The 112743-nt window shown below is 68.3% G+C and carries 116 protein-coding genes, 5 tRNA genes and 1 pseudogene (2 of these 122 cut by a window edge); 59 read left to right on the forward strand and 63 right to left on the reverse strand.

Going from position 1 to position 112743, the window contains the following annotated elements:
- The 7 genes from G6N45_RS08365 to G6N45_RS28005 all read right to left on the reverse strand — a co-directional run.
- On the reverse strand, positions 1-2208 hold the 5' portion of the coding sequence (locus G6N45_RS08365; protein WP_163721563.1) for a xanthine dehydrogenase family protein molybdopterin-binding subunit. Its footprint begins 144 nt before the window's first position; the window shows 2208 of its 2352 coding nt (coding positions 1-2208); its start codon is at positions 2206-2208; its stop codon lies off the left edge, out of view.
- Positions 2209-2281: 73 nt separating this feature from the next.
- Positions 2282-3403, reverse strand: a complete 1122-nt coding sequence (locus G6N45_RS08370; RefSeq protein WP_163721565.1) for an XdhC family protein — start codon at positions 3401-3403, stop codon at positions 2282-2284.
- Positions 3404-3463: 60 nt separating this feature from the next.
- Positions 3464-5482, reverse strand: a complete 2019-nt coding sequence (locus tag G6N45_RS08375; protein WP_163721567.1) for a glycoside hydrolase family 183 protein — start codon at positions 5480-5482, stop codon at positions 3464-3466.
- A gap of 160 nt (positions 5483-5642) precedes the next feature.
- Positions 5643-8204, reverse strand: coding sequence for an ABC transporter permease (locus tag G6N45_RS08380; RefSeq protein ID WP_163721569.1), 2562 nt, complete (start codon positions 8202-8204; stop codon positions 5643-5645).
- Entirely contained in the window at positions 8201-8920 is a 720-nt protein-coding gene (locus tag G6N45_RS08385; RefSeq protein ID WP_246228921.1) for an ABC transporter ATP-binding protein, read from the reverse strand. The genes G6N45_RS08380 and G6N45_RS08385 overlap by 4 nt, the downstream gene beginning before the upstream one ends.
- Positions 8921-9001: 81 nt before the next feature.
- Positions 9002-9076, reverse strand: a tRNA-Thr gene (locus tag G6N45_RS08390).
- A 391-nt stretch (positions 9077-9467) separates the two neighbouring features.
- Positions 9468-9893 carry a hypothetical protein gene (locus G6N45_RS28005; RefSeq protein ID WP_246228922.1) on the reverse strand — a complete coding sequence of 142 codons (426 nt, stop codon included), beginning with the start codon at positions 9891-9893 and terminating at the stop codon, positions 9468-9470.
- Positions 9894-10646: 753 nt separating this feature from the next.
- Between G6N45_RS28005 and G6N45_RS08400 the strand changes: the two genes are divergently transcribed.
- Entirely contained in the window at positions 10647-13697 is a 3051-nt protein-coding gene (locus G6N45_RS08400; protein WP_220100592.1) for a beta-propeller fold lactonase family protein, read from the forward strand.
- A 118-nt stretch (positions 13698-13815) separates the two neighbouring features.
- On the opposite strand, the gene G6N45_RS08405 is transcribed toward G6N45_RS08400, so the two are convergent.
- Positions 13816-14550 carry a hypothetical protein gene (locus G6N45_RS08405; RefSeq protein ID WP_057149216.1) on the reverse strand — a complete coding sequence of 245 codons (735 nt, stop codon included), beginning with the start codon at positions 14548-14550 and terminating at the stop codon, positions 13816-13818.
- A gap of 95 nt (positions 14551-14645) precedes the next feature.
- Here G6N45_RS08405 and G6N45_RS08410 point away from each other — a divergent pair, with 95 nt between their 5' ends.
- Together G6N45_RS08410 and G6N45_RS08415 are read left to right on the forward strand one after the other, a co-directional pair.
- Positions 14646-15362 carry a response regulator transcription factor gene (locus G6N45_RS08410; protein ID WP_163721573.1) on the forward strand — a complete coding sequence of 239 codons (717 nt, stop codon included), beginning with the start codon at positions 14646-14648 and terminating at the stop codon, positions 15360-15362.
- Complete coding sequence (locus G6N45_RS08415; RefSeq protein ID WP_163721576.1) at positions 15340-16818, forward strand: sensor histidine kinase; 1479 nt, start codon at positions 15340-15342, stop codon at positions 16816-16818. The genes G6N45_RS08410 and G6N45_RS08415 overlap by 23 nt, the downstream gene beginning before the upstream one ends.
- Here G6N45_RS08415 and G6N45_RS08420 read toward each other — a convergent pair.
- The gene (locus G6N45_RS08420) at positions 16811-17215 is read right to left on the reverse strand and encodes an HIT family protein (protein ID WP_163721578.1); all 405 of its coding nucleotides are present in this window, start codon (positions 17213-17215) and stop codon (positions 16811-16813) included. The two genes, G6N45_RS08415 and G6N45_RS08420, sit on opposite strands and share 8 nt — an antisense overlap.
- 47 nt (positions 17216-17262) lie before the next feature.
- Here G6N45_RS08420 and G6N45_RS08425 point away from each other — a divergent pair, with 47 nt between their 5' ends.
- Positions 17263-17454 carry a hypothetical protein gene (locus tag G6N45_RS08425; RefSeq protein WP_163721579.1) on the forward strand — a complete coding sequence of 64 codons (192 nt, stop codon included), beginning with the start codon at positions 17263-17265 and terminating at the stop codon, positions 17452-17454.
- On the opposite strand, the gene G6N45_RS08430 is transcribed toward G6N45_RS08425, so the two are convergent.
- Positions 17424-18956 carry an adenylate/guanylate cyclase domain-containing protein gene (locus tag G6N45_RS08430; protein ID WP_163721581.1) on the reverse strand — a complete coding sequence of 511 codons (1533 nt, stop codon included), beginning with the start codon at positions 18954-18956 and terminating at the stop codon, positions 17424-17426. The genes G6N45_RS08425 and G6N45_RS08430 overlap by 31 nt on opposite strands.
- A 31-nt stretch (positions 18957-18987) precedes the next feature.
- Between G6N45_RS08430 and G6N45_RS08435 the strand changes: the two genes are divergently transcribed.
- Positions 18988-20640 carry a long-chain-fatty-acid--CoA ligase gene (locus tag G6N45_RS08435; protein WP_163721583.1) on the forward strand — a complete coding sequence of 551 codons (1653 nt, stop codon included), beginning with the start codon at positions 18988-18990 and terminating at the stop codon, positions 20638-20640.
- Here the strand turns inward: G6N45_RS08435 and G6N45_RS08440 are convergent.
- From G6N45_RS08440 to G6N45_RS08480, 9 genes are all read right to left on the reverse strand, one after another.
- Positions 20630-21469, reverse strand: coding sequence for an SDR family NAD(P)-dependent oxidoreductase (locus tag G6N45_RS08440; RefSeq protein WP_163721585.1), 840 nt, complete (start codon positions 21467-21469; stop codon positions 20630-20632). The two genes, G6N45_RS08435 and G6N45_RS08440, sit on opposite strands and share 11 nt — an antisense overlap.
- A gap of 25 nt (positions 21470-21494) precedes the next feature.
- Positions 21495-21938, reverse strand: a complete 444-nt coding sequence (locus tag G6N45_RS08445) for a nuclear transport factor 2 family protein (RefSeq protein ID WP_163721587.1) — start codon at positions 21936-21938, stop codon at positions 21495-21497.
- Between the two features lie 6 nt (positions 21939-21944).
- Positions 21945-23078: an NDMA-dependent alcohol dehydrogenase gene (locus tag G6N45_RS08450; RefSeq protein ID WP_163721590.1), complete on the reverse strand. Its 1134-nt coding sequence runs from the start codon at positions 23076-23078 to the stop codon at positions 21945-21947.
- A gap of 90 nt (positions 23079-23168) precedes the next feature.
- Positions 23169-23708 carry a nuclear transport factor 2-like protein gene (locus G6N45_RS08455; RefSeq protein ID WP_163721591.1) on the reverse strand — a complete coding sequence of 180 codons (540 nt, stop codon included), beginning with the start codon at positions 23706-23708 and terminating at the stop codon, positions 23169-23171.
- Positions 23709-23721: 13 nt separating this feature from the next.
- On the reverse strand, positions 23722-23928 hold the full coding sequence (locus G6N45_RS08460; RefSeq protein ID WP_163721593.1) for a ferredoxin: 207 nt from the start codon (positions 23926-23928) through the stop codon (positions 23722-23724).
- Between the two features lie 3 nt (positions 23929-23931).
- A complete protein-coding gene (locus G6N45_RS08465; RefSeq protein WP_163721595.1) occupies positions 23932-25290 on the reverse strand; it encodes a lanosterol 14-alpha demethylase in 1359 nt (452 codons plus the stop codon).
- The gene (locus tag G6N45_RS08470) at positions 25287-26108 is read right to left on the reverse strand and encodes an SDR family oxidoreductase (protein WP_163721597.1); all 822 of its coding nucleotides are present in this window, start codon (positions 26106-26108) and stop codon (positions 25287-25289) included. The genes G6N45_RS08465 and G6N45_RS08470 overlap by 4 nt, the downstream gene beginning before the upstream one ends.
- Before the next feature lie 12 nt (positions 26109-26120).
- Positions 26121-27329, reverse strand: a complete 1209-nt coding sequence (locus tag G6N45_RS08475) for a cytochrome P450 (RefSeq protein WP_163721598.1) — start codon at positions 27327-27329, stop codon at positions 26121-26123.
- Complete coding sequence (locus tag G6N45_RS08480; RefSeq protein WP_163721600.1) at positions 27326-27922, reverse strand: TetR/AcrR family transcriptional regulator; 597 nt, start codon at positions 27920-27922, stop codon at positions 27326-27328. The genes G6N45_RS08475 and G6N45_RS08480 overlap by 4 nt, the downstream gene beginning before the upstream one ends.
- 174 nt (positions 27923-28096) lie before the next feature.
- Between G6N45_RS08480 and G6N45_RS08485 the strand changes: the two genes are divergently transcribed.
- From G6N45_RS08485 to G6N45_RS08505, 5 genes are read left to right on the forward strand one after another with little or no spacing between them, the layout of a single operon-like run.
- Entirely contained in the window at positions 28097-29563 is a 1467-nt protein-coding gene (locus tag G6N45_RS08485) for an aldehyde dehydrogenase (RefSeq protein ID WP_163721602.1), read from the forward strand.
- A 29-nt stretch (positions 29564-29592) separates the two neighbouring features.
- Positions 29593-30357: an SDR family oxidoreductase gene (locus G6N45_RS08490; protein WP_163721604.1), complete on the forward strand. Its 765-nt coding sequence runs from the start codon at positions 29593-29595 to the stop codon at positions 30355-30357.
- Complete coding sequence (locus G6N45_RS08495; protein WP_163721606.1) at positions 30354-31217, forward strand: NAD(P)-dependent oxidoreductase; 864 nt, start codon at positions 30354-30356, stop codon at positions 31215-31217. The genes G6N45_RS08490 and G6N45_RS08495 overlap by 4 nt, the downstream gene beginning before the upstream one ends.
- Before the next feature lie 5 nt (positions 31218-31222).
- A complete protein-coding gene (locus tag G6N45_RS08500; RefSeq protein WP_163721608.1) occupies positions 31223-31663 on the forward strand; it encodes a carboxymuconolactone decarboxylase family protein in 441 nt (146 codons plus the stop codon).
- The gene (locus tag G6N45_RS08505) at positions 31653-32879 is read left to right on the forward strand and encodes a hypothetical protein (protein WP_163721610.1); all 1227 of its coding nucleotides are present in this window, start codon (positions 31653-31655) and stop codon (positions 32877-32879) included. The genes G6N45_RS08500 and G6N45_RS08505 overlap by 11 nt, the downstream gene beginning before the upstream one ends.
- On the opposite strand, the gene G6N45_RS08510 is transcribed toward G6N45_RS08505, so the two are convergent.
- Both G6N45_RS08510 and G6N45_RS08515 read right to left on the reverse strand, forming a co-directional pair.
- On the reverse strand, positions 32876-33466 hold the full coding sequence (locus tag G6N45_RS08510; protein ID WP_163721612.1) for a TetR/AcrR family transcriptional regulator: 591 nt from the start codon (positions 33464-33466) through the stop codon (positions 32876-32878). The two genes, G6N45_RS08505 and G6N45_RS08510, sit on opposite strands and share 4 nt — an antisense overlap.
- 19 nt (positions 33467-33485) lie before the next feature.
- A complete protein-coding gene (locus G6N45_RS08515; RefSeq protein WP_163721614.1) occupies positions 33486-34736 on the reverse strand; it encodes a cytochrome P450 in 1251 nt (416 codons plus the stop codon).
- A 114-nt stretch (positions 34737-34850) separates the two neighbouring features.
- Here G6N45_RS08515 and purD point away from each other — a divergent pair, with 114 nt between their 5' ends.
- On the forward strand, positions 34851-36119 hold the full coding sequence (purD, locus tag G6N45_RS08520) for a phosphoribosylamine--glycine ligase (protein WP_163721616.1): 1269 nt from the start codon (positions 34851-34853) through the stop codon (positions 36117-36119).
- Here the strand turns inward: purD and G6N45_RS08525 are convergent.
- Positions 36116-36961 (reverse strand): alpha/beta hydrolase, encoded by an 846-nt coding sequence (locus tag G6N45_RS08525; protein WP_275996638.1) that lies wholly within the window; start codon positions 36959-36961, stop codon positions 36116-36118. The genes purD and G6N45_RS08525 overlap by 4 nt on opposite strands.
- Positions 36962-37035: 74 nt before the next feature.
- Between G6N45_RS08525 and G6N45_RS08530 the strand changes: the two genes are divergently transcribed.
- Genes G6N45_RS08530 through G6N45_RS08540 form a run of 3 tightly spaced genes read left to right on the forward strand, consistent with a single transcriptional unit; the run spans position 37036 to position 40152 of the window.
- Positions 37036-37644 carry a TetR/AcrR family transcriptional regulator gene (locus G6N45_RS08530; protein WP_163721619.1) on the forward strand — a complete coding sequence of 203 codons (609 nt, stop codon included), beginning with the start codon at positions 37036-37038 and terminating at the stop codon, positions 37642-37644.
- A 22-nt stretch (positions 37645-37666) separates the two neighbouring features.
- A complete protein-coding gene (locus tag G6N45_RS08535; protein WP_163721621.1) occupies positions 37667-38671 on the forward strand; it encodes an SDR family NAD(P)-dependent oxidoreductase in 1005 nt (334 codons plus the stop codon).
- A gap of 41 nt (positions 38672-38712) precedes the next feature.
- On the forward strand, positions 38713-40152 hold the full coding sequence (locus G6N45_RS08540) for an APC family permease (RefSeq protein WP_163721622.1): 1440 nt from the start codon (positions 38713-38715) through the stop codon (positions 40150-40152).
- A 59-nt stretch (positions 40153-40211) separates the two neighbouring features.
- On the opposite strand, the gene relZ is transcribed toward G6N45_RS08540, so the two are convergent.
- Positions 40212-41936 (reverse strand): bifunctional ribonuclease/(p)ppGpp synthase, encoded by a 1725-nt coding sequence (gene relZ / locus G6N45_RS08545; protein ID WP_163721624.1) that lies wholly within the window; start codon positions 41934-41936, stop codon positions 40212-40214.
- A gap of 32 nt (positions 41937-41968) precedes the next feature.
- On the opposite strand from relZ, the gene purB reads away from it, so the two are divergent.
- Genes purB through G6N45_RS08560 form a run of 3 tightly spaced genes read left to right on the forward strand, consistent with a single transcriptional unit; the run spans position 41969 to position 45169 of the window.
- Positions 41969-43387, forward strand: a complete 1419-nt coding sequence (gene purB / locus G6N45_RS08550; protein ID WP_163721626.1) for an adenylosuccinate lyase — start codon at positions 41969-41971, stop codon at positions 43385-43387.
- Positions 43384-44613 carry a cytochrome P450 gene (locus G6N45_RS08555; RefSeq protein ID WP_170312432.1) on the forward strand — a complete coding sequence of 410 codons (1230 nt, stop codon included), beginning with the start codon at positions 43384-43386 and terminating at the stop codon, positions 44611-44613. The genes purB and G6N45_RS08555 overlap by 4 nt, the downstream gene beginning before the upstream one ends.
- Complete coding sequence (locus G6N45_RS08560) at positions 44606-45169, forward strand: DUF1707 SHOCT-like domain-containing protein (protein ID WP_163721630.1); 564 nt, start codon at positions 44606-44608, stop codon at positions 45167-45169. The genes G6N45_RS08555 and G6N45_RS08560 overlap by 8 nt, the downstream gene beginning before the upstream one ends.
- Here G6N45_RS08560 and G6N45_RS08565 read toward each other — a convergent pair.
- Complete coding sequence (locus tag G6N45_RS08565; protein ID WP_163721632.1) at positions 45166-45798, reverse strand: hypothetical protein; 633 nt, start codon at positions 45796-45798, stop codon at positions 45166-45168. The genes G6N45_RS08560 and G6N45_RS08565 overlap by 4 nt on opposite strands.
- A gap of 52 nt (positions 45799-45850) precedes the next feature.
- On the opposite strand from G6N45_RS08565, the gene G6N45_RS08570 reads away from it, so the two are divergent.
- The 6 genes from G6N45_RS08570 (at position 45851) to G6N45_RS08595 (ending at position 52468) form a co-directional block, all read left to right on the forward strand.
- On the forward strand, positions 45851-46744 hold the full coding sequence (locus G6N45_RS08570; RefSeq protein ID WP_163721634.1) for a phosphoribosylaminoimidazolesuccinocarboxamide synthase: 894 nt from the start codon (positions 45851-45853) through the stop codon (positions 46742-46744).
- Positions 46741-48861 (forward strand): S9 family peptidase, encoded by a 2121-nt coding sequence (locus tag G6N45_RS08575; RefSeq protein ID WP_163721636.1) that lies wholly within the window; start codon positions 46741-46743, stop codon positions 48859-48861. Before G6N45_RS08570 ends, G6N45_RS08575 begins: the two co-directional genes overlap by 4 nt.
- A gap of 33 nt (positions 48862-48894) precedes the next feature.
- Positions 48895-49449 (forward strand): TetR/AcrR family transcriptional regulator, encoded by a 555-nt coding sequence (locus G6N45_RS08580; RefSeq protein WP_163721638.1) that lies wholly within the window; start codon positions 48895-48897, stop codon positions 49447-49449.
- 22 nt (positions 49450-49471) lie between these two features.
- Positions 49472-49960, forward strand: coding sequence for a glutathione peroxidase (locus G6N45_RS08585; protein ID WP_163721640.1), 489 nt, complete (start codon positions 49472-49474; stop codon positions 49958-49960).
- 136 nt (positions 49961-50096) lie between these two features.
- The gene (locus G6N45_RS08590; protein ID WP_163721642.1) at positions 50097-50801 is read left to right on the forward strand and encodes a DUF2334 domain-containing protein; all 705 of its coding nucleotides are present in this window, start codon (positions 50097-50099) and stop codon (positions 50799-50801) included.
- 26 nt (positions 50802-50827) lie between these two features.
- Positions 50828-52468: an FAD-binding dehydrogenase gene (locus G6N45_RS08595; RefSeq protein ID WP_163721644.1), complete on the forward strand. Its 1641-nt coding sequence runs from the start codon at positions 50828-50830 to the stop codon at positions 52466-52468.
- Here G6N45_RS08595 and G6N45_RS08600 read toward each other — a convergent pair.
- Positions 52465-52842 carry an SgcJ/EcaC family oxidoreductase gene (locus tag G6N45_RS08600; RefSeq protein ID WP_246228923.1) on the reverse strand — a complete coding sequence of 126 codons (378 nt, stop codon included), beginning with the start codon at positions 52840-52842 and terminating at the stop codon, positions 52465-52467. The genes G6N45_RS08595 and G6N45_RS08600 overlap by 4 nt on opposite strands.
- Positions 52829-53536, reverse strand: a complete 708-nt coding sequence (locus tag G6N45_RS08605; RefSeq protein WP_163721655.1) for an SDR family NAD(P)-dependent oxidoreductase — start codon at positions 53534-53536, stop codon at positions 52829-52831. Before G6N45_RS08605 ends, G6N45_RS08600 begins: the two co-directional genes overlap by 14 nt.
- Positions 53537-53655: 119 nt before the next feature.
- Here G6N45_RS08605 and G6N45_RS08610 point away from each other — a divergent pair, with 119 nt between their 5' ends.
- A complete protein-coding gene (locus G6N45_RS08610) occupies positions 53656-54588 on the forward strand; it encodes a LysR family transcriptional regulator (protein WP_163728073.1) in 933 nt (310 codons plus the stop codon).
- Positions 54589-54630: 42 nt separating this feature from the next.
- Here G6N45_RS08610 and G6N45_RS08615 read toward each other — a convergent pair.
- Together G6N45_RS08615 and G6N45_RS08620 are read right to left on the reverse strand one after the other, a co-directional pair.
- Positions 54631-55662, reverse strand: a pseudogene (locus tag G6N45_RS08615) (YbfB/YjiJ family MFS transporter); the annotation flags it as partial.
- Positions 55663-55741: 79 nt separating this feature from the next.
- Positions 55742-56404 carry an MBL fold metallo-hydrolase gene (locus G6N45_RS08620; RefSeq protein WP_163721658.1) on the reverse strand — a complete coding sequence of 221 codons (663 nt, stop codon included), beginning with the start codon at positions 56402-56404 and terminating at the stop codon, positions 55742-55744.
- Positions 56405-56445: 41 nt separating this feature from the next.
- Between G6N45_RS08620 and G6N45_RS08625 the strand changes: the two genes are divergently transcribed.
- From G6N45_RS08625 to G6N45_RS08650, 6 genes are read left to right on the forward strand one after another with little or no spacing between them, the layout of a single operon-like run.
- On the forward strand, positions 56446-57108 hold the full coding sequence (locus tag G6N45_RS08625; protein WP_163728076.1) for an ATPase: 663 nt from the start codon (positions 56446-56448) through the stop codon (positions 57106-57108).
- A 35-nt stretch (positions 57109-57143) separates the two neighbouring features.
- Positions 57144-57386, forward strand: coding sequence for a phosphoribosylformylglycinamidine synthase subunit PurS (gene purS, locus G6N45_RS08630; protein WP_057150623.1), 243 nt, complete (start codon positions 57144-57146; stop codon positions 57384-57386).
- Positions 57383-58054, forward strand: a complete 672-nt coding sequence (gene purQ / locus G6N45_RS08635; RefSeq protein ID WP_163721661.1) for a phosphoribosylformylglycinamidine synthase subunit PurQ — start codon at positions 57383-57385, stop codon at positions 58052-58054. The genes purS and purQ overlap by 4 nt, the downstream gene beginning before the upstream one ends.
- 30 nt (positions 58055-58084) lie before the next feature.
- Positions 58085-58369 carry a type VII secretion target gene (locus G6N45_RS08640; RefSeq protein WP_163721663.1) on the forward strand — a complete coding sequence of 95 codons (285 nt, stop codon included), beginning with the start codon at positions 58085-58087 and terminating at the stop codon, positions 58367-58369.
- A 48-nt stretch (positions 58370-58417) separates the two neighbouring features.
- Positions 58418-59716, forward strand: a complete 1299-nt coding sequence (locus G6N45_RS08645) for a hypothetical protein (RefSeq protein ID WP_246228924.1) — start codon at positions 58418-58420, stop codon at positions 59714-59716.
- Positions 59716-60444: a hypothetical protein gene (locus G6N45_RS08650; protein WP_163721666.1), complete on the forward strand. Its 729-nt coding sequence runs from the start codon at positions 59716-59718 to the stop codon at positions 60442-60444. The genes G6N45_RS08645 and G6N45_RS08650 overlap by 1 nt, the downstream gene beginning before the upstream one ends.
- A 66-nt stretch (positions 60445-60510) precedes the next feature.
- Here the strand turns inward: G6N45_RS08650 and G6N45_RS08655 are convergent, their stop codons facing one another.
- Both G6N45_RS08655 and G6N45_RS08660 read right to left on the reverse strand, forming a co-directional pair.
- The gene (locus G6N45_RS08655; protein WP_163721668.1) at positions 60511-61308 is read right to left on the reverse strand and encodes a family 1 encapsulin nanocompartment shell protein; all 798 of its coding nucleotides are present in this window, start codon (positions 61306-61308) and stop codon (positions 60511-60513) included.
- A complete protein-coding gene (locus G6N45_RS08660; RefSeq protein WP_163721670.1) occupies positions 61305-62297 on the reverse strand; it encodes a Dyp-type peroxidase in 993 nt (330 codons plus the stop codon). Before G6N45_RS08660 ends, G6N45_RS08655 begins: the two co-directional genes overlap by 4 nt.
- A 52-nt stretch (positions 62298-62349) precedes the next feature.
- Between G6N45_RS08660 and G6N45_RS08665 the strand changes: the two genes are divergently transcribed.
- The 6 genes from G6N45_RS08665 to G6N45_RS08690 are packed head-to-tail and all read left to right on the forward strand — an operon-like array spanning position 62350 to position 69841.
- Positions 62350-63606 carry a M18 family aminopeptidase gene (locus tag G6N45_RS08665; RefSeq protein ID WP_163721671.1) on the forward strand — a complete coding sequence of 419 codons (1257 nt, stop codon included), beginning with the start codon at positions 62350-62352 and terminating at the stop codon, positions 63604-63606.
- Between the two features lie 15 nt (positions 63607-63621).
- Positions 63622-63969 (forward strand): VOC family protein, encoded by a 348-nt coding sequence (locus G6N45_RS08670; RefSeq protein ID WP_163721673.1) that lies wholly within the window; start codon positions 63622-63624, stop codon positions 63967-63969.
- Between the two features lie 19 nt (positions 63970-63988).
- Positions 63989-65188: a cation:proton antiporter domain-containing protein gene (locus G6N45_RS08675; protein WP_163721676.1), complete on the forward strand. Its 1200-nt coding sequence runs from the start codon at positions 63989-63991 to the stop codon at positions 65186-65188.
- A gap of 9 nt (positions 65189-65197) precedes the next feature.
- A complete protein-coding gene (purL, locus tag G6N45_RS08680) occupies positions 65198-67504 on the forward strand; it encodes a phosphoribosylformylglycinamidine synthase subunit PurL (RefSeq protein ID WP_163721678.1) in 2307 nt (768 codons plus the stop codon).
- Positions 67505-67514: 10 nt separating this feature from the next.
- Entirely contained in the window at positions 67515-69233 is a 1719-nt protein-coding gene (locus G6N45_RS08685) for an alpha/beta hydrolase (protein WP_163721680.1), read from the forward strand.
- Entirely contained in the window at positions 69230-69841 is a 612-nt protein-coding gene (locus tag G6N45_RS08690) for an Rv0804 family intramembrane glutamic endopeptidase (protein ID WP_163721682.1), read from the forward strand. The genes G6N45_RS08685 and G6N45_RS08690 overlap by 4 nt, the downstream gene beginning before the upstream one ends.
- Here G6N45_RS08690 and G6N45_RS08695 read toward each other — a convergent pair.
- On the reverse strand, positions 69838-71043 hold the full coding sequence (locus G6N45_RS08695) for an MCE family protein (RefSeq protein ID WP_163721684.1): 1206 nt from the start codon (positions 71041-71043) through the stop codon (positions 69838-69840). The two genes, G6N45_RS08690 and G6N45_RS08695, sit on opposite strands and share 4 nt — an antisense overlap.
- Positions 71044-71059: 16 nt before the next feature.
- Here G6N45_RS08695 and G6N45_RS08700 point away from each other — a divergent pair, with 16 nt between their 5' ends.
- Together G6N45_RS08700 and purF are read left to right on the forward strand one after the other, a co-directional pair.
- The gene (locus G6N45_RS08700) at positions 71060-71452 is read left to right on the forward strand and encodes a sterol carrier family protein (protein ID WP_163721686.1); all 393 of its coding nucleotides are present in this window, start codon (positions 71060-71062) and stop codon (positions 71450-71452) included.
- Positions 71453-71581: 129 nt separating this feature from the next.
- A complete protein-coding gene (gene purF, locus G6N45_RS08705; RefSeq protein ID WP_163721687.1) occupies positions 71582-73123 on the forward strand; it encodes an amidophosphoribosyltransferase in 1542 nt (513 codons plus the stop codon).
- Positions 73124-73147: 24 nt separating this feature from the next.
- Here the strand turns inward: purF and G6N45_RS08710 are convergent, their stop codons facing one another.
- Both G6N45_RS08710 and G6N45_RS08715 read right to left on the reverse strand, forming a co-directional pair.
- Positions 73148-74125: an NAD(P)H-binding protein gene (locus G6N45_RS08710; RefSeq protein ID WP_163721689.1), complete on the reverse strand. Its 978-nt coding sequence runs from the start codon at positions 74123-74125 to the stop codon at positions 73148-73150.
- A 76-nt stretch (positions 74126-74201) separates the two neighbouring features.
- The gene (locus G6N45_RS08715; protein WP_163721692.1) at positions 74202-74666 is read right to left on the reverse strand and encodes a cupin domain-containing protein; all 465 of its coding nucleotides are present in this window, start codon (positions 74664-74666) and stop codon (positions 74202-74204) included.
- Positions 74667-74735: 69 nt separating this feature from the next.
- Here G6N45_RS08715 and G6N45_RS08720 point away from each other — a divergent pair, with 69 nt between their 5' ends.
- Positions 74736-75353 carry a DUF2461 domain-containing protein gene (locus G6N45_RS08720; protein WP_163721694.1) on the forward strand — a complete coding sequence of 206 codons (618 nt, stop codon included), beginning with the start codon at positions 74736-74738 and terminating at the stop codon, positions 75351-75353.
- A gap of 42 nt (positions 75354-75395) precedes the next feature.
- Positions 75396-76469 (forward strand): phosphoribosylformylglycinamidine cyclo-ligase, encoded by a 1074-nt coding sequence (gene purM, locus G6N45_RS08725; RefSeq protein WP_057149165.1) that lies wholly within the window; start codon positions 75396-75398, stop codon positions 76467-76469.
- A gap of 25 nt (positions 76470-76494) precedes the next feature.
- Here the strand turns inward: purM and G6N45_RS08730 are convergent, their stop codons facing one another.
- On the reverse strand, positions 76495-76674 hold the full coding sequence (locus G6N45_RS08730) for a DUF3073 domain-containing protein (RefSeq protein WP_057149164.1): 180 nt from the start codon (positions 76672-76674) through the stop codon (positions 76495-76497).
- A gap of 132 nt (positions 76675-76806) precedes the next feature.
- Positions 76807-77892 carry a CAF17-like 4Fe-4S cluster assembly/insertion protein YgfZ gene (gene ygfZ / locus G6N45_RS08735; RefSeq protein ID WP_163721696.1) on the reverse strand — a complete coding sequence of 362 codons (1086 nt, stop codon included), beginning with the start codon at positions 77890-77892 and terminating at the stop codon, positions 76807-76809.
- A gap of 51 nt (positions 77893-77943) precedes the next feature.
- On the opposite strand from ygfZ, the gene G6N45_RS08740 reads away from it, so the two are divergent.
- Positions 77944-78825: an aminodeoxychorismate lyase gene (locus tag G6N45_RS08740; RefSeq protein WP_163721699.1), complete on the forward strand. Its 882-nt coding sequence runs from the start codon at positions 77944-77946 to the stop codon at positions 78823-78825.
- A 236-nt stretch (positions 78826-79061) separates the two neighbouring features.
- On the opposite strand, the gene G6N45_RS08745 is transcribed toward G6N45_RS08740, so the two are convergent.
- The 9 genes from G6N45_RS08745 to lmeA form a co-directional block, all read right to left on the reverse strand.
- Positions 79062-79337, reverse strand: coding sequence for a hypothetical protein (locus G6N45_RS08745; RefSeq protein WP_163721700.1), 276 nt, complete (start codon positions 79335-79337; stop codon positions 79062-79064).
- On the reverse strand, positions 79337-79966 hold the full coding sequence (locus G6N45_RS08750) for a heme-binding beta-barrel domain-containing protein (RefSeq protein ID WP_163721702.1): 630 nt from the start codon (positions 79964-79966) through the stop codon (positions 79337-79339). Before G6N45_RS08750 ends, G6N45_RS08745 begins: the two co-directional genes overlap by 1 nt.
- A 132-nt stretch (positions 79967-80098) precedes the next feature.
- Positions 80099-80419: a DUF732 domain-containing protein gene (locus G6N45_RS08755; RefSeq protein ID WP_163721704.1), complete on the reverse strand. Its 321-nt coding sequence runs from the start codon at positions 80417-80419 to the stop codon at positions 80099-80101.
- Positions 80420-80580: 161 nt separating this feature from the next.
- Complete coding sequence (locus G6N45_RS08760; RefSeq protein WP_024448701.1) at positions 80581-80883, reverse strand: DUF1416 domain-containing protein; 303 nt, start codon at positions 80881-80883, stop codon at positions 80581-80583.
- A gap of 1 nt (position 80884) precedes the next feature.
- Entirely contained in the window at positions 80885-81718 is an 834-nt protein-coding gene (locus tag G6N45_RS08765; RefSeq protein WP_163721706.1) for a sulfurtransferase, read from the reverse strand.
- 17 nt (positions 81719-81735) lie between these two features.
- Positions 81736-82200, reverse strand: coding sequence for a DUF4395 domain-containing protein (locus G6N45_RS08770; protein WP_163721708.1), 465 nt, complete (start codon positions 82198-82200; stop codon positions 81736-81738).
- Between the two features lie 89 nt (positions 82201-82289).
- Complete coding sequence (locus tag G6N45_RS28385) at positions 82290-82403, reverse strand: Ms5788A family Cys-rich leader peptide (RefSeq protein ID WP_407664336.1); 114 nt, start codon at positions 82401-82403, stop codon at positions 82290-82292.
- A gap of 5 nt (positions 82404-82408) precedes the next feature.
- Entirely contained in the window at positions 82409-82831 is a 423-nt protein-coding gene (locus G6N45_RS08775; protein ID WP_163721710.1) for a thioredoxin family protein, read from the reverse strand.
- Entirely contained in the window at positions 82828-83622 is a 795-nt protein-coding gene (gene lmeA / locus G6N45_RS08780; RefSeq protein WP_163721712.1) for a mannan chain length control protein LmeA, read from the reverse strand. Before lmeA ends, G6N45_RS08775 begins: the two co-directional genes overlap by 4 nt.
- Positions 83623-83812: 190 nt before the next feature.
- On the opposite strand from lmeA, the gene G6N45_RS08785 reads away from it, so the two are divergent.
- From G6N45_RS08785 to G6N45_RS08795, 3 genes are read left to right on the forward strand one after another with little or no spacing between them, the layout of a single operon-like run.
- Complete coding sequence (locus G6N45_RS08785; RefSeq protein ID WP_163721714.1) at positions 83813-84610, forward strand: winged helix-turn-helix transcriptional regulator; 798 nt, start codon at positions 83813-83815, stop codon at positions 84608-84610.
- Entirely contained in the window at positions 84607-85506 is a 900-nt protein-coding gene (gene mshD / locus G6N45_RS08790) for a mycothiol synthase (RefSeq protein ID WP_163721716.1), read from the forward strand. Before G6N45_RS08785 ends, mshD begins: the two co-directional genes overlap by 4 nt.
- Positions 85507-85533: 27 nt before the next feature.
- Positions 85534-86745 (forward strand): MFS transporter, encoded by a 1212-nt coding sequence (locus tag G6N45_RS08795; protein ID WP_163721718.1) that lies wholly within the window; start codon positions 85534-85536, stop codon positions 86743-86745.
- An 11-nt stretch (positions 86746-86756) separates the two neighbouring features.
- On the opposite strand, the gene arsA is transcribed toward G6N45_RS08795, so the two are convergent.
- From arsA to G6N45_RS08825, 6 genes are read right to left on the reverse strand one after another with little or no spacing between them, the layout of a single operon-like run.
- Positions 86757-88523: an arsenical pump-driving ATPase gene (arsA, locus tag G6N45_RS08800; RefSeq protein WP_163721720.1), complete on the reverse strand. Its 1767-nt coding sequence runs from the start codon at positions 88521-88523 to the stop codon at positions 86757-86759.
- Positions 88524-88541: 18 nt separating this feature from the next.
- Positions 88542-88940 carry an arsenite efflux transporter metallochaperone ArsD gene (gene arsD / locus G6N45_RS08805; RefSeq protein WP_163721722.1) on the reverse strand — a complete coding sequence of 133 codons (399 nt, stop codon included), beginning with the start codon at positions 88938-88940 and terminating at the stop codon, positions 88542-88544.
- Entirely contained in the window at positions 88937-89380 is a 444-nt protein-coding gene (locus G6N45_RS08810; protein ID WP_163721723.1) for an arsenate-mycothiol transferase ArsC, read from the reverse strand. The genes arsD and G6N45_RS08810 overlap by 4 nt, the downstream gene beginning before the upstream one ends.
- Entirely contained in the window at positions 89377-90468 is a 1092-nt protein-coding gene (gene arsB, locus G6N45_RS08815; RefSeq protein WP_163721725.1) for an ACR3 family arsenite efflux transporter, read from the reverse strand. Before arsB ends, G6N45_RS08810 begins: the two co-directional genes overlap by 4 nt.
- Positions 90468-90839, reverse strand: coding sequence for an ArsR/SmtB family transcription factor (locus G6N45_RS08820; protein WP_163721727.1), 372 nt, complete (start codon positions 90837-90839; stop codon positions 90468-90470). The genes arsB and G6N45_RS08820 overlap by 1 nt, the downstream gene beginning before the upstream one ends.
- Positions 90840-90863: 24 nt before the next feature.
- On the reverse strand, positions 90864-92165 hold the full coding sequence (locus G6N45_RS08825; RefSeq protein ID WP_163721729.1) for an NAD(P)-binding domain-containing protein: 1302 nt from the start codon (positions 92163-92165) through the stop codon (positions 90864-90866).
- An 86-nt stretch (positions 92166-92251) separates the two neighbouring features.
- Between G6N45_RS08825 and G6N45_RS08830 the strand changes: the two genes are divergently transcribed.
- On the forward strand, positions 92252-92620 hold the full coding sequence (locus G6N45_RS08830) for an ArsR/SmtB family transcription factor (RefSeq protein WP_163721731.1): 369 nt from the start codon (positions 92252-92254) through the stop codon (positions 92618-92620).
- Here G6N45_RS08830 and G6N45_RS28390 read toward each other — a convergent pair.
- The 3 genes from G6N45_RS28390 to G6N45_RS08845 are packed head-to-tail and all read right to left on the reverse strand — an operon-like array spanning position 92605 to position 94208.
- Complete coding sequence (locus G6N45_RS28390; RefSeq protein WP_163721734.1) at positions 92605-92886, reverse strand: DUF3349 domain-containing protein; 282 nt, start codon at positions 92884-92886, stop codon at positions 92605-92607. The two genes, G6N45_RS08830 and G6N45_RS28390, sit on opposite strands and share 16 nt — an antisense overlap.
- Positions 92879-93517, reverse strand: coding sequence for an arsenate reductase ArsC (locus G6N45_RS08840; RefSeq protein ID WP_246228925.1), 639 nt, complete (start codon positions 93515-93517; stop codon positions 92879-92881). The genes G6N45_RS28390 and G6N45_RS08840 overlap by 8 nt, the downstream gene beginning before the upstream one ends.
- A 13-nt stretch (positions 93518-93530) precedes the next feature.
- Positions 93531-94208 carry an arsenate reductase/protein-tyrosine-phosphatase family protein gene (locus G6N45_RS08845; RefSeq protein WP_163721736.1) on the reverse strand — a complete coding sequence of 226 codons (678 nt, stop codon included), beginning with the start codon at positions 94206-94208 and terminating at the stop codon, positions 93531-93533.
- A gap of 199 nt (positions 94209-94407) precedes the next feature.
- Between G6N45_RS08845 and pstS the strand changes: the two genes are divergently transcribed.
- The 4 genes from pstS to pstB all read left to right on the forward strand — a co-directional run bounded on the left by pstS (position 94408) and on the right by pstB (position 98295).
- The gene (gene pstS, locus G6N45_RS08850; protein ID WP_163721738.1) at positions 94408-95547 is read left to right on the forward strand and encodes a phosphate ABC transporter substrate-binding protein PstS; all 1140 of its coding nucleotides are present in this window, start codon (positions 94408-94410) and stop codon (positions 95545-95547) included.
- A 93-nt stretch (positions 95548-95640) separates the two neighbouring features.
- Entirely contained in the window at positions 95641-96609 is a 969-nt protein-coding gene (gene pstC, locus G6N45_RS08855) for a phosphate ABC transporter permease subunit PstC (RefSeq protein ID WP_057149152.1), read from the forward strand.
- Entirely contained in the window at positions 96606-97511 is a 906-nt protein-coding gene (pstA, locus tag G6N45_RS08860) for a phosphate ABC transporter permease PstA (RefSeq protein ID WP_163721740.1), read from the forward strand. Before pstC ends, pstA begins: the two co-directional genes overlap by 4 nt.
- A 7-nt stretch (positions 97512-97518) precedes the next feature.
- The gene (gene pstB, locus G6N45_RS08865; protein WP_163721742.1) at positions 97519-98295 is read left to right on the forward strand and encodes a phosphate ABC transporter ATP-binding protein PstB; all 777 of its coding nucleotides are present in this window, start codon (positions 97519-97521) and stop codon (positions 98293-98295) included.
- A 73-nt stretch (positions 98296-98368) separates the two neighbouring features.
- Here the strand turns inward: pstB and phoU are convergent, their stop codons facing one another.
- The 5 genes from phoU to G6N45_RS08890 form a co-directional block, all read right to left on the reverse strand.
- On the reverse strand, positions 98369-99037 hold the full coding sequence (gene phoU, locus G6N45_RS08870) for a phosphate signaling complex protein PhoU (protein ID WP_163721743.1): 669 nt from the start codon (positions 99035-99037) through the stop codon (positions 98369-98371).
- Between the two features lie 83 nt (positions 99038-99120).
- Complete coding sequence (locus G6N45_RS08875; protein WP_163721745.1) at positions 99121-101085, reverse strand: LCP family protein; 1965 nt, start codon at positions 101083-101085, stop codon at positions 99121-99123.
- A 236-nt stretch (positions 101086-101321) separates the two neighbouring features.
- Entirely contained in the window at positions 101322-102455 is a 1134-nt protein-coding gene (gene dusB, locus G6N45_RS08880) for a tRNA dihydrouridine synthase DusB (RefSeq protein WP_163721750.1), read from the reverse strand.
- A gap of 65 nt (positions 102456-102520) precedes the next feature.
- Positions 102521-103528: an acyl-ACP desaturase gene (locus G6N45_RS08885; RefSeq protein WP_163721752.1), complete on the reverse strand. Its 1008-nt coding sequence runs from the start codon at positions 103526-103528 to the stop codon at positions 102521-102523.
- A gap of 108 nt (positions 103529-103636) precedes the next feature.
- A complete protein-coding gene (locus tag G6N45_RS08890; RefSeq protein WP_163721754.1) occupies positions 103637-104218 on the reverse strand; it encodes a TetR/AcrR family transcriptional regulator in 582 nt (193 codons plus the stop codon).
- A 56-nt stretch (positions 104219-104274) separates the two neighbouring features.
- On the opposite strand from G6N45_RS08890, the gene G6N45_RS08895 reads away from it, so the two are divergent.
- Complete coding sequence (locus G6N45_RS08895) at positions 104275-105273, forward strand: oxygenase MpaB family protein (RefSeq protein WP_163721756.1); 999 nt, start codon at positions 104275-104277, stop codon at positions 105271-105273.
- Between the two features lie 77 nt (positions 105274-105350).
- Here the strand turns inward: G6N45_RS08895 and G6N45_RS08900 are convergent, their stop codons facing one another.
- Positions 105351-105662 (reverse strand): DUF2510 domain-containing protein, encoded by a 312-nt coding sequence (locus tag G6N45_RS08900; RefSeq protein WP_246228926.1) that lies wholly within the window; start codon positions 105660-105662, stop codon positions 105351-105353.
- A gap of 120 nt (positions 105663-105782) precedes the next feature.
- Here G6N45_RS08900 and G6N45_RS08905 point away from each other — a divergent pair, with 120 nt between their 5' ends.
- Positions 105783-106679 (forward strand): serine/threonine-protein kinase, encoded by an 897-nt coding sequence (locus G6N45_RS08905; RefSeq protein WP_163721760.1) that lies wholly within the window; start codon positions 105783-105785, stop codon positions 106677-106679.
- A gap of 7 nt (positions 106680-106686) precedes the next feature.
- Here the strand turns inward: G6N45_RS08905 and G6N45_RS08910 are convergent.
- Positions 106687-106759, reverse strand: a tRNA-Lys gene (locus tag G6N45_RS08910).
- 126 nt (positions 106760-106885) lie between these two features.
- Between G6N45_RS08910 and G6N45_RS08915 the strand changes: the two genes are divergently transcribed.
- The 5 genes from G6N45_RS08915 (at position 106886) to G6N45_RS08935 (ending at position 108332) form a co-directional block, all read left to right on the forward strand.
- Positions 106886-106958: transfer RNA gene (locus G6N45_RS08915), tRNA-Glu, on the forward strand.
- 37 nt (positions 106959-106995) lie between these two features.
- Positions 106996-107072 (forward strand) — tRNA-Asp (locus G6N45_RS08920).
- Positions 107073-107112: 40 nt separating this feature from the next.
- A tRNA-Phe gene (locus tag G6N45_RS08925) sits at positions 107113-107189 on the forward strand.
- A complete protein-coding gene (locus G6N45_RS08930) occupies positions 107189-107761 on the forward strand; it encodes a chorismate mutase (protein WP_163721762.1) in 573 nt (190 codons plus the stop codon). Before G6N45_RS08925 ends, G6N45_RS08930 begins: the two co-directional genes overlap by 1 nt.
- A 1-nt stretch (position 107762) precedes the next feature.
- Positions 107763-108332 (forward strand): TetR/AcrR family transcriptional regulator, encoded by a 570-nt coding sequence (locus tag G6N45_RS08935; RefSeq protein WP_179965300.1) that lies wholly within the window; start codon positions 107763-107765, stop codon positions 108330-108332.
- An 8-nt stretch (positions 108333-108340) separates the two neighbouring features.
- On the opposite strand, the gene G6N45_RS08940 is transcribed toward G6N45_RS08935, so the two are convergent.
- Positions 108341-109132, reverse strand: a complete 792-nt coding sequence (locus G6N45_RS08940) for an MBL fold metallo-hydrolase (RefSeq protein WP_163721764.1) — start codon at positions 109130-109132, stop codon at positions 108341-108343.
- A 150-nt stretch (positions 109133-109282) separates the two neighbouring features.
- Here G6N45_RS08940 and G6N45_RS08945 point away from each other — a divergent pair, with 150 nt between their 5' ends.
- The gene (locus G6N45_RS08945) at positions 109283-109885 is read left to right on the forward strand and encodes a TetR/AcrR family transcriptional regulator (protein WP_163721766.1); all 603 of its coding nucleotides are present in this window, start codon (positions 109283-109285) and stop codon (positions 109883-109885) included.
- Positions 109886-109942: 57 nt separating this feature from the next.
- Complete coding sequence (locus G6N45_RS08950) at positions 109943-111502, forward strand: phytoene desaturase family protein (RefSeq protein WP_163721768.1); 1560 nt, start codon at positions 109943-109945, stop codon at positions 111500-111502.
- 11 nt (positions 111503-111513) lie between these two features.
- Here G6N45_RS08950 and G6N45_RS08955 read toward each other — a convergent pair whose 3' ends face one another.
- Positions 111514-111867, reverse strand: coding sequence for a UBP-type zinc finger domain-containing protein (locus G6N45_RS08955; RefSeq protein ID WP_163721770.1), 354 nt, complete (start codon positions 111865-111867; stop codon positions 111514-111516).
- A 71-nt stretch (positions 111868-111938) separates the two neighbouring features.
- Here G6N45_RS08955 and G6N45_RS08960 point away from each other — a divergent pair, with 71 nt between their 5' ends.
- Positions 111939-112382, forward strand: coding sequence for an SRPBCC family protein (locus G6N45_RS08960; protein WP_163721772.1), 444 nt, complete (start codon positions 111939-111941; stop codon positions 112380-112382).
- Here the strand turns inward: G6N45_RS08960 and G6N45_RS08965 are convergent.
- Positions 112379-112743: the 3' portion of a cation diffusion facilitator family transporter gene (locus G6N45_RS08965; protein ID WP_163721773.1), read on the reverse strand. Its footprint extends 607 nt past the window's final position; the window shows 365 of its 972 coding nt (coding positions 608-972); its start codon lies off the right edge, out of view; it ends in the stop codon at positions 112379-112381. The genes G6N45_RS08960 and G6N45_RS08965 overlap by 4 nt on opposite strands.

Here is a 112743-nt window from a genome sequence, read left to right on the forward strand (position 1 = left end):
GCCGATGGCCCCGCCCTCACCGGCCCCCTTGTAGCCGCCGACACCGGGGCCGGGGATCTCGACGTGGCCGAACTCGATCGGCGGTACCTCGGTGGCGGTCGGTAGCAGATAGTCGACGAACGTGGAGGCCACCGGGTTGCCCGCGTCGTCGTACGCCAGCTTCTCCAGCAGCGCACCGCCGATGCCTTGCACGGTTCCCCCGGCGACCTGTCCCTCGACCACGTTCGGGTTGATCATCGGGCCGACGTCCTCGCTGACGATGTAGCGGGTCAGCGTCACGTGTCCGGTGTCGATGTCGACCTCGCAGATGCACACGTGAGTTGCGTTGGCCCAGTGGATCATCGCCTGCGAGGTGAACCGGGCGGTGGCCTCCAGGGTGGCCGGGACACCGCCGAGCTGGGCCGGATCGTAGTAGGAGCGGTAGGCGATTTCGGCGAAGCTCACGCTCTTGTCGGGATCGCTGCGCACGGCGGCCCTGGAGTTCGCGAGTTCGATGTCGGCCGCCTCGACCCCGAGTGTCTGCGCAGCGATCGCGAGGATCTGGCCGCGCAGAATCGCGCCGGCTTCGTTGACCGCGCCCGCGGTCATCGGGCCGCTGCGGCTGCCCTGGGTGCCGGCACCGTACGGGGTGACCGCGGTGTCGCCCTGGATGGTGGCCACGTCTTCGATGTCGGCTCCCAACGCATCTGCGGTCAGCTGCACCACCGTCGTCTCGATGCTGTTGCCTGCCGAACCTCCGTTGACGTAGACGTTGATCTTGCCCGTCGGCTCCATCCGGATCGTCGCGCCCTCGGTGGCGAGGTTCCCGGTCGCCGCCCCGGTAGGTTCGATGTAGGCCGAGAAGCCGAGGCCGAGGTAGCGGCCCTCGGCCAGCGCGTCGGCCTGCTCCTTGCGAAATCCTTCGTGGTCGAGGATCTTCACCGCTTGTTCGAACGTGTCGGCGGGCGCACAGTTGTCGTACGGCATGCCGTTGGGGTTGAAGTACGGCATCTCGTCGCCGCGCAGGATGTTGATGCGGCGCAGCTCGACCGGATCGATGCCGATCTTGCGGGCGGCGCAGTCGAGAAGCATTTCACGCGTGAGGGTTTCGTACTGCCACGGGCCGCGGTAAGCGTGCAGGCCGGGGGTGTTGGAGAACACCGTCCTGTAGGTGAAGCTGGCTTTGGGCACCCGGTAGGGGCCGGGGAAGAACATGCCGATCGCTGCGGTGGTGAGCACCGGGTAGGGCGTGGGATAGGCGCCGACGTCCTGGACGAAGTCGATGTCGGCGGCCAGGATCTTGCCGTCGTCGTCGAAGGCCATCCGGACCTTGCCGTCGACGTGGCGGGACTGGCCTGCCGACATCAGGTTCTCGCGCCGGTCCTCGATCCACTTCAGCGCTGACGGCACCTTGCGGGCGGCCAGCAGGATGCACATGTCCTCGCGCATCGGCACCACCTTCTGGCCGAATGCGCCGCCGGTGTCGCGCATGATGACGCGCACCCCCTGCGCGGGGATGCCGAGCAGCCGGGCGGCGAACGCCCGCAACTCGTGCGGCGTCTGTGTCGACGCCCAGACGGTGAGCTCCCCGGTGGTCGACGACCACTGGACGACCATGCCGCGGGTCTCCATCGGCACCGGGACGTACATCTGCTGGTAGATGTGCTCCTCGACGACATGCGGAGCCGAGGCGAACAGTTCCTCATCGGGCGGCGCGCCGCCCATGCCGCCCGCGACGTTGTCGGGGTAGGCGGCGTGCACGATCACGTCGTTGCCGATGGCCGCGCGGAAGTCGGCGACGGCCGATAGCGGTGTGTAGTCGACCTCGACGAGGTCGACGGCGTCCTCGGCGACGTACCGGCTGTCGGCGACCACGAGCGCGACGGGGTCACCGACGAACTTCACCTCGCCCTCGGCCAGCGGCGGGCGTGGGGTGTCGGGGATGTCCTTGCCGGCCACCGCATGCCATGCCTCCACGACGTCGGGATTGAGATCCGCGGCGCTGAACACCGCATGCACGCCCGGCAGGGCGAGCGCCGCCGACGTGTCGATGCCGTTGATCGTCGCGTGGGCGAACGGGCTGCGCACAAAGCAGGCGTGCAACATCCCCGGACGGGTGATGTCGTCGACGAAAGCGCCGTGACCAGTCAGAAGGCGGCTGTCCTCGACGCGGGGGACGCGGCGGCCGGCGTAGCGCGTGCTGACGGTGTCGACGGCGGTGTCGGTCACGGGGCATCACCCTCCTGAAGGCTTTGAGAGTGACGTTATCGCAATCGAGAGCGACATTTCCAGCATCGGTGTCTCACGACGTGTGGTGGATGCGTCCGTCCGTCTCGGCCAGCGGGCGGCCGCCTCCGCCCCACCGGCGGGCGATGATCTCCGCGGCGATCGACACCGCGGTCTCCTCGGGGGTGCGCGCGCCGAGGTCGAGGCCGATCGGGCTCGACAACCGGCTCAGTTCCGCGCCGGTCAGGCCGGCCTCCCGCAAGCGACGCATCCGGTCGTCGTGCGTGCGCCGCGACCCCATCACGCCGACGTAACCCACCTCGCGAAGCCGCAGCGCGACCTCGAGCACCGGCACGTCGAACTTCGGGTCGTGGGTGAGCACGCAGATCGCGGTACGGGCGTCGATCGCGCCCCGCCCGGCCTCGGCGGCGAGATAGCGGTGCGGCCAGTCCACCACCACGTCCTCGGCCGCGGGGAAGCGTGGCGCGGTCGCGAACACCGGGCGGGCGTCGCACACCGTGACCCGGTAGCCGAGCAGCGCCGCCTGGGCGGACAGCGCCGAGGCGAAGTCGATGGCACCGAACACCAGCATCCGCGGTCGGGGGGCATGGCTGGCGACGAAGACCTCCATACCGGCGTCCTGTCGCTGCCCGTCGGGCCCATAGGTCAGCACGGCCGAGCGCCCGGCCGCGAGCAGCCCTCGGGCGTCGTCGGCGATCGCGTCGTCGGCGCGCGCGGAGCCGACCGACCCCGCAACAGTGTCCGCGCCGACGATGAGTCGCCGCCCCACCCACGCCTGATCGGGGTGGTCGATGACCGTGGCGACGGCGACGGCACGATGTGCGGCGATGTCGTCGGCAACGTCCTGAAGTTGCGGAAACGTCTGCCGCGACACGGGTTCGGTGAAGATGTCGATGGTGCCGCCGCACGTCAGGCCGACGGCGAACGCGTCGTCGTCGCTGACCCCGTAGCGCTGCAGGTCGGGCCGCCCGCTCGCGACGACGTCGCCTGCGACCGCGTACACCGCGGACTCGACGCAACCGCCGGACACCGATCCGGCCACGCTGCCGTCGGGGGAGACCACCATCGCCGCCCCGGGCGGGCGCGGCGCCGAGCGCATCGTGCGCACCACCGTGGACAGCCCCGCCGTGCCGCCGGCCTGCCAGACCGTCAGCAACGCATCGAGGACGTCACGCACGAGCGCAGTGTATGCCCATCGCGGCGGTGCCGTTCGCCGACAACGTGTTTGGGAGGCGAGCTACACCTTCGTCAGATCGGTGCGCATCAGCATGATGTCGTAGCTGGACCACAGCGACAGGTTCCAGTACAGATCCGACCCGGTGCCCTCGGTCGACGGCGACCACGGATGGAGCATCGGAGCGTAGATGCCGCCGGGCTGCTGGGTCATCAGCACCGCGGCGTCGGACCACACGCCCTCGGGGGTGTCGGAGGTCCGCATGACGATGCTGTTGTTCTGATCGCCGTAGAGCACCACGTACTTGCCGAGATATTCGTTGTACTGCACCGACATCTCGCTGACCGTGTAGCCGGGTTTGAGGAAGCCCCAGAATCCGCCCGACTTCCCGATGATCGCCGTCGCCGAGGTTGGTCTGCCCTTTACCCAGGCGGCTGGAGTAGTGCCGAAGATGCTGGACTTGGCCGCCTTGTAGTACTCGTACTTGCTGACATCGAGGATGTTTTCGGGCGCGACTCGGGCGAGGTAGGCCGCTCCCTGGCGCCCGTTCGGGGTGCCGTACACGTAGACGTTGCCGTCGCTGCCCTTGACGAATGCGGACTGCTGGAAGTTCTTGTTACTGCTCAGGAACGAGTTGTAGCGCACGCTCTTGGGGTCGACGGTGAAGATCTCTCCGTTGTTGTAGGAGTAGGCGATCGCCGAGTAGTTCGTGGTCCACCTGCCAGCCGAGCCCCATTTCGACACCGACATGAAGCTGACGTACTGCACAGTGCCGTAAGGTGTGTCCTCCGTGACCTCGGTGGGCAACGAAACACCGGCGGTCGGGATCAGCGTCACCGAGTTCGGCAGCCACAGGGGCCGATTGACGATCGGCCGCGCGTTCACCGGGCCGTCCAGCGGTGCGCCGCCGAACATGTTGCCGGTGCGCCACTCCCCGTCGGTAATCGTGATCCCGTCGGACAGGTCAGAGTCCGCGCTGCGGAACAACGTGTTGTAGATGTGCCTGCCAGTCATGTTGGCAGCGCTGAAGGTGTCGCCGACCGCGATGAGCACTTGATGTTCGTCGTAAGGCGTGTTCGGATCGTCGACCATGCCGTTGTCCCACATTGTCCCGACGTCGGTGCCGTAGACGCTGAACCGGTCGAGCGTGTTGGCCAGCGTCTCGTCCCCGTAGTGGTATTTGCCCGTCACCCAGCTGACGAAGTTGGTCGACGGACTCGCCTGCGGGTTGAGCCACGGCGAGTACGGGGTCAGCGCCGCGGCAGCCGCCTGCTGGTCGGTGACCGTCAGAGCGGTGGTCTGCAGATGTGGAGTGCGCGCTGCCGACAGGCTCTCGAGTTCGCGGCGGACGGCTGACATCAGCGCCCACAGAAACGGCGGCGCGGGAGACTGACCTTGGCCGCCGGAGCCGGCGCGCTGGTGAGCCCAGTCGACCATGCTGCGCACCACGTTGACGACGGCCCTGAGCAGGGGCCGGTCGACGGGGTCGGCCTGCTGGTCGGTGCTCACCGCCGACGTGGTGATGGTGCGTGAGGCGGTGCTGGGCGCGGCGGTGTCTGTCTCGGTGTCGGTGCGCAGCGTGAGCGTGGCCGACTCGCGGTGAGGCTGTGCCGGGTCGTTGGAGGTGGTAGTGATCCGCGACAGCCGCGTGGAACGGGTGTCCTGCTTCGGCGTGGTTGACGCGTCCGTCGTCTCGGAGTCGTACTTCGTCGTCGTGTCCGACGACGTTGCGGCGGTCGCCTGCGCCGGCTTCTTCCACGACAGGCCCTGCTTGCGCTTCTTGGTCGGCGCCGGATCCTCGGCATCGGCGTCCGGATCCTCGGCATCGGCGTCGGGTGCGTCGGCCGTGTCCGGCGTGTCCGCCTTGTCCGTCTTGTCGGTGGTGTCGGACGCGGGCTTGGTGTCCGACGCGGTCGAGGTCTCGGTGCGCTCGGAGCTGTCCCTGCTCGCCGAGGCCGCGGGCTTCGACGTCGAGGACGCGTCGGTGTCCTCGGCCATCGCTTGTCCTGCGAAGACCACTGAACCGATACCCAAAGCGACGGCCAGGGCGCCGACACGGCCGACGTACGCTGCGGAACTCAAAAGAAAACCCTCCAGAAGCGGTAAGTGTCCCCCGACGTACTCGTCATTCAATCGCAACACAACAGGGGCGACCAGCAAAAGGGAAGTTCGGCACTACTTTCGTTTCCCGACCGTGATGTATGCCGATCCTTGCCGGGTGCGGTCAATCAGCAAACAGCTTCTAGCTGTTGCGCAGCACCTCGGCCGTCTCGAGCCGGCGTGACCGGATCACGGGATACAGCGCGGCGGCGAGGACGAGCCCGAATACGGCGGCGACCCCGATCCGGAGGGGCAGTGTCGGCACCCCCCAGTCGATGGCGATGCCGTAGTAGACCGGCGAGCCCAGCGACCACAGATAGGTCAGACCGATGCCGCCGAGCACGGCCAGGACGGCGACCATCGAGGCGAGCAGGATCGCGTTGGCAACGATCACCAGCTGCTCCTGTCGGGAGGTTGCCCCGACCGCCCGCAGCACGGCCCGCTCGCGGGTGCGCTGCACCAAGCCCAGCACGAACACGTTCAGCACGCTCACGCCGGCTGCCGCCATCACCACGTAACCGGCGATCGTGAACGGCTGCAGGAAGCGGGTGATGCCGCGGGTGGCCTCCGAGCGCCACTGATCGTTGTCGTACACTCGCAAGCCGGCGCCTAGCTCGGTGAAGTCGCCACGGTGGGCGGCGGCCTCGGCAGCGGAGGAGTAGGCCACCGCGACCTGATCACGCTGCGCGGCCCAGTCGGTGCGGGCCAACGGCGCCGATACCAGCACGATGTCGCCGACCGCGGCGTCGTTGACCATCCGCGGACGGAAGATCCCGGCGACGTCGAACGTCTTTGGGCCCGCCACGGTGGGAAGCTGCACTGTGTCGCCCGCGTCGACGCCGAGCCGGCTCGCGGCGATCTCACTCAGCCCGACGGCCCCGCGTGTCAGGCCCGTCCAGAAGCTGTCTGGGGCGTCCGGCTCATACAGCGCCGTGCTGTACCAGTCGCCCGGCGCGACCCCGGCAACCAGCCGCGACTGGGTGCCTGACTGGATCGTCGACCGCCACCGCGACGACACGCTCCGGCCGTCGGCCGCATCGGCGATCAGCTGGTAGGTGCCCTCGGTGAGCCGGCCGTCCCGCTGATCCAATACTGATTGAGGGGAGATCAGCAGGGCGGCCGGCAGTCGGGCAGCCTTCTGCGCGGCGATCTGTTGGGTGCCGAGGAGTTGCATGCTCTGCGACCCGATGGCCAGGCTAGCCGCCTCGGCGAGCAGGGCGGCCGACAGCGCGAACAGCAGGGCGTAGCGGCGGAAGTCGGCGCTCAGCAGACGTCCGAGTGCCGGCCGGGCGGTCGTGATGAGGGCGATCAGCGGGCCTGCGGCACGCGGCGCGATCGACACCGTGGTGAGCGCCACCCCCCACAAACCCACCGTCATGGCGTCGACGCCGACGCGGACCGGCCATGGCCCGTGCGAGAACACCGTCGACGCCGCGACGGCGCCCGCCAGCAGGCTGGTGCCGGCGAGCAACGGCCACAACGCAATCCGCCTTTCCCGCTGCATGCCGCCGACGCTCGCCATCGACGCCAGCGGGCCGGCACGGATGAGCCGGGCCGCCGGTCCGCTCATCGCGAGGATTCCGCAGATGGCACCGGCGGCCGCGGCGGTGACGACCAGGTCGGGCGTGACGGGTGCGGTGATCGTCGCTCCGGACCCGGCCAGCATCGACTGCCCGAAGCGATCCACCAGGTACGCGCCCAGAAGGAAGCCGCTCGGCGCGCCCAGCAGTCCACCGAGCACACCGACCACGGCGCCCTCGCCCATCATTCCGCCGAACAACCCGACCGGCCCCGCGCCGATGGCGCCGATGGTTCCCATCACCGTGCGCCGGTCCTCGACCGCCAGCAGGATGGTGTTCACCGCTATCAGGATCCCGACGACGATGCCGGCCAGCGCGACCAGGTCGAGACTCTGCTTGCTGTTCTCGAACACGGCCGGCAGTTGCGGGCGGGGCGGCCCGGCGGTCGCCACCCCGGCGACGACGCGGTCGACGTCGGCCGCGACGTTGGACGCATCAGCGCCCGGCACGACGAAGGCGGCGGTGACGTATCCCGGGGCGCCGAGCAGACGTGCCGCGAGTTCCGCGCTCGGCGCGAGCAGGACGTAGCCGTCATTGATGCCTTTGACCCGCTCGAACTCCGCGAACGTCCACCCGACGTGCGCAGACCCGGGAGTCAGCCCCGGGATGCGCACTTCGTCACCCGGATGTAGATCATCTCGTTCGGCGATCACGGCAGGAATCTGCAGCGGCACGCCGGGACCGGCCGCCGGTGGGTCGGTGCGGGCGCGGCGCTCGCAGTCGAACGGGCCCACCAGTAGCTCGATCTGGCACGACCCGCCGAGTAGGAAGAAGCCGTGGCTGCCGTTCGCGGCGCGTACCGGGGTCAGGCTTCCCACGATCGGGATGACCGCCTCGGCCCCTGTCACCTCCGTGCGCAGCCGCTCGACCACGCCGAACGGCAGCCGGCCTTCGACGTTCGGCGTCACCTCGATGACCCCCACGCCGGCGGCGTTCACCAGCGATGGACCGAACGAGTCGAATGGGCGGACGAGTTCGGATTTGAGGATGAGGACACCCAGAACCACCGTCACGCCGATCGCGACTCCGATGACACTGAGCGAGGTTCGGCGCCAATCTGCGACCAACGCGGCGAGGTGGATGCGTCGGAACGACAACCACTGCGCACGCAGCCTGCGCGTCACGCCTGCCCCACGACGGCGGTGACCGCGCTGGTATGCCCGTCGACCAGATGCAGCTCGCGGGACCCGTAGCTCGCCGCGGCCCGGTCGTGGGTCACCATCACGACCGCTGTGCCGTCCTCGTCGGTCAAGGCGCGCAGAAGGTCCAGCACCTCCGCCGATGAGTGACTGTCCAGGTTTCCGGTGGGCTCGTCGGCGAGCACTATCGACGGCCTGGCCACCAACGCGCGCGCCACCGCCACGCGCTGCAGCTGACCGCCCGACAGCTCAGCCGGCCGGTGCCGCGCCCGGTCGGCGAGCCCGACCCGGGCCAGCAGCTCGGCGGCGCGGGCGTCGGCCCGGCGCGCGGGAACGCCGTCGAGCACCAACGGCAGTGACACGTTCTCCACGGCGGTCAGCATCGGCACCAGATTGAAGAACTGGAATACGAAGCCAAGATGGCGGCGGCGGAATGCGGCACGGGCCGCGACGCTCATCGACCAGACGTCCTGGCCGGACACCGCCACAATTCCGCGGTCCGGTTCGTCCAATCCGCCCGCGACATGCAGCAGGGTCGACTTGCCGGCCCCCGACGGTCCGGTCACGACGACGAATTCGCCTGCGTACAAGGTGAAGTCGACGTCATCGAGCACGTGCACCTGTTCGTCGCCTCTGCGGTACGTCTTCTGGACTCCCTCGAGCCGCAGCACCGGGTCGTTGATCACCCGGGTAATCGTCACGCCGCGCTGCGGCGGCGGGCGCAGTAGCGCGCTACTGCACTTCGCGCGCGATCGCGGCGTCTCGTCGGGCCGCGAGGGGCATGGAGCCCCCTGTCAGGATTGAACTGACGACCTACGCTTTACAAGAGCGTTGCTCTACCGCTGAGCTAAGGAGGCGTGCGGAAGCCAGCTTATCGGGTTCGGGCCCAGTCCTCGACGTCGATCCCGGAGCCGACGCGCAGGACTCTGGACGCTGGTGGACCGTCATCTCCCAGCGCCGGCTCACCAGGCGCGTCTCGACACGCCCGACGTTGCCATTCCCGCGGCTTGATCGCCTCCGGTCGGCGCACGATGACCGGATCGTCGGACCCTTTGTGCGCGCCCACTCCGGCTCCAAGAGCGCCACGGAGCGCTCAACCAACCGTGCCGTGGACTCCGACAGCACACGCCGCCCGGCGGTGCTACCGATTCCATCTCCTGCGCGAACCCGACCGGCTCGCCCATCGCGGCCCGATGCTGATCTTCGGCCCCACATTCGCGCTCCCGCCGGAGCTCGCCGGCGCCGTGATCACGACGATCGTCCCACCGCGGCAGATGACATCTTGCCGTCGGCGAAAAGGGCCTGGCCCTCGTCGATCGGGACGTCTAACCGTCTTTGTCGGTGAAGGTGCACCCACCGCTTTCGGAGTTTCCGTTGATCGCGAGCGCATTGGCCGTTGCCGGGCGCCAAGGCGACAACAGCGAGGGCGCCGACCAGTGTCGCTGCGTACTTGATGCCGGTCAGTGTGCGGATTGATTGGTCATTGTGGGATTCCCCCTCGTGGGGTGTCGAGAACAAATGATCCCGATCACGAAGTCCCGCGGTAATCGCCAGGAAGCCCGACTTCTCTCCAAAGAGAAAAGGTTTCGCTACCGTCAGGTCATCATCACCGCGACGGGGTGGCCGCAGGTGCAGTACTGCACTACTGAACTCGGTATGGGGAACCTCGGCCAAGATCTCACCATGGGCAGCGCATTATGCATCGGCCGAGTCGGGGGTTTGGCGGTCGCGCTGGGGGTGGGCATGGCGGTCGCCGCCTCTACGGGCGTTGCGTGGGCCGACGATTCTGCAACCGCGAGTTCGGAGAGCGCCAGTTCGGCAGGCGCCACCGACCACGGTAAATCCTCGGATTCCGACAGCACCCGACCGGGCCGAGGGAGCGGCGAATCCGAGGGTGAGGATTCGGGCAGCGACGATCCGGCCGGGCCCGTCGTCCACTCAGCTGCCGTGGACCGTGAGGTGTCGGGCGGCGTGGGGAAGTCTGATCGGCCGAGAAACAGGAAGCTGCGAGCGACGCGCGTGCTGGTCGGCGCCGACTCGGATACGAGCGGCTCGGCGCCTTCGGGTGGAGATACCTCAGTGCGGCAGCATGCGATCGCTGATCGGGCGCTGGAACAGCCCGCCGCGCCGCGGACCGTTGTGGCGGTCACCACCGGCACGTCCGCGCTGCTGGGGCCCGATGTGGTTGCCCAGCAGGAGGTTTCAGTGTCGTCGGCTGAATCGACACCGGGTCCGGGTTCATCGATGACCGACGGTCCGCTGTTACCGGTCGACTCGCCGCTGGAACTGGTTGTCGCAGCCTTGGGCACCCGTCAGCGGTCCGCCGGTGCGGCGCTGACTGGCCAAAGCGTTGAGAGCGGACAAACTTCGGTGGCCGCGATGGCGGCGCCGATTGTTCCCGGCCAGCCGATAGGTATTCCTGATCCGGTGACCGGAGTGGTGAACGGCACGGTGGTCGTCACCGATCCCGAAAGCGACACCCTGACGTTCGCCCTGGCCACTGAGCCGGACGGCGGAAAGGTCCAGCTGAACGCGCAGACGGGCGCTTACACCTATGCCCCCAGCCAGACGGCACGGTTGGCTGCCGGTGCGACGACGACGACCGACACCGACACCTTCAGCGTCACCGTCGGTGACGGGCAGCAGACCAGTACCGCGGTGGTGTCGGTGTACATCGCCCCGGCCCGGTTGGACACCAAGCCGCCGATCGCGGTGGGCAGCCGGCCCTCGGCGATGGTGGTCACGTCGGATGGCCGATTGTTCGTCGCCAACACCGGCGGCAACACCGTGTCGGTGATCAACACCGTCACCGGTCAACGTGTCGACGCCAACTCGAGCATCTTCTCCAAGGACATTTCGGTGGGCTCCGCGCCGGGGGCGTTGGCGCTGAGCGCCAATGGCTTGTGGTTGTACGTGGCCAACACCGGCGACCGCACGGTATCGGTGATCGACACCGCCACCTACAAACGCATCGACGCCAACCCGAGTATTTTCTCAACGCGGATCTCGGTGGGCTCGTCGCCGAGCGCATTGGCCGTCAGCAGCAATCGGCTGTATGTGGCCAACCGCGGCAGTAACACGGTGTCGGTGATCGACACCACCACCAACAAGCTGGTCGACATCAACCCGAATGTGTCAGGAAATCAATCCATTTCGGTCGGTTCGGCGCCCAGCGCGCTGGTGTCCATCGGCAAGCGATTGTATGTGGCCAACCGCAGCAGCAACACGCTGTCGGTGGTCAACACCGACACCGAAAGCATCGTAACCACCATTGCGGTGGGTGCCCAGCCGTCCAGCCTCGCGCTCGGCACCAACGGCCGACTGTATGTGGTCAACACCGGCAGCGGCACGGTCTCCGTGATCAATACCGCCACCAACGCCCCTGCGCCCTTCGACCCCAACGGTCGTGGAGCGAACCCCATTACGGTGGGCCCCTCGCCCAGTTCGGTGGCGCTGAGCCCCCTCGGTGATCTCGCCTATGTCGTCAACGGCAACGACACCATCTCGGTGATCGACACCGAGGCATTCAGGGTGATCCGCACCGAGGCGATCGACTCGGATCCGTCTGGCGACCACGTCATCGCAGTCACGCCCAACGGCACCATTTACGTCACCGACGCCGCCGACCGCACCGTGCGGGTACTGGCCATCACCCCCGGGAGTGCCGCATCCGTTGCGCGAACCGAGGTAGACCTCATCGGCGACAACGTCTCCCTCACCGGCTACCTGAATGGGAAGGTGTTCACCCCCGACGGCACCCGTCTTGTCATCACCACGGACGCGACCAACTATGACTTAGGCGGCGGCGCCACAAAGGTGGCGGTCATCAACACTGCCACGGCCAAACAGATCGGCACCACGCTCACCCTCGCCGGCGGTGAAAGTGGCACACCCCTGCTGAACGCCGACGGCACCCGCGCCATCATCACCATCGGAGGCTGGACGACCCAAGTGGTGGTGATCGACACGACCACGGGCGCCCAGGTCGGCAACACCTTCACCCTCGCCGGAGAAGTCGGATTTCCGACGGTGTTGAGCTCTGACGGTTCCCGCGCCCTGGTCTCCACCGCGTCCAGCGATCTGGTCACCGGCGGTACCCGAATGGCGGTACTCGACACGAAGACCGGCGCCCAGATCGGCACTACCCTGACCCTGCCCGGGTACCAGTCGGCGACGTGGAGCGCCGATGCAACTCACGTCCTGGTGACCACCATGGAGGGAGACTGGGAGACGGGATTCACGACCCGGGTCGTCGTCGTCGACGCCACCACCCACCAAGCCAGCACCACCCTCTCCCTCGCCGGCCGCCTACTCGGCTCACCGCTGTTCAGCGCAAAGGGCACACGTGCGCTTGTCGTCACCGACGCTGACGCCTCCACCTCGGTGGCGGTGTTCAATCCCGTCACGGGATCTCAGGTCGGCACTACGTTGACCCTCGCGGGAACGCAATCCGTGGTTATGAGCGCCGACGCGAACCGCGCCCTCATCGTCACCAGCGTCGACGACACCGTCACCCCAGCCTCCACCACCCTGGTCACGATTGTGGACGCCACCACCGGCAAACAGGTCGGCTCTACCGTCACCCTTATAGGAGCGCAGTCCGGCCCCGCTCGGGCCGCCGGTGCCGGCCGCGCGCTGGTCACCACCTACGTCGCCGACGGTTACACCGTCCTCAACACCCAGGTGACCGTGATCGACACCACCACCGCGGCCAAGATCGGCACAACCGCCACCCTCACCGGGCGCGCGGACGGCGAACCGCTGGTGAGCGCCGATGGCACCCGTGCGCTGATCACCAACAACGCTGGGGTCGCGGTAATCATCAACACCGCCACGGGCGCACAAGTCGGGCCCGCTCTCAGCCTCACCGGACGGCCGGCAGCCTTCCAACTCGCCGGTGCCGACGGCAACCGCGCTCTCATCACCACCACGGTGACCGGCTACGAAAGAATCGAGTACACCACGCGGGTGACGGTGTTCAACACCACGACCGGCGCGCAGGTGGGCACCACCCTGACGGTTCCCGGATCCGGCGCGCCGCTGATGACCGCAGACGGCACCCGCGCCCTGATCAGCACGGCCGTTTACGACCAGGGCGCATTGTTCTGGGTCGATCCGCACTCCACCCGGGTAGCGGTCATCGACACCACCACCGGTCAACAGATCGGCGCCACCCTCACCCTGTACGGCGGGATATACGGCGCACAACTGCTGAGCGCCGAGAGCACCCGGGCGCTGATCACCACGTCCCCATGGAACCCGGTCACCTACACCGGCACCTCCCGGATGGTGGTCGTCGACATGATGACGGGCAAACAAGCCGGCGGCACGCTGAGCATCGGTGGCGGAGCAGACTACGAACCACTCTTCAGCGCCGACGGCACCCGTGTGGTGTTTACCACGAACAGGCTCATCTCCTTTCCCTACTCGTCGCCCAGTGACACGGCTACCAGAGTGGCGGTTCTCGGGATCTCCTAGGGGCGTTGGGTTCCCGTATGTCAGTCTGCGGGTTGAACCGATGACCTTCCGTTTACAGGACGGGAGCTCTACCGCTGAGCTAAGGAGGCGTGCGGGGGCCAGCTTATCGGGTTCAGGGTCATTCCTCGATGTCGATCACCCGCTGCGGCGTCGCCGGACGCGCGCCGAACCGGCCGCGCGGGCGCCGGCCCGGCAGCGGGATCCGGTCGGCGATGTTGCTCAGCGGATTCACCACCTGGCTGAGCACGATCACCGCCTCGCGCAGCGCTTCGATCGTCGGCTCCAGCGCCTCTAGACCCGGCGTCAAGCGGTTCAACGTGTCTGCGACCGTCGCGAGTTGTTCGAGCGGGCCGTTGCGCGCGGTGAGCGTGTCGACGACACCGCCCTCGGCGAACAGCCGGTCGGCCACGCCGTCCTCGGCGAGCAGGCGATCGACCAGTCCGTCCTCGGCCAGCAGTTGGTCGACCAGCCCGCCGGGCTCGATGGCGCGCATCAATCCGCCGTCATCCTGGGTCAGGCGGTCCAGCGCGCCGCCGGGAGCGGTCAGCCGGTCCACCACGCCGCCGGGTTTGAGCAGCCGGTCCAGCGCACCGTCCGGGGCGAGCGCTCGGCCGAGCGGCTGATCCTCGTCCATCAACCGGGCCAGCCGGTTGGCCCGCTCCACCGCGTCCTGCACACCCAGCATCGACGCGAACGACGTCGGCGTCTGACGGACTCCGTCCCGGGTCTCACCCAGCGCTTTGCGGGCGATGCCGAGACCGCCGCTGGCCACTCCGAGGCCGGCGTCGGCGACGGCCAGGCCGACCCGCATCGGGGCCAACGCGACATCGCTGAGTGATCTGCCGAGATTCATGCGCCCAGTCTAGGAACAAGCCAAGATGGAACTCACAGGAAGTACACAGCGAGCGTGCAGCACCCTGCCAACCGCAGCGATGAACATTGAGGGCTATGGCGATGCCTGCGCACGAACACGTTCCCGAAGCACGCGTCCTGGTGGTCGACGACGAGACCAACATCGTCGAGCTTCTCTCCGTGAGCCTGAAGTTCCAGGGCTTCGAGGTCTACACCGCGTCGAACGGTCCAGCTGCCCTCGACATCGCCCGTGAAATGCGGCCGGACGCGATCATCCTCGATGTGATGATGCCCGGCATGGACGGCTTCGGGCTGCTGCGCCGGCTGCGCGCCGACGGCATCGACGCACCCGCGCTGTTCCTCACCGCGCGTGACTCTCTGCAGGACAAGATCGCCGGGCTGACGCTCGGCGGCGACGACTACGTGACCAAGCCGTTCAGCCTCGAAGAGGTGGTGGCGCGGCTGCGGGTGATCCTGCGCCGCACCGGTGGCGGCGCGCAGGAGCCCCGCACCTCGCGGCTGACGTTCGCCGACATCGAACTCGACGAGGACACCCACGAGGTGTGGAAGGCCGGCGAGCCCGTCTCGCTGTCGCCGACGGAGTTCACGCTGCTGCGCTACTTCATCATCAACGCGGGCACGGTGCTGTCGAAGCCCAAGATCCTCGACCACGTGTGGCGTTACGACTTCGGCGGCGACGTCAACGTCGTGGAGTCCTATGTGTCGTATCTGCGCCGCAAGATCGACACCGGCGACAAACGCCTGCTGCACACCCTGAGGGGTGTGGGGTATGTACTTCGCGAACCCCGTTGACAATGGAGGCGTGGGTCAGATCAGACGCGGGATTCCGCTCCGAGTAGGGCTGGTCGCCGCCACGCTGCTGCTGGTGGCCTGTGGGCTGCTGGCCTCCGGGATCGCGGTCACCACGATCATGCATCACAGCCTGATGAACCGCGTCGACGACACCTTGCTCGACGCGTCCCGGGGGTGGGCACAGGTGCCGAGGCAGGTCCCGGCCACCCCGGTCGACCCGAATCCGGCGCGGCCACCCTCGGACTACTACGTGCGGGGTATCGATCCGGACGGCAATGCGTGGGTTGCGGTCAACGACCGCGATGCCGAGCCCGCGCTTCCCCCGGACAACGATGTCGGGCCGCTGCCGGTGACGGTCGGCAGCGTCGACCACATGAACGTCGAGTGGCGCGCGATGACCGTACGCGGCCCCCGGGGTGAGTTGACCACGGTCGCGATCGACCTCTCCGACGTGAAGTCCACAACGCGCGCCTTGGTCTACGCCCAGGTCGGCATCGGTGTCGCGGTGCTGCTCGTGCTGGGCATCGTCGGCTACGCGGTGGTACACCGCAGCCTCAAGCCGCTGGCCGAGGTCGAGCAGACGGCCGCCGCCATCGCGGCGGGCCAGTTGGACCGACGAGTGCCCGAGCGTGATCCGCGCACCGAGGTCGGCCGGTTGTCGCTGGCGCTCAACGGCATGCTCGCCCAGATCCAGCGGGCGCTGGCGTCCTCGGAGTCCTCGGCGGAGCAGGCGCGCGAGTCCGAGGACCGGATGCGCCGGTTCATCACCGACGCCAGCCATGAGTTGCGGACGCCGTTGACGACGATCCGCGGCTTCGCCGAGCTGTACCGGCAGGGCGCCGCCCGCGACGTCGAGATGCTGATGGGCCGCATCGAAAGCGAGTCCCGCCGCATGGGGCTGCTCGTCGAGGACCTGCTGCTGCTCGCCCGCCTCGACGCGCAGCGCCCGCTCGAACACCATCGCGTCGACCTGCTGGCCCTGGCCAGCGACGCCGTGCACGACGCGCAGTCGATCGCGCCGCGGCGCCCGATCCGCATGGAGGTCTTCGACGGACCGGGCACTCCGGAGGTGCTCGGCGACGAGGCGCGGCTTCGTCAGGTGTTGTCGAACCTCGTGGCCAACGCGTTGCAGCACACCCCGGAAACCGCCGGGGTCACGGTGCGTGTCGGCACCGACGGCGACACCGCGGTGCTCGAGGTGTGCGATGAGGGGCCGGGCATGAGCGTCGAAGACGCCCAACGGGTGTTCGAGCGGTTCTACCGGGCCGACTCGTCACGGGCGCGCGCCAGCGGCGGCACCGGTCTGGGCCTGTCGATCGTCGACTCGCTGGTCTACGCGCACGGCGGCAAGGTCACGGTGACCACCGCGCCGGGGCACGGCTGCCGGTTCCGGGTGAGTCTGCCGCGCATCGCCGAGGCGGCGGTGGTCGAGGAGCCGTCGGTACCCGTCAGCTGAGTTCGGCGATCGCGGCCTTGATCCTGCGCTGTGCGTCGTCGAGCGATTCCGGCGACGCGTTGTTGTCGACTCCTGCGAATCCGAAGTCCGAGAGCTCGCGCGCCGGGAAGACGTGCACGTGAAGATGCGGCACCTCCAGGCCGGCGATGATCACGCCCGAGCGCTCGGTGTCGAACGCTCTGCACACGGCCTTGCCGATGAGTTGGGCGACCTCCATGACGCGGGCGAACACCGGGGCGTCGATGTCCTGCCAGTTGTCGAGCTCCGCGCGTGGCACCACGAGCGTGTGGCCCTGCGTCATCGGCTGGATGGTCAGGAACGCCACGATGTCGTCGTCTTCGTAGACGAATCGGCCCGGCAGTTCGCCGTTGATGATCTTCGTGAACACGGTCCCCATGATCACGAGCATGCCATCCGACACGGCTGTGGCTACGAACACATCACATGGAAGCCAATGAACTGAGCCAGCTGCTGCTGGCGTCTCCGCTGTCTGTCGTTCCGGCCGCTGTCATGGTGGTGCTGACTGCGCTGACCATGCGCTCGGTGATCAAACGCGATCAAGCCATGCTGCCGCAGCGCCGGCCGTCGGACGTGGCCCGGGCGTCCTACGTCGAGCGCTGGCGCACGCGGACCTGAGCGGTGTCGACACCGAACACCTGGATGGGTGCCGACTTTCCTTTCAGCACATGAAACCCGCGATCGGTCAGCCCGGATGGCCGTGTGGCCATGGCGTCGACGCACTGCGGGGTGAGCAGAATGGCATCCCCGGTCGTCTTGGTCAGTTGCTCGACGCGGGACGCGACGTTCGTCGTGTCGCCGATCATCGCGTACTCGAGATGGCCGCCTCCGCCGATGGTCCCGGCGATCACCACACCGGTGTTGATCCCGATGCCGATCCGCATCTCGCCGCCGAAGCGATCGGTGACCAGACGCCGGATCACGAGAGCAGCGGATACGGCGGCGCCGGCGTGGTCGGCGATCTCGTTCGGTGCGCCGAACACGGCCATCGTGCCGTCGCCGAGGAACTTGTTGATGTGCCCGCCGGCATCGACGACGGCGGGCACGACGATCTCGAACAGCGCGTTGAGCCGAGCGACGGTGTCCTCGGCCGTGTTGACTTCGGCGAACTCGGTGAAGTCCCGGATGTCGAGGAACATCACGCTGACCTCGCGGCGCTCGCCGGTGAACGCATCGTCGCCCTGTTCGAGAAGCCGCGCCGACAAAGCCGGATCCACGTAGTTTCCGAAAGCCGCGTGAAGTCGTTGTCGCTCAGCCAATCCCGCCTGCATGCGGTTGAACGACGCCGCAAGCGCACCCAGATCATCGTCCTGGACCACCGGCAGCCGTTGGCTGTAATCTCCCGCCGCAACGCGCTCGGTGCCCCTTGCGAGGTCGCGGATGGGTAAGAACGACTGGGAGGATGCCGCGCCGACGGTGATCGGGACGGCGAAGCCGACCATCATTCCCGCGCCGACGACGACGGCGAGCACGGGTTCGGGAGCGGCCCGCAGTATCACCGCACCCAAGATCGCGCCGGATATCGCGTTCCCGAACACGGCCGCGAGGATGGCCATGTTCGACCAGGTGGCGAAGCTCGGCCGTGAACGGGGCAGGGAGTCACCGATTCCGCTGTCGCCGGCGATGTCGATCCTGGCTGGTCTCATCGCGCCCTCCAGGAAGCTGCGTGCGCCCACCAGTTGGGCGCCGGCGCCGACGGCGGCACCCAGGATCGCCCACTGCGCCGGCCGTGACGCGCCGGCCCCGGCGACGGTCGCGACGGCGATCGCGGTCGCGCCCATCGCCACACCGGTGTCGACCACCGTTCGAGTCACCGTGTGCCGAGCCCAGCTGTAGGTGGCCGTCAGTGCGCTCCGACGATCGACCTCCTGGCCGGCGGCCCACCGCTCGACGACACGGATTCCGCCCAAGCCGGGCAGGATGTTCACGAACGTCATCACCGGCACGGCGGTCGCGACGATCACGCCGACCTCGACATAGCGATCGGACTTCTCGAAAGCGACGATGGCGAACGCCGACACGAGGAACACAGCAACGCCGATGCCGCAGGCGACCGCGTAGATGACCCAAGAGTATCTCGTCGCGCAGTTCTTCCACGCCCACTGCCAGATGCGGTCCATGCCGGGAGGTTAGAGGGGTTAGCCTGGCCGCATGCTGGGTTTGATGCAGGACCGGCCGTTGATGATAGCGTCGTTGATCGAGTATGCGTCGGCCTTCCACGGCGACACCGAGATCGTGTCCCGGCTCCCTGAGGGTCACGTGCGACGCTCGACGTGGCGTCAGGTCGGTGAGGTGTCCAAGCAGGTCGCCAACGCGTTGACCGAATACGGTGTCCAGCAGGGCGACCGGATCGCGACACTGGCCTGGAACAGCGACCGCCACCTCGCGCTGTATTTCGGCGTCTCCGGCACCGGCGCGGTGATGCACACCGTCAACCCACGTCTGTTCCCCGAGCAGATCGCCTACATCATCAACCACGCCGAAGACCGAATACTGTTCTTCGACATCACCTTCGCGCCGCTGGTCAGCAGGCTCGCGGCCGAACTGGCCACGGTGCAGACCTACGTCGTGATGACCGATCGCGAGCACATGCCGGACGTACCCGGGGTTCCGGAGGGGTCGCTGCTGTGCTGGGACGAGTTCATCGGCAGGCAGTCCACGCACTACGACTGGCCCGAGTTCGACGAGAACAGCGCCTCGTCGCTGTGCTACACCTCCGGGACCACCGGCAATCCGAAAGGCGTTCTCTACTCGCATCGTTCGACGATGCTGCACACGCTGATGGCTGCGGCCCGGGATGCCAACGACGTCCACAGCGGATCGGTGATCCTGCTCGTCGTTCCCATGTTCCACGCCAATGCGTGGGGCACGCCCTACACCGCGGCGATGGTGGGCGCCACACTGGTGCTGCCCGGCCCCCACCTCGACGGTGAATCCGTCTACGAGCTGATGAAGACCGAAGGCGTGAATCAGTCGCAGGGCGTGCCGACGGTGTGGATGATGCTGTTCTCCTATCTCGACGAGCATCCCGAGATCGATCCGCACGAGCTGGGGTTGCGCATCGCCGGCACCGGCGGGGCGGCGCTGCCGCTGTCGATGATCGAACGGTTCGAGCGGGACTTCGGCGCCCAGGCCATGCAGGGCTGGGGGATGACCGAGACGTCCCCGCTGTGTGTGATCGGTCGGCTGCTCCCCAAGCACGAGCGGCTCAGCGAGAGCGAGAAGCACCAGATCTTGCTCAAACAGGGCCGCGGGATCTGCGGTGTGGAGCTCAAGATCGTCGACGACGATGGCAACCGGTTGCCCTGGGACGGCAAGGCTTTCGGTGAGGTGTGGGTGCGCGGACCGTGGATCGCCAGTGGGTACTTCAAGGGCGAGGGCGGCGAGAAGTTGGACGCGGAGGGTTTCTTCCCGACCGGCGACGTCGCGACCATCGACCCCGACGGCTACCTGCAGCTGGTCGACCGCGCCAAGGACGTGATCAAGTCCGGCGGCGAGTGGGTGAGTTCGATCGATCTGGAGAACGCGGCCACCGGACACCCGGCGATCGCCGAGGCCGCGGTGATCGGGGTGCCGCACCCGAAGTGGCAGGAGCGCCCATTGCTGCTGGTCGTGTTGCGCAAGGGGCAGAGCGCGACTCGCGAGGAGATCCTCGACTATCTGGCCGGCGAGGTCGCCAAGTGGTGGCTGCCCGACGACGTCGTGTTCGTCGACGAGTTGCCGCACACCGCGACAGGCAAGATCCTCAAGCTGGAGCTGCGTCGGCAGTACCGCGACCACCAGTTGCCCGGCGTCAGCTCCTGACCTGAGCCGAGACCTTCTCGGCGATCTCCTCGACGGTCCAGGGCGGCGCATCGTGGTGATCTCGGTAGGCGACGATCGCCGGGGCCGGGCGGTCGAAGCGGCCCACGAATCCGCCTGCGGCGATGAAGATCTGGCCGGTGACGTCTGCGGCGAGATCACTGGCCAGGTAGGCGTAGGTGGGCGCCGCGTACTCCGGCGGCGCGGCGTCCAGGGCACCCTGCATGCTGAGGTCGTCCAGCAGGCCGCGCCGATTCAACTCTGCGATGTGGGCTTCGTACTCGGGTCCGGTGGACAGCCGGGTCTTCGCACCGGGACACACCACATTGGCCCGCACCCCGTGTTCGGCGAGTTCGGCGGCGATCGCCAACGTCAGACCGTTGACCGCGCCCTTGCCCGCCGGATACCCGGTGCCGCCGTAGTCCCCGAGGAACGCGAACGAGCTGGTGTTGACGATCGCACCCGTTCCCTGCCGCGCCATCAACGGTGCCGCCGCGCGGCAGGTCTGGAAGACCGTGCCCAGGTGCGCGTCGATCAGGTCCTGGAACTGCGCGGGGGTGATCGTCAGGATCGAGGAGCCGGCGGGCTCGCCGGTCCCGGCGCAGTTGACCAGGATGTCGATGCGCCCGAACTCGCGTACGCAGGCGCCGATCAGGGCGTCGGCGACTGCCGGATCCGACGGTGAGCCCGCGTGACCGACAGCTGCGGAAATCCCTTGCGCCGCTTGGTCGACGGCGTCCGCATCCCGTCCGTTGACCACGACCCCGGCGCCGAGATCGGCCAGCAGCGTGGCCACCGCCAATCCGACGCCACGCGTGCCGCCCACCACCACCGCGCCGCGACCCGACAGCGGTTCGCTAATTCGTGGTCCCCGCTTCCGAGAACGTCATCGCGTCCATGTTCCAGTAGCCGCGCAGGTTGGTGATCAGGCCCGCATCGTCGACCCGGTAGGTGAACACCCCACGGACCGTGGCGACGAAGCCATTGGGGAACGTGGTCTCCAGCACCAGGATGTAGGCGATCTCGCGTGCGCTGCTCGAGGGGAACGTCTCCTCGCAGGTGATGCGCAGCCGGTTGGGACCGATGTTGGTGTCGAAGAAGGCCGCGAGGGCCTCCTTGCCGCGCACCCCCGTGCCGTCGGGGTTGGTGACGGCCTCGCCGATCGGGTCCTCGACGACGATGTCGTCGGACATCAGGGCCAGCCAGCCCTCCCGGTCGCCGCTCTGGACGCAGCGCCACGACGCGCGGGACGCGGCGACCACCGGTGCGAGCGCCACGGTGCCGTTTTCAGGATCGGTCATGCGGACCTACCGGTCGGCGTCGGTGTATCGGATCACGCCGCGGATGTTGCGGCCCTCCAGCATGTCCTTGTAACCGTCGTTGATCTGCTCGAGCTTGTACTGCCGGGTCACCATGTCGTCGAGGTTCAGCCGGCCCGCCTTGTACATCGACAGCAGCTGAGGGATGTCGAAGTGCGGGTTGCCGCCGCCGAAGATGGTGCCCTGCAGGTTCTTCTGCAGCAGCGTGAGCATCGACAGGTTCAGCGTCACGTCGGAGCTGGCCATGTTCGCGACCGCGGTCACCACGCACGTGCCGCCCTTGGCGGTGATGTTGAGGTAGTTGTCGATCTCTTCGCCCTTGAGCTCACCGGTGGTGATGATGGTCTTCGAGGCCATCCGGCCCTGGGTGACCTCGGCGACGCCCATCATGGCGCTGCCGATGTCGGGGTAGACGTGCGTGGCGCCGAACTTGAGCGCCTGGTCGCGCTTCCACTCGACCGGGTCGATGGCGAAGATGTTGCGGGCCCCCGCATTGAGCGCGCCCTGCAGCGCACCCATGCCGACGCCGCCGATGCCGGCGATCACGACGTCGTCGCCGGGGCGGACGTGCGCGCTGCGCACCGCCGAGCCGTAGCCCGTGGTCACGCCGCAGCCGACGAGACAGGCCACCTCGAACGGGATGGACGGGTCGATCTTCACCACGGAGCTCTTGTGGACGACCATGTACGGGCTGAACGTGCCGAGCAGGGTCATCGGGATGACGGGGGTGCCGTCCTTGACCGCGTGAATGCGGTGGGTGTTGTCGGAGACCGCGGTGCCCTGCAGCAGCATCGCGCCCAGGTCGCAGAGGTTGCGCAGACCGGCCTGACAGGACGGGCACGAACCGCAGGACGGGATGAACGACAGCACCACGTGGTCACCGGGCTCGAGCCCCTCGACGCCCGGGCCCACCTCGGTGACGATGCCGGCGCCCTCGTGGCCGCCCAGGACCGGGAAACCGGCCATCGGGATGTCGCCGGTGACCAGGTGGTGGTCGGAATGGCACATTCCGGACGCTTCCATCTGGATCTTGACCTCGTCCTTGACGGGGTCGCCGATCTCGATCTCCTCGATCGACCAGGGCTGGTTGAACTCCCAGATCAGAGCGCCTTTGGTCTTCATATCTCCTGCTTTCGACGGGTGCCTCTGTCACCAGACTAGAGGCTCTAGTTAGCCACATCACACCGCCCCCAAGCAACCGCTTGGTGGTGTTCACCAGATCGGGACGGGGGCCTCGCCGAGGGGGTAGTACCCGGGCAGTTTCTCCCCGGCCAGCGAGCGCTCGATGCGCTTCTGCATGGTGGGGGTGAGGTCGCCCGACTCGATCAGCTTCAGGAACGCCTTCTGCACGTGGCCGAAGTCGAAGAAGTCGCGCTGCCATTCGATGAGCAACTGGTCGTTGAGCCGGAACCAGCTGCCGCCGATGCCGTAGATCTCGTCGCGCGAGCCGTCGCTCTTGTTGGCGATCTGCTTCCAGAAGCCGACGATCTCGTTCTGCTTCTCGTCGATGAGCACCTTCTGGTATTCGTAGACCCAGTTCTCCAGGCCCTCCATCTCCAAACCAAGCGCGACATCGCGGATCTCGTTCTTGTTGAGACACATGACGTCTTCTTTGGGGCCGATGTTCCAGCCGTAGGTCGCGTCGTCGGTGTAGAAGTCCGCCAACGGTTTCCAGTCGCCCGCCTTCTCCGCGTCCTGGTTGGCCGTCAGCCAGCGCTGGACCCAGTCCTCTAATTGTTCGCGTGACGCCATTGCGCTTGACCTTTCAGTCGTTCTCAATGATTGACAGTGCTCGGGTGGGACACATCTCGACAGCCCGCTCGACGTCCTCACGGATGTCGTCGGGAGGTTCCGAGTCGACGATTTCCACGATGCCCCGCTTGGGCACCGAAAAGACGTCGGGCGCTTCCAGTTCGCACATGGCGTGGCCCTGGCACAGATCGGCGTCGACCTCCACGCGGTAGCTGCCCATGTCTCAGGCCCTGTCCTTGCGCCTGCGGTAGCGCACCTTCGCCGGTCGCGCCAACTGCACCACCATCTTGGAGTGATCATTGCGATAGGTCTCCGGCGGCTGCGCCATCTCGAACTCGTACTCGCGCAACAGCACCGAGAAGATCGCCTTGATCTGCATCTGGGCGAACGCCGCGCCCACGCAGCGGTGCTTGCCTGCGCCGAACGGGATCCACGTCCACCGGTTGATCAGGTCTTCCTGGCGCGGCTTCTCGTAGCGGTCGGGGTCGAACGCATCCGGATCGGGGAAGTCCTCGGGGATCCGGTTGGAGATGGCCGGGGACGCCGCCACCATCTGCCCCTTGTGGATCGGGTGTCCTGCCACCTCGAACTCGTCCTGGGCGACACGCATCAGGATGATCAGCGGCGGATGCAGTCGGAGAGTCTCTTTGAGCGCGTTGTCGATCTTCGGAATCTGGCGCAGCGCATGGAAACTCACCTCCTGGCCGTCGGCGTAGAGATCGTCGAGCTCCTGCTGGACCTGGGCGTGGTAGTCCGGGTGGCGCAGCAGCTCGATGAGCGTCCAGCTCGACGTTCCCGAGCTGGTGTGGTGGCCGGCGAACATCAGGGAGATGAACATGCCGGTGACCTCGTTGGCCGAGAAGCGCGGATTGCCGTCGTCGTCCTTGATCGAGACCAGGACGTCGAGCAGGTCGCGGTCACTCTTGTCGGTGGGCGGGTTCGCGATGCGGCCGTTCATGACCTCCTGGACCAACTCGACCAGGCTCGCCCGCGCCTCGTCACGGATGCGGAAGCTCTCGATCGGCAGGTAGGGGTCGACGTAGCAGAGCGGATCGGTGCCGCGTTCGAGCAGGTGGTAGTAGTTCGCGAACCGCGAGTCGAGCTGGTTGCGGAACTTCTGGCCGATGAGGCAGGCCGTCGACGTGTAGATGGTCAGCTCGGCGAAGAACTCCAGCAGGTCGATTTCGCCGTCGTCGCCCCAGTTCTCGATCATCCTGCGGACTTCGTTCTCGATCGTGGCGGCGTGGCCCTTCATCTGCTCGCCGCGCAGCGCGGTGTTGTGCAGCATCTCGGCCCGGCGCTCGGGGTCGGCGTCGAACACCACACCCTCACCGAAGATCGGCGTCATGAAAGGGTAGGCCTCGGCCTGGTTGAGCTCGCTGTCGCTGGAGCGGAAGAAGAACTCGTTGGCCTCGGCGCCGGAGAGCATCACCACCTGCTTGTCGGCGAGCTGGAACCAGCCGACGTCGCCGCATTCCTCGCGGATGCGCGTCATCAGGCCGATCGGGTCGGTGCGGAACTCCTCGAGGTGGCCGTGCTCGTCCTCACCACCTGAGACGCGGGGCACCACTGGGGTGGTCATGTCAGGTTCTCCTCGTTCAGCGTGAGCTTTTGGCGTTCCTTGGTGTCCGCCAGTGGGGCTTCGGGCTGCAGCTCCATGTTCGCGATGAAACCGCCCCGCGGGGTCTCGGCGACGAAGGTGATCGCCCTGGCGAGGTCGGCGGCGCGCAGGAAGTAGTCGTGACGGGCCTGGCCCCACTTGGCCCAGTCCTCCAGTGCGGGGCCGATCAGTTCGGCGGGCAGGCTCCAGCCCATCGAGGTCTTGGTGGGTCCGGGGTGCACGATCGACGCGCGCACGCCGGTGCCCTCGAGTTCCATCTGGTAGTTGTTCACCATGGCGACCAGCGCGGCCTTGGCCGCGCCGTAGGCGCCCATGTGCGGCCGTTGCCGCAACGCCACGTCGGAACCGACGAAGATCAGATCTCCGCGGCGGCGTTCGAGCATGCCGGGCAGCACCGCGGTGGCGACGCGGTTGGCGCCGATGAGGTGGATCTGCACCTGCGACTCGAACTGCTCGGTGCTGATCGCATCGAGCTTGCCGAAGTAGGTGTCGCCGGCGCCTGAGACGAGTACCTCGATGTCGCCGAGTTCGGAGGTGGTCTGCTCGACGGCGGCTTTGACCGAGTCGGGGTCGGTGACGTCGAGGTGCACCGCGACGGCTTCGCCGCCGGCGGCGCGGATCTGTTCGACGATCTCCTGGCATTTGTCCACGCGGCGCGCGCCGAGCGCGACCGGAAAGCCGTGTGCGGCAAGGTCGACGGCGGTGGCCGCGCCGATACCGGAGGAGGCGCCGGCGACCAGTGCGGGTCGGCGGTCGGGCAGTGGTTCGAATCGAGGCATGTGACGGGTCCTTCAGCGCACTTCCACGTTGATGGGCAGGTGGGCGAATCCGCGGACGTTGCTCGAGTGGACGCGGACGGCGTTGGCCTCGTCGACCTCGTATCCGCGGATTCGTTTGAACAGTTCGGCCAGCGCGACGCGGGCCTCCATGCGGGCCAGGTGCGCACCCAGGCAGAAGTGCGCGCCGCTGCCGAAACTCATCAGCTTCGAACCGATCTCGCGGCCGATGACGAAGTCGTCGGGGTTCTCGAAGACGCGCTCGTCGCGGTGCGCCGAGCCGGGCAGCAGCAACAGCACGTCACCGTCGGGGATCACGGTGTCATAGAGGGTGAGTTCCCCGACGACGGTGCGAGCGAGGACCTGGCTGGACGTGTCGTAACGCAGCGTCTCCTCGACCCACAGCGGCACCCGGCTCAGGTCGTCGTACACCGGCTTCAGCTGATCGGGATTGCGGTGGCCCCAGAAAGCGGCATTGGCAAGCAGTTTGGTGGTCGTCTCGTTCCCGGCGATCACCATCAGGAACATGAAGCCCAGGATCTCGTCGTCGGTGAGGCGGTCCCCGTCGATCTCGGCCTCGAGCAGGGCTGAGGTCAGGTCGCCGGTGAGCGCCGCGCGGCGCTCGGCGACCATGTTCTGGTAGTAGACGATGAGGTTGATCGAGGCCTCGACCGCCGCGGGCGGGACGTCGGTGACCCCTTCGTCGCGGTGCATCACGCCGTCGGCCCAGGCGCGGACCTGCGCGCGATCGGCCTGCGGAACCCCCATCAGCTCGGAGATGACGTCCATCGGCAGCTTGCCCGCGAATTCGTCGACGTAGTCCACGGTTTCGCCGTCGGAGGCTTTCTCGAGCATGGTGTCGAGGTGGGCGACCGCGATCTCGGTGACCCGGGGCTCGAGTTCGCGGATCCGGCGCGGGGTGAAGCCCTTGGAGACCAGGGTGCGCAGGCGCAGGTGGGCGGGATCGTCCATGGCGAGGAACGACATCGTCTTCGACGCGTGCGGACCGCGCGACGCCGGATCGAGCGACACCCCGAATTTGTTGGACAGCGTTGTGCTGTTGCGGAATCCGCTCAGCACGTCCTGGTGCCGCGACAACGCCCAGAAGCCCAGCTCGGAGTTGCGGTACAGCGGGGCCTCGTCACGCAGCCTCTGGTAGTACGGGTACGGATCTTCGTGGAAGTCGTAGTCGTACGGGTCGAGCAGGATCTCGCTCGTGGTCATTTCTCGTCTCCGACGATGAGGCCGACCACGTAGCTGAGGCGGTCGGCGATTTGGTGGTAGGTGAACGCGCCGCTGCCCGCGTTGACCAGCGCGCCGAAGAACGTCATCTCCAGCGCGGCCAGCGTGCGGGGATCGGCGTCGGGGCCGACGGCCGAGCGGATGCGCCGGTGGATCTCGCCGCCGATCCGTTCGCGTACGGCGCGCACCGCGGGATCGTTGCCCGACAGCAGCGCCGTCGTGCACGCGGCCGCCACCTCGGGTTCGTCGGCCACCGTCAAGGCCATGCTGCGCAGCGTCTTCTCGACGCGGCTGGTTGTGCTGTCGTTGACGTCGGTGAAGTACTCGACCTGCTGCACGAGGTCGAGGTAGATCTCGGCGATAAGGTGGTTCTTCGACGAGAAGTACGTGTAGGCGGTGGCCGGTGCGACTTTCGCCCGTGCGGCCACTGCACGCACGGTCAGTTCCGCGTAGGAGGTTTCGCGCAGCATCTCCAGGCCGGCGTCGAGCACCTTGCGGAACGTCTCTTCCTGCCGCCGATTGCGGCGCGCCGACCGGTCGGTCTCGGTGATCGCGGCGGCGGCATCACTGGACACATGTCCAACATATCCGACAGCCGGCTCGACAGGCAAGTGGATCGATGAAACCCCTGATGAAGATGGCAATTCCCCCGACAGGGCCAGGCGCTCTTGCTTGTCGAGCGCGGCGCGAGCTATGGTGCGACGGACATATGCCGGACAACTGTCCAGAGATGCAGACAGGGAGGTCGGATGGGAATCCTGGCCGATCGCGAGAGCAGACTGCTCATCGACGGAAAGCTCGTCGCGGGGAGCGCGGGGACCTTTCCCACCGTGAACCCGGCAACCGAGGAGACGCTCGGGGTGGCCGCGGACGCGAGCGGCGACGACATGTCCGCGGCGATCGCTGCGGCGCGGCGCGCTTTCGACGAGACCGGCTGGTTGACCGACACCGCGCTGCGGGTGCGCTGCATCCGCCAGTTGCAGCAGGCCATGCGGGACCACGTCGACGAGCTGCGCGAGTTGACGATGGCCGAGGTGGGTGCTCCCCGGATGCTGACCTCTGCGGCGCAGCTCGAGGGGCCGGTCGAGGACCTGAGTTTCTGTGCCGACACCGCTGAGTCCTACGCCTGGTCCACCGATCTGGGCATCGCGGCGCCGATGGGCATCAAGACGAGGCGCTCCGTCGCCCGGGAGGCCATCGGTGTCGTCGGCGCCATCACGCCGTGGAACTTCCCGCACCAGATCAACCTCGCGAAGATCGGGCCGGCGCTCGCGGCGGGGAACACCCTGGTGCTCAAGCCTGCTCCCGACACCCCCTGGGCTGCCGCGATTCTCGGCGAGTTGATCACCGAGCACACCGACTTCCCGGCCGGTGTCGTCAACATCGTGACCTCCAGCGACCACGGCGTGGGTGCGCTGCTCTCGCAAGACGCCCGGGTGGACATGGTGTCGTTCACCGGTTCCACCAACACCGGCCGCGCGGTGATGGCCGACAGCGCCGCGACCCTGAAGAAGGTGTTCCTCGAACTCGGCGGCAAGTCGGCGTTCCTCGTGCTCGACGACGCCGATCTCGCCGGCGCGTGTGCCATGGCGGCGTTCACCGCCTCGATGCACGCCGGGCAGGGTTGCGCGATCACGACGCGGCTCGTGGTGCCGCGCAACCACTACGACGCGGCGGTCGAGGCGGCGGCGGCCACCATGGGCGGCCTCAAACCCGGAGATCCGACCGATCCGGGCACGATCTGCGGTCCACTGATCTCGGAGCGTCAGCGTGAACGGGTTCAGGGTTACCTCGATTCGGCGACCGCCGAGGGCGGCCGATTCGCCTGCGGCGGAGGACGTCCCGCCGACCGGGACATTGGTTACTTCATCGAGCCGACCGTGATCGCCGGGCTGGACAACACCGCGAAGGTCGCGCGGGAAGAGATCTTCGGTCCCGTGCTGACGGTGATCGCACACGACGGTGACGACGACGCCGTGCGCATCGCCAACGACTCCCCGTACGGCCTGTCCGGCACGGTGTTCTCCGGTGACGAGCAGCGCGCCTCGGCGGTCGCGGCGCGTCTGCGCGTCGGCACGGTGAACGTCAATGGTGGCGTGTGGTATTCGGCCGACATGCCGTTCGGCGGCTACAAGCAGTCCGGTATCGGGCGGGAGATGGGGCTCGCGGGTTTCGAGGAGTACCTCGAGATCAAGGCGATTGCCACGGCGGTGTGACATGCGAGCGGCGAACTGAGGAGATGCCAGTGGGATTGTACGGAGACCAGTTCAAGGACAAGGTGGCCATCGTCACCGGCGCCGGAGGCGGCATCGGGCAGGCCTATGCCGAGGCGCTCGCCCGGGAGGGCGCGGCCGTCGTCGTCGCCGACATCAACACCGAGGGTGCGCAGAAGGTGGCGGACGGCATCACCGGCGAGGGACGCAACGCGCTCGCGGTGCGGGTCGACGTCTCCGATCCCGAGTCGGCCAAAGAGATGGCTGGGCAGACCCTTTCGGAGTTCGGCGGCATCGACTACCTGGTCAACAACGCGGCCATCTTCGGCGGGATGAAGCTCGACTTCCTGGTCACCGTCGACCCCGAGTACTACCGCAAGTTCATGAGCGTGAACCTCGACGGAGCCCTGTGGTGCACCCGCGCGGTGTACCGCAAGATGGCCAAGCGCGGCGGCGGGGCGATCGTCAACCAGTCCTCCACAGCCGCCTGGCTTTACGCGAACTTCTACGGTCTGGCCAAGGTCGGCATCAACGGACTGACCCAGCAGCTCTCGCGTGAGCTCGGTGGGCAGAACATCCGGATCAACGCGATCGCACCGGGCCCGATCGACACCGAGGCCAACCGCACGACCACGCCGCAGGAGATGGTGGCCGACATCGTCAAGAACATCCCGCTGTCACGCATGGGGCAGCCCGACGACCTCGTGGGGATGTGTCTGTTCCTGCTGTCGGATCAAGCGAAGTGGATCACCGGGCAGATCTTCAACGTCGACGGCGGACAGATCATCCGGTCATGACCGCCACCACCCTCGGCTACATCGGCCTGGGCAATCAGGGCGCGCCGATGGCCAAGCGGCTCGTCGGCTGGCCCGGCGGACTGGTCGTGTTCGACGTGCGGGCCGAGGCGATGACACCCCTGGCCGAACAGGGCGCGACCGTGGCCGATAGCGTCGCCGACGTCGCCAAGGCGGCCGACGTGATCAGCGTGACCGTGCTGACGGACGCGCAGGTGCGCGACGTCGTCGGCGAGCTCGGCGACCACGCAAAGCCAGGAACGGTCATCGCGATCCATTCCACGATCGAGCCCGGCACCGCGGCCGAACTGGCGGAGAGGTTGCAGCCGAGAGGGATTCACGTGGTCGATGCCCCCGTCAGCGGCGGCGCCGCAGCGGCCGACAAGGGCGAGCTCGCCGTGATGGTCGGCGCCGATGACGACGCCTACGACACGGTGAAGCCCGTGTTCAAGCAGTGGGCGTCGATGGTGGTGCGGGCCGGCGAACCGGGGGCGGGCACCCGGATGAAGCTGGCCCGCAACATGCTGACGTTCATCGGATTCGCCGCGGCCTGCGAGGCGCAGAGGCTGGCCGAGGCGGCCGGCATCGACCTGCAGAAGCTCGGCCGGGTGGTCCGGCACAGCGACGCGCAGAGCGGCGGCCCCGGCGCGATCATGGTGCGCGACGACACCGGTCCGCTGAGCGCCGACCACTTCCTGTACGACATGTTCGTCCACACCCGTGGTCTCGCCGAGAAGGATCTGCGGCTGGCTCTCACGCTCGGTGAGGACACCGGCGTGGAGTTGCCGCTCGCCGAGATCGCCCTGCAGAACCTGGCGGCCGGACTCGGTGTGCCGCATCCGACCTCGACGCCCAAGGAGTGACACCGATGGACGAACTGCGCCGCAAGGGCCTGGACAAGATGAACGAGGTGTACGGCTGGGAGATGCCGGACATGCCGGGGGAGTACTTCGCCCTCACCGCCGACCACCTCTTCGGCACGATCTGGACGCGGCCCGGCCTGTCCATGCGAGACAAGCGCATCATGACGCTGACCGTGGTGACCGCGCTGGGGATCACCGATCTGGCCGAGATCCAGGCCAACGCCGCAATGGCCAACGAGGAGCTCACCGAGGACGAGCTCAAGGAGATGGCCATCTTCCTCACCCACTACCTGGGCTTCCCACTTGGCTCCAAACTCGACGGGGCGGTGACCAAGGTGGCCAAACAGCGCAAGAAGGCCGCCGAACGCGGCGGCGGGGAAGACAAGAAGGCGAATGTCAACGCGGCGCTGAACATGCACTCGGGGAGCACGCTCGATGACCAGTAGGTATGCGGGGCTGACCCGCGAACAGCTCGCCGTGCTCGTGCCCGAGCTGCTGCTCATCGGGCAGATGATCGATCGCTCCGGGATGGCATGGTGCATCAGCAATTTCGGCCGTGAGGCGATGCTGCAGATCGCCATCGAGGAGTGGATGGGTGCCAGCCCCATCTACACCCGGCGGATGCAGAAGGCGCTGCGCTACGAGGGCACCGACGTCATCACGATCTTCAAGGGGCTGCAACTCGACATCGGCGCCCCGCCGCAGTTCATGGACTTCCGCTACACCGTGCACGACCGCTGGCATGGCGAGTTCCACCTCGACCACTGCGGCGCACTGCTCGACGTCGAGCCCATGGGCGAGGACTACGTGCGCGGCATGTGCCACGACATCGAGGACCCGACCTTCGACGCCACCGCGGTGGCCACCAACCGCAGGGCGCAGATCAGGCCCATCCACCGGCCGCCGCGCGCCCCGGCCGACCGCCACCCGCACTGCGCGTGGACGGTCGTCATCGACGAATCGCACCCGGAGGTCGCCGACCATCCGGTCCTCGAGGTGATCGCGCGCACCCGCGCGGCCCACACCGAGCTCGACCCGATCGAGCCTGCGAATGAGGGACAGAGCGATTACTCGGGAGAGCTGTTGTCGGACTTCGACTTCGGCGCGTTCTCCCACTCGGCGCTGGTGCGGATGGCCGACGAGGTCTGCCTGCAGATGCACCTGCTCAACCTGTCGTTCGTGATCGCGGTGGGTGCCCGGGCCGGGGCGAACCTCGGGCTGGCGACCGACATCTGCACCAAGCAGCTCATCGGGGTGGCGGGCCTGGCCGCCGAGCGCATCCACCGTGCGCTCGGACTGCCCGACGGCATCGACGGTGCGATCGAGATGCTGCGGCTGCACCCGCTGCTGAATCCGGCCGCCTATGTCGACGCCGAGTTCGGACCCGACACGGTGCGGGTGCAGCGGTCACCGGCCCATGAGGACGGCGCCTGGGTGGCGCTGGTGCACCCGGACGAGGCCCGGCCGCTGCAGGCCGCGGTCGCCGCGATCGATCCGCACCTCGACGTGGAGCTCACCGGCACCCGCACCGACTGGACCGCGCAGGTGGTGCGGCGCGACAGTCCGGCCCGGGAGATGGGGGAGGTGTCGGTGGTGAAGTTCAGCGGCGGAGCGTCGTTCACCTTCGAGCCGCGTCGGTCCCTGCCGCTGACGGTCGTTTAAGTCCGCAGCGCGCCGCCCACCCACCGGCGCAGATAACGGCGCAGCGCCGCCCCGCGGCGCGGTGGCCGCCCGGGATCGATGACGAAGGACTGGATCACCCGCAGCAGATGCTCGGCCAGTTCGTCGAGGTCGTCGTCTCCGTATCCGATGCCGGCCCAGTCGACGTCGAGACGTCCGACCATGTCGCGGGCGAACCGCAGCGCGACGTCGGAGGTGACGGACTCCACGTGCGCCGCCCCGCCCGGCACCATCAGCAGGCCGATGTACTTCTCCCGGGGCAGCCACTCCAGCGCCGTGGCAACCGCTTCGGTGACCGCGTCGGCCGGGTCGGTGACACCGGCGACGTGCGCGGCGAGGCGCTCCAGAAAGCCGTCGACGGCACGCACTGCCGCGGCCACCAGCAGCGCCTCGGTGCTGGGGAAGTACCGGTACACCGTCTGCCGGGTGACCCCGACAGTTCGGGCCACGTCGGAGATCGAGAAGTCGGCGCCGTGGTCCTCGATGGCCTTGCCCGCCGCAGCAAGGATCCGGCCGACTGCCTCCTCGTCCGAGGCGGGTTTGGCTCCAGACCAGCCGTGGGTGCGCACGATGGCACCCTAGTCCCGGCTACCGATAGGAGACCCGCAGCTCCTTCACCCCGTTGATCCACCCCGACCGCAGCCGCTGCGGTTCGGCCAACTTGGCGATGTCGGGGATCTGGCTGGCGATCTCGTCGAACATCAACTTGATCTCCATGCGCGCGAGGTTCGCCCCGATGCAGTAGTGCGCGCCGTTGCCGCCGAACGCCAGATGCGGGTTGGGGTCGCGCAGGATGTCGAACTCGAAGGGCCGGTCGAACACGTCCTCGTCGAAGTTGGCGGAACTGTAGAACAACCCGACCCGCTGGCCCTCGGCGATCGTCAGGCCGCCGAGCTCGACGTCGCGGTTGGCGGTGCGCTGGAAGCAGTGCACCGGCGTCGCCCAGCGGATGATCTCGTCGACGGCGGTCTGCGGCCGCTCGCGCTTGAACAGCTCCCACTGGTCGGGGTTCTCCAGGAACGCGTTCATGCCGTGGGTCATCGCGTTGCGGGTGGTCTCGTTGCCCGCGACGGCGAGCAGGATGACGAAGAACGCGAACTCCACATCGGACATCGACTGCCCCTCGAGGTCGGCCTGCACCAGCCGGGTGACGATGTCGTCGGCGGGGCAACGACGGCGCTCCTCGGCCATCGTGTACGCGTAGCCCATCAACTCGGCGTTGGCGGTCGTGGGATCGGAGTCGAAGTCCGGGTCGTCGGTGTTCATGATGCAGTTCGTCCAGTGGAACAGCCGCTCGCGGTCGGCCTCGGGGACGCCGATCAGATCGGCGATGGCCAGCAGCGGCAACCCTATCGCGATGTCATCAACGAAGTTGCCGGCGTCCGTCTCGGCGGCGGCGCGCACGATCTGCCGCGCCGAGACAGCCAGTTTCTCCCCCAGCGTCGCGATGGCCCGCGGGGTGAACAGCCGCGACACGATCTTCCGCAGCCGGGTGTGCTCCGGAGCGTCATGGTTGATCAGGAGGGCCTTGGTCAGCTCCAACTGCTCGGCGGTGACGCCGTCGGGCAGTCGCATCACCGCACCCTTCCGGTTGGTCGACCACAGGGCACCGTCACGCGAGATCGCCTTGATGTCCGCGTGACGGGAGATCACCCAGTAGCCGCCGTCGTCGAAGACCGACTCCTGCTGCGCGTTCCACCACACCGGCGCCGTCCTGCGCAGCTCGGCGAACTCGGTCACCGGGATGCCGTGGAGCAGTACGTCCGGGTCGGTGAAGTCATACCCCGGGGGCAGGAGCGAAGCGACTCGGGGGGAGGTGGAGCCCTGGGGCAGAGACATGACGATCACTCCTGTGTGACGTGAAGCACTTTCCCTGACCATACACTGTGAGGCATTGGTGTATGCCCGCAAGGTCTGCGCGACCGTGACGCCCTGCCATTAGGGTGGGCACCTGTGCACGTCCTGGTGATCGGTTCCGGAGCCCGCGAACATGCGCTGCTGCTTGCGCTGCGCCGAGACCCCGAGGTCGACGCGCTCTCGGTGGCGCCCGGCAACGCGGGCACCTCAGCGCTTGCCGACCAGTACGACGTGGATGTGACGTCGGGCGACGACGTCGTCGCGCTGGCACGCCGGGTGGGGGCCGATCTCGTCGTCATCGGGCCGGAAGTGCCGTTGGTGCTCGGCGTCGCGGACGCCGTGCGGGCCGCCGGCATCGCCTGCTTCGGTCCGACGCGCGACGCCGCCCGCATCGAGGGCTCCAAATCCTTCGCCAAGGACGTGATGAACGCCGCCGGGGTGCGGACCGCGACCAGTGAGATCGTGGACAACCCCGGCCATCTCGACGCCGCGCTGGACCGGTTCGGGCCGCCCGGCGGTGACCGGGCCTGGGTCGTCAAGGACGACGGACTTGCGGCGGGCAAGGGCGTCGTGGTCACCGACGACCGCATCGTCGCCCGCGCCCACGCCGCCAGCCTGCTCGAGGCCGGCCACCCAGTGCTGCTCGAGTCCTTCCTCGACGGTCCCGAGGTGTCGCTGTTCTGCCTCGTCGACGGCGAGACGGTGGTGCCGCTGCTACCGGCGCAGGACTTCAAGCGTGTCGGTGACGGCGACACCGGCCCCAACACCGGGGGCATGGGCGCCTACACGCCGCTGCCGTGGTTGCCGGCGGACACGACCGACCGCATCGTGGACGAGATCATCAAACCCGTTGCCGCCGAACTGGTTCGGCGGGGCAGCGCATTCTCCGGCCTGCTCTACGCAGGTCTGGCGATCACCTCGAAGGGTCCGGCCGTCGTCGAATTCAACTGCCGCTTCGGCGATCCGGAGACCCAGGCGGTGCTGGCGCTGCTCGACTCCCCGCTGGGCCGGCTGCTGCGGGCGGCCGCCACCGGCGAGTTGGCCGCCGCGCCGGCGCCGCGCTGGCGTGACGGCGCGGCCGTCACGGTCGTCGTCGCCGCCGAGAACTATCCCGGCCGGCCCCGGGTCGGCGACGTCATTCACGGCGCCGACGCCGACGGCGTCCTGCATGCCGGTACCGCCCGCCGGGACGACGGGGCGCTGGTGTCCTCGGGCGGGCGGGTGCTCTCGGTGGTCGGCACCGGCGCCGACCTGGCGGCGGCACGCACCTCGGCGTACGCCATCCTGGATGGAATCCGGTTGCCCGGCAGTCACTTCCGCACCGACATCGGGCAGGCCGCAGCCGAAGGACGGATCGGCCTCTAAACCGTCAGCAACGGCGCCATCCAGCTCAGTTCGGAACTGAGCTGCGAGGACCAGAACGCCGCGTTGTGTCCACCCGGCGAGAACCCGCCGGCGGGCGGAGTCGGCAGTTGGCCGATGAACTGCCGGGTGGCCGAGGCGAACGGATCGTCGTCGCCGCAGTCGATGCGCACCGGGATGCCGGTCAAGCCGGCGAGGCCCCAGACGCTGTTGGCCTCGTAGTCCGCCGCGTCGTCGAAGGCGCCGGGCGCCGCAGCGCCGGCAGACGTCCACAGAGCAGGACTCACGGCACAGATCGCCGCGGTGCGCCCGGCGCCCAGCCGGGTGCCCAGCAGCAAGGCGCCGTAGCCGCCCATCGACCAGCCCAGGAATCCGACGCGCGACGTGTCGAGGCCCTGCTCGGCGAGCAGCGGCAGGAACTCGTCGAGCACCATCGCCCCCGAGTCGTCACCCGACGCGCGCCGGTGCCAGTAGCCGTTGCCGCCGTCGACCGCTGCCAACGCGAACGGTGGCAGGCCCGCCCGCACGGCGTCGGCGAGGAATTGCTCGGCGCCCATCGACATCACTGTCTGGGCGCTGCTGTCCTTGCCGTGCAGCAGGATCACCGGCCGCAGCGGCGCGGTCTGCCCGGGCGGGCGGGCGACGATCCAGTTGGCCGGTGCGCCACCGCGCGCCGCCGACGGAAACGATCCCGCGGCATACGTCGGCGCGGCCGCCGGTGGCGCCCCCGCGGCTGTCGCCCGGCTCATCGCGGACACTGCGGCTACTCCTGTTGCGGTCGCGAGGCCCGCCCGGAAACCGAGCCCGAGCATCTCCCGCCGGCTGATCGTCGGCATGCGCGCCATCATGCCAGCCCCACCCGTTCCAACATCCGGGCGAATTGCCGAAAGCCCGATGTCACAACCCTCTGACTGGCACGATGTCAAGCGTGACGGCAGCAGTCACTCCCAAGGGAGAACGTCGGCGGTATGCGCTGGTCAGCGCCGCTGCCGACCTGCTGTGCGAAGGCGGCTTCGACGCCGTGCGGCACCGCGCCGTGGCCCGCCGCGCCGGACTGCCGCTGGCGTCGACGACCTACTATTTTTCTTCGCTGGACGACCTGATCGCCAAAGCCGTGGAGTACGTCGGAACGCTGGAAACCCAGGCGCTGCAGGACCGGGTGGCCGCTTTGTCGCGGCGCCGGCGCGGCGCCGAGTCGACCGCCGACATCCTCGTCGATTTGCTCGTCGGGGACAGTCCCGAGCGGGTGACCGAACAGTTGATCTCACGCTACGAGCGGCTCATCGCGTGCGCGCGGCAACCGGGCCTGCGCGACATCCAGCGCAGGATCCTCAAGCACCGCACCGATGCCGTCATCGAGGTCGTCGAGCGCTGCGGCCGATCGGTGCGCGCGGAGCTGCTCACCGCGCTGGTGTGCGCGGTCGACGGCGCGGTGGTGGCGGCACTCGTCGGCGACGGCGCCGGACCCCGTGCCACGGCCAGGGCCACGCTGATCGACGTGATCGACGTGCTTGCCCCCTTCAACTAGCGACGTTTGTCTTCGTAGGCCGATGGTTAACTCCCTTCCGGTGATCCTCACCGACTCCCTGGGCGCCGTCGTGGACACGGTCCTGGACCGGTCGGTGGTGCTGGGCTACACGAAGATCGGTTCGCGGCTGCGGGCGTTGTGGTGGCCCGCCGATCCCGCCCCGGACGCGATGGCCGGCAAGCGGGTGGTGGTCACCGGCGCCACGGCCGGCATCGGGGAGGCGATGGCGGGGTCGTTCGCGCGGCTCGGGGCCACCGTCCATCTGCTCGGCCGCGACCCGGGCAAAGTGGGTCGGTCCGCGGCAACCGTGCGCGCCGCCGTCCCGGGCGCCGACGTGGTCGAGGAGGTCTGCGACGTCGCCGATCTCGCCGCGGTGCGGTCCTGGACCGCCGACTTGGCCGCGCGCGTCGATGCCTTGCACGGGCTGGTGCACAACGCGGGAGTGATGCCCAAGGAGCGGGCCGAGACCGCGCAGGGTCACGAGGTGCAGCTGGCCTGCCACGTGCTCGGCCCGCATCTAATGACCGAGAACCTCCTGGGGTTGCTTGGCGCGGCCGGCGAGTCGGCCATCGTGTTCATGTCCTCGGGGGGCATGTACAGCGCGCCGGTGAAGCGTTGGACCGTCGACGAACTCGAATCGCGCGACGGCCCGTACAACGGGGTGCGCGTCTATGCGCGGACCAAACGGATGCAGGTACTGCTGGCCGATGCCTGGGCGAACCGGTTGAGCGACAGCACTATTCGCGTGTACAGCACGCATCCCGGCTGGGTCGAGACGCCCGGTGTCGCCGAGGCGCTGCCTGGCTTCCGGCGCGTGACCCGGCCGCTGCTGCGCGACACCGCCGACGGCGCCGACACCACCGTCTGGCTGGTGGCCACGCGTCCCGAATCCGGTCCAGGCCACTTCTGGCACGACCGCGCCCAGCGCCCAACGACGTTCGGTTGGGAGCGGGGCGTGGATCCGAGGCTGGCCGCGTCGTTCTTCGACGAGGTTTCCGCGTTGGCCCTGCGGAGCACCGCCGGGTGATCGATGATGAGTGAGCCGAGCGACGAGTCAGGGGAGGCGTGATGGCGGAATCGTTGACCAGCCAGCAGAACGCTGACAAGCCACCGGAACTGAAGCGGGTGATGGGCCCGGGGCTGCTGCTGTTGTTCATCGTCGGCGACATCCTCGGCACCGGCGTCTACGCGCTCGTCGGCGACGTGGCCGCTGAAGTCGGTGGGGCGGCCTGGGTTCCGTTCCTCGTCGCGTTCGGCATCGCGGCAGTCACGGCCTTCAGCTACCTCGAGCTGGTGACGAAGTACCCCCAGGCCGCAGGCGCGGCGCTCTACGCGCACAAGGCGTTCGGTATCCACTTCGTGACCTTCCTGGTGGCGTTCGTGGTGATGTGCTCCGGAATCACCTCGGCGTCAACGGCTTCCAGAGCGTTCGCAGCCAACTTCTTCGAAGGCATCGACGTCGACGCACCCAAGCTCGGGGTGGCGGTGCTGGCGCTGGCGTTCATGGCGGCGCTCGCGGCGATCAACTTCCGCGGCGTGGGGGAGAGCGTCAAGCTCAACGTCGTCCTCACCATCGTCGAGATCACCGGCCTGGTGGTGGTGATCCTCGTCGGACTCTGGGCCTTCACCGGCTCGGGTGACGTCGACTTCTCCCGCATCGTCGCGTTCGAGACGACCGGCGACAAGAACACCTTCCTCGCCGTGACCGCGGCCACCTCGCTGGCGTTCTTCGCCATGGTCGGATTCGAGGACTCGGTCAACATGGCCGAGGAGACCAAGGACCCGGTGAACACGTTCCCCAAGATCCTGCTCTCCGGCCTGTCGATCGCCGGGGTCGTCTACGTGCTCGTGTCGATCGTGGCGGTGGCCCTGGTGCCCATCGGCAAGCTCGAGGAGAGCGACACCCCTCTCGTCGACGTGGTCAAGGCCGGCGCGCCGGGCCTGCCCATCGACACGATCCTGCCGTTCATCACGATGTTCGCGGTGTCGAACACCGCACTGATCAACATGCTGATGGCGAGTCGTCTGATCTACGGGATGGCGCGCCAGCGCGTGCTGCCGCCGGTGCTCGGGACGGTGCACCCGACCCGGCGCTCGCCGTGGGTGGCGATCGTGTTCACCACGCTCATCGCGTTCGGTCTGATCCTCTACGTCAGCACCTTCGCCAGCAGCAACGCGATCTCCATCCTCGGCGGCACCACCAGCCTGCTGCTGCTCGCGGTGTTCGCGGTGGTCAACGTCGCGGTGCTGGTGCTGCGGCGCGATGTGCGCCAGGCCGGTGGGCATTTCAAGACACCGACGGTCATGCCGGTCATCGGGTTCGTGGCCTCGCTGTACCTGGTCACTCCACTGTCCGGCCGGCCCGCGCAGCAGTACATCGTCGCGGGTGTCCTTGTCGCACTCGGCGTGGTGCTGTTCTTCGTCACCCAGCTGATCAACCGTCAGCTCGGCATCCGCGACGCCCGCATCACCGACCCGACGCACCTGGGAGCCGGCCCCGACGATTGATCGAGCTCTGGTGTGCGTCCAGATCGCACGACGGGCCGATCAGGCGCTCTGGCCGCACACTAGGCCGAGGGTCGTCCCTGGGTGAGGCGCGCAGACCTGTTCTCCAGCAATGTGATTCGATGAGCGTTGCCGGGCAGGTCGATGTAGCGCGCGCCGTAGACCGCCAGAAGCGCGTCGTCGAGGCGGCGGACGGCGCCGGCGGGGAAGCGGTAGTCCATCGCGGCGTTGACCGCGTCGGTATCGACGCCCGCCAGCAGCGTGTCGACCTCGTCGATCGAGTCGATGCCCAGATCCAGCAGCAGCCCCGCCATCCAGCCGTAATGGTCGGTGCGGGACCAGCCCGCGTCGGGGAAGCGGTTCGCCAGATAGGTCGCCAGCACCGGCGTCGGAATGCCGGCATCGCCGGTGGCCTGCGGGCGTTCCGACGGCGTCGTGGACCGCAGCCGCTCGCGGATCGCCGAGAACTCCAGGTCCGCCAGCTCGAGCAGCCCGGCGGCGAGCGTAAACCGGCGATCAAGGTCGGGGGCGTCCTCCTCCGGGATCGACCCCTTGTAGCGCACGTCGTGCTCGAACTCCGCCCAGGCGTGCTGCAGGATCGTGCGCACCTGCACCGACGCCGGTTGCTGCTCTCCCTCGATGGCCAGCAGCAGATGCCGGCTCGCATATCCCCAGCGGCCCTCGCTGGCCGTCTCCACGCCCATGTCGCGGTCGTCGAGCAACCGCATCTCCTCGCCGAGCAATCGGGCCACCGCGGCCACGTCGTCGCGCAGGTAGGTGATCACCCGCAGCCCGATCTGGTCGGTGATCTCCGACAGCGGATCGGCGTACAGCCGGCGACCGTCCACATGCCGGTCGGCCTTGGCCGCGAACGAGGCCACCGACTTGGTGCGCGCCGTCACGCTGAGGTAGTTGATGCCTGCGTCGTCCAGCAGCGCCGTTACCGCGGACAGATACCGGTCGGTGGAGGCCACCAGCTGCGGACGACGCTCGGCGTAGGTGGCGATCGCGTCGTGCACCGCCCCCGGCGTCGGCTCGGGCGGCGCCGGCTCCAGATCGGCCGGCAGGGTCGGGGTGACGATGTAGCCGGTCTCGGCGTCCCCGTAGCACGTCACACCCTCGGGCCGGCGCGCCGCGTACATCGCCACGTACGCGCACACCACCGCGTCCACCGGATCCTCGACGCGCCGCAGGTCGCTTTTGCGCTCGGCCGTCTCGGCCATGGCGCGCAGCTGCGCCCAGTCGGCCGACTCGCTCACCCGCAACGGCGGGTCCGCGGTCGCCAGCCCCTCGACCAACTCCATCAGCCGCAGCAGTTCCGCGCGTAGTTGCGCGACCCCACGACCGGGCTTCGCCTTGTACTTCAGCGTGCGGCCCAGCCGGAACAGCGCCACCATCGCCGCATGGGGGTACACCTCGAGCGCACGCCGGGGCCCACCCGCGAGCGGATCGATGTCGAGGTCGAGTGCCTCGGCGAGCCGGCCCGCGCGGGTGCCGTCGGCGAACTCCGGTTTGCCGGTGTTCGCCGGGTGCGCGCCGGCCTGGAAACGCGCGAAGTCCGCGTTGAGCGCGCGCTCCGCGGGCCGCTGGCCGGTCGGGTTGACGACGATGATCGGCGCGTCGATACCGACGACGCAGCCGCCCTCCACAAAAGGGGCCACCGCGGACCGGATGCTGGCGTCGTCGGTGACCGCCGAGGCCGCCACCAGCCGTCCGCCGTCGTCGATGACGGCGACGCCGGTGGGTTTGCGCTGCCCCCAGGCCAGGTCCAGACCGACGAAATACATGGCCCCTACTGTGCCCGATAGGCTCATACGCCGTGAGCATCCCTAACGTCCTGGCCAGTCGCTACGCCAGCGACGAGATGGTCGCGATCTGGTCTCCGCAGGCCAAGATCGTCGCCGAACGCCGGCTGTGGCTCGCCGTCCTGCGGGCGCAGGCCGAACTCGGGGTGGACGTGCCCGACGGGGTGATCGGGGACTACGAGCGGGTGGTCGACGACGTCGACCTCGAGTCGATCGCGGCACGCGAGCGGGTGTTGCGCCACGACGTCAAGGCGCGCATCGAGGAGTTCAACGCGCTCGCCGGCCACGAGCACGTGCACAAGGGCATGACCAGCCGCGACCTGACCGAGAACGTCGAGCAGATGCAGATCCGGCGCTCGCTGCAGCTGGTGCACGCCCGCGGCGTGGCGATCGTCGCGCGGCTGGCAGAGCGGGCCGCGCTCTACCGCGATCTGGTGATGGCCGGCCGCAGCCACAACGTCGCCGCGCAAGCCACCACCCTGGGGAAGCGGTTCGCATCGGCGGCCGAGGAGACGCTGGTGGCGCTGCGGCGGGTCAGCGAGCTCATCGACCGGTACCCGCTGCGCGGCATCAAGGGGCCGATGGGCACCGGTCAGGACATGCTCGACCTGTTCGACGGTGACACCGCGCGGCTGGCCGAGCTCGAGACGCGGGTCGCGCAGTTCCTCGGGTTCACCGACATCCTGACCAGCGTCGGACAGGTGTACCCGCGTTCCCTGGACCACGACGTCGTGTCGGCGCTGGTGCAGCTCGGCGCCGGACCGTCCTCGCTGGCGCACACCATCCGGCTGATGGCCGGCCACGAACTGGTGACCGAGGGGTTCGCACCGGGGCAGGTGGGATCGTCGGCCATGCCGCACAAGATGAACACCCGCAGCTGCGAACGGGTCAACGGCCTGCAGGTCGTGCTGCGCGGATATGCCTCCATGGCAGCCGAATTGGCGGGCGCGCAGTGGAACGAGGGTGACGTGTTCTGTTCGGTGGTGCGCCGGGTCGCGCTGCCCGACGCGTTCTTCGCGCTCGACGGACAGACCGAGACCTTCCTGACCGTCCTCGACGAATTCGGCGCCTACCCCGCGGTGATCCAACGCGAGCTCGACCGCTACCTCCCGTTCCTGGCGACGACGCGCATCCTGATCGCGGCGGTGCGCGCGGGTGTCGGCCGGGAGACCGCGCACGAGGTCATCAAGGAGCACGCCGTCGCGGTGGCGCTGGCGATGCGCGAGCGCGGTGCCGAGCCCGACCTGCTCGACCGGCTGGCCGCCGACCCGCGGCTGCCGCTGGACCGCGCCGGCCTCGACGCCGCGCTGGCCGACAAGCAGGTCTTCACCGGCGCCGCGGCCGATCAGGTCGACCGGGTGGTCGCCGTCGTCGACGACCTCGTCGGGCGCTATCCCGACGCCGCCGCGTACACCTCCGGCGCGATCCTGTGACGGTGACCGCGGGCACGTTGGCCGGGATCGACTTCACCGATCTCGACAACTTCGCCGCGGGCTTCCCGCACGATCTGTTCGCGCTGCACCGCGAGCAGGCGCCCGTGTACTGGCATGAACCGACCGAGAACACCCCCGACGGTGAAGGCTTCTGGTCGGTGGCGACGCACGCCGAAACTCTTGCCGTGCTGCGAGATCCGGACACGTACTCGTCGGTCACCGGAGGCGACCGGCCGTTCGGCGGGACGCTGCTGCAGGACCTGTCCATAGCCGGTCAGCTGCTCAACATGATGGACGACCCGCGTCACGGCGCGGTGCGCAGGCTCGTCAGCTCCGGCCTCACCCCGCGCATGATCCGGCGCGTCGAGGACGACCTGCGCGCGCGGGCACGTCGCCTGCTCGAGGGGGTGAGCCCTGCCCAGCCCTTTGACTTCGTCACCGACATCGCCGCAGAGGTGCCGATGCAGATGATCTGCATCCTGCTCGGTGTGCCGGAGTCCGAACGGCATTGGCTCTTCGAGGCGATCGAACCCAGCTTCGACTTCGGCGGATCACGCCGGGCCGCGATCACCCGGCTCTCGGTGGAGGAGGCCGGGTCGCGGATGTTCGCCTACGGGCAGGAGCTGATCGCGGCGAAGAAGGCGGCGCCGAGTGACAACATGCTCTCGGTGGTGGTGAACTCCGGCGACCCGGAGCTGACCGACATCGAGAGTTACCTGTTCTTCAACCTGCTGTTCAGCGCAGGCGCGGAGACCACCCGCAACGCGATCGCCGGCGGACTGCTGGCCTTGATCGAGAACCCGCAGGCGTATTCGGCGCTGCGCGAGGACCCCGGGCTGCTGCCGACGGCCATCGAGGAGATGGTCCGCTGGACCTCGCCGTCGCCGTCCAAGCGGCGCACCGCCACCCGGGCGGCGACGCTGGGCGGACACCGCATCGAGCCCGGGCAGAAGGTCCTGGTCTGGGAGGGCTCGGCGAACCGCGACGCGGCGGTGTTCGCCGAGCCCGACCGCTTCGACATCGCGCGCAGGCCCAACCCACACCTCGGTTTCGGTCAGGGGGTGCACTACTGCCTGGGCGCCAACCTGGCCCGGCTCGAGTTGCGGGTGATCTTCGAGGAACTGCTGGGCCGGTTCTCGACGGTGCGGCTGGCCGCGCCGGTGGAGTGGACGCGCAGCAACCGGCACACCGGCATCCGGCACCTGGTGGTGGAGCCCCATGAGTGAGCACCCGGAGTTGCGGATCTCCGACGCCGACCGGACCGCGGTCAGCCGGCTGCTCGAACGCGCTGTCGGACAGGGCATGCTGAGCCTCGACGAGTACGCCGAGCGAGTCGACGCGGTGCTGACCGCCCGTACCCGGCGCGATCTCGACGCGGTGCTCGCCGACCTGCCGCTGACCGCTCAGCCTGCCGCGCAGCCGCAGGAAGTGCGCAGCTGGATGTCCAGCATCACCCGCCGGGGACAGTGGACGGTGCCGCCGCGGTTGCGCCTGGTCACCCGGATGTGCTCCACCACACTGGATTTCACATCGGCCGTGCTGCCGCACACCGTGGTGTACATCGACGTCGACGACTACTTCGGCTCGATCGAGCTGATCCTGCCCGACGGCGCCACCGCCGACCTCGACGGCGTCGCGAACTTCGCCGCGTCCACCACCGTCAAGGTGACCGCCAGCCCGCCGTCGCACCGGCTGCACGTGGTGGTCACCGGGCGGGTCCGCTTCGGTTCGCTGACGGCCCGGCACCCGTTCGGCACGACGCTGCGCCGGTTCCTGGGTTAACCCGCCCGGCGCAGGTTCGCCGCGCGGATGCCCGTCGCCCGCAGTTCCAGGGCGGCCAGCCCGCGGATCGCGATCCGGTCCTGACTGCGCCACGCACCGACCGGGTCGGGGCTGACGGCCGCGAGCTTGCCCAGCGGCCGGTTCGCCAGCGCCCGCAGCGCCAGCAACTCCTCCCCGGCGGCGGTCGACGCCAGCGTGATGGCGGTCCACTGGCGCCGGAAGAACCGCACGCGCAGAAACAGCCACGGCATCACCAGAGCGAGGATCGGCGGCGCGGCCACGGCCAGCGCCAGCAGCCAGGCCAGCCACCCGGCCGTCACCCCCAGTGTCTGCCCGGCACCGGCGATCTCGCGGGCGGCGTCACCGGCCGCGCTCAGCGGCTTGGCCAGCGAATCGCCCACCAGCGGGACGTTGTCGGCGCTGTTGCCCGCGGAGTCGAGGTTGCCCGCCACCCCGTTGGCGCCGCTCTCCACCCGGTAGCCGAACTCGGCGATCGTGGCCACCGCCGAGTGCACCGCCATGCCGACGAACACCCAGACCGCCGTCCAGCCGATCACCACCAGGTCGCTGAACAGCTGGGAGAGCAGCCGGCCGGGCGTTGTGGCGTAGGGGACCCACCGCGATTTCATGCGATCGATCACAGCACACAGAGCGCCTTCGGTGGACCGATAGGCTGACCCGATGCGCCCCGCTCTGTCCGACTATCAGCACGTCGCCAGTGGCAAGGTTCGCGAGATCCATCGCGTGGACGACCGGCACCTGCTGTTCGTCGCCACGGACCGCATCTCGGCCTACGACTACATCCTCGACAGCGAGATCCCCGACAAGGGCCGCGTCCTGACCGCGATGAGCGTGTTCTTCTTCGACCACCTGCAGGTGCCCAACCATCTGGCCGGTCCGCCCGACGACGCCCGGATCCCGCAGGAGGTGCTCGGACGCGCCCTGGTGGTCGAGCAGCTGGAGATGTTGCCGGTCGAGGCGGTGGCCCGCGGCTATCTCACCGGATCGGGGTTGATCGACTACCAGGAGACCGGCAGCGTCTGCGGAATCCCGCTGCCGCCGGGGCTGGTGGAGGCCAGTCGGTTCGCCGAGCCGCTGTTCACCCCGGCGACCAAGGCCGAACTCGGCGAGCACGACGTCAACATCACGTTCGACGACGTCGTCGACATGATCGGCGCGGAGCGCGCCGAACAGCTCAGGGATCGGACACTGCAGACCTACCGCCGGGGTGCCGAGCACGCCTTGAGCAAGGGCATCATCGTCGCCGACACCAAGTTCGAGTTCGGCGTCGACGGATCAGGCGAACTCGTCCTCGCCGATGAGGTTTTCACCCCCGACTCCTCGCGCTACTGGCGCGCCGACGACTACACCGAAGGCAGCGTGCAGAACAGCTTCGACAAGCAGTTCGTGCGCAACTGGCTGACCGGCCCCGAGTCGGGCTGGGACCGCCACGGCGATGAGCCCCCGCCGCCGCTGCCCGCGGACATCGTCGACGCCACCCGCGCCCGCTACATCGAAGCCTACGAACGCATCTCAGGACTGCGTTTCGACGACTGGATCGGAGGGCGGCTGTGAAGCCACCGGTGGCCAAGCGGGTCGACCATCACCGGGAACACCACGGTGACGTCTTCGTCGATCCCTACGAATGGCTGCGGGAGAAGACCAGCGCCGAGGTGATCGACCATCTCGAGGCCGAGAACACCTACACCGAGCACGTGACGGCCGACCTGGCGCCGCTGCGGCAGCAGATCTTCGACGAGATCAAGGCCCGCACCAAGGAGACCGACCTGTCGGTCCCGACCCGCCGGGGCGACTGGTGGTACTACGGCCGCAGTTTCGCCGGCAAGCAGTACGGAGTCCAATGCCGGTGCCCCGTCGCCGATCCCGACGACTGGACCCCGCCCCAGCTGACCGAGGACACCGACGTTCCCGGTGAGCAGGTGCTGCTCGACGAGAACGTCGAGGCCGAGGGTCACGACTTCTTCTCACTCGGCGCCGCCAGCGTCAGCGTCGACGGCAACATTCTGGCCTACTCCGTCGACGTCAAGGGCGACGAGCGGTACACGTTGCGCTTCAGGGACTTACGGACCGGACAACGCTACGACGACGAGATCGTCGGCATCGGCGCCGGGGCGACGTGGGCCGCCGACAACCGAACCGTCTACTACGTCACCGTGGACGACGCGTGGCGGCCCGACACCGTGTGGCGGCACCGGCTGGGCGCGGGGCTGCCTGCCGAGTTGGTGTATCACGAGCCCGACGAACGGTTCTGGGTCGCGGTGGGGCGCACCCGCAGCAACAGGTACGTGATCGTCGCGGCCGGAAGTGCGGTCACCTCGGAACTGCGGTATGCCGACGCGACCGACGGTCACGCGGAGTTCACCACGATCTGGCCCCGGCGGGAGTCGGTCGAATACTCCGTCGAGCACGCCGTCGTGGGCGGCGAGGACCGGTTCCTGATCCTGCACAACGACGGTGCGGAGAACTTCACCCTGGTCGAGGCGCCGGTCGCCGATCCGTCGGATCACCGCGCATTGATCGAGCACCGCCGCGATGTGAGGCTGGACGCGGTCGACGCGTTCGAGGACCTGCTGGTGGTCAGCTACCGCAGTGAGGCGCTGCCCCGCATCCAGCTGTGGCCGATACGCGACACCGAATACGGCGAGCCACAGGACATCCGGTTCGACTCCGAGCTGATGTCGGTGGGTCTGTCGGCCAATCCGAACTGGAGCGCGCCGAAGCTGCGCATCGGGGCGACGTCGTTCGTGACGCCGGTGCGCATCTACGATCTGGACCTGGCCACCGGTCAGCGCACACTGCTGCGCGAGCAGCCGGTGCTCGGCGACTACCGGCCCGAGGACTACGTCGAGCGGCGGGACTGGGCGATCGCCGAAGACGGCGCGCGCGTGCCGATCTCGATCGTGCACCGGGTGGGTGTGACGACCCCGGCGCCGCTGCTGCTCTATGGCTACGGCGCGTACGAATCCTGCGAAGACCCACGGTTCTCCATCGCACGGCTCTCGCTGCTCGACCGTGGCATGGTCTACGCCGTCGCGCACGTGCGCGGCGGCGGGGAGCTCGGGCGGCTCTGGTACGAGCGCGGCAAGCTGCTGGAGAAGCGGAACACGTTCACCGACTTCGTTGCCGCGGGACGCCATCTCGTCGACACCGGCGTCACGGTGCCGGAGAAGATGGTGGCCTACGGCGGCAGCGCCGGCGGCCTGCTGATGGGCGCGGTGGCCAACATCGCGCCCGACTTGTTCGCCGGGATCCTGGCCGCGGTGCCGTTCGTCGACCCCCTCACCACGATCCTCGATCCGTCGCTGCCGCTCACCGTCACCGAGTGGGACGAGTGGGGTAACCCACTGGAGGATCCCGACGTCTATCACTACATGAAGTCCTATTCGCCGTACGAGAACGTCGAAGCCAAGCGATATCCGGCCATCCTGGCGATGACGTCGCTCAACGACACCCGCGTCTACTACGTCGAACCCGCGAAATGGATTGCCGCACTGCGCCACGTGCAGGACGATCCCGACAGCGACGGCGCGCGGGTGCTGCTGAAGACCGAGATGAACGCGGGGCACGGCGGGATCAGCGGACGCTACGAACGCTGGAAGGAAGCCGCGTTCCAGTACGCCTGGCTACTGGATGTGGCCGGCGTAGGCGACGACGGCGGCGGCGCTATCTAGTCGCTGTCAAGATGACCGGGCTATCATGCCCGCATGGTCAAAGCCACCTACCACCACGGCGATCTCAAGGCGACGATCCTGGCCCACGCCGCGGTGCTGGTGGCCGAGCGCGGGGCCGACGGCGTCTCGTTGCGCGAGTTGGCCCGCACCGCAGGGGTGTCGCACGCCGCGCCGGCACACCACTTCACCGACCGCCGCGGCCTGTTCACCGCGCTCGCCGCGCAGGGCTGGCGGTTGCTGGCCGAGGCGCTGTCGGAGGCACGTCCCGAATTCGGCGACGCCGCATTGGCCTACGTGCGGTTCGCCGTCGAGCACCCGGGCCACTACGCGGTGATGTTCGACCGGTCGCTCGTCGACCCCGACGACACCGAACTCGACGCCGCCCGCTCGGCTGCGGGCGCAGAACTCGCCGCCGGCGTGGGAACGCTGAACGACGCACGGGCAGCGCAGGATCCGCAGGCCGCCGGGCTGGCAGCATGGTCACTGGTGCACGGCTTCGCGATGCTGTGGCTCAACGGCGCCATCGACACCGACGGCGATCCGGTCCGGACCGCGCAGCGCGTGGCCCAGATGCTGTTCACCCCGTGAGGGTGCCGGTACCGTCTGCCCCATGACGCTCACCGATATCCCGCTGACCACCCTCGACGGCCGGGCCACCACGCTCGGCGAATTGGCCGGCGGGGCGGCGCTGGTGGTCAACGTCGCCTCGAAATGCGGCCTCACCCCGCAGTACAGCGCGCTCGAACAGTTGGCCAGGGATTACGCGGACCGCGGCCTGACGGTGATCGGTGTGCCGTGCAACCAGTTCATGGGCCAGGAGCCGGGCAGCGCCGAGGAGATCCAGACGTTCTGCTCGACGACCTACGGGGTCACGTTCCCGCTGCTGGCCAAGACCGACGTCAACGGCCCCGAGCGCCACCCGCTCTACGGCGAGCTGACCGGGACCGCCGACGACAGCGGCGAAGCCGGCGACGTGCAGTGGAACTTCGAGAAGTTCCTGGTGGCACCCGGCGGCGAGGTGGTGCGGCGGTTCCGGCCGCGCACCGTTCCCGGCGACCCCGAGGTGATCTCGGCGATCGAAGAGGTCCTGGCGCCCTGATCGGGCGACGATCAAGCGGCGAGGGACGAGCCGCGTTGAGGAGCCCGGCAATCAAATGCTGATCGGGGGCCGACAGTTCAGCCGGGCGAGTCGTGTTGTTGTCCCTCGCGACACCTGACGTTGCGACACTGCGGGTGTGGCAGGACAACTGATCGTCTCGATCTCCGGGATCAGCGACCGGACCATCGACGACGTCGCAACGTTTCGGACCCAACTGAAGAACCGCGGCGTGCCCGTGTCGTTCCTGGTGGCCCCCAGGATCAAGGGGGGATACCGGCTCGACCGTGACCCCACGACCGTCGGCTGGCTGACCGAACAGCGCGCCCACGGTGATGCGATCGTGCTGCACGGGTTCGACGAGGCCGCCACCAAAGCGCGTCGCGGCGAGTTCGCGACCCTGCCCGCGCACGAGGCGAACCTGCGGCTGATGGCCGCCGACCGGGTCCTCGAACACCTCGGCCTGCGCACACGCCTGTTCGCCGCGCCCGGGTGGAACGTCTCCCAGGGTGCGCTGACCGCCTTGCCGCGCAACGGCTTCCGATTGATGGCCGGGTTGAGCGGGATCACCGACCTGGTGCGCCGCCAGACCGTCCGCACCCGGGTGCTCGGCATCGGGGAGGGATTCCTGACCGAACCGTGGTGGTGCCGCACCGTGGTGCTGTCGGCAGAACGCACGGCACGCAGGGACGGCATCGTCCGGGTGGCCGTCGCCGCCCGGCATCTGCGCCGGCCCGGACCCCGGCAGGCCCTGCTGGACGCCGCCGACCTGGCCCTGATGCACGGCTGCGAGCCCACCGTCTACACCTGGCGCAACCCGGCTGCGCTGTCCGACGCCGCCTGAGGGTCCGCGCTCGCTACATTGGCCGCATGGCAGATGATGCGGACGTCATCGTGGTCGGCGCCGGCCTGGCCGGGCTGGTGGCCGCGTGCGAACTGGTCGAGCGGGGTCGCCGCGTGCTCATCGTGGACCAGGAGAACGAGGCCAACGTCGGCGGCCAGGCGTTCTGGTCTTTCGGCGGGCTGTTCTTCGTCAACAGTCCCGAGCAGCGCCGCCTCGGCATCCGCGACAGCCACGAGCTGGCCCTGCAGGACTGGCTCGGCACCGCCGGGTTCGACCGCCCCGAGGATCACTGGCCCCGGCAGTGGGCCCACGCCTACGTCGACTTCGCGGCCGGCGAGAAACGCAGCTGGCTGCGCGACCGCGGGCTGCAGATCTTCGCGATGGTCGGCTGGGCCGAACGCGGCGGCTACGACGCCCGCGGCCACGGCAACTCGGTGCCGCGCTTCCACATCACCTGGGGAACCGGACCGGCGCTGGTCGACATCTTCGCGCGCCGCCTGACGGGACCACTGGTGCGGTTCGCGCACCGCCACCGCGTCGACGAACTCATCGTCGACGGCGGCGCCGTCACCGGCGTGCGCGGTGCGGTGCTGGAACCGTCAGCCGCGGTGCGCGGCGCACCGTCGTCACGAAACACGGTCGGCGAGTTCGAGTTCCGCGCACAGGCCGTCATCGTCGCCAGCGGCGGCATCGGCGGCAACCACGACCTGGTCCGCGCGAACTGGCCGAAGCGGATGGGCCGGGTGCCCGAACAGCTGCTCAGCGGTGTGCCCGCGCACGTCGACGGCCGGATGCTGGGCATCTCCGCGGCGGCGGGCGCCCACATGATCAACAGCGACCGGATGTGGCACTACACCGAGGGCATCACCAACTACGACCCGATCTGGCCGCGGCACGGCATCCGCATCCTGCCCGGGCCGTCGTCGCTGTGGCTGGACGCCACCGGCCGGCGGCTGCCTGCGCCGCTGTATCCCGGCTTCGACACCCTCGGCACGTTGGAGTACATCGCCCGGACCGGGCAGGACTACACCTGGTACGTCCTGAACAAGCGCATCATCGACAAGGAGTTCGGGCTGTCCGGGCAGGAGCAGAACCCGGACCTGACCGGCCGCAGCATCCGCGGGGTGATCGAACGCGGCCGCAAGGGTCCCGCACCGGTGCACGCGTTCGTGGACAAGGGCATCGACTTCGTCACCGCCGACTCGCTGCGTGACCTGGTCGCCAAGATGAACGCCGTCCCCGACGTCGAGCCGCTGGACTTCGCCGTGGTCGAGGAGGAGGTCACCGCCCGCGACCGCGAGGTGGCGAACCGATTCACCAAGGACAGTCAGATCACCGCGATCCGCGCCGCCCGCGGCTACCTGGCCGACCGTGTCAGCCGCGTCGTCGCGCCGCACCGTCTCACCGACCCCAAGGCCGGCCCGCTGATCGCGGTGAAGCTGCACATCCTGACCCGAAAGTCGTTGGGCGGCTTGCAGACCGACCTCGATTCGCGGGCGCTGCGGGAAGACGGTACCCGGGTGGACGGTTTGTACGCGGCCGGCGAGGCCGCGGGCTTCGGCGGCGGAGGCGTCCACGGATACCGCTCGCTGGAGGGCACGTTCCTGGGCGGATGCGTGTTCTCCGGCCGGGCGGCGGGCCGTGCCGCGGCCCGCGACGTGGGTTAGCGCGTCGGTGCGGGCCGCGCGCTGACCTGGTACTGCTGGATGCGCCAGCCGCCGTCACCGCGGACGAGCACCACGCCGAGCATCAGCCGAGTCACCGTGCCGTCGGGGCGGGCGAAGTCGGCCCGGCCGTAGCCGAGCACCACCTGGTCGGCGGGCCGCCGGATCTCATCGATGCGGTAGTCGACTGTCAGTCCAGGCGGCTGGCCGTCGTAGTAGGCGAACACGCCGCCGCGGCCCACGGTGTACGGGTGCAGGCCCTGGAAGACGGCGTCCTCGGTGAACACCGCCGCCACTCGGGCCGGGTCGTGCGCGTCGATCCCGGCCTTCCACTCGTCGAGCACCGCGTGCACGATCCCGCTCTCAGTGTCCGGCACTCTGACCTCCGTCGACGTGCAGGATCTCGCCGGTGACGAATCCTGCGTTCTCCAGATACAACACGGCGCCGACGACATCGTCGAGGGTGCCGAGCCGGGCCACCGGGTGCAGCGCGGCGAGGAACGGATGGGTGGCGGGATCGTGCATCGGGGTGTCGATGGTGCCGAGTGCGACGGCGTTGACCCGGATGCCCCGCTCGGCGTACTCGATCGCCAGCGACTTGGTCGCCGCGTTGAGTCCGCCCTTGGTCAACGACGCGAGTACGGAGGGCACCTGCTTGTTCGCCTGGTCGACGAGGCTGGTCGAGATCGTCACGATGTGCCCGCCACGCTCGGTCATGGCGGCGACGGCGGCGCGGGTGAGCTCGAAGAACCCGCGCAGATTCACCCCGGTGATCGCGTCGTAGTCGGCGTCGGTGTACTCGGTGAACGGCTTGGAGATGAAGATGCCCGCGTTGTTGACGACCGTGTCGACCCTGCCGAAGTGCTCCAGGGCGGCTCCGATCACGTCGGCTCCGACGCCGGGCCGCGCGATGTCGCCGGCCACGGTCAGGACCAACGGATCGTCACTGGGGGCGATGGTGCGGGAGTTGGCGACGACGGCGTAGCCCAGCGTGCGATATCCGGCGACGAGTGCCGCGCCGATGCCCTGGGATGCGCCGGTGATGACGACGGCGGGAGGGGTGGTGTTCATGGTCCGTGCCTTTCTGTGGGGCTGATGCACTGCTCAACACGGCCCCGGCGGCGGGCATGTCCGCCCGGCGGGACGAGTTTCCTCGTTGGTGAGAGGACATGACTACTACGCTTCGGCAGGTGGAGCTGCGTCAGTTGCGGTACTTCGTCGCCGTTGCCGAGGAGCTGAACTTCGGACGTGCGGCGCAGCGGTTGCGCATCGCGGGTCCGTCGCTGTCCCAGCAGATCAAGGCGCTGGAACGTGACCTGAAAGTGCAGCTGTTCGACCGGGACCGCCGCTCGGTGGCCCTGACGCCCGCCGGTGCGGCACTGGTGGCCGACGCTCGTGCGCTCATCGACCAGGCGGACGCGTTGCGCAGGCGCGCAACAGGTTTGGCAGTGTCGGATCCGGTGCGGATCGGGTGCGTGAACTGGTGCCCGACCGACTGGGTCGAACGTGCCGCCGGGGTGGCGCAATTGCGGGTGGACACCTGGGTGATGCCGTCGCACACGCAGGCCGCGCGGGTGGCCGACGGGGCGTTGGATCTGGCGATCTGCTGGATACAGAACGACGACCTCGCCGCGTTGTCGCTGCAGGCGCGGCTGATCGGCGTCGAGCGTCTCCATGCGCTGAGCACCGGAGCCGACACGTCGCCGGTGGCCGCGAAAAGCCTTGTGGTGCTGACCGACGACGACACGGCCAGCTGGTCGTCGTGGAACCGCTACGCCGAGCAGTTCGCCGCCGACACCGGCGCCCGCGTAATGCGCACGGACGACGGCGGGGTCACCGGTCCCACGTTCTTCGAGCACGTGCGTCGGCTGCGCCGGCCGGTGCTGGTCAATCCGAGGGGACACCAGGACCCGGAACCGCGGGACCTGGTGCGCCGCCCGGTGGTGGACCCGACACCGCTGTGGACGTGGTCACTCGTGTGGCGGACCGGCGAAGACCGACCTGCCGTGTGGGCGGTCATCGACGAATTCACCCGCGACACCTCGACGTTGAGAATGGACGAGCCCGACACGTGGCTGCCTGCCGAGGATCCCCACCGCGGCGGTGGCGAGCGCCGCCAGTGACACGATGAGCGCCGAGACGACCAGCGCCGGCCGGTACCCGCCGTCCATCAGAGGTGCCACAACCAGCGGGCCGGCGATCTGCCCGACGGAGTAACCGACGGTCAGCAGAGCCACCGCACCGCGGGTGCCCAGCAGCCGGCCCTCCGCCATCGCGAGCGTGCTCACCCCGATGAACGTGCCGCCGAACAGCAGCGCGCCGGTGAGGCTGGCCGCACTGCTGCCCTGGCAGGCCAGCGCGATCCCGGCGGCCTGCAGGGCCAGGGCGGCAGTGAGCATGGCGGGCCGGCCCAGCCGCGTCCCCAGCCGTGCCCACAGGCCGGCCGACGGGATGACGGCCAGCCCGACCACCAACCAGACGCTATTGCCCAGCGCGCCGGGGGAGTGCTGTGCCACTGCGGCCACCAGGAAAGTGCCGGCGATGATGTAGCCGATGCCTTCGAGGGTGTAGCCGGTGAACAGCAGCGCGAAGCGCGCCGTGCCGGCGCGGTCCACCTGGGCACGCGCCGTCTCGGCCGTCGCCGCGACCCTTTGCGGACGCACCCACCAGCCGGCGGCCGCCAGCACCGCGGCCAGGCCGGCAGCCGCCCACCAGGCCGTGCGCCAACTCTCGGTGGGCAGCGCGAGCACCACGGCCGCCGACACCGCGATGCCCGCACCGACCCCGCCGAACCCCCAGCCGGCCTTCTCCGGCAGCCGCTCGAGCAAGGTGTTGACCGCGACGACGAACACGACCGCGCTGGCGAAACCCGCCGCGGTGCGCAGCGTCAGCCACGCGAACACGTTCATGGTCAACGCCATGGCGGCCAGGCTGGCCACGATCCCGGCCAGCGCCACCCGGCACGCCACCGCCGACCGGGCGAGCCGCGGCGACAGCGTCGTCGCCACCGCCCCGCCGAGGTAACCCACATAGTTGGCCGTCGCCAGATGCCCGGCGATCTGCGCGGTCAGTCCGGCCTGCGCCGTCATCAACGGCAGGATCGGGGTGTACACGAACCGCCCGACGCCCATGGCGGCCGCCATCGCGGCAGCGGTGGGAAGCGCCCCGAATGCCACGGTGTGAAGGTGTCGTCGCATCCGTCCATCGTGAGCGGTCCGCCCGGTTCCCGGCCAGGACCGAATCACTCACAGCTGGAAGGGTTTTGCTCTCACCGACCTACGAGAAGTCGGTCCCGCTCTCCGGGTCGAGCACGCGGAAGTCGGTGTCGGTCATCTCCGAGAGGCGGCCGTAGAAGATCGGCCGGGCCACGGGATCGATGATCGCCTGGTGGATCGGCACCGCGTGGGTCGGATTCACCGCGCGCAGGTAATCCACCGCCTCGGAGATCTTCATCCACGGCGCGGCCGCCGGGGTGGCCAGCACGTGCACCGGTTCCCCTGGCGCGAACAGTGCGTCACCCGGGTGCATCAGTTTCGCGGCGTGCTCGCCGTCGCCGACGAGATACGAGATGTTGTCGATGACAGGGATTTCCGGATGGATCACCGCGTGCTGCCCACCTACCCCGCGCACCGTGAGGTGGCCGATCGACAGTTCGTCACCGACATGCACGGCCTGCCACGGTTCGCCGAGCTGCGCCGCGGTCTGCGGATCGGCGTAGAGGGCCGCCTGCGGGTTGGCTTCCAGCAGGGCGGGCAGGCGTTCGGTATCGGCGTGATCGGGATGCTGGTGGGTGATCAGGATTGCCGACAGGCCGGTGATGCCCTCGAAACCGTGCGAGAAATTGCCCGGATCGAACAGCACGGTGGTGGCGCGGCCGGGCGCCGAGGAGTCGGAAAAGCTCGCCAACAGGCATGAATGGCCGAAATGTGTGAGCTGCATGCCTATATTGTGGCGCGCAGGGGGAGTGGGGGGTAGTGCAGGTGCGATGGGTGGCGACGCTGGCTTTGGCGTTATCGGGGGTGTTCGTGGCACCCGGCGGCGCGCAGGCCGTACCCGGGTTCTGCCCGCCGATCTGCGATGCGATCCCTGACTCCGCCTGGATCGAGCCCTCATCGATCCCGCTCGCGCCGGTCTACCGGTGGCCGGCCCTGGCCGGGGTCGCCGTCACCGCACCGGCGCCGAGGTTCGAGTTCGAGTCGTGGTGCGTCACCCCCGACTCGGCCACCGACCCCCGCCGCTACGCCGTCGCCGCGCGCGCCGCTGTGCCCAACCCGGACGGCCAGTGGAACCTGCAGGTACAGGTCATTCACTGGCGCGGCGACACCGTCACCGGCGGCAGAGCAGCTCTCGAGACGCTGGAGAAGGCCCGGATCGCGCTGGCGACCTGCCACCTGACCGGCCCGGGGGCGTCGCCGTCGATCACCACCAGCGACGTCGACCGCATCGCGACGGTGATCAGCGACTCCGGTAGCCGCGTGATGCACGCGTATCTGCTGGCCGACCCGGCCAGCAGCACCGTCGTCGAGGTCGTTCTGTGGACGAGGCTGCCGTCGCAGGTGGAGTGGCGTGCGGGGCCCGACGCGCAGGTTCTCGACGCGATGGCCGCCCCGCTGTGCACCGCCTACCTGGGCTCGTGCCGGTGACGCGACGCCGGTGTCGCCGCAGGTAGAGTGTGCGCGTGGCAAAAGTGGTGGTGCACGTCATGCCGAAGGCGGAGATCCTCGACCCCCAGGGGCAGGCGATCGTCGGCGCGCTGGGTCGACTGGGCTTCGACGGGATCTCAGATGTGCGGCAGGGCAAGCGATTCGAACTCGAGGTCGACGACGCTGTCGCCGACGAGAAACTCGCCGAGATCGCCGAGTCGCTGTTGGCCAACACCGTGATCGAAGACTGGACCGTGACCCGGGAGAGCGACACATGACCAGGGTGGGCGTCATCACATTTCCGGGCACCCTCGACGACATCGATGCCGCGCGGGCGGTCCGGCTGGCCGGCGGGGAACCCGTCAGCCTGTGGCATGCCGACGCCGACCTCAAGGGTGTCGATGCGGTGATCGTTCCCGGCGGATTCTCCTACGGCGACTATCTGCGCTGCGGCGCGATCGCACGCTTCGCGCCGGTCATGGGTGAAGTCGTCGAGGCGGCCAGGCGCGGCATGCCGGTGCTCGGCATCTGCAACGGCTTCCAGGTTCTCTGCGAGGCGGGACTGCTGCCCGGCGCGCTGACCCGCAATGCCGGCCTGCACTTCGTGTGCCGTGATGTGTGGCTCGAGGTCGCGTCGAACACGTCGGCGTGGACGACGCGCTACGAGCAGGGCGCCGATCTGCTGGTGCCGCTGAAATCGGGCGAGGGTCGCTACGTCGCCGGCGACGAGGTGCTCGACGAGCTGGAAGGCGAGGGCCGCGTCGTGTTCCGGTACCGGGACAACATCAACGGGTCGATGCGCGACATCGCGGGCGTCAGCTCCGCCAACGGCCGGGTCGTCGGCCTGATGCCGCATCCCGAGCACGCCACCGAGGCGCTGACCGGACCGTCGGACGACGGGCTGGGGATCTTCTACTCGGCGCTGGACGCGATTTTGGTGTCCTGACCCCCGGTCGCGCTGCGTTAGCGTCGACCTGTGCTGGTCGATCCTGATGTGTTGCGGGCCTTCGCGGGACAGGTGGATGAAGCCTCGGGGGCCATCCACGCGGTGAACGTGGGGCTTGAGGCGTCCGCGGCTGCCGACGGGCTCGCCGGGTCCACGACGCAATGGGCGATGCGTCTGGTCGGTGAGCACATGACGACGCTGTCGGACGCGATCGCCACCAACGTCACCAAAATGGGTGCCGCGGTCCGCGGCGCGGGGGACGCCTTCGAGGTCGAGGACACCGCGTTGGCCGGCTCGTTCGACGAACTCTTCTGATCGGTGCTGCCGTCACGTTCGCGTTTGCAGGGTTGGCGCCCCGATTCGTTGACCGCAGCCGGTGAAGCGCTCGAGCGGGCCGGCGAGTCGGTGTACACCGCGGTTCGTGATCTCGACGACGGAATCGATCGGATGCCTGCGGCCGAGGCGTGGACCGGGGTTTCGCACAAGGCGGCAGGCGCGATGTTCGGGCGGGCCACCGACAAAGCGTCGACGTTCAAGCACTATTCCGAAGCCGTCGCACGTGCGCTGTCGGCGGGCGCCGGTGCGATCGGGACAGCGCGCACCGCCCTGCTTGGTCATGCGGACGAGATCGATCGTGGTGAGCTGTGGGTCAACGACATGTGGGTGGTGCTGATCAAACCGGCCCGCGTGTCGGCGGAGAAAGCGGCGTCGCTGCAAGCGCAGGCCAAGTCGGAACAGGCGGAGATCAACCTTCTGCAGCTGGCGCTGGGTGCTGCGGACGAGGACGCCGCGCGCAGCGTCCAGGCAGGCGCAACCACGTTCGGGTTCGCCCCACCGGTCAACGATGCGGCAGGCATCTTCGCGGCCACCGGAGTCACGCCGCCCGCTGACGACGTTCCCAATCCTTCGACGCCCGTTGGGCTCAATCAACAGGAGGTGTTCCGTGACAACGACATGGCGCAGACCGTGCGGGAGTCGAAGGAGTGGGAAACGGCAGACGGGCAGTACCGGAGAACGCTGATCATGATGGACGGCAGCAGACACGAGATATGGGAGTGGAACGACTTTGCGCCGTGTGTGGCGGACGATTACTACGACAAGGACGGCAACGAGATCTCGAATTCGTTCTCACAAGATAAATCGCGTTACGACGGAACGCAATTCACCTCTATCCAGTTCCCGGACGGTACCGAGGTCACGATGACGAGAACGGCAGACGGCAAGACGACCGGCGGCGTCACGACTGGCGATGGACGCCATGGCGTGCTGCCGGACGAATTCTTCACGCACCCAGAGATCACCATCGCCGGAGGGGCGCTGACCGGGTTGGAGAAACAGGCCGAGCGAGGGATTCCCATGCTCACACCGCAGTCTGTCGAGAACCTGGGCAAAGCCGGCAAGTATGGCGGACCCGCACTCGGGGTCGCAACTGCTCTGTACGACACGGTCACTGCCAAGACGTTTCAGGACGCATGCCTGGCCGCCATCTCAGGAACGGCGGCGATCGGCGGGAGTTATGCCCTTGGCGGGCTCGGAGCGGCAGGTATCACCGCGCTGGGGTCGCCCGAATTCGCTCCGATTGCAACCGGTGCGGGCGATGTGTTTGGAGGTTGGACTTTCGGCTACCTCGGCGGCATCATCGGCAACGTGGTGTGCCGCTGATGAAGTCCTCGGTGGTCATCATCGCGGCCGTCGTGTTCGGAGCGTTCGGGGTGTTCACTGCAATAGTCGCCTGCGTCCAATTGATGAGGCAGGAAGTGCCGAGTGCGATTGTGGCTATGGGGGCAACGGTTTTCTGCCTGGGTTTCGTCGTTCCCGCCTTCAAGACCGTTCCGGGCCGGGTGATGCCACGTGTGCAGTCCGATGGCAGAGGAACAACGTTCCGCCCCGACCGTGGCATCGAGATTCCGATTCAGGTGGCAATGGCCGGTGCACTCGTGTCTTCTGTATTGATACTCGTTCTACTTCCTCTGGGGCGGCTCGCGATCCCCGTTCCGCCGAACATGCGATATGCACTTCCCTTCACGTCAGCGTTCCTCGTGGCGGGCATCGCGCCGATGCTGTGGCGGAACATCCGCCGCGGCAGCATGAGTTACCTCCGATTGACGGCGCACGGGTTCGAGATGGTGCAGGGCTGGCGGCCGCAAGGCGCTGACTGGGCATTCGTGAAGGACGTCGCCTCTGAGGTGCCTAATCAGAAAGCCCAGACGCCCAGCACCATCGTGTTCGTTCTGTCCGACGACACGGTGCTGAGGTTCACGGCAAGTGCTTACACCCCCGACGGCACCGCCCTGCGGGACCTGGTGCACTACTACTGGCAGCATCCCGAGAGTCGCGATGAGCTCACCGACGATCGCGCGCACGCGCGACTTTTGGCGGCGCTGCGCTGACGCGAGCGTGCGCGAAATGCCACGCAGGAGCGGCGTGTCGCGCGCAAACACGCTCGCTCGCGCAAACTACGGAGTCAGGGCGACCGAGGCCTCGGCGGTGTAGCACAGGAACGTCAGGGTCTCCTGCAGGTACAGCTGCACCGTGTCCGCGTCGTGCGAGAGATAGCCGATCGCGACGTCGGTCCCCAGCTGCAGATCGAAATCGCCTCCACGCGTGGACAACACAAAGGCACCATCGATCGCCGGGGCCCAGATGATGTCACCGTCGACGAGGCGGTTGATGTGCTCGAGGATCGGATAGCCGTGCGCGGTGGTCTCCGCGACACGCGTGTACACGTCGGCCGACAGCAGCACGGCGTACGGTCCGTCCACCCCCGCCAACCGCAGCGCGCTCAGTGCCTGCGCGATGACGTCGGGGATCTCACGCGGATCCTCGGGCAACGCCAGCGCCGGGTTGGAACTGCACTTGCGGATCCCGCCGATCGACGCCGCTCCGTAGCCTTCGAAGATCGCGCGATCCTCGGCGAAGGCCAGCTTCCTGGCCGCCTCCTTGACCGCGTCCCAGTCCGAGTCCTGAGAGCCACGTTCGACGTCGTCGATGTCGATCCGCTTGACGGTGAACGGAACTCGCAGCCGCACCAGGGGCCGAGCCTCGCGCAGGTGCGCGATCACCCCGTCGCCGGGCGCGGCCACGTCGAGCAGGTGACCGGTGCTCACCGCGGCCGTCACCGCGCCGCCGGGATCGTTGACGTCGACCACCCGGCGACCGGCGATGTGGCGCTTGAACGTTCGCGTCGCTTCCTGCTCGATCTCGTTCCACGCCTCATCGGTGATCGGCGCCAGTTCTCGGTACAGGTTGTTCATTGGGGGTGTCCTTTCAAGCTGCCGATGCCCAGCGAGCCGGTGCGGCCGGGCGGTGCCGACGGAAGAGGCGGGGGGTCGTCGAGGAAGTCCTGGATCGGTGTGAAGAAGAGCGAGCCGGTGATGGCCGTCGAGAACTCGAGAATGTGATCGGTGTTGCCCGGCGGCCGGCCGATGAACATGTTGCGCAGCATCTCCTCGGTGACCGCGGCGGCGCGCGAGTACCCGATGAAGTAGGTGCCGAACTCGCTCCTGCCGATCTCACCGAACGGCATGTTGTGCCGCAGGATCTTCAACTCGTTGCCGGCCTCGTCTTCGATGACGTTCAGCGCCACATGCGAATTCGCGGGTTTCACCGCGTCGTCGAGTTCGATGTCGTCGAGCTTGGTGCGCCCGATGACGCCCTCCTGCTCTTCGGTGGACAAGGCCTTCCACGCCGCCATGTCGTGCAGGTACTTCTGCACGTGCACATAGCACCCGCCCGCGAAATCAGGGTCCTCGTCACCGATCTGGGTCGCGCTGTCGGCCAGGGGGCCGTCGGGATTCTCGGTGCCGTCGACGAAGCCCAGCAGGTCCCGGTTGTCGAAGAACTTGAAGCCGTGCGTCTCGTCGACGACGGTGATCGGCCCCATCGCCTCGACGATCTTGGTGGCCAGCTCGAAGCAGACGTCCATCGATTCGGCGCGGATGTGGAACAGAAGATCGCCCGGTGTCGACGGGGCGCGGTGACGGCCGCCGTCGAGCGCGATGAAGCGGTGCAGTTCGGCGGGCCGAGGCCCGGAGAACAGCCGGTCCCAGGCGTCGGACCCGATGGACGTCACCACCGACAGGTGCTTGGTGGGGTCGCGGAAACCGATCGCGCGCACCAGACCCGCGACGCCGCCGAGCGCGTCGTGCACCGCCTGCTCGCCGCCCGTGTCGATCGTCGCGACGAGGAAGATGGCCGCCGGCGTCAGCGGTGCGAGGACCGGCTGCGGCAGGGGGGCGGGCACCGTCTGACCCTAGATCATGATCAACTCCGGTGATCGACGAAGATGGAGAACCATGTCGGCTGATGCGCAGGGTTTGTGTGGGTTCATCGACGCGTCCCCGTCACCGTTCCACGCCTGCCGTACGGCGGCGCGTCGCCTGCTCGACGCCGGCTTCGCCGAGGTTTCCGAGGGCGACGCGTGGAACGGGGCGGGCGACTACTTCGCCGTCCGTTCCGGCTCCCTGATCGCGTGGCGGGCCACCGGCGACGCGCGGCTGCCGTTTCGGATCGTCGGCGCCCACACCGACAGCCCCAATCTCCGGGTCAAGCAACATCCGGATCGTGCGGTGGCGGGCTGGCAGATCGTCGCGCTGCAGCCCTACGGCGGGGCTTGGCTGAACTCCTGGCTGGACCGTGACCTCGGCATCAGTGGCCGGCTCTCCGTCCGCGCCGGCAACGACCTCGACGACGTGCTGGTGCGTATCGACGATCCTGTGCTGCGGGTCGCGCAACTCGCCATTCACCTGTCCGAGGACCGCAAGGGCGTCGAGCTGAATCCCCAGCGGCACGTCAACGCCGTCTGGGGTGTCGGCAACGGCCCCCGGTCGTTCCTGGACTTCGTCGCCGAACACGCCGGGGTGGCGGCCGACGCGGTGCTCGGATTCGACCTGATGACCCACGACATCAACCCGTCGCGGCTGGTCGGCGTCGACCGCGACCTCGTCAGCGCCTCCCGCCTGGACAACCAGGCGACCTGCTATGCCGGGCTCGAGGCGTTCCTGTCGTCTAAGCCGGGCGGGCACGTACCCGTGCTCGTGCTGTTCGACCACGAAGAGGTGGGCTCACAGTCCGACCACGGCGCCCAGTCCGATCTGCTGCTGACCGTGCTGGAGCGCATCACGCTGGCCGCAGGCGGTGGGCGCGAGGACTTCCTGCGCCGCTGCTCGGCGTCGATCGTGGCGTCGGGAGACATGGCGCACGCGACCCACCCCAACTACCCCGAGCGGCACGAACCCGGCCACCTCATCGAGGTGAACGCCGGTCCGGTGCTCAAGGTGCAGCCCAACCTGCGGTACGCGACGGACGGCCGCACCGCCGCCGCCTTCGCGCTCGCCTGCGACCAGGCCGGCGTGCCGCTGCAGCGCTACGAACACCGCGCCGACCTGCCGTGCGGGTCGACCATCGGGCCGATGACCGCGGCGCGGACCGGGATCCCCACCGTGGACGTCGGCGCCGCGCAACTCGCGATGCATTCGGCACGCGAAGTGATGGGCGCCGCCGATGTCGCCGCCTACTCCGCCGCGCTCGGGGCATTTCTGTCACCGGCCTGACCTAGGGTCGGCTGCATGTCACTCGATATCGCGATGATCACCATCGACTGTTCGGATCCCGACGCGCTGGCCGGCTGGTGGGCCGAGGCGGTCGGTGGAGACGTGAATGCGGTCGCCCCAGGCGAATTCGTGATGGTCGGCCGGCAGTCCGGCCCCACCCTGGGTTTCCAGAAGGTGCCCGACCCGACCCCGGGAAAGAACAAGGTGCACCTGGACTTCCACACCGCCGACAAGGAGGCAGAGGTGGTGCGCCTGGTCGGCCTGGGGGCGCGGGAAACCGGGCGGCACAGTTTCGGGCCGGAGTTCGACTGGGTGGTCCTGGCCGACCCGGAGGGCAACGCGTTCTGCATCGCCGGCGGGTAGCCGCTGGCAAGATCTCCTCGTGCTGCTCTCGCTGATCGCCTTCTCGGTGGTGTTCGCCGCCTGGGCGTTATCGGCGAGGCGGCTGGAAGAGGCGCGCCTGACGGCACCGATGGTGCTGGTGCTGGCCGGCATCGCGGTCGGCTTCAGCACCTCGGACGCACTCGCCGAATCGCTGAACAGCAACACCGCCCAGCGCAGCGCCGAACTGATCCTGGCTGTGCTGCTGTTCGTCGACGCCACCGACATCCGCGGCGGCCTGTTCGGGCGTGACCCGCGCTCGGCCCTGCGGATCCTGCTCCTCGCGCTTCCGTTGAGTCTGGCCCTGTCGGTGCTCCTGGGTTCCTGGCTGCTGCCCGACGTCTCGTGGGCGGTGCTGCTGATCATCGCGTGCGTGGTGGTGCCGACGGACTTCGCGCCCGCCGAGTCGATCCTTCGCGACGTTCGCATCGCCGAGAAGGTCCGCAACCTGCTGGGCGTCGAGGCCGGCTACAACGACGGCATCGTCTCCCCGGTGTTCCTCTTCGGGCTCGCCCTGGCGGGCGACCGCGCGCACGCCGGACGGCCCCTGCACGCATTCGGTTCCGCGGTGGCGCACTCGCTGACGGCGATCGTCGTCGGCCTCGCCGTCGGCGCGCTGCTCGCGACGCTGATCAACCTCGCCGAGCGGCGCGGCGCGATGACCGCGCAGAGCACCAGGATGATCTTGGTCACTGCCCCCGTCATGGCCTACGGCCTGAGCCTGGCCGTGCACGGCAACGGGTTCGTGTCGGCGTTCGTCTGCGGTATCGCGTTCCACTACCTGCGCCACACGCCCGCGCTGCGTGCCGAAATGGAGTTGCTCAACGACATCGGCTTCTTGCTAACGGCCCTGATGTGGTTCGTGTTCGGCGCGGTCGCCGTGCTGGCGCTGAGCACCGGGGTGTCCTGGTCGATCGTGGTGTTCTGCCTGCTCGCCCTCACCGTCGTGCGCGTGGTGCCGGTGTTCGTCGCGATGCTCGGCTCACCCCGGTTCACCCGGCGGGAACGCTTGCTCATCGGTTGGCTGGGCCCGCGCGGCACCGCATCGATCGTCTTCGGTTTGCTGGCCTTCAACGTGCTGCCCGAGGGCGACGAACACACCGCGTTGATCGTCATGGTGGTCGCGGTACTGGGCAGCGTCGTGCTGCACGGTCCGGCCGCGTCTACCGCCGCGGCGCGATTGGCGCAGGCCACGAACTAGACTGAGCCGGTGACGTCCGGGCTCACTCACGAGGTCGATACGGTCGACCACGCAGCATCCACCCCAGATCATCCGCAACCCTTCCGCGAACTCGGTCTCAAGGACGACGAGTACGCGCGGATCCGCGAGATCCTCGGACGTCGGCCCACCGACGCAGAGCTCGCGATGTACTCGGTGATGTGGAGTGAGCACTGCTCCTACAAGTCGTCGAAGGTGCATCTGCGCTACTTCGGCGAGACCACCACCGAGAAGATGCGCGAGGCGATGCTCGCGGGCATCGGCGAGAACGCCGGCGTCGTCGACATCGGCGACGGCTGGGCGGCCACCTTCAAGGTCGAGTCCCACAACCACCCGTCCTACATCGAGCCCTATCAGGGTGCCGCGACCGGCGTCGGCGGCATCGTGCGCGACATCATGGCGATGGGCGCCCGCCCGGTCGCGGTGATGGACCAGCTGCGGTTCGGCGCCGCCGACGCGCCCGACACCCGCCGAGTGCTCGACGGCGTGGTGCGCGGCGTCGGCGGTTATGGCAACTCCCTCGGGTTGCCCAACATCGGCGGTGAGACGGTCTTCGATGCCAGCTACGCCGGCAACCCGTTGGTCAACGCCCTCTGCGTCGGTGTGCTGCGAACCGAGGACCTCAAGCTGGCGTTCGCCTCCGGCGCCGGCAACAAGATCATCCTGTTCGGCGCGCGCACCGGGCTCGACGGCATCGGTGGGGTGTCCGTGCTCGCCTCGGAGACCTTCGGCGGCGACGAGTCCGGGGCCGGCCGGAAGAAGCTGCCCAGTGTGCAGGTCGGTGACCCGTTCACCGAGAAGGTGCTCATCGAGTGCTGCCTGGAGCTTTACGCCGGTGATCTGGTGGTCGGCATCCAGGACCTCGGTGGCGCTGGATTGTCCTGTGCCACTTCTGAACTCGCGTCCGCCGGGGACGGCGGCATGCGGGTCGAGCTCGACCAGGTACCGCTGCGTGCGGCCAACATGACGCCCGCGGAGATCCTGTCCAGCGAGTCCCAGGAACGCATGTGCGCGGTGGTGACGCCGGAGAACGTGGACGCGTTCCTCGCGGTGTGCCGCAAGTGGGACGTGCTGGCCACCGTCATCGGCGAGGTCACCGAGGGCGACCGGCTCGAGATCACCTGGCACGGCGAGACCGTGGTCGACGTGCCGCCGCGCACCGTCGCGCACGAGGGCCCCGTCTACGAGCGGCCCGTCGAGCGCCCCGCCACCCAGGACGCGCTCAACGCCGACACGTCAGCGGCGCTGCCCCGCCCCCGCACCGGCGAGGAATTGCGAGCCACGCTGCTGGCGATGCTCGGCAGCCCGCACTTGTGCAGCCGCGCGTTCATCACCGAGCAGTACGACCGCTACGTGCGCGGCAACACCGTCCTCGCCGAGAACGCCGACGGTGGTGTGCTGCGCGTGGACGAGGAGACCGGCCGGGGCATCGCCATCTCCACCGACGCGTCGGGGCGCTACACGGCGCTGGACCCCTACGCCGGCGCCCAGCTGGCGCTGGCCGAGGCGTACCGCAACGTGGCGGTCACCGGGGCCACCCCGATCGCGGTGACGAACTGCCTGAACTTCGGCTCCCCCGAGGACCCCGGCGTGATGTGGCAGTTCTCCCAGGCCGTCCGCGGTCTCGCCGACGGCGCTGCGGCACTGGGCATCCCGGTCACCGGCGGCAACGTCAGCTTCTACAACCAGACGGGCACCACGCCGATCCTGCCGACGCCGGTGGTGGGCATCCTCGGCGTCATCGACGACGTGAAGCGCCGCATCCCCACCGGTTTCGGCACCGAGCCCGGGGAGACGCTGATCCTGCTCGGCGACACCGGTGACGAATTCGACGGTTCGATCTGGGCGCAGGTCACCGCCGATCACCTCGGCGGGGTGCCACCCCGCGTCGACCTGGAGCGTGAACGGCTGCTGGCCGAGGTGCTGACCGCGGCCTCGCGCGACGGACTGGTGTCCGCCGCCCACGACCTGTCCGAGGGCGGACTGATCCAGGCCGTCGTCGAAGGGGCGCTCACCGGCGAAACCGGTTGCCGGGTGCTGCTTCCGGAGCAGAGCGATCCCTTCGTGGCGCTGTTCAGCGAGTCGGCGGGCCGCGTGCTGGTCGCGGTGCCGCGCACCGAGGAGAGCCGGTTCACTGCGATGTGCGAGGCGCGGGGCCTGCCCGCCACCAGGGTCGGCGTCGTCGACCAGGGCCCCGAGGGTGGCGAGCCCAGCGTAGAGGTGCAGGGCTTGTTCACGGTCACCCTGGAGGAGTTGCGCCGGACGTCGGAAGGTGTGCTGCCCGGGTTGTTCGGGTGACCGTCAGGTGATGGCCGAGGCGCCGACCCGACACCCCCTCTACGTCTGGGCGTGGGACCTGCTGCGCCTCGACTTCACCGGGATGGCCTTCGGCGGGCTGTTCTTCTGCATGTCGCTGACGCCGTCGCTGCTGCCGAGGGACTGGTTGTTCCAGGGTCTGATCGGCGGCATCAACGCGGCGATCGGGTACGGCATCGGGGTGTTCCTGGCCCGGATGGCGCGCCGGTTCATCCTTGCCGGAAGGTCATGGTGGCCACCGCCGTTGGCGGTGTCATCGGCCCTGAAGACCCTCACCGTCGTTCTCGTGCTGACCGCGTGCGTGCTGATGGTCATCCCCGCGGCCGGTTGGCAGCGCCAGGTGTCGGCGCTGATGGGCATGCAGGGTCCCAGCACGGCGAGCTATCTGCGCACGCTGGTGCTCGCCGCAGTGGTCGGCGGGGCCTGTGTGGCGGTGACGCGGGTGCTCATCGATCTGATCAAAACCATGGCGCGCTATCTGATCCGGCGGTGGCGGCTCTCCGACGAGTTGGCGCTGTTCATCGGCACGACGATCGTCGTGGTACTGGTGATCACGCTCGTCAACGGCGTGCTGGTGCGGGGCTTCCTCGCCGGCGCCAACCGGGTGTTCCAGCCGCAGAACGCCACCACGATGGCCGGCGTCATCCAGCCGCAAGCGCCCGAAAGATCGGGTAGCCCCGAATCGTTCGCGCCGTGGGACACGCTCGGCTATCAGGGCCGCGCCTTCGTGGGTACCGGGCCCGACGCGGCTGAACTCACCCGGATCAACGGCACGCCGGCCAAGGAACCCGTCCGGGTCTACGTCGGTCTGCAGACCGCCGACACCGACGACGCCCGGATGGCGGTGCTACTCAGCGAACTCCAACGCAGCGGCGCCTTCGAGCGCAAGGTCCTCGTCATCGCGCCGACCACCGGCACCGGATGGGTAAACCCGATCGCGGCCAGGTCACTGGAGATGATGTACAACGGCGACACCGCGATCGTCGGATCGCAGTATTCGTATCTGCCCAGCTGGATTTCGTTTCTCGGCGATCAACAGAAGTCGGTGGACTTCGGCCGCAGGATGATCGATGCCATCCACGACCGCTGGGCGACGTTGCCGCCCGATCGGCGCCCCCGCCTGCTGCTGTACGGCGAGAGCCTGGGATCCATGGCGGGGCAGGGCGCGTTCGACTGGCTGCCCGACATCTCCCGGATGGGTTTCTCCTCGGTGCTGTGGGTCGGGCCGCCCAACGCCAGCTCGCTGTGGCATTCGATCACGGTGCGCCGCGATCCGGGCACCCCGGAGGTGAAACCCCGCTACGACAACGGACGCACGGTGCGTTTCTCCCAGGGCAACGACGCGCAGCAGATCGCGCGCGACGCCGCACCGCCGTGGGACGGCACCAGAGTCCTGTTCTTGCAACATCCCTCGGATCCGATCGTGTGGTGGTCACAGGACCTGCTGTTCAGCAAACCCGACTGGCTGTCCGAACCGCCCGGCCGTGACCGCACCGCCTCGATGCGGTGGTACCCGATCGTCACGTTCTGGCAGGTCGCCGCGGACATGACGAACGCGTCCTCGGTTCCCGGCGGGCACGGGCACAACTACGGCGACTACATCCTCGACGGCTGGGTGGCCGTCGCGCCGCCGCCCGGGTGGACCCCGGCCGACACCGAACGTATCCGGACCGCACTGCAGCAGACCGCAGCCGAAGACGGAAGCCAGTGAGGCGCGACTGGATTCGGGCCGTGGCGCTGGCCGCGGCCCTGCTGGGCTGGAGTGCGGTGGCCCCGCGATTTCCGCTGCGGTGGCATCCGGTGCCGCACACCGTTCTCGGGGCCGCCGCCGCGGCGTCGACCCGCTCGTCGCTGGGCCTGCGTCCGCCCGCGCTGGCCCGTGGACTCCGTTGGGGGAGTGCGGCCGCCGCCACCGTGATCATCGGCGTGGCGGCCGCCACGACGGTGGCGCCGGTGCGCGCCGGGATCTCGGCAGGCACGCCGCCCGACTCGGCCGCCCGATGGATGTTGCTGCGCATACCGTTCGGAACCGTCTGGTCGGAGGAGACGACGTACCGCGTCGCGCTCGGGTCCGCGGCCGCGCGGGCATTCGGCGCACCGCGCGGGCGGTGGTTCACCGCAGCGATGTTCGGGCTCTCCCACGTGGCCGATGCGCGCGCCGCCGGGCAGTCGGTACCCGGCACGGTGGTCGTCACCGGTGCCGCGGGCTGGATCTTCGCCTGGCTGTACGACAGGTCGGGCAGTCTCGCTGCGCCGATGCTGGCCCACCTCGCCGTCAACGAAGCGGGAGCCGTTGCCGCCGTGGCACTTCGGCGCTAAGGGTTGATCGTCGGCTCCCCGACCTGCCGGCCCCACACGTACTCGACCAACATCGGCTGCCCGAGCTCCATGTGGTTGTAGGGCGCGATGCTGAAACCGGTGTCCATCACCAGATAGGGGGCCGGCCACAGGTCGCGGGTGATCTTCTGCCAGCACCCCGGCCGACCCTCCGGACCGCCCCGCGCGTTCACCCGTGGCAGGTTGTCGGGATAGACGAAGGGGTTGCCCGCTCCCATGATGGTGCCCGCGGAGCGCAGCGAGTAGCCGTTGTCCCCGCCGAGCACCCGGGCGATCTCCGGACCGACCTTGGCGTAGTTGCGCGTGGTGCAGAAGATCATGCCCCGGTAGTCGTCGAGCAATTTCGATGTCGGCAGCAGATCGGCCGCGCCGCGCACGAGGTAGGGCGCGCTGCGGGTGAAGACATCGGTCGCCGGATGGGCGAATCCGAGCGCCGCCATCAGGGCGGCGTCGATGTCGCCGGAGCCTTCCGACAGCGTGCGCGCGGTGACGACCGCGGCGTCCAGGCCGTCCCAGAGGTCGCCGGACGCGTCGCTGTAGATGTCGGCCAGCGTGGCGAGCGCACTGACGTCCGAGCGCAGCAGCGGCATCCGCGGATTGAGGTCGTCGAGGATCCGGTTGCCGTCCTGCAGCGACGTCCCGAGCCGATCCCCGAGCCCGTCCAGCGCGGCGGCGGTGGCGCTCAGTGTCTGGTTCAGCTTCACCGGATCCACCTGCTCGGCGATCGCGGTGACGGTCTCGAACAGCGTGTTGAACTCCGTCGTCACCGACGCCACGTCGAGTTCGCCGTTCGCCGAAAGATGCTGTGCAGCAGGCGTTTCCGGTGAACTCAGGGACACGTACTTGTTGCCGAACACCGTGGTGGCGCGGATCTCGACCTCCGCGTTGGCCGGGATGACCGCCAGCGTCCTCGGATCGACCTGCACGGTGAGCCTGGCCTGCGGTGTGTCGCCAGCGGCGTCCTGGTCGATGCCGGCCACCCGGCCGATCTCCACACCGTTGAACGTGACCTTGGCGCCCGGCTCGACGACCAGGCCGGCGCGGTCGGAGACCAGGGTGAGGTCCACGGACCGCCGGAAGTCGCCGCGGAACTGCAGGAACAGCAGCGTGCCCGCGACGGCGAGGACGACCAGGACCAGCGCGCCCAGCAGTTTGTAGGGCGGCGCGTCCCGGGCTACAGACACTTTGAGAACCTAGATCATGGCCGTTCGCCGTACTGCCGATCCGGCAAAGACCCGTGCCGCGGTGGCGGCGCTGGCCGAGTGGCTCCGTGACGAGAGGGCACCCGCGCCACACCGTACCGAACTCGCCGAGGCCGTCCGGACGACGGCCAGAACCCTGGCGGCGGTGGCCCCCGGTGCGTCCGTGGAGGTGCGAGTGCCCCCGTTCGTCGCGGTGCAGTGCATCCCGGGCCCGCGACACACCCGCGGCACCCCGCCCAACGTCGTCGAGACCGACCCCCGCACCTGGCTGCTGCTGGCCACCGGTCTGCTCACGGTTCCCGAGGCGGCGGCCGCCGGAACGTTGGCGCTCTCGGGAGCCCGGGCCGTCGACATCGCGTCGGCGCTGCCGCTGGTGGCGCTGCCGGACTGACGTCGGGAATGGCCGCCCGGATGCGTTCGTTGTTCTGCGCGGCCACGCGGGTGCATGATTCCGCGTTTCCCGCACGTTCACCGTAGACTGGCCACCGTCACCCACCGCCCCTAGGGAGCAGCGAAGATCGTGACCGCCGAGCAGCCCGCGCAGCCAGAGAACGAACCTCGAGAAGAGTGCGGAGTCTTCGGAGTCTGGGCACCCGGCGAGGAAGTGGCGAAACTCACGTACTACGGCCTGTATGCCCTGCAGCACAGGGGGCAGGAAGCCGCCGGTATCGCCGTGGCCGACGGCTCACAGGTGCTGGTGTTCAAGGACCTCGGTCTGGTCAGTCAGGTCTTCGACGAGCAGACCCTGGCCGCGATGCCGGGCCACGTCGCCGTCGGACACTGCCGCTACTCCACCACGGGCTCGACCACCTGGGAGAACGCACAGCCGGTGTTCCGCAACACCGCTGCGGGCACCGGGGTCGCGCTGGGGCACAACGGAAATCTGGTCAACACCGCCGAATTGGCGGCCCGCGCCCGGGACCAGGGGCTGATGAGCAACCGCGGCGCTGCCGCTGCCACCACCGACTCCGACATCCTGGGCGCGCTGCTGGCGCACGGCGCGGCCGACTCCTCGCTGGAGCAGGCGGCACTCGAGCTGCTGCCGACCGTGCGCGGCGCCTTCTGCCTGACCTTCATGGACGAGAACACGCTCTACGCGGCGCGTGACCCCTACGGGGTGCGTCCGCTGTCACTGGGCCGGCTGGACCGGGGCTGGGTGGTGGCCTCGGAGACCGCCGCGCTCGACATCGTCGGCGCCTCGTTCGTGCGCGACATCGAGCCGGGCGAGCTGCTGGCCATCGACGCCGACGGGGTGCGCTCGTCACGCTTCGCCAACCCCACGCCGAAAGGCTGTGTGTTCGAGTACGTGTATCTGGCCCGGCCGGACAGCACGATCGTGGGCCGCTCGGTGCACGCCACCCGCGTCGAGATCGGGCGCCGGCTCGCCCGGGAGAAGCCTGTCGAGGCGGACCTGGTGATCGGCGTCCCCGAATCCGGCACACCGGCCGCGGTCGGCTACGCCCAGGAGTCCGGGATCCCCTACGGCCAGGGCCTGATGAAGAACGCCTACGTCGGCCGGACGTTCATCCAGCCGTCCCAGACGATCCGCCAGCTCGGTATCCGGCTCAAACTCAACCCGCTCAAAGAGGTCATCCGCGGTAAGCGGCTGATCGTCGTCGACGACTCGATCGTGCGCGGCAACACCCAGCGGGCGCTGATCCGGATGCTGCGCGAGGCCGGTGCGGTCGAGGTGCACGTGCGCATCGCCTCGCCGCCGGTGAAATGGCCGTGCTTCTACGGCATCGACTTCGCGACACCGGCCGAACTGATCGCCAACGCGGCGAACGCCGAGGGCACCGGGGATGAGATGCTCGACGCGGTCCGCCACGCGATCGGCGCCGACACGCTCGGCTACATCTCCCAGCACGGCATGATCGCCGCCACCGAGCAGCCCGCGACGCGGCTCTGCTCGGCGTGCTTCGACGGCGACTACCCGATCGAACTGCCCGGGGAGACGGCGCTGGGCAAGAACGTCATCGAACACATGCTGGCGACCGCGGCACGCACCGGTATCCCGCTCGCGGCCGACAACGACAACGCCTCGGCGCTGCGACGCCCGTGACGCCCCCGACGTGGTGCCCCGAACCTATTGCGGCACAACCTTACTGAATCGCAGCAGATGCCTGCGGCCACCCTTGTGCGCCGCATCCTCCTTCAGCGCGGCGACCACCGCGTCGCGGTACCCGGTCAACCCACCCTGCGGATGCGGTATCACCGCGTCGATGTCGTGCTCATGGCACACCGCGTCGCATTCGAGGGACTCGACCAGCGGCCGGGCCAGGCCCGAGGGGATGGGTGTCACCAACCCCACCCACAGGCTCGCGATCGTCGGCGTCAGGAACGGCAGCACGACCATCACCCGGCGGCGCAGACCCGCGACGTCGGCGTAGGTCTGCATCGCGTCGCCGTACTCCATCACATCCGGGCCGCCCACGTCCCAGGTGCGTGACTCGGGCACCTCCGCGGTCGCCGCCTCGGCGAGGTAGTACAGGACGTCGTCGATCGAGATCGGCTGGATCTTGTTGCGCACCCACTTCGGTGTCGTCATGACCGGCAGCCGGTCGGTCAGGTGCCGCACCATCTCGAACGACGCCGAGCCCGAACCGATGACGATCCCCGCCTGCAGGACCACCGCCTCCACCGACGACGCCATCAGGATCTCGCCGACCTCGACGCGCGACGCCAGGTGCCGGGACAGCTCCACGCCCTCCGGATGGAGACCACTGAGATACACCACCCGGCGCACCCCGGCCTTCTCGGCGGCGGCGGCGACGTTGCGGGCCGACCTGGCCTCCTCGGCGACGAAGTCCTTCGACGTGCCCATCGAATGCACCAGGTAGTAGACGACGTCCATGCCCTCGAACGCCTCGGCGAGCGACTCGGGCTTGGTCAGATCACCCCGCACCACCTCCGCCCGGCTGCGCCACGGCGCGTCGTCGAGCTTGGCGGGTTTGCGCGCCATCGCCCGCACGGCATGGCCGCGGCCGAGCAACTCGGGCACCAACTGCCCACCGATGTACCCGGTCGCACCCGTCACCAGGCACTTCACTTGCTCAGCCGACACCAGCACTCCATTCGTCGTCGACACTCGAGAGGAGTTCGGTGCCGATGGGGAGGTGGATTGCCCGCAAACGGGCTCATTAACCGGACCCGGGCATCGGGCAGCCCGGATCAGCAGCGTCGACCACGAGCGGAACCCCGACCGGATCGGCAGGATCGAGCACCGGATTCACATACAGCACCCACATCACCAGCGGGTCCGGACCTTCGTTGCGCCCGGCGTGCACATACCCCGGACCGCTCCTCTCGGTGATCGTCGAACCCGCCGGATACATCCCGTCGACCGAGCAGTCCGCGGCGTAGTGGGTCAGCGTGCCCGAGCGCACCACCCCGAACACGTCGCCGGGGTGGAAGTGCCAGCCGGTGCCGCCGCCCGGGGCGATGGTGAGCAGCTTGGCGACATAGTGGCTGTTGTCGGCCGTCGAATCCGACAGCGTGACCGCGTCGACCCCGGCGCCGGGCGTGGCCGACGCCCCGCCGGGGGCGGCCATCAGCAGCGCGGCGAGCGCCGGCACCGTCGCACACCGGCGCCGCGTCTGTCCCATGGTCAGTCAGGATCGCACAGCGATAACCCGCACCCGGGCGTTTGCCCGGGGATGACCCACAATGGCGTCATGGCGTTTCGCGGCTGGCCCATCGAGGCGGTGGAGTTCTACGAGGGTCTCGAGGCCGACAACTCCAAGGTCTACTGGCAGGACCATCGGGAGATCTACGACCGCCATGTGAAGGCGCCGATGGAGGAACTGCTCGCCGAGCTCGCCGACGAGTTCGGCCCCGGCTCGATGTTCCGGCCGTACCGCGACGTGCGGTTCAGCGCGGACAAGAGCCCCTACAAGACCACCTGCGCCGCGCGGATCGGTGCCGGCTACGTGTCGTTCTCGGCCGACGGGCTGTCCGCAGGCAGCGGGCTGTACATGCCGGAGCCTGCGGCGCTGCAACGCTTCCGGGCGGCTGTCCACGATCCGGACTCCGGAACCGAACTGGCCGGCATCGTCGCGGCCCTGCGGGCGGCCGGCTACCAGATCACGGCGCATGACGTGCTCAAGACCGCCCCCCGGGGATACCCCGCCGACCATCCGCGGATCGAGCTGCTGAGGCACAAGGGCCTCGCGATGATGAAAAGCTGGCCGGTCGGCGCCTGGCTCGGCACCCGCAGAGCCAAAGATCGCGTGGTCACGACACTGCGTGCCGCCGTCCCGCTGGGGCAGTGGCTGGACCGTCACGTCGGCTAGGGCCGTACCGGCCGGCGCGGCAGACCGGTAACCTTGGGGCCGATGACCGATCGCGCCGAACAACACGGCATTTCCTACGCGTCGGCCGGGGTCGACATCGAAGCAGGCGACCGCGCTGTCGAGCTGTTCAAGCCGCTCGCCAAGAAGGCCACCCGGCCCGAGGTGCGCGGCGGCCTTGGCGGGTTCGCCGGGCTGTTCGCGCTGCGTGGCGGCTACCGCGAGCCCCTGCTGGCTTCGTCGACCGACGGCGTGGGTACCAAGCTCGCCGTCGCCCAGGCGATGGACAAGCACGACACCGTCGGCATCGACCTGGTCGCCATGGTGGTCGACGACCTCGTGGTGTGCGGCGCCGAGCCGCTGTTCCTGCAGGACTACATCGCGGTCGGACGCACCGTGCCCGAACGGGTCGCCGAGCTGGTGTCCGGCATCGCCGACGGCTGCGTGATGGCCGGATGCGCGCTGCTGGGCGGCGAGACGGCCGAACATCCCGGCCTGATGGCCCCCGACCACTACGACATCTCCGCGACCGGTATCGGCGTCGTCGAGGCCGACGACGTGCTGGGACCCGACCGGGTCCGCCCCGGCGACGTGCTCATCGCGATGGCCTCGACCGGCCTGCACTCCAACGGATACTCGCTGGCCCGCCACGTGCTGCTCGAGATCGACCACATGAACCTGGCCGGCCACGTCGAGGAGTTCGGCCGCACGCTCGGCGAGGAACTGCTCGAACCCACCCGCATCTACGCCAAGGACTGCCTGGCGCTGGCCGCGGAAACTCAGGTCCGCACGTTCTGCCACGTCACCGGTGGTGGGCTGGCGGGCAATCTGGAGCGCGTCATCCCGCACGGTCTGGTCGCCCAGCTCGACCGCGGTACCTGGACCCCGGCTCCCGTCTTCGGCATGATCGCCCAGCGCGGCCGCATCGAACGAGCCGAGATGGAGAAAACGTTCAACATGGGGGTCGGGATGGTGGCCGTCGTGGCGCCGGAGGACACCGACCGCGCACTGGCCGTGCTGACTGCCCGGCACCTGAACTGCTGGACCCTGGGAAGCATCGAGAAGGGCAGCAAGGATGGGTCACGAGCAGTGCTGGTGGGCCAGCACCCGCGGTTCTAGCCGCGGAGTGCCGACCAACGGGCGGCTAGGGTCGCCACTCGTCCTCGTCCACCCAGCGATCATCCGGCACGTCCCCGTTGACACGGTCATCGTCGGATCCGCCGGCTAGCTCGCGCTGGAGCCGCTCGAAGTCGGTCTGCGGTGAGCTGTACTTGAGCTCACGAGCAACCTTGGTCTGCTTTGCCTTTGCCCGGCCGCGGCCCATGGGGGAACCCCCTCGCGCAATAACGGAGCGGCCTAATCACTAGGCGGCTCCGATCTGAGTGTTCTTATTGTCCTGCCGACACTTTACCGTGCCGAACGCCGCGGCGCTGGCAGCCCCCGTTTCGCCCTTGGCTCAGCGCGCGCCGCCGCGCAGCCGATCCACCGCCAGCCGGCCTGCGCCGGCCACATCGGCGGCGGGCATCGAGTCGGGATCGATCGCGGCCGACACCGCCACAGTGCCACCGGTACTGAGCTCGGTGTCCGCAGGCAGGCCCCGCTTGAGCAGCGCCAGCGCGATCGGTCCCTCGTCGACGTGGTCGACGACGGTGCCCAACCGGCCGACCGTGCGGCCGCCGGCCAGCACGGGGTCGCCGGCGGCGGGCCGGTCGGCGGCGCCGTCGAGGTGCAGCACTACGAGCATTCGTGGCGGTTTACCGAGGTTGTGGACCCGCGCGACGGTTTCCTGACCCCGGTAGCAGCCCTTGTCGAGGTGCACTGCGGACCCGATCCAGCCGACCTCATGGGGGATCGTGCGCTCGTCGGTGTCCACACCCAGGCGCGGACGCAGCGCCGCCACCCGGTGTGCCTCGTAAGCCCACACCCCGGCGCGGCGCACCCCTGCGGCCACCAGCCGGTCCAACCACTGGGTGGTCTGGTCACGCGGAACGACGAGGTCGACCTCTCCGGCGGAGCCGGGCAGGGAGCGCAGGAAGCCGCCGTCGGGCAGCGCGACGGCCGTGCCGGCGGCCGGCAGGACGTCGACGCCGAGCGCGTCGAGCACCGGCGTGTCGGCCAGTGCCGGCCCGAGCAGCGACAGCACGGCCAGGTCGGCAGGCTCCACGACCACGTCCGACCAGAACACCATCTTGCGCAGGAAGCTCAACAGAGCGTCGCCGCGCCACGGCTCGGTGTCGAGGATCGTGACGCCGTCGAGCTGGGTCTGCACCCAGTGATCTTCGACTCGCCCCTGGCCGTCGAGGCTCAGGTTCTCGGTGACCGCGCCGTCGGGCAGGTCGCTGACGTGCTGACTGGAGATCGTGTGCAGCCAGGTCTTGCGTTCGGATCCGGTCAGCGCGATCACCGCCCGGTGTGAGCGGTCCACCACGACCGCGCCGTGCGCGGCGGCGCGCTGCTCGCCGAGCGGATCACCGTAATGCCAGACCGCACCGGCATCCGGACCGTTCTCCGGGGCGGGGATCCCCGCCGAACTCGCAGACATAGGTCAACTCTACGAGCCGGCCCCGAGACGCCGGGACTACGCTGGTGCCCCATGGCGGACGGACTCAGGGTGGTGGTCTCGCTCGACGGACAGCTCCGCGATCCGCAGGCGCCGCTGCTCTACGCCGACGATCTGGCCGCCGTGCGCGGCGACGGCATCTTCGAGACGCTGCTGATCCGGCACGGCCGCCCGTGCCTGCTCGACGCGCACCTGGGACGCCTGACGCATTCGGCGCGACTGATGGACCTGCCGGAGCCGGATCTGCCGCAGTGGCGGTCGGCCGTCCGCGTCGCCGTGGATCAGTGGGTGGCCGCCGGCGGTGAGGAGGCCGCGCTACGGCTGGTCTACAGCCGCGGCAGGGAGAGCGATCCCACCGGCACGGCGTACGCCACGATCAGCCCGCTGCCCGCCCGGGTCGCCGGCGTGCGGCGCAACGGCGTGGCGGCGCTGATGCTGGACCGCGGCCTGGCCTCGGACGCCGACGACGGGATGCCCTGGCTGCTGGCGGGCGCGAAGACGCTGTCCTACGCCGTCAACATGGCCGCGCTGCGGCACGCCGAGCGCCACGGCGCCGGGGACGTCGTCTTCGTCAGCACCGACGGCCACATCCTCGAGGGTCCCCGGTCGACCGTCGTCATCGCAGCCACCTCAGCCGACGGCCGGCCCTGCCTGCTCACCCCGCCGCCGTGGTATCCGATCCTGCGCGGCACCACGCAGCAGGCGCTGTTCGAGGTGGCGCGCAACAAGGGCTACGACTGCGACTACCAAGCCTTGCGGCCTGCGGATCTGCTTGCCGCGCAAGGTGTTTGGCTGGTGTCGAGCATCACGCTGGCGGCGCGGGTGCACACGCTCGACGGCAATCCGCTGCCCCCTTCGCCGTTGGCCGACGACTTCGCCGCCCTTGTCGACGCAGCGATCACCCGTGATCGCTGAGAGATTAATTGTCTTGTCGCCCAGCCGTTGCGCGGGTACCTTCGCCTGTACACAGGGAAGGAGGTGGTCCGACAAATTGAATGACTTATGGACATGTGAGGTGGCTGCGAGCTAGCAGCGCCAGGGGAGCCGTTGTCGCACACCTGCGCGCGCTGGCGAATTCCCCGCAGTCACCCGGCCCCCGAGCCCCTCGGTTGAGTCCGACCAGGAACAACGGCTCGGGGGCCGCTCCATGTCTAGGGGTTTGCCGGGGCGTCCGGTCCGGGTGCCAACGACGAACAGGCCTGCATCGCCGCATCCCAGGTGGCCGGATCCACGCCCGGCGGTGGCCCGGAGGCCGGCCCCGGCGGGGCAGGCACCCCGTGCTGACCCAGGCAGTAGGCGAGCGACCCGTGACCGACGCTGGGGGACACCGTCGTCGTGGAGGAGGCGGGCACATCCGCCGACGGAGAGGAACAGGCCGCCACGATGCCCGCCGCGGTCAATGCCGCGGTCACAGCCAGGGGGCGCACTAGCCGATGAACCGGGACAGTCGGGCGGACAGGTGTGGGACCAGGCCACCGTCGGCATCGACCCGCTCCTCGACGTAGGCGAGGTCGCCGCCGTCGATGATGCCGTAGAGCCTCTTGGCGCCCCCGACGAGCATGCCGGACTTGCTGCGGGCCAACGCGTCGGTGACGAGCTCCCACGACGACTGGCTGAGCGGGCGGCCGTAGAACAGCTCGATGTAGCCGGCGGAATGGGCGAGCAGCAACTCGATGGCCTGCGACTCGCCGGGATCGTTGGGATCGCTGACGAACCGCCAGAACCCGCTCTCGCGCAACGTCGGACCGTCATAGTCGCCGTCAGCGGTCAGCCGCCAGGACCGGGCTTCCCAGTTCAGGTAGTCCGCGCCGTCATGGGACACCACGATCTGCTGGCCGAACCGGTAGTCGCCGTGCGATCCGCGGCCCTCACCCTCACCGCGCCACACGCCCACCAACGGCAGCAGAGCGAGCAGCCGGTCATCGAGGTTCGCGCCCTCCCGCAGATTGGCGGTGTCGGCGGGCACGGGCAGGTCACCGAAAGCCGGGATGTTGCGCGCGGCGGTCTCCCGGGCACGCTCGGCTGCTGCGGCGACCGCGTCGTCGCCAGAGGTCACGACTCGTCGGTGATCAGCCGGTACAGCGCGTACAACGCGAACCACGTGATCACCACGACGGCCGCGACGAGCAGGAGTTCGTAGAACAGCACCACGGTGCCAGTCTAACTGCCGCTCATCGCAGCGCCGACGTCAGCTGACCTTGGCCTCGTACTCCGGGCAGAAGGCGCCCGTGGCGGCCCCGATGAAGTAGCCGGCCTGGTAATCCGACCAGTCGGTGACGCTGGTCAGGTCGGCCACCTCCTGCTCGAAGGAGGCTCCGTTGTCCCAGTCCTGGCATACCGCGCGGCCGGTGTCGATGACCTGCTGGGTCTTCTCCGACGGCCAGGTGATGCCGCCCTTGCCGATCACCGATAGGAAATCGCCCTCGGGATCGGCTAGGGCCGAGGGAGCACTGACCAAGCCGACGGCGGCGAACGCCGCGGCGGCGGCGAAGGCGATGGTGATCTTCATGGTCGGATCCTCGAAGGTCATGGCCCGCGCGGGTGCGCGGGCGGTGACCCTATCGTCGCCGACAACAGCTAATCGTGCAGCGTTTTCACAGCAAGATCAGCGAACCCTCCGAGGAAGGTGCGCGCCGCCGCGCCGAGCCGAGGGCGCGACGGCGCAGTCAGTCACGCGACCTTGACGTCGACCTCGTGAATGCCTGCACCCGACGGCGCCACCGAGGCGTCGCCGTTGCCCGCCGGAGACAGCGCGCGCAGCGTCCACGTACCCGGTGCGGCAAAGAACCGGAAGTCACCGGTGGCCGACGCGACGACCTCCGCGGTGAACTCGTCGGAGCTGTCCAGCAGCCGCACGAAGGCGCCGCCGACCGCCTGACCGGAGCCGTCGACGACGCGACCGGTGATCACCGTCTCCTTCTCCAGGTCGACGCTCGCGGGCAACGTCAGTCCTTGCTTGGGTGCAGAGCACATATCAATTTCCCAACTCGATCGGGGCGCCCACCAGGGAGCCGTATTCCGTCCAACTGCCGTCGTAGTTCTTGACGTTCTTGTGTCCCAGCAGCTCCTGCAGCACGAACCAGGTGTGCGACGAGCGCTCACCGATGCGGCAGTAGGCGATGGTCTCCTTCTCGCCGTCCAGGCCGGCGTCGGCGTACAGCTTCGCCAGCTCGTCGTCGGACTTGAACGTGCCGTCCTCGTTGGCCGCCTTGCTCCACGGGACGTTGATGGCGCCGGGGACATGGCCTGGACGCTGGCTCTGCTCCTGCGGCAGGTGCGCCGGCGCGAGGATCTTGCCGGAGAACTCGTCGGGGGAGCGGACGTCGACCAGGTTCTTGGTGCCGATCGCGGCGATGACCTCGTCGCGGAACGCGCGGATGCTGCTGTCGGGCGCCTTCGCCGTGTAGGAGGTCTCGGGGCGGGTCACCGTGTCGGTGGACAGCGGCCGGGCGTCGAGCTCCCACTTCTTGCGGCCGCCGTCGAGGAGCTTGACGCTCTCGTGGCCGTAGAGCTTGAAGTACCAGTACGCGTACGCGGCGAACCAATTGTTGTTGCCGCCGTACAGGATCACCGTGTCGTCATTGGCGATGCCGCGCTCGGAGAGCAGCTTGGAGAACTGTTCGGCGTCGACGAAGTCGCGCTTGACCTGGTCCTGAAGATCGGTCTTCCAGTCCAGCTTGATCGCGCCCGGGATGTGTCCTGTGTCGTAGGCGCTGGTGTCTTCGTCGACCTCGACGAAGACGGTCTTCGGCGCGTCGAGATTGCTCTCGGCCCAGTCGGCTGTGACCAGGACGTCGGAGCGTGCCATGGAGGAGGTCCTTTCGGTTACGAGTGAGTCGGGGTCAGGCGGAGGAACAGAGGGTAGAGCCGGCAGCCCAGGCAGATCCCGAAAGCTGCGTTGAGGAACGCCGCCGCCAGCGCGAAACCGGTGGCGACGAGGCCCAGCACGGCGGACCCGGCGGCGAAGCCGACGACGCCGATGACGGCGAACACGAAGCCGACGAGCTGGGCGAACTTCAGTGGCGGAACCGGTTCACGCTCGGTGACCGGGCCGAGCCGGGGCGCCACGAAGGAGGCGAACACCAGACCGTAGGGGTGCCGGCGGGGACCCAGCGCGGCGCCCAGCGCGAACACCACCGTCTGCGCGCCCAGGATCACCGCCGCGATCGCCGGACTCGACGCCGACACCAGCAGCGTGACGACGAGGACGGCGGTCGTGACCCAGGCGACGAACCGCGGACCGCGGACGTCGACCTGGACTGGTGTACGTGTCTGTGTGGTGCTCGACATGGCTGTGCTCCTGTTGTCGGGGATGGCTGACGCGGCAAGCCGAAAACGGCCGCTCGCAGAGTGCGGCGCAGGATGAAAAGCGCGGCTACTCAGCAGCTACAACAACAGCAACAACCCGCAACGCGGCACAGATCGACTGCGCGGCGCTTGGTGAGCACGAGCTCGACGCGGGCTGACACGGCTGACAGCTTACCCAATGACATGGTGATCAAGCCAACAGCGGCTGCAGGGCCGACCGCAGGTCAGCGGCACCGGGTACACCAGACGTCCGGTACCGCTGGCGGCCGTCGGCGTCGAAGATGAATGTCGTCGGCAGCGAGAGCACCGAAAGGCGTCGCGCCGCATCCGGGTTGGCGTCCATGTCGATCTCCACGTGCGCGACGGCCGGAAGGTCGGCGCACACCTGGTCGACGACCCGGCGCACCCCCGCGCACGGTCCGCACCACACGGCGCTGAAGTGCACGACGGTCGGCCCCGTGCGGGACAGGCCCAGCTCGCTGGTGTCCACGACCGGCGCATCCTCGGTCGCCTTCAGCAAGCCCGCGCGCCTCGTCAGCAGCCTGCCGATGACATAGGCGAGACCGAAGGCGGCGACCAGCACCGCGATCACGGCGATCCACGAAGAGCTCACGACAGTCTGAACTCGTCGAGGTCGATGGTTACTCCCTCGGCGATGCCCTCGATGATCACGTCGGAGCCGCGCGCGCCCTCGCTCGTGGGAGCGATGCCGAACGGCAGCTTCTGGCCGGGCAGCTCGCCGGAGAAGGCGGCGAGCACGGCGGGCAGCTTGTCGGCCGGAACGTCCTCGTCCGCGGTCCCGGGCCCGGTCAGCACCCCGGTCGCCGTCATCTTCAGCGTGGTCCGGGCCGGCCCGACGACGGACAGATCGACGGCGATGCTGACCCGCTCCTCGATGCCCGCCTGTCGCGGGGTGCCGGTGAAGACGACGCCACGGTTGCTCGAGATTCCGGACTCGGTGGTGCCACCCGTCGAGTCGTTGGTCTCCCGGGTGGGCGCCTCGACGAGCAGATCGGGAATCCCCATGAAGCGGCCGACGTGGGTGGAATCGATGATGATCCGGCTCTCCACCTTGCCCACCGGCAGCACCGCGTCGGGCGCGACGAGCCAGGAATCCCCGAGGTCCACCGAATGCAGCGTCGTCTCCAGCGACGCCTTGCCGACCACGGCGTGATCCACACCACTGGCCTTGATCTCCACCTCGTCGTAATGCCGGTTCACCGCCTGGGCGACGAACGGGAAACCCAGGATGGCCACCGACGGGTCCCAGCTCAGGTTCGCGGCGCTGCGCACGCTTCTGGCCAGGCGATACTCGGCATAGATCGCGGCCCCGAAGTCGGCGCCGACGGCACCGAGGATCACCACGACCGTGGTCGCGACGGCACCGAGGACGAGCTTGCGCATCCGGACATTGTTGCCCACACCGACCGAGAGGCTCGTTCGGCGCGGCTCAAGAGCAGGTGGCACGCTATCGTTAGGAAACCATCGGCCGGGTAACGGCCACATGTCAGGCATGAATCTGGGAAGTCACCGCGCGACAACGATGTAGCGGCGAGGCCCCGGCGAAGAATCTCCACGGCAGCTGGAGGGCCAGTTGGATCTACTGCTACTGACTGTTGACCCGCATCCCGAATCGGTTCTGCCGTCGTTGCCGCTGCTGGCGCACAATTTGCGCACAGCGCCCACCGAAGTGTCGTCGCTGCTCGAGGCCGGATCCGCGGATGTGGCCATCGTCGATGCACGCACCGATCTGGCCGCTGCGCGTGGCCTGTGTCGCCTGCTGGGCACCACGGGGACGTCGGTGCCCGTGGTGGCCGTCGTCAACGAGGGTGGTCTCGTCGCCGTCAACACCGAATGGGGCTTGGACGAGATCCTGCTGCCCAGCACCGGTCCGGCGGAGATCGACGCCCGGTTACGCCTGCTCATCGGTCGCCGCGGCGGGGCGGCCAACCAGGAGAACGTGGGCAAGATCAGCCTGGGTGAGCTGGTGATCGACGAGGGCACGTACACGGCACGGCTGCGAGGTCGTCCGCTGGACCTCACCTACAAGGAATTCGAGCTTCTCAAGTACCTCGCCCAGCACGCCGGTCGCGTCTTCACCCGCGCGCAACTGCTGCAGGAGGTGTGGGGCTACGACTTCTTCGGTGGAACCCGCACCGTCGACGTCCACGTCAGGCGCCTGCGCGCCAAGTTGGGCACCGAGTACGAGTCGCTGATCGGCACCGTGCGCAATGTCGGCTACAAGGCGGTCCGTCCCGCCCGGGGCCGGCCGGCGGCCGCCGACACCGACGACCTCGAAGACGATCCCTACGACGACGACGTCAGTTCCCTGGACGGCGACGTCTCCGAGGCGCTGGGCGGCACGCCCGCCGACGCGCTGCCGCGTCAGTGACAGCGGTCGACTGGCGCGAGCAGCTGTCCGAGCGGGAACAGGGGCAGGTGCGCGAGCTCATCGCCGCGGCGACGGCCGCCGACGACATCGCCCCTGTCGGTGATCAGGTGCTGCGCGAACTCGCCCACGACCGCACCCGCCACCTGCTGGCGGTCGAGGACGACGCCGTGCGCGGCTACCTCAACCTCACCCCCGCCGACGACGATGCGCCCGCGATGGCCGAGCTGGTCGTGCACCCGGCGGCCCGTCGCCGCGGCATCGGCAGCGCGATGATCCGTGCCGGCCTGCCCGAAGGGGGGCCCGACGCCCGCATCTGGGCGCACGGCAACCTGGAACCGGCACGCGCCGCCGCGGCCGCGCTCGGCCTGGTCGTCGTCCGCGAGCTGCTGCAGATGCGGCGCCCGCTGGCCGGGCTCCCGCCCACGCCGCCGGTGGCCGGAGTGCACATCAGGACCTACACCGGACCCGGCGACGACTCGGAGTTGCTGCGGGTCAACAACGCCGCGTTCGCCTGGCATCCCGAACAGGGCGGCTGGACCGCCGCCGAGATCGCCGAGCGCCGCGCCGAGCCGTGGTTCGACCCGGCCGGGCTGTTCCTGGCTCACGACGAGCACACCGGCGAGCTGCTCGGATTCCACTGGACCAAAACGCATTCCGACATCCTCGGTGAGGTGTACGTCGTCGGCGTCGACCCGGCCGCCCAGGGGCGCGGGCTGGGGGCGGCACTGACGCTGACCGGTCTGCACCACCTCGCCGCGCGGCTGTCGGCCGACGGCCGCGACGCCGCGGTGATGCTGTACGTGGAATCGGACAACACCGCGGCGGTGAACACCTATCGACGCCTGGGTTTCGAGGTCGTCAACGTCGATGCGGCCTACGCTTTTCGCGGGCCCTGAGGAGGGTGCTGTCCACTTGGCGATGACATGAGCGACGCTGCTCCGGCGCAGCGAGGCTCACCCACGGACGCAGGATTGCGCCGCGTCCTGGTGACGCTGTGCCTGACCCAGATCACCAGTTGGGGCGTGCTCTACTACGCGTTCCCGGTGCTGTCTGTACAGATCACCGCCAGCACCGGATGGTCGCAGCCGGCGGTGACAGCCGCATTCTCGGCGGCACTCGTCACCTCGGCGCTGGTAGGTATCGGAGTGGGCCGCTGGCTGAATCGCCGCGGACCACACATGGTCATGACCGCCGGCGCTGTGTTGGGACCCGCATCGTTGGTCGCCGTGTCGTTCTCCCCGAACCTCGCCTGGTTCATCGCTGCCTGGATCGTCGTGGGCGTGGCGATGGGCGCCGTGCTGTATCCGCCCGCGTTCGCCGCGTTGATCCGCTGGTACGGCCCGCGCCACATCGGTGCGCTGACGATCCTCACCCTCGTCGCCGGACTGGCCAGCACGGTGTTCGCCCCGCTGGTGGCCGCCATGAAGAGCGTGTTGGATTGGCGGACAACCTATCTCGTACTCGCATCCATCCTGGCCGCGGTAACGATTCCCGCTCACTTGATAGGGCTGCGCCAACCCTGGCCGCCCGCACCGCACCGCCACCTCGTCGAATCGGCCGGCCGCACCGCCCGCAGTCGCCCCTTCGTCGCCCTGACGATTGCGTTCGCGCTGGCGACCTGCGCTTCGTACGCCATCATCGTGAACCTGATCCCGTTGATGTCCGAACGCGGTATCAGCACGAATGTCGCCGCGATCGCGCTGGGCCTGGGAGGCGTCGGCCAGGTGCTGGGTCGTCTCGGCTACCGGGCTCTGGTGCGCCGCGTCGGGGTCCGGTGCCGCACCGTCCTCGTATTCGCCGCGGTCGCGGTGACCACAGCACTTCTCGGGGTTTTCACCTCAGTTGTCACCCTGACCGCCGTGGTGTTGGTCAGCGGATGCGTGCGCGGGATCATGACTCTGTTGCAGGCTACTGCGGTCACCGAACGTTGGGGAGCAACGCATTACGGGCATCTGAGCGGAATCCTCGCCGCGCCGATCACGTTGTCCACCGCCTTGGGGCCCTGGATCGGCGCGGTGCTGGCCGGCTTCCTGAACGGTTATGTACCGATGTTCCTGGTGCTCGGCGGCATCGGCGTCGTCGCCGCGCTATTTGGTTTGGCCACCATGCCACGAGAGGGTCAAAGCAGCCTGTAACGGCCGCGTCCCTACACCACTGAGGTGCGGGACCCGGTGAGCGCTTCAAGGGCCTGGATGCCGACCGGTTCGGTCGCCAGTATCGGCACCACCGCAACTCGATCCGCATGGTCCGATCTCACCTTGTCGATCTCGGGCAGCTCCGCCACTGCCCGCCGGCGTAGCAGCGCCGACGTCGGATGTGCGGCGGCGAGCGAGTTGTTGATCACCCATGCCCACGGGTGAATGTGGGCGCGTTCGAGTTCCTGCGCTAGGCCGGCGGCTTCGAGGACCGGCGTGGTTTCGGCAAGGGTGACGATGATGACTTTCGTGAGGTCGGGGTCTTGCAGGCGCATGAGCGGGGTAGTGAAATGCCGGTTGCCGAGCTGTCGAGCAACCTCGCGGTGATACGAGCCAGTGGCGTCGAGCAGCAGCAGGGTGTGCCCGGTCGGCGCCGTATCGACGACGACGAACTTGTTCCGAGATTCACCGATCACCCGCGAGAATGCCTGGAACACAGCGACTTCCTCGGTACAGGGCGAGCGGAGATCCTCTTCGAGCATCGAGCGCCCCTGCTCGTCGAGCGCCGCGCCCTTGGTGGCGAGTACATGATCGCGGTAGCCACGGGTCGCCTCGACCGGGTCGATGCTCGACACATGCAGGTTCGCCAGTGTCCCGTGCAGCATCTCGGCGAGGTGCCCGGCGGGATCAGTTGTCGTCAGATGCACCGGGTGGCCACGGCTGGCGAGCGCGACAGCGATCGCCGCAGCGATCGTGGACTTGCCTACTCCGCCCTTACCCATACACATGATCAAGCCGTGGTCACCGGTGGCGAGTTCGTCGACCAGGGCCGCCAGCGGGGCGTCCGGTATGTCGAGACCCGCGTCCACCTCGTGCTCGGGTGCACCCGCACCGGTGGTGAACAGCAACGCCAGCGCGTCCAGCCCGACGATGTTGAAGTCTTTGAGCTCAACCTGATCGACCGGGAGCGTGCGCAACTCGTCAGGCAGGGCCGCGATCGCCTGTTGCTCGCGCGCGTGAATCGCAGCAGCCAGCGGGTCGCCGTTCTCGGCGGAGCCTGGCAGCACCCCATTGATCACGACGTACTGGTGGGTCAGGCCGATGGCCGCGAGTTCCCTATGGGTGCGGGTGATTTCGGCGAGCGTCGAACGCTGGGCGCGGGCCACGAGCACGAGCCGCGTGCGTTGAGGATCCGCTAATGCTGCGACAGCTCCGGCATAGAGGGCGCGTTGCTTGTCGAGCCCAGAAAGAGGTCCCAGGCAGGATGCGTCGCCCTTGCCTTCGTTGAGAAAGTCAGTCCACGAGCCCGGCAACTGCAACAACCGGATGGTGTGCCCGGTCGGTGCCGTGTCGAACAGCACATGATCGAAGTGGGCCACCGGGCCGTCGGCATCGGTGAGCAGCTCGGTGAATTCGTTGAAGGAGGCTATCTCGGTGGTGCACGAGCCGGAGAGCTGTTCGGTGATCGACCGCAGTTCCTCGTCAGGTAACAAGCCACGCACCGGGCCGATGATGCGTTCTCGGTAGGCCTCAGCAGCCTGTTCGGGGTCGATCTCCAGGGCGGACAGACCGTCGACGGCAGGGATCTCGGTGATGGTGTTGCCGATCGTCAACCCGAACACTTGGCCGACGTTCGAAGCCGGGTCGGTGCTGACCAGCAGGACTCGCTTTCCGTTGCGGGCCAGACGGATCGCTGCTGCGCACGCGATGGAGGTCTTGCCTACCCCGCCCTTGCCGGTGAAGAACAGGAATCGCGGTGGATTCTCCAGAAACTGCACCTTGATCGCCGGTCCCTTCTAGCAGCAGTTGGTGCCGCCGGAGCTGTCGCTGCTGCAGCATCCGCTCTGGTCGGTGGCCTGTTCGATGTCGAGCGAGATCGCTCCGGCGGGCGCGTCGACGCCGGCCCAGGCGGCCAGCTGGCCGCGATCGGGATACCGGCCGGTCATCGCGGTGACCCCGTCCACCAGGACCAGCGGTAGCCCGTCGGACCCCGCGAGATGCAGAAACGCTCGTACGGTCTCGTTATCTGCGAAGGCGCGTGGTTCGCTCGCGAGGTTGTAGCGGGAGACGTCGCCGCCGAGTCCGGACACGAAATCCAGGTCGGCGGAGAAGGTGACCAACTGCTGGTCCACGTTTTCGCCACAGACGCCGGTCGCGCAACACAGTGCGGGCTCGAACACTTCGACCTTGCTCATTGAACGGTCTCCTCGGGTTGTGCCGTTGCGGCAGTGTGGATTTGCTCGGCGAGTTGACGGACCCGGGCGGCGATGTCGTCGCGCACCAGCCGCATCCTCTCGATACCGTCGATGCCGCGCTCGGAGGGTTCATCGGTGTCCCAGACTTCGAACTCGGTGCCAGGCAGTGGCTCCACGTGGGCTTCGCGGCCCAGCGTAACGACGATATCCACCGCCCGAACGATCTGCGGGTCAAGAAGTTTCGGCGCTTCGCCGGTGATGTCGACACCGATCTCTGCGAGGCTCTCTGCCGAAAGCGCGTTGACGGCCGTTCCGGGCTTGGTGCCTGCCGAGAACACGTCGACAGTGTCGCCGGCGAGCTGACGCATCAGCCCGGCCGCCATCTGCGACTTGCCGGCGTTCTTCACGCAGACGAACAGCACAGAAGGTTTGTGTGTCATTGCTTCCCCTCGATCACTGCGGGGACGTGGTCGGTGAACCGCCCCCTCAGGGCCAGCGACACGTAGACCAGGGCAACCAGCACCGGGACTTCGATGAGCGGTCCGACGACTCCGGCCAGTGCCTGGCCGGATGTCGCGCCGTAGGTGGCGATGGCGACCGCGATCGCAAGCTCGAAGTTGTTGCCGGCAGCGGTGAAGGCGACTGTCGTGGTGCGCTCGTAGCCCAAGCCGATCGCGGCGCCGAGAATGAAGCCGCCGCCCCACATGATGGCGAAGTAGGCCAGCAGTGGCAGCGCGATCCGCGCGACATCCCATGGCCTGGAGACGATCTGATTGCCCTGCAGCGCGAACAGGATGACGATGGTGAACAGCAGGCCGTACAGCGCCCAGGGTCCGATTCTGGGCAGGAACGTGCCCTCGTACCACTGGCGGCCCTTGACCTTCTCGCCGAACCGGCGGGTCAGATACCCGGCCACCAGGGGTATGCCGAGGAAGATCAGGACGGACTTGGCGATCTGCCACACCGAGGTGTCGATCGTCGTCTGCTCGAGGCCGAGCCATCCGGGCAGCACGGACAGGTAGAACCAGCCCAGCACGGCGAACATGAGAACCTGGAACACCGAGTTGACCGCGACGAGGACGGCGCCTGCCTCGCGGTCGCCGCAGGCCAGGTCGTTCCAGATGATGACCATCGCGATGCAGCGGGCGAGTCCGACGATGATCAGGCCGGTGCGGTACTCCGGCAGGTCCGGAAGCAGCAGCCATGCCAGCGCGAACATCAGTGCGGGTCCCATGATCCAGTTCAGGAACAGCGAAGCCAGCAGAAGTTTGCGGTCACCGGTGACCGTGTCGAGTCGGTCATAGCGGACCTTGGCCAGCACCGGGTACATCATCACCAGCAGGCCGATCGCGATGGGGAGCGAAATCCCATCGAGTTCAACCGCACTCAACGCCTCGCCGAGCCCCGGGACCATTCGTCCTAGGAGCAGCCCCGCGATCATCGCAACACCGATCCACAGCGGGAGCAGGCGATCCAGCGTGGACAGTTTGGCCACCACGGGGTGGTGAGTATTGGTGGGTGCGCTCATCAATCGGTCTCCTCGATGCAGCTGTCAGAGGGCGTGGCGGTCCCGCCTTCGGCGTGCAGGACCGCCGAAAGCCGTTGCAGCGCCGCGGGGATGACTCGGTAATAGACCCACGATCCCCGTCGTTCCTTCTCCAAGATTCCTGCCGACCGGAGCACCTTGAGGTGGTGGGAGATGGTGGGTTGGGACAAGACGAACGTTCCGGAGATGTCGCAGACGCAGGCTTCTCCGCCGGGGTGGCTCGCGATCAGGCTCAGCAGTCGCAGTCGCACAGGGTCGCCGATCGCCTTGAACATCTGGGCAAGAGAAGCGCACTCTGCCTCGCCGAGCGTTTCTCTGCCGGGGGCGCGGAGTAACGCCAACTGATTCGACATTCTTCTATATTGACAAATGTCGAATCAGGTGGCAACCGGGGCCGGCCCGCAGCAGCCACCCTGGTCTGACGCGTCCGGTGCATCGGCGAGGCCGGCGCCACTGCAGACGCCGGTTTCGGGCAGTACCAGTTCGACCTGCCGGGCTGCGTCGTGATCGCCGGCCAGTTCGGCTGCCACGCTGCGTACCTGCTCGTAGCCTGTCAACGCGAGGAAGGTAGGAGCGCGGCCGTAGGACTTCATGCCGACCACGAACAGCCCCGGTTCCTCCGGGTGGGCCAGCTCGGTGGCGCCGTGCGGGGGCACGCTGCCGCAGGAGTGCACGTTCGGGTCGATCGCGGGCGCAAGCTTGAGCGGCGCCTGCAACACAGGATCGAGTTCGAGGCGCATCTCCGAAAGGAACGACAGATCCGGCCGGAAGCCGGTCAGGACCACGATGTGGTCGGCCGGTTCCAGCGCGCGCCCGTCCTCGGCGAGAAGCGTCGCCCGTCGGTCGACGACATCGATGCGTTCGGTCCGAAATCCCGTGATCATCGTTACCAGGCCGGCATCCACCGCGGCGTGGGCGGCGGTGCCCAGCGCGCCGCGCTGCGGCAGTGCGTCGGATGCGCCACCACCGAAGGTGTCACCGATGGCCCCCCGGCGAAGTGCCCAGGTCACCCGGGTAGCGGGACGCTCCCGGGCCACCGCGGCCAGTTCGATCACGGCGGTCATCGCCGAGTGGCCGCTGCCGACGACGACGATGTGCTGATCGGCCCAGCTTGTCGTGCTCTGGGGAGTGGGAGGCGTGTAGGTCACCACACCCGCCGCGGCGCCCTCGCGCTCACCGAGAGCCGGAAGGCCGTCGGCCCCCGCCGGATTGGGTTGCATCCACGTACCCGACGCGTCGACCACCGCCTGTGCCGTCAACGTCGACTCCCGCCCGTCGCGGTCGATGACGTGCACGACGAAGGGCGCGCTGTCCCGGCCGGCGCTCAACACGCGGTCGTGCCCGCGCCGCGACACCCCGGTCACCCGGGTGCGGTAGCGGACATGCGGACCGAGCGCTTGGGCAAGCGGTGTCAGGTACTCGGTGATCCACTCGCCCCCGGTGGGATATCCGCTTTCCGGTGCGGCCCAGCCCGTGGGCAATAGGATCCGACCGGCTGCGGCGTCCACAAGTTCAGGCCACGGAGAGAACGTACGCACGTGCGACCACTGGGCGACCGTGGTGCCCGGCCCGCCGCCGGTCTCGAGCACCAATGGAGTGAGACCCCGCTCCAACATGTGGGCGGCCGCCGCCAGGCCCTGGGGGCCGGCGCCGATCACGACGACAGGCAACTCGAGCATCTCCACTCCTCACATCGATGAACTTCGATGTATCGAACAGTGCCCGACGCATCGAAGTTTGTCAATATGTGTGTCATGATGGGCCCATGACCACCGCAGCGACGCCCGTTAGCCCCGCCGGCGTCGAGTCTTGCTGTTCCTCCGTGACCGGCGGCGTCCTCGATGACGGCGCGGCCGAGCGTCTCGCCGCGGTCTTCAAGGCGCTCGCTGACCCGGCCCGGGTCAAGTTGCTGTCATTGATCGCCGCGGGCGACTGCGGCGAGGCGTGTGCGTGCGACCTGACCGCACCACTGGGGCTGAGTCAGCCGACGGTGTCACACCACATGAAACTCCTGGTCGGCGCTGGCCTCGTTGATCGTGAACAGCGGGGAAAGTGGGCGTACTACCGCGTCAACGACGACGCGCTGGAACGGCTCGCTTCATTGATCGCTCCCAGCCGTCAGGCTTCGGTGTGAGGATGTGAGCATCCGATTGCCCGGCAGGTGCCGATCACGTCCACCGCACTGGGCAACCTGCCGGTCGCTTCTGTGATCGCCACCCGGATCTCGACGGGGTCGTCGCAGGAGGTGCCGACCCTCGCCCGAATGCGCTGAGTTTGCTCACTCGACAGCGAAATCGGACCCTGCAGCGCGATCAATGGGTTGTGTCCCTGCGTGGGTGCACCGGCTGGGTAGCCGCCGCGTAGCCACTCGAGTACTCGGTGAGCGCGGCTGTCAGCCATCGACCGGAACGTCGAGTTCGGCGAGCAGTCCCCGGACGCGACGCTCGATCTCGTCGCGAATCGGTCGGACGTCGTCGACGCCGCGGCCCGCCGGGTCGTCGAGCTTCCATTCCTCGTAACGAAGGCCGGGGAACACCGGGCAAGCATCGCCGCAACCCATCGTGATGATCACATCGGCCGCGCGGACGATTTCATCGGTCCAGGGTTTCGGGTACTCACGCGAGATGTCGATGCCACGTTCGGCCATCGCGGCCACCGCCGCGGGGTTCACTTCGTTGCCCGGTTCGGAGCCGCCGGACCAGGCGACTGCGGCTTCGCCGGCCATCTGGGTGAAGAAACCCATCGCCATCTGTGAGCGCCCGGCGTTGTGCGTGCACAGGAACAGGACGGTCGGCTTGCCGTCGTGATGCTTGCCCTCGACCTTCGCCAGTGCGCGAAGACGTTGCCGCGCAAAGCGTTCGGCGAGCAGGGGAAGGAAGTTCGGGACGCTGGCGCGCCCGGCGAACTGGTCATAGGACGAGTGCAGGAAACGCTCGATGGTCTCCACGCCGTACACGCCGTCGAACTCGCTCTCCAAGCGGGTTGCGGCGGTCTTGAGTGCCAAACACTGGTCGATGGACAGGTCGGTCACGATGTTCTCCTCGTCAAGCGGACGTGATATTCGGAACGAGACGGTCGATACGGTCGGCGAGATCGATGACCGCGGCGTCGAATGCCTCGGCTCGCTCGGTGCGTACCGGGTCGGCGACCGACCAGTGCAGCCGGACCAGGTCGCGGGGTAACTCTTCATGGGCGTTGTCGCAGACGGCGATCACGAGATCGCCGGCAGCGAGGACATCGCCCAAGTAGCGCGGCGCATGGGCGCGAAGGTGCAACTTGTGGCGACGGGCGGCGGCTACCGCGCCGGGGTGGATGCGAGGCGCCGGATGCGTTCCCGCCGATGTTGCGGGCAGTTCGCTGCGCCGGTTCCAGATCGCTGCGGCGAGTTGGCTGCGTGCGGAGTTCTGGCTGCACACGAACACCACGCGACGGGCCTGGCGTTGCGCCGAAGGGATGAGAGCTTCGAGGGCCGAGCGGTTCAGGTTCAGGTAGGACCGCCGGCCGTCGGCTTCGGAGCGCGACTGCCGGACGACGCCGGCCTTCTTGAGCACGCCCAGATGGTGGGCCAGCAGGTTCGACTGCATCCCGAGGATGGCGCGTAGCTCCGACGGCGAGGCGTCGGCCAGCAGCAGGTGATCGACGATCGCCAGCCGGGCGGGTTCGGCAAGTGCGGCAAAGACAGCGGCCCGTGCCGCAGGATCCTGCTTCAGCTCAACAGACATTGAGTCAATAGATACTGAACTAAAATGAGTGCCGTCAACCCCTGCTGCAGAATTGTCGCCTCGCCCCCGTGACCGGTTCATCTCTCGTTCACCGTCCATAGGGCGCTCATTCACCGATAGCCCTTACGTTCACAGCGAGCAGCGACGGTTCTGCTCGACGCGACAGGCGTTCTCCCCGTATCCGTATTGAAGGAGCTTCGTGAAGGCCAAACGAACTGGTGCCGCGCTGAGCATGATGGCTGCCGGCGCCATGCTGCTGTCTGCATGTGGCAGCGACAACAACACCGCGTCGTCGGGAGGGTCCAGTGGCTCGGGAACGGCCTCGGCCTCGGCCGGGGATTGCGGTGGCAAGAAGGCGCTGAAGTCCAGCGGCTCGAGCGCCCAGGCAAACGCGATGACGCGGTTCGTCAACGCCTATGAGACGGACTGCCCCGGGTTCACGCTGAACTACACCTCGAGCGGTTCGGGCGCCGGCGTCTCGGAATTTCTCGGCGGGCAGACCGACTTCGGCGGCTCGGACTCACCGCTGAACGCCGAGAAGGGTGAGGTCGAGAAGGCCAAGGCGCGCTGCGGTGGGAGCGACGCCTGGAACCTGCCCGCGGTGTTCGGTCCCATTGCCGTCACCTACAACGTCGAAGGTGTCGATGGGCTCGTGCTCGACGGCCCGACGGTGGCCAAGATCTTCAACGGGACCGTCACCACCTGGGACGCCCCCGAGATCAAGGCGCTCAACGGCGGGGCTTCGCTACCGGCAGAGCCGATCAACGTGATCTTCCGCAGCGATGAGTCGGGCACCACGGACAACTTCCAGAAATACCTCGACGCCGCCTCTGACGGAGCGTGGGGCAAGGGCGCCGGCAAGTCGTTCGCCGGAGGCATCGGTGAAGGCGCGAAGGGCAACGAGGGCACCTCTGCCGCCATCAAGAGCACGCCGGGCTCCATCACCTACAACGAGTGGTCGTTCGCCAAGGCCCAGGGCCTCTCGGTCGCCAAGATCGTCACCTCGGCAGGGCCTGATCCGGTCGAGTTGAGTACGGACTCCGCCGGCAAGGCCATCGACGCGGTCAAGTTCAAGGGTGACGGGAACGATCTCGTCCTCGACACGGCGTCGTTCTACAAGCCGACCGAGGCGGGCTCCTACCCCATCATGCTGGCGACGTACGAGATCGTGTGCTCGAAGTATCCCGACGCCGAGGTGGCCACCGCGGTCAAGGCCTTCATGCATTCTGCACTCGGCAATGGACAAGCCGGCCTCGAGGAGAACGGCTACATCCCCGTGCCCGACACGTTCAAGAAGCGGCTCACAGAGGCTGTAGACGCCATCAATGCGACCACGTAGCAGTCACTTCCCATGGCCGTGACACCAGATTCGACCGCTGTGGGCTCGTCGGCCAAGCCGGCGAGCCCACAGCGGGATGGGGATACTTCCTCTATGCCAACCAAACCCGGGAAGGGCTCGGCGTTGAGGCGGGGCGACGGACGTTGGGGCGACACTGTCTTCAAGTCGATCGCGATCGCCGCCGGGGCCACCATCATCGCTGCGATTGCCCTGATGGCGCTCTTCCTGATCATCAAGGCGATCCCGTCCCTGCAGGCGAACAAGGCGAACTTCTTCCTCAGCACCGAGTTTCTCACCAGCGACTCGAACAATCTGCGCTTCGGCATCCGCGACCTGTTCATGGTCACCGTGTTGAGTTCGGTGTTCGCACTGGTCATAGCCGTGCCGATCGCGATCGGCATCGCAGCTTTTCTGACCAATTACGCGCCGAAGAGAATGGCTCGGCCGTTCGCGATGCTTGTCGATCTGCTGGCGGCGGTGCCGTCCATCGTGTTCGGGCTCTGGGGAATCTTCGTGCTGGCACCCTGGCTGTCTCCGGTTGCCACCTTCCTCAATGACAACCTGGGCTGGTTCTTCCTTTTCTCCCAGGGCAATGTGTCTCTGGCGGGCGGGGGGACGATCTTCACGGCCGGCATCGTGCTCGCGGTGATGATCCTTCCGATCATCACCTCGGTCACCCGCGAGGTCTTCGCGCTCACCCCGCGCGGCCACGTCGAAGCGGCCCAGGCTCTCGGCGCGACCAAGTGGGAAGTGATCCGGATGACCGTCTTCCCGTACGGACGTAGCGGCATGATCGCCGCATCGATGCTGGGCCTGGGACGCGCACTCGGAGAGACGATCGCCATCCTGATCATCCTGCGTACCGCCGCTCAGGCGGGCCACTGGTCGCTGTTCGACGGCGGATACACGTTCGCTTCCAAAATCGCCTCGGCGGCAGCAGAATTCAGTGCCCCGCTGCCTACAGGTGCCTACATCGCCGCCGGTTTCGTGCTCTTCGCGCTGACGTTCGTCGTCAATGCGTTGGCCCGGGCCGCGGCCGGAGGAAGGGTCAGTGGGGGATGACACAAGCAACTCTGGACCACCCGGTGAAGGCTCCGACCTTCCATCCGGTCAGCACCAGCCGAAAGATCAAGAACAACATCGCGACGATCCTGTTCACCGCGTCGTTCGCGATCGCGATGGTTCCGTTGGGTTGGTTGCTGTGGACGGTCCTCGAGAAGGGCTTCAAAGCGGTCGTCTTCTCGACGTGGTGGACCAACTCGCTGGCCGGCGTGCTTCCTGAGGACTTCGCCGGTGGCGTGTACCACGCGATCTACGGCACACTCATCCAGGCCCTGATCGCCGCGGTGTTGTCGGTGCCTCTGGGCGTCATGGCTGCGGTCTACCTTGTCGAATACGGCAAGGGCCGGCTCGCCAAGGTCACCACCTTCATGGTGGACATTCTCGCCGGTGTGCCGTCGATCGTGGCTGCGCTGTTCATCTTCGCCTTGTGGATCGCAACCCTGGGATTCGAGCAGAGTGCCTTCGCAGTGTCGTTGGCCTTGGTGCTGCTGATGCTTCCCGTGGTGGTCCGCAACACCGAGGAGATGCTCAAGCTGGTTCCCGATGAGTTGCGAGAGGCGTCCTACGCGTTGGGCATTCCGAAGTGGAAGACGATCGTCAAGATCGTCGTTCCCACCGCCCTACCGGGAATGATCAGTGGGATCCTGCTGGCACTCGCCCGGGTGATGGGAGAGACGGCGCCGGTGCTCGTGCTGGTCGGGTACAGCCGGTCCATCAACTTCGATGCCTTCGAGGGCAACATGGCTTCGTTGCCGCTGCTGATCTACACCGAGCTGATCAATCCGGAGGAGGCGGGCGTTCTGCGTGTCTGGGGCGCCGCGCTGACCCTCATCCTGATCATCGCGGCGCTCTACGTCGGCGCTGCGCTCATCAACCGATATCTGACGCGGAACAGACTTTAGGAGCCTCATGGCCAAGCGGCTGGATCTCAAGGATCTCAACATCTATTACGGCTCGTTCCACGCGGTCGCCGATGTGGGATTGTCGGTCACGCCTCGAAGTGTGACCGCCTTCATCGGCCCGTCCGGCTGCGGGAAGTCGACGGTGCTGCGCACGCTGAACCGGATGCACGAGGTCATCCCCGGTGCCCGCGTCGAGGGCTCGGTGCTGCTCGACGGCGAGGACATCTACGCCCCAGGCATTGATCCGGTGAGTGTGCGCAAGACCATCGGCATGGTGTTCCAGCGCCCGAACCCGTTCCCCACCATGTCGATTCGCGACAACGTGGTGGCCGGGCTGAAGTTGCAGGGCGTGCGCAACAAGAAGACCCTCGACGAAACCGCCGAGCGATCGCTGCGTGGCGCGAACCTGTGGACCGAGGTCAAGGACCGGCTCGACAAGCCCGGCGGTGGACTGTCGGGCGGTCAGCAGCAGCGGCTGTGCATCGCCCGCGCGATCGCGGTGCAGCCCGACGTGCTGCTGATGGACGAGCCCTGCTCGGCGCTGGACCCGATCTCGACGCTGGCCATTGAAGATCTGATCGCCGAGCTGAAGCAGGACTACACGATCGTGATCGTCACGCACAACATGCAGCAGGCGGCGCGGGTCAGCGACCAGACGGCATTCTTCAACCTCGAGGCCACCGGAAAGCCAGGTCGCCTCGTCGAGATCGACGAGACCGAGAAGATCTTCTCCAACCCGACGCAGAAGGCCACCGAGGACTACATCTCAGGCCGCTTCGGCTGACAGACCATCCTGGCAACAAGTAAGCCCCCCGGAGGACATGTCCCGGGGGGCTTTCTTGGCGAATCTGCCACCCTCAGCGCTGGGCGGGCAACTCCTCCTCGTCCGGGGTGTGCCCGGTGACCTGGAAGATCACCCGGCGGGCGATCTCCACGGCGTGGTCGGCGAACCGTTCGTAGAAGCGGCCCAGCAGGGTCACGTCGACCGCCGCGGCGACCCCGTACTTCCACTCCCGGTCCATCAGGACCGTGAACAGATGCCGGTGCAGGTCGTCCATCGCGTCGTCTTCTTCGCGGATTCGGGCCGCCTTCTCCGGATCACGCGTGAGGAGCACCTCTTGGGCGCTGTGGCCGAGTTCGACCGCGACACGTCCCATTTCGGCGAAGTAGCCGTTCACCTCTTCGGGCAGTGCGTGTTGCGGGTGCCGCCGGCGGGCGATCTTCGCGACGTGCAGCGCCAGCGCACCCATCCGGTCCACGTCGGCGACGATCTGGATCGAGCTGACGATCGCCCGCAGGTCGCCTGCGACCGGAGCCTGCAGTGCCAGCAGCACGAACGCACTCTCCTCGGCGCGCACACTCATCGCGACGATCTGTTCGTGGTCGGTGATCACCTGTTCGGCCAGGGCCAGGTCGGCCTGCAGCAGGGCCTGCGTGGCGCGCTCCATGGCTACACCCGCCAGCCCGCACATCTCGCCGAGCTGGTTGGTGAGGCCCTCGAGCTGTTCGTGGTACGCGGTTCGCATGCTCAAAAGCCTACGGGCATCGCCGGGCGATCGTCACGAGCTGTGCGGTGAACGACAGGTGAATGCCACCTGCCCAGATGGAGCTACTCGCAGGAGGTGTCTGCGGCGTTGGTGACCGTCAGGTCCTCGGGCAACGCGGTGGACGAGGACTTCGACCCGCGCAGGACGTGCACCTTCACGGTGGAGCCGCTCGGGGTGGGCGCGGCGACGGCGGAGAAGTCGCTGCCGAGAACCACCTGCACGACGTCGCCGAGGCCGCTCGCGCGCTCGATCGTCGGATCGGGGAACGACGACGCCACCGTGGCCGCCGCTTCCTCGTTGCCGGGGGAGAAGAACACCGTCGTGTGCTCGAGCGGGCCCGGATAGTCGTCGGGGCTGGTGATGTTGAAGCCGTGGGCCTGCAGCGCGTCGGCTGCCGTGGAGGCCAGGCCCGTCTCGAACGTGGAGTTCGACACCTGGACGGTGACGTCGCCCGGGCTGGTGGCGACGGCATCGATGATCTCGCCGTCCTGCGGCGCGGGGTTCTCGCCGGATTGATCGGGCGCAGGCTTGGCCAGCGACTCGGGCGTGCCGGGCACCGGGGTGTTGTCGGCGTTGCGTTCCTCGGGCAGCGGATCGTCGTTGATGATCGCGTCGAACAGGGCCCGCATGTCGTCGGTGCGGGGGATCTCATTGCCGTAGTCGTCGGCGTACCCGACGGTCGGCACGGTCACGAACGTGATCCGGCCCGCGTTCACGCCCTGAACCGACTGGCCGAGATCGACGAGGTCCTTGGTGTCCAGGTTGTCGACGTAACTGTCGTTGATGAACATGTTGACGACGTTGTTCAGCTTCGACAGCGAGAAGAAGGTGTCCTTGGAGATCAGCGACCGCAGCAGCGACGACAGGAACCGCTGCTGGCGCTTGATGCGGCCGTAGTCGCCGTTGGTCTCGGTGGTCACCTGGCGGGCGCGCACGTAATTCAGCGCGGTGTGCCCGTCGACCACCTGACGACCCCCGGTGGCCAGCACGGTGCCCAGCTCGTAGTCCTCGATCGGCGTCGTACTGCAGACCTCGACCCCGCCGAGCGCGTCGACCATCTTGCTGAAGCCGGCGAAGTCGACGGCCATGAAGCGGTTGACGTGCAGGCCGGACATCTTCTGGATGACCTTGACCAGGCACTTCGGCCCGCCGACGGCGAACGCGGAGTTCAGCTTGTACTCGGTGTACGCCTCCTCCGGCCCCCACGACTCGGTGTCCTCGTCGTAGATCGGCCCGTACTGCCGCGTCTCCGGATTCCAGACCTCGCACTTCATCGGCTCGATCTTCAGATCTCGCGGGAACGACACGGCGACCACGCGCTGACGATTGGCCGGGATGTTGACCAGCATCACGGTGTCCGACCGGGCGCCGGCGGCGTCCTCGGTGGTGCCCGCACCCATGTCGCTGTTGTCCCCGATGCGGGTGTCGGTGCCGACGATCAGGAAGTTCTCGTCGCCGAACTGCGCATTCGGGTCGAGGATGTCGCGGGAGTCGGGATCGAGCGCCGAGACCCGGTTCAGCAGGTTGTTCTTGGCCGACTGCCACTGCCAGGCGCCGCCCGTGAGAACCAGGGCGAGGACGGCGACCAGGGCGGCGACACCGCGTCCGGCGATCATGCTGCGCCGATGTCGGGGAAGGCGCTTTACGGTCGGCGTGCGGTGCGGCCGGCGCACCGCCGCGAGGTCGGGCAGTTCGGAGGGGTGGGCGTCCAACGCCGGCAGGATCGTGGTGTCCAGCTCGTCGGCCGGGTACGGCTCGGCTCCGTCCGGCTCGGGCTCGAACTCCGGCTCGGGTTCGGCCCGGTGGCGCTTCGGTTCCGAGGGCGGAGTGCCGCCGTTGATCTTGGCGATCAGGTCCGCGACGGTGACGGGACCGGTCTGCGTCGGCGCTTCCGGGGGTTCAGAGGGGTCGGTGGCCCGCTCCCACGGCGCGGCGCCTGGTGCGGGCCGCTTCGATCGGGTAAGCCAGTCACCATCGGCGTCGCCGGAATTCGGACGGCCGGGAGTGGCGTGATCACCGTCACTCATCGTCTACCGGCCTTCCAGCTCCCGCGGGCCCACATGACATGCGTGCGCCACGAACGCGCACCGGCACGCAATTCGCCGAGTGCCTACTCACAGTCTTAAAGCACTGGTCCCGGCTCCGCCAGCGGAGCGGGGCAGTGTGGCACTTCATCGTACTGAGACATCCTGAGAGAGAGCCAGCGGAGATCAGATATCAGATGACGATCGATACCCACTCGCAACAGTCTCTAAACGGGCGTTCAGCCGCCCGAGTGCATGACGTCGGCTCCGACGGGCACCGCGCAGTCATCCGGATCGTCGAGCCAGTTCTCGGGCAGCGACACCGAGGCCGCCGAGCCCTGGCGGCCGCGCGGACCGTTGGCGGCCGCCGGGAACGGCACGTCGGGATCGAGTTGATCGAGTAGGTCGTCGAGCTCGGAAATCGTCTTGACCAGCGCCATCGACCGGCGCAGGTCCGCCCCGGCCGGGAAACCGTGCAGGTACCACGCCACGTGCTTGCGGATGTCCCGCATCCCCTTGTCCTCTCCGAAGTGCGCAGCGAGCAACTCGCCGTGACGACGAATGATGGACGCGACCTCGCCCAGAGTGGGCGGGGTCGCCGGTGTCGCGCCGGTGAATTCGGCGGACAACTCGGCGAACAGCCACGGCCGTCCCAGGCAGCCCCGGCCGATCACCACACCGTCGCAGCCCGTCGCGGCCATCATGGCCACCGCGTCTCGAGCGTCGAAGATATCACCGTTGCCGAGCACCGGAATCCCGGTGACGTGGGCCTTCAGCGCGCCGATCTGCTCCCAGTCCGCGGTGCCGGAGTAGCGCTGAGCGGCGGTGCGCGCGTGCAGTGCGACCGCGGCGGCGCCCTCCTCGGCGGCGATGCGTCCGGCGTCGAGGTGCGTGTGGTGCTCGTCGTCGATGCCGATCCGGAATTTCACCGTGACGGGGATGTCCGTGCCCTCGGTGGCTCGCACCGCGGCCGCGACGATCTGACCGAACAGGCGGCGCTTGTAGGGCAGGGCGGCTCCGCCGCCACGCCGGGTCACCTTGGGCACCGGACAGCCGAAGTTCATGTCGATGTGGTCGGCCAGGTCCTCCTCGACGATCATCTTGGCCGCGGCGTAGGTGGTCTCCGGGTCGACGGCGTAGAGCTGCAGAGACCGCGGCGACTCGTCGGGCGCGAACGTCGTCATGTGCATCGTGACCGGGTGGCGTTCCACCATGGCGCGCGCGGTGACCATCTCACACACGTACAGCCCGCTGACAGTGCCCGCGCGGCTGAGCTCGAGTTCACGGCACAGCGTGCGGAAGGCGACGTTGGTCACCCCCGCCATCGGCGCGAGGACGACGGGGCTGTGAAGGTCGAACGGCCCGATCCGCACCCCGGGGGCAGGAGCGAAGCGACCGGGGGGAGTATTCAGGGACCGGGCCGATCGAGGGGTGTCTGTTACGAGGCTGATGATCCCACCAGCTGAGCCTTGGCCGCCTTCTTCTCGGCCATCTGGGCCAGCCGCGCTTCGCGGCGCTGCTTGGCGACCTCGAACTTGTCGACGGCTTCCTGCAGTTCCTCCACCAGGGCACCGAGATCGTCGCGCATCCGGGCGCTCTCGCCGTTGAAGTCCTCGCGCTCGAAGATGCGCCACTTCTTGAGCACCGGCATCACGATGTCCTCGAGGTGGATCCGCGGATCGTAGACGCCGCCGGAGGCGATGGTGACCGCGCGCCTGCGGAAGTCCGGGATCGTGTAGCCGGGCATCTTGAAGTTGCGCAGCACCTTGTGCAGCGACTTCATCGCCTGGTCCGGGGCGATCTCGAAGCCCGCCTCGGAGACGTCGCGGTAGAAGATCATGTGCAGGTTCTCGTCGGCCGACACGCGCTGCAGCAGCTGGTCGGCGATCGGGTCGTCACACGCCTTACCGGTGTTGCGGTGCGAGACGCGGGTGGCCAGTTCCTGGAACGTCACGTAGATGACCGAGTCGAACAGGCTCTCGGCGAACAGTTCGATCCCGCCCTGCTGGTTCTGGCCGGGGGAGAAGCCGCGGGTCATCTGCTCGACGCGCAGCATCTCCAGCTCGACGGGGTCGACGTTGCGGGTGACGACGAGGTAGTCACGCAGCGCGATACCGTGCCGGTTCTCCTCGGCGGTCCAGCGGTTGACCCAGAACCCCCAGGGCCCGTCCATGCTGAAGTTCATCGCGATCTCGCGGTGATACGACGGCAGGTTGTCCTCGGTGAGGAGGTTCGTCAGCATCGCGACCCGGGCGACTTCCGACAGCTTGGACTGCTCGATGTCCCAGTCCTGGCCGCCGAGTGCGTAGTAGTTCCTACCGTCGGACCACGGGATGAAGTCGTGCGGATTCCAGTCCTTCTTCATCTGCATGTGCCGGTTGACCAGAGGCTCGACGACGGGCTCGAGTTCGGTCAGCAGCTGCAGATCGGTCAGGTCCTTCGCCATGACACCTCCGGTTATCTGTACCTGATGGTTGCACTCAATATATCTGTGTAACTCGGTGACATTCAAGTCACCGCGCCGTAGCTCACACGGCGGACGACAGTGGACGACTCAACTCGATGCGCGGCTGAGCAGGAGCTCAGCGCAGTGATCGATGAACTCCTCGCGGGTCGCCGCCAGGCGGCCGTCCAGATATGCGGTGAACAAGGCAGTGAGTGCCCCGATCAGCCCGGTGGCAACCATGGTCTGCCTCGTGGGGTCGGTGATGCGCGTCAGATTGTGCTGCAGCAACTCGATGAAGTTCGGCATCCAGCGCGCCCCCGATTGGGCGAGAACGGGTTCGGCTTCGGGCGCCAGCAGCAGCACCCGGCCCCGGGCGGGATCGTCGACCATCAGCGAGACGAACCGCTCGACGGCGTCGCGCATGCTCTCCGAGCGCATCAGCGTCGCCATCGCCGCACTGCAGACCTCGTCGTAGACGGCCGCCACGTACTCGTCGCGGTCGGCGAAGCTCTCGTAGAAGTACCGCTCGGTCAGGCCGGCGGCACGGCACACCGCGCGCACGGTCAGGCTCGGTCCGCCCGGGCTGCCCAGCAGGCTGATGCCCGCGGTGATCAGCTCGTCGCGGCGCAACGCCTGGCGGTCCCGCAACGGGACGCCCGACCATCTGCCGCGTCGTTGACCGGACGGCACAGTCCTCCTAAGCTCGCAGTGACAACGCCTGTAGTCAGAATCGGGGAAACTCAGCAGTGACTCAAGATACGTCCGTCTCGTGCCCGGTGAACAGCGGATCCGTCGCGGCCGGGTGCCCGGTCACGAGCGGCTACGACGATGTGCCCGCGCCGCTCGGCCCGGATTCGCTCACCTGGAAGTACTTCGGTCAGTGGACCGGCATGCTCCAGGGGCCGTGGGCCGGGTCGATGCAGAACATGCATCCCCAGCTCGGCGCCGCGGTGCAGCAACACTCCATCTTCTTCCTCGAACGGATGCCGAGGCTGTTCCGGTCGGTCTACCCGATCGGCGGCGTGGTGTTCGACGGGCACCGCGCACCGAAGACCGGGGCCGAGGTCCGCGATTACCACATCGGCATCAAAGGCGTCGACGAGCAGGGCCGGCGGTACAGCGCGCTGAACCCCGAGGTCTTCTACTGGGCGCACGCGACGTTCTTCAAGTCGACGCTGCTGGCCGCCGAATGGCTGGGCGGCGGATTGACCGAGGCCCAGAAGCGGCAGCTGTTCGACGAACACGTGACGTGGTACCGGATGTACGGCATGAGCATGCGAGCGGTGCCCAAGAGCTGGGAGGACTTCGAGCAGTACTGGGACCACATGTGCCGCAACGTGCTTGAGAACAACTGGGCGGCGCGCGAGGTGCTGGACCTGTCCACGATGCCCAAGCACCCTTCGCTGGACTGGATGCCCGACTGGCTGTGGCGCCTCAACGTGGCGGGAATGCAGCGGTTCTTCGACTTCACCACCGTCGGGTTGTTCGACCCGCCCGTGCGGGAGCTGATGGGCTACACCTGGTCACCCCGTCAGGAGCGGCTGCACAAGCTGTTCGGCGCCGCGGTGTATCAGGTCACCAGGGCGCTGCCCAAACGGATGCTGATGCATCCGCGCAAACGTTCCGCATGGGACCGTGCGCACGGCCGGCTACCGGCCGACGCGCCGCTGGTCGAGACGCCTGCGCGCAACCTTCCGCCGGTCGAGTACCGCGACGACCCGCACTTCTACAGCCCGAAGGTCTGACCGCGAGGCTCCGTTGAAACTGCGCCCACGGCGGGATTCACCCGGCGTTTCGTCACCGCCGGCGCAGTATGAACGGGTCAGCGGGCCGCGGTGTATCCCGTCCAGGCGGCGCCGTCGAAGTAGCGCATCAGACGCCCGTTGTCGGGGCTGACGTACCAGCCCGGCTGAACCGCGGGGTATCGGCCGAAGGTGCCGCGGGGGTCACCGGCGAGGCAGAGTCGGTGTTCGAAGTCGGCGCGGGCGCGTAAGCCGGCGTCGCGGACGACGGCCGCACGGCGGCGCCGCCTGATCGCGACGATCATCCCGGCGCCCACGATCACCACCAGGGGCGAGTACCAGCCCAGCCACAGCCACCACACGGCCACCGCGGCCGCGGTCCCGACGACCACGGGATGACGTCGCGAAAACGGCGGACGAGCAGGCTGGTAGAGCATCGAGGCCGATCATACGAGCCGCGCGCGGCGGCGCGTCAGGTTTGCAACGGGGCCGCACCGGCTAGCTTGGAAGGCATGCAGGCGCCGGAGGTTCTTGGCGGTCGCTACGAACTTCGGGGTGTGCTGGGCCGCGGGGGGATGGCCGAGGTCCGCGATGCCTGGGACATCCGACTCGGCCGTCCGGTCGCGGTCAAACTGCTCTATCCGTCGGTGAGCACCCAACCCGACACGCGCCGCCGGTTCGCCACCGAGGCGCGTGCCGCTGCCGTGGTCAGCCATCCGCACGTCGTCGCCGTGCACGACTCCGGCGTGCACCACGGCAGGCACTACATCGTCCTCGAGCGGTTACCGGGTCAGAATCTGGCCGACGTGCTCGCCCGTGGCGGCCCGATGCCGGCCGGCCACGTCCGCGCGATCATGCGCGACGTGCTGTCGGCACTGGGCGCGGCGCACGCCCGCGGAGTGCTGCACCGCGACATCAAGCCGGCCAACATCTTGTTCACCCGGTTCGGTGCGGTGAAGATCGCCGACTTCGGCGTCGCGAAGAGCGCCGACACCCCGCAGACGCTGACCAACCGCGTCTTCGGGACGATGGCCTACCTGCCCGCCGACCGGATCGCCGGGCGGCCCGCGATGCCGGCCGACGATCTGTACGCACTCGGGGTGGTCGCCTACGAGGCGCTCACCGGCCGGCGGGCCTATCCGCAGGACAGTCTCACCACGCTGGCCGATGCGATCGCCGCGGGCGCGGTGACGCCGCTGTCGGTGGTGCGGCCCGATGTGGATCCCGCACTGGCGCTGACGGTCGAACGGGCCATGTCGCGCGACCCGCGCTGGCGCTTCGCGACCGCCCAGCAGATGCGCGCCTGCCTGGATCCCCCTGCACCGGCGCCGCAGCGCACCGGAGTGGCGCTGGCCGGCGCGGCGGTGCTGATCCTTCTGGTGCTCGCCGTACTGCTCGTCGTGCTGTGAGAACGTGTGCCCCCAGCAGGGCTCGAACCTGCGACCTGCGGATTAAAAGTCCGTAGCTCTACCAACTGAGCTATAGGGGCGTGGCGCGTGCGCCTCGAAAAGGATACTGCCGGGCTGGCCGTTTGAGGATTTGGGTGTCGGTACCCTAAGCTATCGAAGCTCCCAACAGACACGAGCGTTGTGAGTACCCCGGAGAGATTCGGCTGGCCCCCTTCGTCTAGCGGCCTAGGACGCCGCCCTTTCAAGGCGGTAGCGCGGGTTCGAATCCCGTAGGGGGTACACGCGGCGACCTGGTCGGTGGGGAGTCGCACAGTAAGGCCCTGTGGCGCAGTTGGTTAGCGCGCCGCCCTGTCACGGCGGAGGTCGCGGGTTCGAGTCCCGTCAGGGTCGCCATCACGGCGAGGCACTTGGGAACGAGTGATCGGTGCCGTCCGGCCAGGTAGCTCAGTTGGTACGAGCGTCCGCCTGAAAAGCGGAAGGTCGCCGGTTCGATCCCGGCCCTGGCCACCATGAACATCCGTTGCGCACTCGCCCCGGTCGCCGTCGCCGTCGGTGTGGCGGTGGCCCTGATTCCGATGGCTCCCATTGCTTCGGCGCAGCCCACGCACTCGCTGACCGACCTCGTCGACGCGGCCGTGCGCCGGCTCGAGGTCGCCGAGCCCGTCGCGGCCAACAAGTTCCATACCGGCGGACCGATCGTCGACCCGGCGCGTGAACAACAGGTGCTCGACTCCGTCGCCGGCCAGGCGCGGGATCTGCAGATCGATCCGGCCTATGTGACGACCGCCTTCCGGGATCAGATCGACGCCACGGTCGGCATCGAGTACAGCCGGCTGGCGCAGTGGACGCTCGATCCTGCTGCCGCTCCGGCCGATACACCGGACCTCGGGTCGTCGCGGGACATCATCGACGCGCTCAACCGCGAGATGGTCACGCTGATGGCCGAGGAGTGGGGCAAGTTGCACGCGCCGCAGTGCCTGGCCGAACTCGACGCCGCCAAGGCGGCCGTGGCCAGCGCCCGCGGGCTGGATCCGCTTTACCGGCAGGCCGTGGATCTCGCCACGCGCAATTACTGCCGCTGACATGAGCGACTTCCGCCAGCGGCTGCTCGACGCCCTGGAGGCGTCGATCGCCGAGGACGGCTACGCGAAGACGACGGTCGCCGACATCGTGCGCCGGGCCAGGACGTCGCGCCGCACGTTCTACGAGCACTTCGCCGGCCGCGACGAGTGTTTCGTCGCCCTGCTGTCGGAGGCCAACGCCGACCAGATCCGGCAGATCTACGCGGCGGTCGATCCCGGCGCACCCTGGCAGAAGCAGGTGAGGCAGGCCATCGAGGCGTGGATCTCGTCGGCCGAGGCGCGATCGGCGTTGATGCTGAGCTGGATTCGCGACGTGCCGGCTCTCGGTGCCGCTGCCCGCGGGCTGCAGCGCGACGCCATGGAGCATTTCATCGAGATGGTCGGCGCACTGGGCGACACCGACGAATTCCGCTCGGCGGGAATCGGTCCCGTGTCGAGGCGGCGCATCATCATGTTGCTCGGGGGTCTTCGCGAACTGACGGCGATCACCGTCGAGGAGGGTGGCCGCATGAGCGACGTCACCGACGAAGCGGTCGACGCGTCGATCGCGCTGGTCGGCCGCTGGCAGTAGCCTGCCGGTCAGGCCGTCGCGGTGGCCCTGGCGCGCTCGAACAGCACCGGGTCGTGCGCACAGACGATCATGATGTCCGGGTCGCCTCGCCGGTACAGCTCGACGAGGCGAGAGTGGTTGTCTGCCACCCGTTTCCGATCCGCAGCGACAGCCTTCTCGAATGCGGTGAGCGCGGGCACCCGCGGGTCTTCGTCGAGAGTGCCGCACTGGAAGAACGCGTCGCCGGCGTGCAGGATCCAGCGGTGTCCGGCGTCGACGGCGACGCACGCGTGGCCCTGGGTGTGGCCGGGTAGCGACAGCAGCACGAAGCCGGGACCGATGCCGGTGAGTTCCTTGGCGGCCGCGAAGCCGCGCCACGGCTCCCCGGCGGCGTCGTGCTCGACGATGCGGGGGCCGTGCGCCCACTGGTCGGCCCGGAAGCGGATGCGGTCGGGCACGGAGCGTGAGCCCATCGCCTCGCGCACCTCGGTGGAGGTGACGTGCACCTGCGCGTCGGGGAAGTCGGCCAGCCCGCCGATGTGATCGGCGTCGAAGTGGGTCGTGATGATGTGCCGGACGTCGCCGCGGCGATAGCCGAGCGCCTCGATTTGGTTGACGGCGGCTTCGTCCGCATCGAACGACGGCCGGAAGAAATACCGCCGGAACCGGCCGAAGCGGGCGGGCCGCCGGCAGTCCAGCGTGCCGAAGCCGCTGTCGACGAGCACCAGACCGTCGGCGGCCTCGACGAGCAGGACGTGACAGACCAGCGTCCCGGCGCCCCAGGGGCGCATCGTGCCGCAATTGAGATGATGAACCTTCACGCCCCGTTGCCCCCGGTCGTCAGCGATACGGGTGACCCCACCCGTCGCAGTGACCCTAACCCGTTCCAGCCACTCGTGAATGGCAACGTCACCCGCTCGAGCCGGATTGGGCCGCAGTGCCGAATCCGAGGGGTGCGGTACCTTACGCACATGGTCCGGCCTGCGCAGACGGCGCGTAGCGAGCGCACCCGGGAAGCCCTTCGGCAGGCGGCCGCGGTCCGATTTCTCGCCCAGGGGGTGGAGGAGACGTCGGCCGAGCAGATCGCCGCCGATGCCGGGGTGTCGTTGCGCACCTTCTACCGGCACTTCGCCTCCAAACACGACCTGCTGTTCGCCGACTACGACGCCGGCCTGCACTGGTTCCGGGCCGCACTGTCGTCACGCTCGCCGGAGGAATCGATCATCGAGTCCGTGCAGTCGGCGATCATGGCATCGCCGTATGACGATTCGGCCGTCACCAAGATCGCCGCGATGCGGGCCCAGGAGCTCGACCCGGGTCGCATCGTGCGGCACATCAGGCAGGTCGAGGCTGATTTCGCCGAGGCGGTCGAGGAGCACATGGCCGGGACCGACCCGCCGGCGCCCGGCACGGACGAGCGCATGCGGATCACCGTGACCGCGAGGTGCATCGCCGCGGCCGTGTTCGGCGCCATGGAGGTGTGGATGCTGGGGGAGGACCGCTCGTTGCCCGAGCTCGACCGGCTGTGCCGGCATGCTCTCGCTCTGCTCGAGACGGGGATCGCCGCCGGGTAGCAGCGGCACGTTTCGTCAATATTGACAAAACATCGGGGGTCGTGTCAGCCTCAGGCGATGACGGACTTCGATGCGATCGTCGTCGGGGCTGGGCACAACGGATTGACCGCGGCCGCGCTGTTACAGCAGGCGGGACTGCGCACGCTGTGCCTGGACGCCAAGCTCTACGCCGGCGGCATGGCTTCGACCGTGGAACTGTTCGACGGCTTCCGGTTCGAGATCGCCGGATCTGTGCAGGTGCCCACCTCGGCCGTGGTCAGCGAGGCGCTCGGCCTCGACGACCTACCCACCGTGGACCTCGACGTGATGAGCGTGCAACTACGGGGGATCGGCGACGACCCCGTCATCTACTACACCGACCCGCTCAAGCTGCTCACCCATCTGAACGACGTCCACGGAGCCGACGCCGTCAACGGCTTGGCCGGCCTCATGGCGTGGTGTCAGGCCCCCACCCGAGCGCTCGGCCGGTTCGACGCCGCCCGCCCGCCCAGGACGCTCGACGAGATGTTCGCCTGCGCCACCAACGAATTCGAGCGCCAGGCGATCAGCGACATCTTGTTCGGTTCGGTCAGCGACGTGCTCGACCGCCATCTGCCCGACCGGGAGAAGCACGGCGCCCTGCGCGGCATGCTCGCGTTCCTGGCGGTCAACACCACCTATCGCGGGCCGCAGACGCCGGGCAGCGCCGCCGCGCTGGCGTTCGGGTTGGCGGTCCCGGACGAGAACGCCACGCTGATCAGAAAGTTCCGTGGTGGCATGGGTGCGGTGACCGAGCACCTGCTGCAGGTGTTCACCGGAGCCGGTGGCGAACTGCGCCTGCGCACAAAGGTGGCGGAGATCCTGGTCGACTACGGCCGCGTCGGCGGCGTGCGGCTCGAGGACGGATCGACGCTGCGCGCACCGGTGGTCGTGTCCGCCGTCGCGCCGGACCTGACCGTCAACACGCTGCTCGACCCGGGCGCGGTCCCGACCGAGATGCGGGAGCGGTACTCCCGCATCGATCACCGCGGCAGCTATCTCCAGATGCACTTCGCGCTCGACGGGCCACCCACCTTCGCCGAACCGTACGAGGTGCTCAACGACCCGCAATACCAGTCGGCGATCGGCATTTTCAGCACCCCCGAGGAGCTGCAGCAGCAGTGGGAGGACTCGACGCGCGGCATCGTGCCCGCGGACCCCGCGATCGCCCTGCAGATCCCGTCGGCCAACGACCCGGGCCTCGCGCCGCCGGGTAAGCACGCCGTGTCGGCATTCTCGCTGTGGTTCCCCCTCACCGAGGACAAGGCGAGCTACGGCGACCTCAAGACCGAGATGGGCCGGCGGGTGATCGACAAGATCACGAGGCTGGCACCGGATTTCGAGAACCTGATCCTGCGCCACACCACGTTCACGCCCAAACACATGGGGACCATGTTCGGCGCGCCGGGCGGCGACTACTGCCATGGCCTGATACACCCCGAACAGATGGGGCCCAACCGTCCCGGCCCGAAAGGCTATGTCGGCCAACCACTTCCGGTCGACGGGCTGTACCTGGCCAGCGCGGGCTGTCACGGTGGCCCTGGCATCACCTTCATCCCGGGCTACAACGCCGCGCACGAGGTCCTCGCCGGGCGCTGAGCCGCGGCTGCTCAGCCGTTGCGCGCCTGCAGCTGTGCCATCCAGTCGGCGGGGACCCGGCCGCGCGGGCCGGGCACCGTCTCGTCGAGCGGACGGCTCCGCGGTGCGGCGAGTTCAGGGCCGTCGTAGTAGGAGTCGGTCCGGAAGTCCCAGAACCAGTCCTCGCCCGGCTCGAACGAACGGATGATCGGGTGCCGGCTCGACCGCCAGTGGGCGGAGGCGTGCCGCATCGGTGAGTCGTCGCAACAGCCGATGTGCCCGCACGCCGCGCAGCGTCGCAGGTGCACCCACCAGCCGCCCTGGGCGTCGCACTCGGCGCAACCGGTGCCGCTCGGCGGGACTTCGGGATCGACGTCGCTGCTCACAGACAACGAGCGTACGGGCCTGGGCGCGGGATCTCGATCCGAACAGCCGGCCCGTGCTCTATGGTCGCGCCATGGCAACCAAGGATTCGCGCGAGGTCGTGATCGAAGCAACGCCGGAACAGATCCTCGACGTCATCGCCGATGTCGAAGCGACCCCGACCTGGTCGCCGCAGTACCAGAAGGCCGAGGTCCTCGATCGGTACGACAACGGCCGGCCCAAGCAGGTCAAGATGACGGTGAAGGCCGCCGGGCTGACCGATGAGCAGGTGATCGAATACACCTGGGGCGACGACTCCGTCACGTGGACGCTGATCTCGGCGAACCAGCTCAAGTCCCAGGATGCGGGTTACACGCTCACTCCCGAAGGCGACAGGACGCGGGTGAAGTTCGACATCGCGATCGACCTGTCGGTGCCGCTGCCCGGCTTCATCCTCAAGCGCACGATCAAGGGCGGCGTGGAGACGGCGACCGAGGGGCTGCGCAAGCAGGTCCTCAAAGTGGTCAAAGGCGGTTAGGCGAGCCGGTCCAGCGCGTCGGGTTCGGCGATCGTGAGCACGGCGTCGACGATGTAGGGCTCGGTCTGCAGCCTGTTCTCCAGGTCGCGCAACGTCTCGGCGATCCTGGACTCGGCGGCATCGCCCACCAGGTCGACGCTGGCCACCAGGAACAGCTGCTTGGGGCCGACGAACACCAGCCGGATGAAGCGCACCGAGGCCACCTCCGGCAGGCGTTCCAGCAGGGCGATCGCGGCCTCGCGCAGCGCAGGACTGGCGGGTTCGCCCACCAGGAACCGGCGGTTGCGGTCGATGAGGATGACGGCGACGACGCCCAGCAACAGGCCCACCAGGATGGAACCGATCGCGTCCCAGATCGCGT

Origin of the sequence: Mycolicibacterium psychrotolerans (assembly GCF_010729305.1) — a bacterium.
GTDB lineage: Bacteria > Actinomycetota > Actinomycetes > Mycobacteriales > Mycobacteriaceae > Mycobacterium > Mycobacterium psychrotolerans.

Excerpts from the sequence above, each read along its gene's own strand:
- G6N45_RS08405 (WP_057149216.1), bottom strand. The coding sequence starts at position 14,550 with ATGAATCTCGGCAGATCACTCAGCGATGTCGCGTTGGCCCCGATGCGG.
- G6N45_RS08410 (WP_163721573.1), top strand. The coding sequence starts at position 14,646 with ATGGCGATGCCTGCGCACGAACACGTTCCCGAAGCACGCGTCCTGGTG.
- G6N45_RS08415 (WP_163721576.1), top strand. The coding sequence starts at position 15,340 with ATGTACTTCGCGAACCCCGTTGACAATGGAGGCGTGGGTCAGATCAGA.
- G6N45_RS08420 (WP_163721578.1), bottom strand. The coding sequence starts at position 17,215 with ATGGGGACCGTGTTCACGAAGATCATCAACGGCGAACTGCCGGGCCGA.
- G6N45_RS08425 (WP_163721579.1), top strand. The coding sequence starts at position 17,263 with ATGGAAGCCAATGAACTGAGCCAGCTGCTGCTGGCGTCTCCGCTGTCT.
- G6N45_RS08430 (WP_163721581.1), bottom strand. The coding sequence starts at position 18,956 with ATGGACCGCATCTGGCAGTGGGCGTGGAAGAACTGCGCGACGAGATAC.
- G6N45_RS08435 (WP_163721583.1), top strand. The coding sequence starts at position 18,988 with ATGCTGGGTTTGATGCAGGACCGGCCGTTGATGATAGCGTCGTTGATC.
- G6N45_RS08445 (WP_163721587.1), bottom strand. The coding sequence starts at position 21,938 with ATGACCGATCCTGAAAACGGCACCGTGGCGCTCGCACCGGTGGTCGCC.
- G6N45_RS08450 (WP_163721590.1), bottom strand. The coding sequence starts at position 23,078 with ATGAAGACCAAAGGCGCTCTGATCTGGGAGTTCAACCAGCCCTGGTCG.
- G6N45_RS08455 (WP_163721591.1), bottom strand. The coding sequence starts at position 23,708 with ATGGCGTCACGCGAACAATTAGAGGACTGGGTCCAGCGCTGGCTGACG.
- G6N45_RS08460 (WP_163721593.1), bottom strand. The coding sequence starts at position 23,928 with ATGGGCAGCTACCGCGTGGAGGTCGACGCCGATCTGTGCCAGGGCCAC.
- G6N45_RS08465 (WP_163721595.1), bottom strand. The coding sequence starts at position 25,290 with ATGACCACCCCAGTGGTGCCCCGCGTCTCAGGTGGTGAGGACGAGCAC.
- G6N45_RS08470 (WP_163721597.1), bottom strand. The coding sequence starts at position 26,108 with ATGCCTCGATTCGAACCACTGCCCGACCGCCGACCCGCACTGGTCGCC.
- G6N45_RS08475 (WP_163721598.1), bottom strand. The coding sequence starts at position 27,329 with ATGACCACGAGCGAGATCCTGCTCGACCCGTACGACTACGACTTCCAC.
- G6N45_RS08485 (WP_163721602.1), top strand. The coding sequence starts at position 28,097 with ATGGGAATCCTGGCCGATCGCGAGAGCAGACTGCTCATCGACGGAAAG.
- G6N45_RS08495 (WP_163721606.1), top strand. The coding sequence starts at position 30,354 with ATGACCGCCACCACCCTCGGCTACATCGGCCTGGGCAATCAGGGCGCG.
- G6N45_RS08500 (WP_163721608.1), top strand. The coding sequence starts at position 31,223 with ATGGACGAACTGCGCCGCAAGGGCCTGGACAAGATGAACGAGGTGTAC.
- G6N45_RS08505 (WP_163721610.1), top strand. The coding sequence starts at position 31,653 with ATGACCAGTAGGTATGCGGGGCTGACCCGCGAACAGCTCGCCGTGCTC.
- G6N45_RS08515 (WP_163721614.1), bottom strand. The coding sequence starts at position 34,736 with ATGTCTCTGCCCCAGGGCTCCACCTCCCCCCGAGTCGCTTCGCTCCTG.
- G6N45_RS08525 (WP_275996638.1), bottom strand. The coding sequence starts at position 36,961 with ATGGCGCGCATGCCGACGATCAGCCGGCGGGAGATGCTCGGGCTCGGT.
- G6N45_RS08530 (WP_163721619.1), top strand. The coding sequence starts at position 37,036 with ATGTCAAGCGTGACGGCAGCAGTCACTCCCAAGGGAGAACGTCGGCGG.
- G6N45_RS08535 (WP_163721621.1), top strand. The coding sequence starts at position 37,667 with ATGGTTAACTCCCTTCCGGTGATCCTCACCGACTCCCTGGGCGCCGTC.
- G6N45_RS08540 (WP_163721622.1), top strand. The coding sequence starts at position 38,713 with ATGGCGGAATCGTTGACCAGCCAGCAGAACGCTGACAAGCCACCGGAA.
- relZ (WP_163721624.1), bottom strand. The coding sequence starts at position 41,936 with ATGTATTTCGTCGGTCTGGACCTGGCCTGGGGGCAGCGCAAACCCACC.
- G6N45_RS08560 (WP_163721630.1), top strand. The coding sequence starts at position 44,606 with ATGAGTGAGCACCCGGAGTTGCGGATCTCCGACGCCGACCGGACCGCG.
- G6N45_RS08565 (WP_163721632.1), bottom strand. The coding sequence starts at position 45,798 with ATGAAATCGCGGTGGGTCCCCTACGCCACAACGCCCGGCCGGCTGCTC.
- G6N45_RS08570 (WP_163721634.1), top strand. The coding sequence starts at position 45,851 with ATGCGCCCCGCTCTGTCCGACTATCAGCACGTCGCCAGTGGCAAGGTT.
- G6N45_RS08580 (WP_163721638.1), top strand. The coding sequence starts at position 48,895 with ATGGTCAAAGCCACCTACCACCACGGCGATCTCAAGGCGACGATCCTG.
- G6N45_RS08585 (WP_163721640.1), top strand. The coding sequence starts at position 49,472 with ATGACGCTCACCGATATCCCGCTGACCACCCTCGACGGCCGGGCCACC.
- G6N45_RS08595 (WP_163721644.1), top strand. The coding sequence starts at position 50,828 with ATGGCAGATGATGCGGACGTCATCGTGGTCGGCGCCGGCCTGGCCGGG.
- G6N45_RS08605 (WP_163721655.1), bottom strand. The coding sequence starts at position 53,536 with ATGAACACCACCCCTCCCGCCGTCGTCATCACCGGCGCATCCCAGGGC.
- G6N45_RS08620 (WP_163721658.1), bottom strand. The coding sequence starts at position 56,404 with ATGCAGCTCACACATTTCGGCCATTCATGCCTGTTGGCGAGCTTTTCC.
- purQ (WP_163721661.1), top strand. The coding sequence starts at position 57,383 with ATGACCAGGGTGGGCGTCATCACATTTCCGGGCACCCTCGACGACATC.
- G6N45_RS08650 (WP_163721666.1), top strand. The coding sequence starts at position 59,716 with ATGAAGTCCTCGGTGGTCATCATCGCGGCCGTCGTGTTCGGAGCGTTC.
- G6N45_RS08655 (WP_163721668.1), bottom strand. The coding sequence starts at position 61,308 with ATGAACAACCTGTACCGAGAACTGGCGCCGATCACCGATGAGGCGTGG.
- G6N45_RS08665 (WP_163721671.1), top strand. The coding sequence starts at position 62,350 with ATGTCGGCTGATGCGCAGGGTTTGTGTGGGTTCATCGACGCGTCCCCG.
- G6N45_RS08670 (WP_163721673.1), top strand. The coding sequence starts at position 63,622 with ATGTCACTCGATATCGCGATGATCACCATCGACTGTTCGGATCCCGAC.
- G6N45_RS08685 (WP_163721680.1), top strand. The coding sequence starts at position 67,515 with ATGGCCGAGGCGCCGACCCGACACCCCCTCTACGTCTGGGCGTGGGAC.
- G6N45_RS08700 (WP_163721686.1), top strand. The coding sequence starts at position 71,060 with ATGGCCGTTCGCCGTACTGCCGATCCGGCAAAGACCCGTGCCGCGGTG.
- G6N45_RS08715 (WP_163721692.1), bottom strand. The coding sequence starts at position 74,666 with ATGGGACAGACGCGGCGCCGGTGTGCGACGGTGCCGGCGCTCGCCGCG.
- G6N45_RS08720 (WP_163721694.1), top strand. The coding sequence starts at position 74,736 with ATGGCGTTTCGCGGCTGGCCCATCGAGGCGGTGGAGTTCTACGAGGGT.
- purM (WP_057149165.1), top strand. The coding sequence starts at position 75,396 with ATGACCGATCGCGCCGAACAACACGGCATTTCCTACGCGTCGGCCGGG.
- G6N45_RS08730 (WP_057149164.1), bottom strand. The coding sequence starts at position 76,674 with ATGGGCCGCGGCCGGGCAAAGGCAAAGCAGACCAAGGTTGCTCGTGAG.
- ygfZ (WP_163721696.1), bottom strand. The coding sequence starts at position 77,892 with ATGTCTGCGAGTTCGGCGGGGATCCCCGCCCCGGAGAACGGTCCGGAT.
- G6N45_RS08740 (WP_163721699.1), top strand. The coding sequence starts at position 77,944 with ATGGCGGACGGACTCAGGGTGGTGGTCTCGCTCGACGGACAGCTCCGC.
- G6N45_RS08755 (WP_163721704.1), bottom strand. The coding sequence starts at position 80,419 with ATGAAGATCACCATCGCCTTCGCCGCCGCCGCGGCGTTCGCCGCCGTC.
- G6N45_RS08760 (WP_024448701.1), bottom strand. The coding sequence starts at position 80,883 with ATGTGCTCTGCACCCAAGCAAGGACTGACGTTGCCCGCGAGCGTCGAC.
- G6N45_RS08765 (WP_163721706.1), bottom strand. The coding sequence starts at position 81,718 with ATGGCACGCTCCGACGTCCTGGTCACAGCCGACTGGGCCGAGAGCAAT.
- G6N45_RS08770 (WP_163721708.1), bottom strand. The coding sequence starts at position 82,200 with ATGTCGAGCACCACACAGACACGTACACCAGTCCAGGTCGACGTCCGC.
- G6N45_RS28385 (WP_407664336.1), bottom strand. The coding sequence starts at position 82,403 with ATGTCATTGGGTAAGCTGTCAGCCGTGTCAGCCCGCGTCGAGCTCGTG.
- lmeA (WP_163721712.1), bottom strand. The coding sequence starts at position 83,622 with ATGCGCAAGCTCGTCCTCGGTGCCGTCGCGACCACGGTCGTGGTGATC.
- G6N45_RS08795 (WP_163721718.1), top strand. The coding sequence starts at position 85,534 with ATGAGCGACGCTGCTCCGGCGCAGCGAGGCTCACCCACGGACGCAGGA.
- arsD (WP_163721722.1), bottom strand. The coding sequence starts at position 88,940 with ATGAGCAAGGTCGAAGTGTTCGAGCCCGCACTGTGTTGCGCGACCGGC.
- G6N45_RS08810 (WP_163721723.1), bottom strand. The coding sequence starts at position 89,380 with ATGACACACAAACCTTCTGTGCTGTTCGTCTGCGTGAAGAACGCCGGC.
- arsB (WP_163721725.1), bottom strand. The coding sequence starts at position 90,468 with ATGAGCGCACCCACCAATACTCACCACCCCGTGGTGGCCAAACTGTCC.
- G6N45_RS08820 (WP_163721727.1), bottom strand. The coding sequence starts at position 90,839 with ATGTCGAATCAGTTGGCGTTACTCCGCGCCCCCGGCAGAGAAACGCTC.
- G6N45_RS08825 (WP_163721729.1), bottom strand. The coding sequence starts at position 92,165 with ATGCTCGAGTTGCCTGTCGTCGTGATCGGCGCCGGCCCCCAGGGCCTG.
- G6N45_RS08830 (WP_163721731.1), top strand. The coding sequence starts at position 92,252 with ATGACCACCGCAGCGACGCCCGTTAGCCCCGCCGGCGTCGAGTCTTGC.
- G6N45_RS28390 (WP_163721734.1), bottom strand. The coding sequence starts at position 92,886 with ATGGCTGACAGCCGCGCTCACCGAGTACTCGAGTGGCTACGCGGCGGC.
- G6N45_RS08845 (WP_163721736.1), bottom strand. The coding sequence starts at position 94,208 with ATGTCTGTTGAGCTGAAGCAGGATCCTGCGGCACGGGCCGCTGTCTTT.
- pstC (WP_057149152.1), top strand. The coding sequence starts at position 95,641 with ATGCCAACCAAACCCGGGAAGGGCTCGGCGTTGAGGCGGGGCGACGGA.
- pstA (WP_163721740.1), top strand. The coding sequence starts at position 96,606 with ATGACACAAGCAACTCTGGACCACCCGGTGAAGGCTCCGACCTTCCAT.
- pstB (WP_163721742.1), top strand. The coding sequence starts at position 97,519 with ATGGCCAAGCGGCTGGATCTCAAGGATCTCAACATCTATTACGGCTCG.
- phoU (WP_163721743.1), bottom strand. The coding sequence starts at position 99,037 with ATGCGAACCGCGTACCACGAACAGCTCGAGGGCCTCACCAACCAGCTC.
- G6N45_RS08875 (WP_163721745.1), bottom strand. The coding sequence starts at position 101,085 with ATGAGTGACGGTGATCACGCCACTCCCGGCCGTCCGAATTCCGGCGAC.
- G6N45_RS08885 (WP_163721752.1), bottom strand. The coding sequence starts at position 103,528 with ATGGCGAAGGACCTGACCGATCTGCAGCTGCTGACCGAACTCGAGCCC.
- G6N45_RS08905 (WP_163721760.1), top strand. The coding sequence starts at position 105,783 with ATGCAGGCGCCGGAGGTTCTTGGCGGTCGCTACGAACTTCGGGGTGTG.
- G6N45_RS08930 (WP_163721762.1), top strand. The coding sequence starts at position 107,189 with ATGAACATCCGTTGCGCACTCGCCCCGGTCGCCGTCGCCGTCGGTGTG.
- G6N45_RS08935 (WP_179965300.1), top strand. The coding sequence starts at position 107,763 with ATGAGCGACTTCCGCCAGCGGCTGCTCGACGCCCTGGAGGCGTCGATC.
- G6N45_RS08945 (WP_163721766.1), top strand. The coding sequence starts at position 109,283 with ATGGTCCGGCCTGCGCAGACGGCGCGTAGCGAGCGCACCCGGGAAGCC.
- G6N45_RS08950 (WP_163721768.1), top strand. The coding sequence starts at position 109,943 with ATGACGGACTTCGATGCGATCGTCGTCGGGGCTGGGCACAACGGATTG.
- G6N45_RS08960 (WP_163721772.1), top strand. The coding sequence starts at position 111,939 with ATGGCAACCAAGGATTCGCGCGAGGTCGTGATCGAAGCAACGCCGGAA.